We start from the raw sequence: 115343 nt of genomic DNA on the forward strand, positions 1-115343 counted from the left end.
GACATTAATGAAAAGACCATTAAGAAACACTCAGACTCACGCTTTGGTGAGATCACGATTGTCGATACTGAAGGTAAGCCACTCAACCAAGTAATTATCCCCAGAGGGCACCCTAAGATTGACCCGATTGTGTATGACACCAGTGCAGTTCGTTATGACTGGGAGCAAGTTACAGGACTGCAAGATGCAGCACGCTCTACAGTCGTAAGGCCTAAGACAGCTACTGAAGCAAATATTCTACAAAGAGCCTTATCTGGGCGCGTATTTGAATTCAAAGATCAGATAGAGGATTGGTTGCAAGAGATTGCGCAATACAGCGCTCAAGTACTTTTGCAAGAGCTGACTAAAGAGCAGGTAGAGCGGTACATGGGCGCGCCAATTACAAGGATGCAAATCATAGATGGCAAGGAACAAGTCATTACCGAGAAAACTTATGACTGGCCAAGCCTGACGAAAGACCGAATCTTTGACATGGTGGATTTACGAATTCGGGCAGGGACAACAGGCGCACCAGATGGCATAGAAGAAAAAGACGGTTGGATCAAGCTGCTGCCAATGATCACAAGCTTGTCCATACAAATGCAAAACCTACAAGCCAAAGGAATGGATTACGAGCATATACGTAATCTCCTACGCGAGACTCTCTTGCGGTATGACGATCGTATAGATTCCAATCTATTTATACCCAACATTAAAAAACAAGTCGAGGGATACAAAGATGTTTCCTCTGAAATTTTTGTAGATCAGATGCGTGGGATGAGTAGCGATAAACCTAAAACACATCAACATTTAAAAGAGGAGATGGTAGATGACGCAGGAAGTGAAAAACTTTAGTTCTGGTGTTTTAACTAATGGAGGTGCCTTTCAAAGAGTCCAGGATCGAGAAGCTAAAAAGGAACAAGATCGACTAAGAAAGGAGGCTGAAGATAAATCTGCCGCTGAATTACATGCTAAACGTATTAAAGCCAGAGAAGATCGTGCGCTAGAGCTTGCCGAGCAAGCCAAGGCAAGACAAGCTCAAGAGGAAGAAAAGCAAAGAAAAGCAGCTGAGAAACAAGCGCAGGATGAAGTTGCTCGTTTAAGGGTGGCTGCAGAGAAGGAGGCCGCTAGATTGGAAAGGCGCCAGGATCTCGAAAGAAGGTTGCAAGAGAAGGCTAATGCTCAGAAGCAGGAAGATCAAAAGAGCAATAGTCAAACTGGAGCCTTGCTTGATGATTTGCAAATAATACCTACCGTTCAAGAGGCGAATGGGGAAACAACTGATGAAGTAGAAGAACAGGTCTTTGAACCCGTCAAGGGCGAGGTAATTGTTCCTGCTGAAGTTCCTTTATCGGCAGTAAAGCCAGACTCTGAATCAGTCATTGAACCGGTTATCGCGCGCGATATTAGCGAGCTATTACCTCCGCCTGCAGTCTTAACGGTTGAGGCTGAGCCAGCAGTGCCCATTCAGGTTGAAAGCGGTAAGGACTTGATTGAGAGGGTGCTTAGTTCCACTGAGCAAGGCAGGCAGGAGGGTGATGAAGAAGCAACCCAGCCCAATCGCAGTGAAAACCGTTATCAAAAGATGGCAAACACTAATCGCGTACTCTCAAAGGAAAACGAAGTGCTTAAATCAAAGGTTGAGGATTTGCTCGATAAGCTTCATGGCTATGAGATCGAGAACGAGCTTGTGGATAGCGTGATGAGTTCAGTTGATCGAGCAAAGAAAGAGGTGCAAAAGTCAGCTGCGCAGGAGCGATACCTAAATCCAAACCCATTTAGTATCGTGAATGATGCTAAACAAGAGATGTTGAAATATTTATCCACTAGGAGTGGTGAAATTGATCATGCCGATAAGTCAGCGCTTTTTGTAAGGTACATTCAGGACCCGTTTTATATGAGTATGTTCGTGCAGAACAATCAGGTCTCTCAATGGTGGCCCATGATTGATGCGATCTACAACTCGATTGACCTTCCTCCAGCAGATTGGTCAAAGATAAAAGTAACGCCATATAAACCTAGATCTGAACATCAAACTCAGCCACAGCCCATAAGGGCGCGCACAGCAACCCTAGGCGCGCCTGTTGCAAATTCTGAACAACCAATGGACCGTATTGCCCAACATCTAGGGAATATGGGAATTTAGTTTTACTGCCTAGCAAATAGCATTAAGGGCGCGATATCGCCTTTATCTGCGGCGCGTAGAGCTGATAAGTAATTTTGACGTGTGAGGCCTGGGGTGGTAATTGAAGTGTTGCCGCCCCAAGAGAATCTTTCGCCACCAAGGCTAACAATCAAGGCATCCGCTATCAAACGAGCATGACGACCATTGCCGTTTGGGAATGCATGGATCAGCACCAGTTTATGATGAAAGCCCACTACGATTTCATCAATGGACATCACTTTGTTTTCAATTTGATAGGTGGTGTTATCCAAGAGGTTCTTGAGGGCAACGGCAATTTGAGTCCAATCAATGCCGATACTCTTATCACTCTTTCTGAATGTGCCAGCCCACAGCCATGTTTGGTTAAACATGCGGCTATGCAAATCACGTATTAATCCCTCATCCAATTTCTGAGTGATTTTTTTACGCGCAATCCAATCTGCGCCTTCGACAATATTGAGCTCCTCCCAGGCATTTAATTCGGCTTGAGTCTTAATGTGTTTTGGTATGAGGCCCTGAGCTTCGTCCGGATCAATCGGAGTAGCTCCTGGCGCGTATTCAAATTGCATCACCATAAATTCCTTCTAGGGCCGTCCAAAATCTCTTTTGCCAATAGTTGAAGTTGTTTTTCACTGGCAGACTTATCCACCGATTGATCCTCAAGACTCATTGAATGAGAAATAGGGCGCAAGCGTTCCCGCGCAATCTGAATGGCGCGCTCTTCTAAGAGCTCTTCTAAAGACTTGCGTGGCACTAAGGTATATTGCAACTCGCAGTCTAGGGCGCTAGCCAGTTTTCGTAGACTAGCTAAGGTGATCTTTTCATCGGTCTCAGCCTTTTCTAGCTTGGTAATACTGGCGGGCGTAACGCCTAGCTTGCGCGCTAATGCAGAGGCTGACATACCCAACGATTCGCGGATGGCCTTAATCCAGCCATTGCTTGGGCGGCTTGGTGGGCGATCATGCCTTAGCTTAGCAAGGGCAGAATCCATTTGATGGAGCTGTAAGTTAGCAAATTTCTTGTTCATATTGATACCTATAGGTATTAATTAATATGTCTAATTGTAACCTATAGGTATAAATTAATACACTTATTTGATACCCATAGGTATCAAATGGCTATAAAGAGATAGGGTTTTAGGTTAAATAACAACGCCATTTCGTCAAGGGCACCCCAAAGGGGTGGCTAGCGCACCCTTGACGACCACGGACAAAGAAACGCTCATTTATGCCCAAGGTGGCAGACGGGCACATTGGGCATAAAAACAATTGGCGAATTAGAAAAACCCCAGAAATATCCAAGCTAACTAGATATAGCCCTAATAATGAATAAATGCAGTTAGAGGTAAGTGCTCAAGCTGCTGATTCATATCTCGCGTTAAAGCTAGAGTCGCACCTAGCAGCGTAGCAATGGATAGCTTCACGCTCTATCAATGGCATGAGTCTAATTAATTCATGAATAGATAAACATATTGATAGGGGTGGCATATGCCAATTTCAAATACAGACTTGCAAGAGTTAGCTAAGGTTTCCTTAGATGAGTACTTACGCAATCTGCCAGTAGATCAAATCGCCGTAGAGAGACCTTTCCTTAAAAAATTGATGGAAGGGCGGAAAAGCCTATTAGGCGCAAAGCAAAACGTAGTCGAGAACATTCGCAAGGAGCATGGCAGTAACTTTAGCTGGGCCTTTGGTGAGGAGACGGTTAAGTTCAATAAGCGCAATACCACTGAGCAAGCGTCATTCCCATGGCGGCGAGCGGTCGATGGCTTGTACATTGACTATGACCGACTCTTTAGCAACGGCATCAAAGTACGTGAGGGCGGGGCGAGAGGCTTCCAGCTCGAATACAACGAGCGCGTGCAACTCATCAACCTGTTAGATGAGCAATTAGAGGTTCTGAGGGAAGGTTTCCTTAATAAACTAGACCTAGAGCTGCACCGCGACGGCTCGCACGGCACAGATGCTTTGGTTGGCTTGGATAGTCTGGTGAGTTTGGTGCCCGAGGCCGGAACCGTAGGTGGTATTGATCGAGCAAAGGCGAGTTACTGGCGCAACTATGCCGTTAAAGATATCACTTCAACAGCGCCAGGTAGCTTGGTAGGCGAGATGGAGACCGCATGGCGCCAATGTATTAAACATGGCGGCAGTCCAGATTTCATCATCGCGGGCGGTAAGTTCATTGATACCTATCGCAAGCAAGTCACGGTAACTCATATTGCAGGATCAGGTGAGACCAAGTATATCGATGCCGGGGTAGGTGCAGGCGTAAATACGGGCTTAGCCTTTAAAGGCGTGGAGATTGTTTGGGATCCTCAGTTTGATGAGCTCGATGCTATGGCCAATCGCACAGTTGAGTGGAGTAAGCGTTGCTATTTCTTAAACACTCGCTTTATGAAACTGCGCGATGATGATCTAGATATTGTCGCTCCAATCCGTCCACACGATACGTTGGCCATGTACGCCATGGTGAACCTGCGCTGCGCCTTATCTATCTCACGTGCTAATGCCCATGCGGTATTGGCTATTCAATAAGGAGGGGGATATGAATAACACAATGAACAAAGAACTTATTCATAGCGACTTTCAAATTAAAGAGGTAGAGGCGGTAGTGCGAAGGGATGCATTCACGACCATTCATGTGCACGTGCCGCCGTATGAGACCAACATACTGCGCAACCTCTTTGGGCGCGAGAACATCACGGTGTTCGAACGCCAATCTAAAACCACGATTACTCCTGAGCAAGAGTACGACCGTCTTTGTGCGAAGTATGGCCACGAGGTGGTAGCGAAAGTCTTTGGTGAGGATGATGGTGATCGACTCATGGAGATCGTAGAAGGTCTGATGTCTGAAAAGGTAAATCCTCAAGAGAATGAACCGCTAAAGACATTAGATGAAACGCTTGAAACTAAGGGAGGTAAGAAACGCTAGCAGTAGGGAAGATCACCGCTAGCGGCCAGTGTTTGGGTGCGGCTGTGGGTGTTGAAGTAACGATGGTGTGTGGGCGCGCTTAATTGCGCCCCACTGCCAACATATCCCAGGTGGCTGTGGGGCGGTGACTTAAAGAATTAAGAAATAAAGAATGCTTCCAATCATTACTTCTCTGGTGCAAACCTTGGCCGTCAATGGCCTTGGGTTACTTGCTGGTGCCGTCCAAGCTAGAGGTAAAGAATTTATTGAAAGCAAGATTGGGGCACGCATACCTGATAACCCCAGTCAGGAGGATCTGATTAAGCTCAAGCAGCTAGAGATCGAGCAGGAGCAGCTTCTATTGCAATACACACTTAAGCAAAAAGAACTCGAGATAGAAGAAGCCAAACTTCTGGCTGAGATGCATAGGACTTCTCAAGAAAATGCGACCAACCGCTGGCAATCCGATATGGGAAGTGACTCCAAGTTATCCAAGAACATTCGCCCTGGAACGCTGGTCTACATTCTCACGGCCTATCTCTTGTTTGCATTGCTTTCAGCTATGGGTATTGATATTAATGAGGCCTATGTAAAGCTCCTGGGTGAATGGGGGCAATTAGTTATGCTCGCTTACTTTGGCGGTAGATCAGTCGAGAAGATCTTTGAGATGCGCATGCACAGTCAAGATAGAAAAGAAGATCAATGAGCAGCCTAGTGGCAGAGCAAGCCGCGTTTTTAATTGATGTCAGCCGTCTTATTCAATTTGCAACAGTAGAAGGTTGGGTGGTTACAGGTGGCGAGCTTTGGAGATCGCCAGAGCAACAAGAGATCTATTTCAAAAGCGGTAGGTCTAAAACAATGAACAGCAATCACTTAAGACGCTGCGCTATAGACTTGAACTTCTTTTGGAAGGGCAAATTAATCTGGGATAAAGAGCTCATCCGCACGGTTGGCGAGTACTGGGAAAGCCTAAACTCTAAAAATAGGTGGGGAGGGAATTTTAGGGGGTTTGTGGATGTGCCGCATTTTGAAAGAATTACCTAAATCATTGTTTTTAAACAATAAAATTATTGTAGCAGTCATCCGTAAGAAAATTACGGATGACTGCTACAATCTCCAGTCTCAGATGGCTATCCGTTAGGTCTGGTGATATTAGGTGAAAAATTATGTTGACAAGATTTGAGGTTGAGAATTTCAGAGGGTTTAAGAATTTGCTTGCCTTTGACCTATCCGAGACAAAAAATTATGAATTTAATGGTGAATGCATAAAAAATGGCATTGCTAATAAGGCCATGATTTATGGGAAAAATGGATCCGGTAAGTCCAACCTGGGTTATGCAATTTTCGATTTAATTTCCCATCTAACAGATAAGTTTGTTCCAAAGCATGAGTACATTGCAAACTATTTACATGCTGAGCTCACTGGGTTGCCTGCAAAATTTAAGTATGGATTTAAATTTGATGAAGCCTACATCGAGTATTTTTGTGAAAAATTAGGCGTTAATGAAGTGATCTTCGAGGAATTGAAAGTTAACGGCGAAACAGTCGTTCTCTATAGATTGGGTGAGTTAATTCAGATAAATTTAGTTGGCGCAGAGTCCCTTAATAGGGATTTGGGAGAAACCAAAATTTCTGCCCTAAAGTACATTAAAAATAATGCGGTTCTTGATAAAAGTCCGGTTAATGATGCCTTAAAGAAGCTTTTTGAGTTTGTCGATGGCATGTTGTTTTTTAGGTCGGTAGATGAGAGAACCTTTATTGGTAACAGAGCAGCAGGTGATGACGATATATTAAAAAATATCCTTAGCAAGGGAAATCTAAAAGACTTTGAGGGATTTCTTAATGCTGCAAATGTGGAGTGCGAGTTGGCTGTTATTGAAATCAATGGTCAAGAAGAGGTGGTTTTTAAGTTTGGTGATAAAACACTCAACTTTTGGCGTGGAGCCTCCACAGGCACAAAATCATTATCACTTTTTTATTATTGGCTGCAGTTACTTAATGAGAGTCAAGTTTCTTTGGTATTTGTAGATGAATTCGATGCTTTTTATCACTATAAACTTTCCGAATTGATTGTTCGAAAGTTAAAAGATGCGAATGCTCAAGTGGTGTTAACAACTCACAATACTAGCTTAATGACCAATGATCTAATGAGGCCGGATTGTTGTTTTGTAATGGAAGATAAGGTTATAACGCCATTTTCCAAGATCGCTGATAAAGAATTAAGGCTTGCCCACAACATTGAAAAAATGTATAAGGCTGGAGCTTTTGGTGGCTAAAACTGTTTTATTCATTTTTGAGGGTGAAAAAACTGAAAATCAGGTACATGAGATTTTTGAGAGGCATTACTTTTCAGATAAACACGTATCTATAAAAATAGCATTTGGTGCCGAAATATATCAACTTTGGAGGCAAATGACCTCCGAGGATTTTTTGGATGTTTTGGAGGTTTTAAAAGAAAGACGGCTTGCTAATCAAGAAGAAGTTGCAGCTTTGAGACGCGATGATATATCCGAGATATATTTATTTTTTGATTATGACGGTCATACATCAACGGCTTCGGATGCTGACCTATTGCGTATGCTTGAGTACTTTAATGAGGAAACAGAAGCTGGCAAGTTATACATAAGCTATCCCATGGCTGAGGCTGTTAGGCATATTAATATGGTCGATGACTATCTTGATACTGTATTTGATATCTCTGATGGAAAAAGATACAAAGAATTGGTGAATGAAAAAACAGGTTTTATGCATTTAGCTAAACTGGAGAAGGGTGAGCTAGATTACGTTGTAGCTCAAAATTGCAAAAAAGCTAATTACATCGTCCATGACGATCGAGCTTTTCCTGAGTATCAAATTGTTATCAATAGATTAAGTCAGGTCAATATTTTTAATGCTCAGTTAGAGAAGCATATTTCAAAGGCTGGACAAGTTTCAGTTTTAAGTGGATTCCCTTTGTTTACGATTGAATACTTCGGCGAAGCCGCGCTAGCTGCTCTTCATGAGGCAATTGAAGTTCAGCCTCTTCGCTAGTTTTTTGCAATAAAAGTATTCCAATCCAACATCAATCGAGCACGCTTGTCCAATTGATCTTGCCTCCTGTACGCTGCCTCAGCCTTATTCTGGATGGTATGGGCTAACGCTAACTCGACAGTCTCATTCGAATAATCCGTAGTTTCTGCAGCCCAATCTCTAAACGTAGACCTGAATCCATGTGGTACATAGTTGGAGTACTTGGGCATCTTTCTCATCATTGTTAGTAGCGCCATGTTTGATAGGGGTTTATCTTTATGCAATGAGCTTGGGAATAAATATGCATTCGCACGAATAGTCTTTAGGTGCTCAAGAATTTCAACTGCTCTCGTATTCAATGGAACCCGATGCTCCTTGCCAGCTTTCATTCGTTCTGCAGGAATGGTCCAGACTCTTGTTTCCAAATTAAATTCATCCCATCGGGCTTCAACAACTTCACTTGTACGTGTTGCAGTAAGAATTAATAATTCCAATGCGAAAGCAGAATAGCCGCTATGCTCTCGCAAGTCCTTTATAAATTCACCAATTCTTTGAAATGGAAGGGCGGGGTGATGCGCAACCTTCTTAATCTTATTGGCCCTGGGTAGCAAATGACACAAGGCACCTTGGTATCTCGCAGGATTGTCACCACTCATGTATTTATGAGCCTTGCACCAATCTAGGATCACTTCAATTCGTTGTCGAACCCTTGTCGCGGTTTCTGTTCTAACTTTCCAGAATGAACCCTCTACGTCGCCATTCTTCTTTTTAATATCTTGCTCAAGTAATTTAACTACGTGGCTAGTTGTGATTTGATCAACCTTTAGCTTGCCAATTGTTGGTAGAGCGTATGTCGCAATAGTGCTTACCCACTGATCTTTGTGTTTAGAGTTAGACCATTCTGCTTGTTTTGTTTTGATGCATCTATCTGCTGCATCTGCAAAGGTAATTGAGTTCTTATTTGTCTCAATGGCTTTTATGCGTTTAATCGTTCTTTGCTCTAGTGGATCAACTCCATCTAATATGAGTCGACGCAATTCCAAAACTTTTAGCCTGGCATTGGCTAGTGAGAATGACTCTAGTGGCCCAATACCCATTTCTCTTCGCTTGAGAGTTACAGGGCTAGTAAAGCGAAATATCCAGCTTTTGCTCACTCGGCCTTGGTATTCAGAAACCTGGAGATATAAGCCCTTGTTATCCGGGTCAGCGTGGTAACCTATTCTTGAGAGCGAGATGATCCCACGAGCAGTAAAGCTGCTTTTTAGGCTATTCCCAAGACTTTTTTCTATAGAACTCACGCTTTATCTACCCACCAGCTTACCCACCAGTTAAACAAAGATTTTAGTGAATCAGAATGGGCTAGATTGGAGTGGGGTTGCTCTTAAAGCCTTGTAAATAAAGGGCTTTATGGGTATTGGTGGACTTGTCAGGAGGGTCAAGATCTAGATCTCGTCTCCGCCAAGTCAATAGGCGGAATAAGGGTTTGTAGAGATACAACATCCTTGTTGCCAACAGTTTTACCAAAAACCACCTTCGGGTGGTTTTTATTTTTGTTCTCAAGCAAAAAGTTTTCAAAAATAGCTATGGGAATAGAATTGGTACTTATGACAAATACCTTTTCCCTTAACACTGAAATAGCTAAGAATTAAGGGTAGGCACTTAGAGAAATTTGAAGTTCTTTGGATCTGGGCTCATCCCCTTATAGGTCTGACTGAAATGAAAATACTAAACTTTATCTTGGTATTTTTTTATGCATTACTTTAAGTGGCACATAACTTTTGATTTATATTAGGCTTAACATTTAATTTTTGAAACTACCAATGCCTAGTATCTCAAAGAGCGGTCTTAAGCAAATTAAGAAGGATACCCTTTGGGATAAAGCATATTTTTCTCTGAGAAGTGCATTGTTGGGAGGTAAGTTTGTGCCGGGTGAACGAATTATTTTGAGAAAAGTTGCTCAGGACCTAGGTATAAGTCTCACCCCAGTGCGTGACGCCATAAATCGTTTGGCGGCTGAAAATGTGCTTGAACGAGGTGGGGTAGGTCAAGGCGGTGGGGCCTCAGTTCCGTTATTAAATGCTCATGAATTTGATCAATTAATGTCTATCCGCAGTAGTCTTGAGCCGTTAGCAGCAGAGGCGGCAGCTAAAAATATAAGCAAAGCTGAAATATCTGAAATTTCCAATTTGCTAGAACAGATGACAGATTTAGCTGAATCCAGAAATCTAGCCTCATATTTGGATGCTCACTACAAATTTCATTTTGGAATTTATAAGTTGGCCAACCAATCTATTCTTCTGCAAGCGATTGAAGGTGCTTGGCTTCGCTGTGGGCCAACCTTAAATCTTGCATTGCCGGCATACAAGCCTGGTCAAAAAAGACATAAACATCATTTGGCAGCATTAAACGCACTTAAGAAGGGTGATGGAGTTGCAGTTGCTGAGGCTATCCGGGCTGATATTAATAGCGCTCGCCTAGATATCTGTAATTTGCTAGATTAAGCCCATTACTTAGGTGGATGAGGCCATTCCCTTTACTTAATGAATGTTATTTGTTATAACATTGAAATATTTCGTGTTTAAGGATGTGTATATGAAGACATTTAGGATGGTAGTAACTTTCATGGCAGCCGTAGCCTTGGGGGTTTATGTGACTATTAGTTCCGTTATGGCTGCCGAGTTTCCCTCCAGAGAAATCAGGTTGGTTGTGCCTTGGAATGTGGGCGGGTCAAATGATATTTCCGCTCGATTGCTATCAAAAATACTTGCTGATGAAGGAGTTACTGTTGTCGTAGATAACGTCGTCGGAGCAACGGGAACGATTGGTATGACGAAGGTTGCTAATGCTGAGCCAGATGGGTACACGATTGGAATGGGTACTAGCTCCACATTGGCGATGATCGCACAGGGATTAACGCCTCTAAAAAATGAGCAATTTGCTCCAATAGCGCGAGTAACAACTGATCAATTGTTGCTGCTTGTTCCAAAAGATGGTCCGGCAAAAGATCTTAATAGTTTTGAGGCTATGGTTAAAAAGAATCCTGGAAAAATTTCAATTGGTACTCCAGGTAGCAATAACTTAAATCATATTTTCGCGGTAATGACGGGTAACGTTGTGAACTCAGAGATTATTACCGTTCCATATACAGGTGGCTCTAAGGTGGTTGTTGATTTGGCTGGTAAGCAGCTTGATGCGGCAGTATTGAAACCCTCTGAAAGTAAGGCGCAAATTGACTCTAATATGGTGATGCCGTTGGGGGTGTTTGCCAATGAGCGTATCAAATCAATGCCCAATATTCCTACCTTTAAAGAAAAGGGCTACAACGTATTTCCATATGGCCCGTTAGTGCAAATGGCATATCTGGCAGCTCCCGCCAAAACTCCCCCAGAAATCCAGGAAAAATTAATTGCGATTTTTAATAAAGCTATTCAAGACCCACGCTTTAAGGCTGCTTCTGAAGATGGGGGTGCACGAGTGGATAGCTTGACTGGAAAAGCCTTAGGTAACGAAATCGTAGCGGTAACAAACACCTTGGCCGTAGTTGGTAAAAAAGTGTTTACTGAAAAGAAATAAATATCTGAAATTGAAAGAAGATTGATGAGTCAAATTAAAAAAGTAACCTGTCACGTAGTGTCTGCACCTGTACAAAAGCCATTCACATCATCTAGAGGCTGGATTTACAAAACTAGAGGTTCTTGTATTGTTGAGATTGAAACAAGCGATGGAATAGTGGGTTGGGGGGAGTGCTATGGTCCATCAGCTGTAGCAAAGGCTTTTATTGATACACAATTTGGTCCGCGGATTATTGGCAGAGACCCATTTGATGTGGAAGTAATTTGGGAGGATCTATATAATCGCATTAAGGACTACGGCACTACTGGCATGGCAATTTCAGCTATTAGTGGAATTGATATTGCCTTATGGGACATTATTGGAAAGTCTTGTGGCAAGCCAATTCACAAATTAATCGGCGGTTCTTATCGTGATGAAGTAACGCCTTATGCGACAGGTCTATATTTTATTGATATGGATCGCTTGATCGAGGAGGCGGTTGAAGAGGCAATTGAGTTTAAGCAAAACGGCTTTACCGCCATCAAGATGAAAATTGGTTTAGGCGATTTAAAGTTAGATATTAGGCGAGTAGAGGCTGTTAGAAAGGCGGTGGGTGATGAGATGCGACTAATGGTGGACGCTAATCATTGCTTTACAGTGCCTCAAGCCATACAAATCGGTCGTGAACTTGAAAAGTTAAACGTCGAATGGTTTGAAGAGCCAATTTCTCCTGAAGATTTGGATGGCTATGTTGAGGTAACTCGCGCTTTAGATATGGCCGTTGCTGGTGGCGAGAACGAATTTACTCGCTGGGGCTTTAGGGACATTGTGGTGCGCAAGGCGATGGATATAGTTCAGCCTGATGTTTGTGCGGCCGGTGGCATTAGTGAATGTCGTAAGATTGCAACCCTTGCGAGCGCTCATGGTGTAGAGTGTGTTCCGCATGCGTGGGGATCGGTTATCGGTGTTGCCGCTACTTTGCATTTCTTGGCAGCGCTTCCAGATCAACCGCCAAGCTTTAAAGGCAATCCTCCGTTATTCGAATTTGAGCAATGTGAGAATCCGTTCCGCGATTTGTTATCGGTTGATCCTATTGTTCAGATTAATGGCAAGATAAGCGTACCAAAAGGTCCAGGCCTTGGTATTGAGCTTAACCGCCATATTCTCGATCAGTATCGAGTCGCTTAGATCTTACTAATGCGATATTTAACCTATATAGAAAATGGTCAAACGCCCAAAGTAGGCGTGTTGCTAAGTGATTCCTTGCATGTGCTCGATCTTTCTCATGAAAGTTTGCGCGACATGATTGGAAATGAGCGCCCAAGCTTGCTTGAGATGATAAAAGTCGGCCTACCTTCGCTGACCAAGAAAATCAAAGGCAAGCTTGAGAGTGGACAGTATGAGCAGGGTGCCGTTGTAAGTATCAAAGCTGTTTCACTATGCTCCCCCATCCCCAATCCTGGGAAGGTGGTTGGCGCTGCATACAACTTTACAGACGCCTTAGATGAGCGCTCAATGCCTTATCCATCTGAGCCAGTAATTTTTATTCGCTCTGGAAATACGGTGATAGGTCCTCATGACCCCATCTTGATTCCACCAGATGTGGGTAATGTCGGTTACGAGGCTGAGTTGGCTGTCATTATTGGCAAGCGGGCGCTCTTTATAGAGCCAAAAGATGCAATGGAATGCATTGTGGGTTACACGGTACATAACGATGTCAGTGGTAGTGGCATGATTAAGGAGGATGGCGGCAATTTTGTCCGTGGAAAAAATATGCCAGCTTCTGCGCCTTTCGGACCTTATCTAGTGACTGCTGATGAAGTGGAGAACCCTTATGCCATTCAAATTAAGTTGGATGTAGATGGCAGGGTATTGCAAGATGGAACCACTGGCACAATGCTTTTTAAGATTGCAGAGTTAATTTCCTATATTTCTAAACAAATGCCGCTTGAGCCTGGCGATATTATTGCAACAGGAACTCCAGCAGGGCTGGCGATGATGCATCAGCCACCCGCATGGCTTGAACCTGGGCAAACGGTGCGTGTCGAGCTTGAGGGTTTGGGTGCGCTGAATAACCCAATTAAAAAGGGAGTGCCACTTCTTGAGTAAAAAATTTAAAGTACTTTTAACAAATCCCATACATCCAGACTGCCATCAAGCATTGTTAAAAGAATGCGACGTAGTCGTTGCTCCAGATATAAAGCCTGATACTTTAAAAACCCTTATTTCAGACTGTGACGGTTTGATTGTTCGTTGTCAGTTAGCTCAAGATATTTTTGACAATGCTCAGCAATTAAAAGCAGTGGTGCGTCATGGCGTGGGATTGGATTTTATTCCGGTTGATGCTGCTACCAAAAAAGGAATCCCTGTAGCAAACCTACCGGGATCAAATACCAATGCTGTAGTTGAGTATTGTTTAGCCGCAATTTTTTATTTCCGTCGTCGCTTAGATTTGATTGATTCACGACTAAGAAGCGAGGGTTGGGCAAAAGCACGCTCCTCAGCGGATCCATCAGCGGAGATAGCCAACACGACTTTAGGAATTATCGGATTTGGTGCAATCGGTAGTAAATTGGCGCAGGCGGCAACAAGTTTGCAAATGAAAACCATTGCGCTTACTAGGCGACCAGAGTCTTTACCAAGTGGAGTGCGTGGAGTTACAAAGTCAGAGCTGTTTTCTCAATCTGACGTGATAGTCGTTTGCTGTCCTTTAAGCGAGGAAACACGGGGCCTAGTGGATCAAACGGCAATTTCTGCTATGAAACCCAATGCCATTCTAATTAATATTGCTCGGGGACCAGTAGTGGATACGCAAGCGATTATTAAAGCCCTTAAGTCTGGTGCAATTGCTGGAGCTGCAATGGATGTACATGATCAGCAGCCACTATCCGGCCAGGAGGCGGTATTTGATTGTCCAAATTTACTATTAACCCCTCATATTGCCTCTATTACTGCCACCAGCATGAAAGGCATGAGCGAAGGGTCGGTTACAACAATGCTCGCTATTCTGAATGGCGATCGTCCTAAAAATATTGTTAACCCAGAAGTATTTCTTTAGTCGAGCAAAACATGACAAGTAATCCAATGCGTATCGTTAAGCTAGAGGCAGTTCCCATTTCATTTCCTGTTCCTGAGAGTAAGTCGGTTCGACTTGGGATTGGTAAATGTGTGAAACGTGACTCGGTATTGGTTCGTATTGAAACTGAAGATGGGCATATTGGCTGGGGTGAGGCCCATCATGGAAGGGCTCCAGGTGCGATTGCAAAGTTGATTGATACTACTATGCGAGAGCTCGTAGTCAATAGTGATGCAATGGATATCAACGGCATTTGGGCACGCGTTTATAAAATGCAAATCTCTAGCCATGGCATGGGCGCAGCAGCAGTTTTGGCTTTGAGTGGAATTGATATTGCATTATGGGATTTACGCGCTCAGATCATGCAGCAGCCCTTGTATCGGTTGTTAGGCGGCGCTTCCAAAAAGATTAAAGCTTATGCAGGTGGTATCGCCTTGGGATGGCAGGAGCCAGCATCCTTAGCCAAGGAAGCGCAAGAGCATATTGCTTCAGGATATCGGGCTCTAAAGTTACGCGTAGGAGATACTGCTGAGAAAGACATCGTTAGGGTGCAAGCAGTTCGCAAGGCAGTAGGCGATGAAATCGACATCTTAGTTGATGCCAATACTAACTACACCTTAGCGGACGTGCGTAAGGTAATGCCTGCATTTGATGAGGCTGGTGTGAGTTGGTTGGAGGAACCATTCCCACCCCAAGATCGAAAGGCATATCGCATGGCCCGCAGTTTGGGTCGAGTTCCATTTGCGGCTGGTGAAAATCACTATACTCGCTATGATTTCTCAACACTCCTAGATGATGGAGATGTGCAGTTTATCCAGCCAGACTTATCAAAGACCGGCGGCGTTACTGAGTCTATGAGAATTGCTGCTATGGCGAGTGCTAATAAATTAACTATTAATCCCCATACTTCTGCTACCGCAATTAATATGGGCACAACAATTCATTTTCTCTCCGCCATTGATAATCCTGGATATTTTGAGGGTGACGTTACTTCGCTCAATCTCTTTAGGGATGAAATGATGGATAGAGCTGCTTATGAACTCGATGCGGAAGGCTTTGTAAAGCCATACGAAGGTATTGGTATTGGGATGAAAATTAATCTAGATTTTGTTAAAGATCATCCCCTGATTGATGGCCCATGTTATGTTTAGCAACAATCTTTTGGTCCTTAATACAAATCCCTGTTTTTCCCTGATCCGAGCTTATCAAGATCTGAAATAGGGTGGTTTCCCTTTGGTTTAACGGGCAATAGTATGTAATCTTCGGACTAATTTCTCAAAAAACCCAGCAAATTTCCCTGTTTGCAAGGTGAGGTCTTAAGAGAAAATGGGCGCTGACTGCCCGCACCGCCAAAATATTTGGCACATCGTAAGATGGACCGCAGTACTCAGATGAGCCCCGCCAACCGCGGGGCTTTTCTCTTTGGGTATATCTAAATAGTCACAATTTTGATGCTTGTTGATATAAATTTAAAACCAATCAATTCCATACCAAATCCGTTAGTTGTTGAATATTATTTTCTTCGGGGGATTTACATGCGTAAATCATGCAAATATATTGAGGTCTAATATTTGAATGTTGCTAATAAATTAAGTAAATTAATATCAATTGGATTCAAATTTCTAACCATTAACTGAAAATATTTTAAGGATTGAAATGCGTCTTCTGCACACACTCACGATTTCCTCGGCTATTTTGCTATCACAGTCTGCGATTGCAGCTAGTAGTGCTGATGTCATTTTTTATGGTGGCGATATTGTGACAATGAATAAAGCTCAGCCCACGGCTGAAGCAGTGGCAATACGGGATGGAAAAATCATTAAGGTCGGATCATTATCAAATGCTAAGACCTTGCAAGGAAGTGATACTAAATTAGTTAACTTAAATGGTAAAACACTACTACCTGGTTTTATAGAACCACATGTACATATTTTAGGAACGGCTTTTTCGGAAGAGCTTTGGTACAACATGTCCAACTTCAATATGCCGCATGACACTTTGGATTCTTTGGTTTCAAAGTTAACTGCCTATAGCAAAAATGTGAAAGATGGTGAATGGATTACAGCATTTGGTGTTGACCCATCCAGGACCGAGCCATTCATGGCTGAGTTGAATGCCGACATATTGGATAAGGTATCTACAACTAAGCCTATATTTGTGATGAATCAAAGCATGCATATTGCGTATGTGAATCATAAGGCTTTAGAGGTGGCTGGACTAACAGACTCTAGTCCCGACCCCAAAGGCGGCAAGCTGCTAAAAGATAGCAAGGGACGCTTAACTGGTGTGGTTTATGAGGTGCCCGCTTTTTACTTATTCATCAACAAGATGCCAGCACCAAGTCAAGAGTCGCTAGAGCAAGCTGTTGTAAAAGTTGGTCAAAGATTGGTAAATAAAGGGGTTACCACGTCAGCAGAAATTAGTGTTGGTGGGTATCTTGGGGTTGATAAAGAATACGCCTTATTCGATAAGATGACTCACGCAGGGAAGTTGCCAGTTAGGGTGAGGGGCTATATGTATTCCAATGTATTTCCAACCACAAACAATAGCTATAAACCCAATCAAGGCGATGACATTTTCAAAGTGATTGGGGTGAAGATTGTGGCCGATGGTTCCGATCAAGGGCTCACAGGTGCGATGACTAAGCCCTATGCTTATCCAGCAGGCACCACCAATACAGGCAATCTGAACTTTACTGAGCAAGAACTATACGATCTTGCAAAACCTAGATTTGATCAGGGTTGGCAAATCTCCGTGCATTCCAATGGCGATAGATCAATTGAGCAAACACTCAATGTTTATGAGAAGCTAGTGACCAAACCAGAGGATGCCAAGGCTCGTTTAAGAATTGAGCATTACACAGTACCAACTCCATCACAAATCGATAAAACTGCAAAACTCGGTGTGGTTCCTGGTCTGACGATTGGACACTCCGACTATTGGGGAGAAGCATTTCATGATCACCTATTGGGAGCTGAAAGAGCTAATCGAATTGATCCAGGTGCAAGTCTAATTAAGAAGGGCGTCCGCTTTGCCTATCATAGCGACTCTCCAGTGTCACCTATTCATCCCTTAAAGTATGTTTCTGAAGGCTCCTCAAGACTTTGGCAGGCATCTCCACAAAAGGTATTGAACGCCAATGAGAAGGTGTCTGTTTATGACGCATTAAAAGCTGTCACTATTGATGCTGCCTATCAGATGAGGATGGATGACAAAGCTGGCTCTCTTCAAGAAGGTAAATTTGCTGACTTCGCCATTGTGGATAAGAATCCTTTGAAAACGGATGCTTATAAGATAAGAGACATAGAAGTAAAAGAAACTTGGGTCAATGGCCAACAAGTTTTTAAGAAAAACTGACCACTTTTTCTATAGGAATTAGAAAGCCGCCCATGGGCGGCTTTTCTTTAGGTTAGAGTATCAGTAAGTCTATACAAGTGTATGTATTCTGGACTAAAAATCTTATGTTTATGTATTAGCGCTTTGATCTACTCATGACAAATAGTTCAACTCTAAAAAACGATAGCAAAACTGCTCCTGAGGAAACATCGTCGATTACAAATGACGATACGTCAGATTCAGTTGAAACAAGCGCTGATCAACCCAAGCTGACTAGAGATGCCAATCGATCAAGAGCACCTGCTCAGAGCAAGAGTGAAATCATGGAGGAGTTACACCGCCAGAGATTCCCTTGGGAGGAGTAGGGATGTTTCGATGCGTCCGGGGGAGCTATTGATAGAGGCCTTTTGCTTTCTGCCTCGTTACATGGAATCTGACATCATTTTTGGTAAATCCTAATTACCACCTTATTAAATACACCTTGAGTTGAATGTTGGTGGTAAATTAATTCCAACAACACAGAGGGGGCAAAGATGACTAAAGGTAATCGTTCGGAGCACGATTTAATTGGAGATGCGAAAGTACCTGGCGATGCTTATTGGGGTATCCATACATTAAGGGCAATCGAAAATTATCCAATTACAGGGGTAAAGATTGGAAGCTATGGGGAATTGGTAAAAGCATTGGCATATGTCAAAGAGGCTGCCGCTAAAGCCAACCTTGAATTAGGGCACTTAGATCCCAAGAAGGCTGAAGCCATTATTGCTGCTTGTCATGAGATTGAATCCGGAAAACTGCACGATCAATTTGTTGTGGATGTTATTCAGGGTGGTGCTGGTACATCTACCAATATGAATGCCAATGAAGTCATTGCTAATCGTGCGCTAGAAATATTAGGGTATCAAAAGGGAGATTACTCTAAGTTGCATCCCATTAATGATGTCAATATGTCTCAGAGCACAAATGACGTATATCCAACCTCTCTGCGCCTTGCTACATGTTTTGCCATTCCTGTCTTGCTGAAGTCTATGACAGGTTTGCGAGAGGCCTTCGCGCAGAAAGCTGAAGAGTTTAAAGATGTCTTGAAAATTGGCAGAACGCAATTACAAGATGCAGTGCCGATGACCTTAGGGCAGGAATTTTCAACCTACGCTGTGATGATCCAGGAGGATGAAGATCGCTTAAGAGAGGCAGTCTCATTGATTGCTGAGATTAATTTAGGTGCCACAGCCATTGGCACAGGTATCAATACTGATGTCAGCTATTCCAAGTGTGCAATTTCCTATTTGCAAAAACTCTCTGGAGTTAACCTTATAGCCTCTCCCAACCTAATTGAAGCTACTCAGGATTGTGGTGCTTTTGTACAACTCTCAGGTGTATTAAAACGGATAGCAGTAAAGCTCTCCAAAATTTGCAACGATTTGCGCTTACTATCAAGCGGTCCTCAGGCTGGTCTCAATGAGATTCGATTGCCTGCGCGCGCTGCAGGATCATCGATCATGCCGGGCAAAGTTAATCCAGTAATTCCAGAGGTGGTTAATCAAATTGCTTTTGAAGTGATTGGTAATGATGTCACGATCACCATGGCAGCGGAGGGTGGCCAACTCCAACTCAATGCATTCGAGCCCATCATTGCGCATAGTTTATTTAAGAGTATTGAGCATTTAACGGCGGGCTGCGACACTCTTAAGACCCATTGCGTTGTAGGTATTGTTGCCAATCGTGAAGTGCTTGCGGAAAGAGTGCGCACCTCGGCAGGACTAGCAACGGCATTAAACCCCTATCTTGGCTATGAGAACGCCACCATGATTGCAAAACGTGCCTTACAGGAAAATTGCTCAGTAGCTGACTTGGTGCTGGAGTTGGGTTTAATGGATAAAGAAACGCTTGATACCATCTTAAGTCCAGCGGTTCTAACGACCCCCGGTATTCAAACTAAAAAGGGTGGTTGAAAATTGTAAAAGAGGCGCAATCTTGGTAAGTCTGCAAAATAAATCCACCTTCGGGTGGTTTTATTTTTCCAATCTTCAGAGAAATTGATGTGAATTTACTAATTCGTTATCATCAAATTTATTTTTAAAGCGGAGAGAAAATGATTTCTTTGGGAAAGAGTTTATTTCTGGTATTTGTCTTTGCCATTTTAGGTAGTGGCTCTTTGCCCGCTCAGGCTGCCCCATTTAAAGCTGAAGTTAAATATGCTCAAGTAGGGGAGGTCAAGCTCGCTTACTACACCCGCGGCAAGGGTGAGCCTATGTTAATGATTATGGGCTACGCAGGTTCTATGTCTTTATGGGATCCTGCTTTGGTTGAAGAGTTGGCTAAAACCAACCTATTGATCATGTTTGACAATCGCGGCATTGGATTCTCTACCGATACAAAAGAAAATCAAACTAGCATTCCTCAAATGGCTGATGATGCGGCTGGTTTGGTGAAGGCGTTGGGCTATAAAAAAGTAAATTTGCTTGCTTGGTCTATGGGTGCCAGAATTGGTCAACAGTTAATGATTAGGCATCCCGATCTGATCAAGAAGGGTGTTCTATGTGCCCCTGATCCAGGCGGTAGTCATAGTGTTCATATGGAACCATCTGTTGCAGCTACATTCAATAATCCAAAACTGACTTTCTTGGAAAATGTTGAATTACTGTTTACTAATGATCCTGCTGGAAAACAAGCTGCTAAAGATTCTTTGGGAAGAATTCACTCTGCTGCCCAAAACGGTAGTGCACTCAACGATTTCGCAGTTTCACAAGAGACCAAGGATCGTCAAATCATCGCGCGGACAAAATTGTGGTCTGCCGATGAATCTAACTACGAGAATCTAAAAAATATTAAGATTCCAGTGCTAGTGGCAGATGGACGGGATGATCTTATTGATAGGCCTGAGAACTCCAAGATTATTGCCAGTCAAATTCCTTTTGCTTGGCTTGCCTTTTATGATGGTGGTCATGCTTTTTTGTATCAACAATACAAAAAGTTTGCCGATACTGTAAAAGTATTTTTGGAAAAGTAAGAATCTTATAATTCACCAAAAAACCACCTTAGGGTGGTTTTTTCTTTAGTTACTTCATAAAAACACTGTTATTTTTAGCCTGTTTATGTTGTTTTGAGTGTTAAAGGGCAAAGCCCTATTGATTTTGGGGTTTTATTTCGATAACTTAGATAGGTTTAGACCTTGGATTCTATGGTTAAAAGCCCTGCAAAACGTCTTGTTTTAGTTCTGACAGCATCGATCTTTATTAGTGAGAGCTTGTTAATGCTCGGCTTGAGTTTTATGCCAGAGCAATCAATGCTGTCCAATATTCTCTTGGACTCTATAGGGCTGGTGATTTTGACCTGCCCGGCAATCTATTTTTTTGTATTTAGGCCTATTACTGATTACGTAAAACAGTTACAAACGGCTCGTAACGAGCTAAGGGTAACTGCATCTGCTTTTGAAACGCATGAAGCAATTATGATCACCAACTCACATCAGAAAATTGTGAGAGTGAATCAAGCATTTGAGCGGATTACTGGTTACAAAGAAAGCGAAGTGTTGGGCAAAGCGCCAGAAATGTTTCATTCAGATCGCCATTCCGTGCAGTTTCATGAAAAGATCGCAAAACAAATCAAAAGTATCGGCTCATGGGATGGTGAGATGTGGTGCGTTCGAAAGAATGGCGAATTGTATGTAAAGCGAGCTGCCATCTCCGTGATCAAGAATAATGCAGGTGATGTCATTAACTACGTTCACTCATTTGTTGATATTACAAAAGAGAAGAACGCGCAAGATGAAATTCTCAAGCTGGCTTTTCAGGATCAACTAACTGGATTGTCTAATCGTAAGTTATTGCAACATGAGCTTACTGAAAGATTGGGAATAACGCACAAGAATCAAGAATTTAATGCTTTGCTTTTATTGGATATTGATTACTTCAAGACTCTCAATGACACGCTTGGTCACGATTACGGAGATAAATTTTTAATCGAGGTGGCCAATCGTCTGCAAACTATCGTTGGACACAAGCAGTTTATATATCGAATTGGTGGCGATGAGTTTGTAGTGCTGTTGGATAATTTAGGCGTTAATCCAGTGCTGGCTCAAGAAAATCTCAATATCTGGGCTGAAAGAATTCGAGAGGCCTTGTCGGATGTATATATTCTTCCACCGTTTGAACATCATGCAGTAGCTAGTATTGGCACCTGTATATTTACTGGCCATTCCCGGCCCGCAAAAGAGTTGCTCAAGTGCGCAGAGATTGCGATGTATGAAGCAAAGGGGCATGGCGGCAATAGAGTAGTGCATTTTGACCAAAATATGAAAGCAGGCTTGGAGAAAAAAGCTAGCTTAATTGCGGATTTACATTCCGCGATCTCTAGTGATCAATTGCAGTTGTTTTATCAAGTTCAAGTGGATGGGAGCCATCGACCTATTGGGGTGGAGGCATTGATGCGCTGGAAGCACCCCACCTTGGGAATGATTCCTCCCAGTCAATTTATTGCCATTGCTGAAGAAAGTGCCTTGATTGTGGAGCTTGGCGATTGGGGTCTGGAAGTTGCGTGCCAGCAGTTAGGGGCATGGAGGTCTAGTGGGACTGAGCGTAAAAATTTAATGCTCGCTTATAACGTTAGTGCAAAACAATTTAAGCAGCCAAACTTTGTTGATCGCCTAGAAACGCTGATTCATCGCTACGATGTTGATCCAGCTTTGCTCAAGTTGGAGCTCACTGAAACATTGGCTTTAGATAATTTAGATTATGTGATTGCTAAGATGCATGAAATTAAGGCAAGACTGGGTGTTAGCCTTTCGCTAGATGATTTTGGCACAGGCTATTCTTCGCTCTCTTATTTAAAGCAAATGCCATTTGATCAAGTGAAGATCGATCAAGGTTTTATACGTGGAATGACTTCTGATTCTGGCGATGCATCCCTAGTGAAGACTATGATTGATATGTCTAAGAACTTGAACCTACAGGTTATCGCCGAGGGTGTAGAGACCAAAGAAGAATTTGAATTGCTAGAGAAGTATGGCTGCGCCAATTATCAAGGCTATTTGTTCGGTCGACCTTTACCAATAGGTGAATTTGAGAAGGTAACCGTTCATTAATTAGTTGAATTTTTGAGTATTGAAGCATTTTGCTTCCCTTGATGTCTTTTGTAATGGTTTATGGGTTTATCCATTTATAGACTTCTAAATACATTAAAAAATTAGATAATATTTTTATATGTATTAAATACCATTATTTATAGACTATTCCTCCTATAGATTACTTGAGGGTGCAGCATTAAAATAGGCGGTTAGGGAAGTAATGAACAAACTTCTTTTTCTGCATCTTATTTAGATTGTCCGCGAATGCATTCCCCATCGAATTCAGTTTTACGCTTTGTTAAATTAAAGCAATTTTTTGACCTGTTTGTAGGTCGCAAAAAGTTAGACTGCACCTCTGAAGCGTTATTGGAAAAAATAATGCTCAATTGGGATGAAAAATTAAATATTTCGGTTGGAGATCTTATTTCATCCAGCAGTGAGTTGGGGTCACCATCATCATTGCAACAACACATCAAGGCACTTTTTGATGCAGGGATTATTAACTATCGAGACGATCTTGATGATCGTCGGATAAAAATCCCCATACCATCTACAGACACACTTAAATATTACGAAGATTTAGCAATTTATGTTGAAAAATGCTTTGAGACCAAAACATTTGATCCCAATGATCCCAAGGTTCTTTTTAATACCCCTGGAATACTAAGTCAGGCCTATCTAAACGCGCACTCTCAGGCTTTATCGGCTTATGCGCAATCCAAAAAACAGCTAGCCACATCCAAAACGGTTAAGGAGGTTACGCAGGGGGTATGCAGTGCGATCGTTGCACAAAACCTTTATATTTGCGCATGTATTGGATTTTCAAAAGTAGATTCTTCAAAGTCTATTGAGATTAGCGCAGTGGACGGAAGTGCTAAAGGATATGGGCAGTCACTTACAGTCAGTTGGGATCCAAATAGCATTTATGGATCGGGTCCAACTGGTATAGCCATTCGTTCTGGAAAATCAGTAGTGATGTCAGATTCCGAGATGGCCGGTAATTTCGGTCCTTGGGTGGACAATGCTAGGCGTTTTGGGATTAGAAGTAGTATTTCGGTGCCATTATTCTTCCAAAAAAAAGCTACTGGCGTACTCATCATTTATGCCAAAGAGCCATACTCGTTCGGGCCTTCCGAAATCTATTTATTTGAAAAGCTTTCTGCTGAGTTAGCGGAATTCATCGGTAGCCATTAAGGAATAATATTTTTCTAGAGTCTTGAGTCCAATTTCTCAAATAAGAGGGAATTAAGTCAATAATCTCGGCTAAAAACTATATTGCCTGCAAATCAGGGTTAGCGCGCCAATTTATCAAAAAATCACGTAATATGGGATAAAGCAAGGCTTAATTTAAGGCAGTCACATAGTAGAAAGCAAATACCATGAGATTTGGCATACAGGAGTCTATCCATGTATAGATCAGACATTCTTCAGAATGAAGAGCGCAGACTTTCTGCTCTCGAAGCTATGGAAATTCTAGATACAGCTCCAGATGAGCAATTAGATTTCCTTACTAAGATCGTCAAAGAGTATTTTCAAGTGCCAATTGCACTAATCAGTATTGTTGATCGAAAACGCCAATGGTTTATGTCAAAGCAGGGCTTAGAAGCCAGTGAAACTCCAAGAGATGTTTCCTTTTGCACTCACGCAATCTTGCATGAAGGAATTTTTGTTGTAAATAACGCTGTTGAGGATTCTCTTTTTAAAAATAATCCGCTGGTGCTCGGTCCGCCACATATTCGTTTTTATGCAGGCATTCCTTTAAATAGTCCCGATGGATATCGCATTGGAACCTTATGCATTATTGATACTAAAGCCAAAAGATTATCTGCAGGCGAAGAGTCGGATTTGATGGGCTTTGCAAAAATTGCTCAAGAACTTATTAGCAAAAGGGGTCCCCAACATCATCTCGAAGCATTGCTGGATCAGGCAATGGAAGGTCTATTTGAGATTAATCTAGAGCATCAATTTATACATATCAATGAGTTTGGTGCGAATTTATTGGGCTACGAGAAAGAAGAGCTCTTGGGAAAAAGATTGGACATCCTATTTCCTGTTAAGCGCTATGACGGTAGCCCCTTTTTGCAGACAAACTTTGTAGATAAGATCTCTACTTCAGGTAACGCCATTAGTCGCGATGAAGAGGCTCTAGTGAAAAAAGATGGTCAAACAATAAACGCTACCTGTAATTTTTTCCCGGTATTTAGATCGGGTAAGGTGGTAAGTGTTTTATTGGCTTTTCGGGACAATTTTGAAAGAGATGCCTTGCGAGCTGAGGTTCAGTGGCAACGCGAAAGTATCGACAAGATACTTGATACCCGCATTGCAGTACTTGGATTGCGTGGCACCCGCAAAAGACCGCGCAATTGATTTCTTGGGCAGGATTGGCTAATGCAATGAGGTGTAAGTGAAATACAACCCAATCAGAAGGCTGAATGTAGTTTTAATCGCCAGTATTTGCGTTGGCGAAGCTTTGATTATGTTTGTACTTCCCTCGTTCGGCGCGACTTCTAACTTTGTCGCCGTCCTCCTGGATGTGCTATTGCTAACGTTAATCACCATCCCACTGGTGAAGTGGTTGGTGATTGCCCCAATGAAAAAATACATACAAGATCTCGAGTCTGCTAATCACACGATCTCAGCACGAGAAGATCAAATGCTGACCGCGCTAAATGCTTTGGCGAAGGCAAAAGACAATGAAACTGGCAGCCACATCATGCGCACCCAAAAATATGTCAATCTTTTGGCAAAGCGACTGCAACAAATGGGCTGCTATCCTGATGCCCTTACCGATCATCAGATTGAAACCTTGGTAAAAGTTGCGCCATTGCATGACCTGGGCAAGGTGGGTATACCCGATCAAGTTCTCAATAAGCAAGGACGTTTTACGGATGAGGAAAGGGGGCTCATGAAAAGTCACCCCATGATTGGAGAAACGATTTTGGCCGCTTCTCAGTCTGCGGATGTTGACAATGAATTAATTTCAACAGCGATGAAGGTAGCTGGGGCACATCATGAAAAATGGGATGGAACTGGTTACCCCAGGCAGCTGCAGGGCGAGCAAATTCCGATAGAGGCGCGGATTATGTCGGTGGCAGATGTTTTTGATGCCTTAGTTAGTGACAGACCTTATAAAAAGGGGTGGTCAATCGATGACGCTTATCAGGAGATCGTTAGCCATAAGGGTTCTGCTTTTGACCCCGTAGTGATTGATGCATTTATTGCGGAACGAAAAGGCTTTGAGAAAATCGCTGGTAAGAATTAACGGAATATCTCTCGTAGTAAATAGCTAACAAGACAATAAATAAAGGGGCTTAAAGCCCCTTTGTTATTTTCAAATTAAATAATAAATAGATTTTAACGAGAGGGTGATCCTGCTATAGCCTGCAAATATCCTTGGATGTATTGGGGCGGCACGAACAGATCACTCTTAACGCCAGTCTTAGATGAGATGGTGATAATAAAACCATTCTTGGCATGATCCTTTATGAATGACTCTGTCAGTTGAACGGAGAGCAGTTCCCTGAAAATACAACCACGATCGCCGCACGCGCCAGCTTCTCTGCCAACTACTTTAAAGCTAGTAGAAGGTTTTCCTTCTAGTGTGGCAGATTCATAAAAACGCCATTGATTAAAGTACGTCAATTGCGCATTCAGTTCGAACGTTCTGCTGCCTTGCGCGGATTGATCTGCTTTGAGGCTAAACATTTCGTAGGTGTTATCGGAGTCCATCGTATTGATGGGAGGTCCATGAAATGTTTTGCCACCACTTGAAGATGGGGTAATGATGGTTGAGTGATAGACATCATTAATCTCCCAACCGCTAATCTTTCGATCGTTTTGATTACAAGCAAGTAGGCCGGCGCTGATGGAAAGCAGTAAAACAATTCGATAGATGGTTCGATGCATAAAAACTCCCTTAGATCACTGAATCATACTATCCCTTTAAGTAGGGACCCAATTCTCAGGGATCGAATTCTTGGTTTTAGGCGTATTTTCCGGTTAAGCCACCGTCTACTACGAGCTCGGTACCAGTAGTATAGGACGCGGCATCGGAAACCAGAAACGCACAGGCGTGGGCTATGTCCCAAGCGTTGCCAGAGTGACCCATGGGCACCTGTCGATCACGAGCTGCCCGAGCTTCATCAAGGCTATTTTCAGAGAACATTTTGGCAACCGTATTAGCAATTCTGGGGGTGTCAATTAAGCCTGGCACTATGGTATTGGCCCGAATGCCTTTATTGGCATATTGCTGAGCAATCATCCGTATAAATTGGGTATTTGCTGCCTTGGTGACGCTATACGCAAGGTGGGGATAGCCTAAATAGCGCATTCCGGCTACTGAAGAGATGGCGATGATATTGCCTGTTTTGCGCTCGACCATTTCTGGTAAAACTTCTTGGGCAGCCAATAACAAACTGCGTACATTAATTTTATGAATGCGATCAAAATCATCCGCACTAGTTTCCATCGGGCCGCCCACTTTGCCAACGCCGACATTGTGATGCAAGACATCAATCGGTCCAAGTAGTTTGCGTGCCTCACTAAAGAGCCTCTTGACCTCTGCCTCTTCTGCCACATCACCAACCAAGGTATGAGCTGTACCGCCTTCCTCCAAAATGATTCGAGTGGTTTCTTCTGCGGATGCCAAGTCTTTATCTACCACGCAAACTTTGGCACCTAAGCGAGCATATGTGACGCAAGATGCTCTACCAATACTCCAACCAGGCCCAGCAGAGCCACCTCCAGAAACAAAAATAACGCGACCAGTCAGATCAGTTGGTAAACCAGGGGGATGGGATTTCGTAGTCATCTATTGACTCAATCCAACAGTCATGCCGCCACATACATAGACTACTTGTCCTGTTGTAAAGCCAGCACGATGATCTAGCAGGGAAGCCACAAGATGTGCCACCTCTTCTGGTTGTCCAATGCGGCCAAGTGGCACGCTATCTAAGATGCGCTGGGTTGCGGGAGCTCCAGGTGGATTTGCGCTTTGGAAAAGTTCAGTTGCAATCGGTCCTGGGCCAATTGCATTGACAGTAATGCCATCTGCGGCCAGTTCTAAGGCAAGCGTACGAGTGAGTCCCAATAATCCTGCCTTTGTTGTTGCGTAGACGATGCGCTCTTCCTTGCCTAAAGCAGCTCTGCTGGAGATGTTGACGATACGACCAAAATGAGCAGCTTTCATTGCTGGAAGAAGGGCTTGGACACAAATAATGGCAGCAGCGATATTGACATTCATCACTGCATGTAAGTCTTCGATGCTCGCATTCTCAATATTGGCTGGACGAACAATGCCAGCATTGTTGACTAAGCGGGTCATAGGGTATGAGGTGGTTACGGCAGTTAATTCTGCTCGCAAAGCATTTTCATCCGATACATCCACCTGATGAAAGCTTTCATGATCAGCGATCACTGTCGGAGCATCTTTATCAAAATTAATGACATGCATACCGTCAGCAATGAGTCGTTCAGTAATTGCGCGACCAATTCCTCTGCTCCCGCCGGTTACTAATACATATTCTCTAGACAATGATTTCCCCTGTAGATTTTTTTCAGCCAATCTTGTTGGCGCCATCAACAAACGGAATGGCATGCTCAACAGTGTCCCAAATGAATCTACCTGAAGGGCTTTGCTGTTCTTCAACAATATGTGCCACTAATCCCGCCGAGCGAGAAATCACTGCAAAACCTCGCATGACTGCGGTAGGAATACCGATTTCACCGAGAAGTGCGGCAACTGCTCCAGTGGCATTAATAGTAATAGGGCGTCCAGCAATCTCATCCACCGCCTTGGATAGAGTTTCTAAAGCGCGAATATGATCGCCTTTCAGTTCTTTTTCTGAGCGACCCATGTCTAATAGCTTATAGGCTCTTGGATCTACTGGCTTATGAAGATGATGGCCAAAACCTGGAACAGCAGCTTTAATGTCTTTATAGTGCTGAGCGATTGTAAGTGCTTCCGCATATGGATCTTTGGAGTCAATAATACGGTCCAGTAGGGCGGAGCAATTTTCCATCGTGCCAATAAATGAGCTGCCAACTGCAAGTAAGCCAGCTGAAACTGCGCCTTGAAGATTTTCTGGCGCGCTCATATAAATGAGGCGAGTAGCAATCGCGCTGGGTGTTAGGCCATGCTCCATTAATACAATCAATACAACATCAGTGATCCGAATATCTACTGCTCGTGGTTCTCGACCTAAAATTTGCATCAACATCACTTCGGTAAATGTTTTTTTGCCCATTAAATCTTCAACTAGATCAGCATCGCGGTAGTGCAAGCTAGTGAGGGTGTGGGTGCACAGGCTGGTGACAGGAGTTTTTTTGGTAGTCATTTTGTTATCGATTCAAAATTTAATCTAGAGAGTATTCTTTAGTTGATTAATAACAGCGCTTTTCAGAAGTTTGCCAACATTAGAACGGGGCAAGCTTTCATAGAAATGAATTTGCTTGGGAGTTTGTACGGGGCCTAAAAGATTGCGCACAAACGCAATCAGCTCTGACTCATCTGCGGTTTTTCCAGGGTGAAGTTGCACAGCAGCCTGAACAGTTTCCCCCCATTTATTATCTGGTAGGCCAAATACAAGGCATTCATGAACGGCAGGGTGCTGACTTAGTGCATTTTCAACATCAACTGGATACACATTAAAGCCACCCGTAATGACGATGTCCTTAAGTCGATCCTTTAGATATAAAAACCCACGCTCATCAATTAAGCCGCGATCCCCTGTGTGCAGCCATCCATCAATTATTGTTTCGGCAGTTTTCTCAGGCAGACGCCAGTAGCCCGTCATGAGTAAATCACCGCGTGCTACGACTTCACCAATTTCTCCATGAGGTAGTAGCTTACCTTCAGGAGACATGATGGCCACATCACTAAACCAAGTTGGCCGCCCAACCGCCGCCCAATTATTGGGATCATCAAAATCTTCTGGACGCATTGCTGTCAAAATTTGTGGCGCTTCAGTTTGACCGTAGGTAGTACCTAAGACTGGACCAAAAAAATCACGTACTTTACGGACCTGCTCTGGGGGCATTGGAGCGCCGCCATAAATTAATCTTTTCAGTTTTGGAAAATCAGCTCTTGACGCATTTGGCAAAGCCATCAACATGTATACCAATGTAGGTGGCATAAAGCAAACAGTGCCGAGTCGGTCGCGGAAGGCATTTCTGACTACTTCGGCACCAGCTCCATCCAAAATGACATGACATCCGCCCTGGGCCAAAATGGGCACGATATAAGTAGAGGTGCCATGCGTGATCGGTGCGGCAACAATATAACGTTCATGTTCATCAAAGCCCCATACCTGAATTTGATTGCTGATGTTAGCCATCCATGCGCGGTATGGTTGCATGACGCCTTTGGGTGCGCCCGTAGTGCCGCCAGTAAATTTAATCGCTTGAATTGCATCCATGGGCAATTCAAATGAAGGTTGTGGCGCATCCTCATACAAGTGAATTATCTCGTCCATACTGCGCGCAGCCGTATCGGATTCACTTCCTGTATAAATCCATGCTCCAGGAGCGCCTTCGAGCAAATTCTGATTTGCTTGATCTAGAATCACAATCGATGGTTCAGTAATATTAATAATTCGCTGAATTTCAGGATGTGTGCTTTTTGGATTCAATGGAATCCACACCTTACCGCATGCCAGAATCGCCAGCAATGCAGTAATGTGATCAGCACTATTACCTGCGCATATAGCAACCCGACTCTGCAGACTGGGATCAAGCGCTGTGAGTCCAGCAGCAAGCGCTTTCACTCGCTTGGCTAAGGTGATGTAATGGATTGGGCCACTTGGTGTATCGATGGCAATACGATCTGGCCAGCGTTGAGCTGCTCTCCAGAAAAAATCAATAGGAAACATGTGGGTGAGCTTTGGTTAAAGTGACTATATAAAGCGAGTGATAAAGAAAGCTACTCAGCCTTAGCCCCAGATTCTTTAACGACTTCGCGCCAACGTTTTACTTCAGCAGCCTCAAACGCAGCCATTTTTTCTGGTGTTCCTGGTTCAGGTGTGGCAGCGAGTTCCTGAAGGCGTTGACGAACTTCAGGAGAATTCAAGGCTTTATTTAAGGCGGCATTGAGTTGTTTGATGATGGGCTTTGGTGTGCCTGCTGGGGCAACTAGCGCGAACCAAGACTGCACGTCAAAACCAGGGTATCCCGATTCTGCAATGGTGGGAACATCAGGAAGATAGGGTGAACGTTGTGCACTGGTAACTGCAATCGGACGAAGCTTGCCGCTCTGGATATGAGGGAGGGCTGATGGAGCATTGTCAAACATCGATTCAACTTGACCGCCGAGTAAGTCGGTTACCGCTGGGGCGCTTCCCTTGTAGGGGATGTGGAGCATTTGAACTTTGGATTGCATCTTAAACATTTCACCTGAGAGGTGAATGGATGAACCGCTACCCGATGACGCAAAAGTGACGCCATCTTTTGAGTCTTTTGCATAACGAACATAGTCGGCAACCGTTTTTACAGGAATATTGGGGTTCACGACCAAAATATTTGGAATTTTGGCAATCATTCCTACCGGCTCAAAATCCTTGATCGGGTCATAGCTGAGCTTTGGGTACAGACTCGCGTTAATAGTATTTGCGATTGAAAACGCATACAGAGTGTAGCCATCAGCAGGGGAGCGCGCTACGATCTCGGCACCCACATTACTATTAGCGCCTGGGCGATTTTCAACCACAATCGATTGGCCCAAGGTATTACTCATATTCACGGAAATAAGGCGAGTCAATACATCGGTAGCGCCACCAGCAGAATAACCAACAATAATCTTAATTGGCTTAGTCGGCCAAGCACCCGTTGTTTGCGCAATGGCTGGAACTGTCGCTGAAGTAATTAGAGCGAAAAAAAGGCATGCCAAACCTTTTCTGGCTGTGAAATGTAAAGACATAGATCTCCTCCAATTTATTGAGCATCTCACGAACTTCTTTTTCGCTCAATTTTTCTATTTATCCACTACTTATAACACCAAACAGCCCATCCAGGTTCTTTGGATTCAAGCCCTAAATCTCAATCCTACGGACTGAATAACCCAAATTCCTAGGTATAAATACCCATTTAACTAAACTTCACAACTTCACAACTTCTGTAGTATAGTTGTGGAACTGGGAGATGAAATGAAGAGACAAATACCAAAAACACATCAAGCCTTGGAGTGGGTAGGGAAGGGCATGACCGCAGCGCAAGCTGCAAGAAAGATGGAAATTTCAGAATCCAGCGTTTATGCAGCTCTCAGAAAGACAAGGGCTAAAGAGATTGGTTGTTGTCCAACCTGTGGTCACAAAATAAGGAACTAAGATGAAAAAGACTCTATTAGCGGCTGTATCAATTTCTGTAGCTGCGTTTGCTTATGCAAATACTCAGTTGTCAGATTCTTCAGAGTTAATTAATCAGCAGTGCAAGTTATCAGCAGAAGCAGTATCTACCTTGAAGGGCTTGCGTTATGGCAACACTTCTATCCGTAAGGACGTTTCTACATTAATTAATGCAAGCTTGAAGACTCCAGAAAATCGCGATCTTGCTCAAAAGACATTGAATTTAATGGTGGACGATAAGATCAGTGATGTAAGTAGCTTAGAGGGTAAGTATTGCTCTTAACTACCTCGCAGCGGAATTAATTTGAGTCAGTACGCTGAGTGTTCGGACTGTGGCAATCCACGGCCATTATTTAAGCAATGTCCGCATTGTGGTTCTGAATCTTTGCCGGTATTGGCTACGGACACAATTGAGTTCAATCTTAAGCAAGATGGTCCATATGTTGAGGAGGCTTTAGAGCGACTCACCGACTATTTGCGTAAGTCTATGGAGTTAGGCATCAAGGCCATCATTTTGGTTCATGGTTATGGCTCTAGTGGAGAGGGTGGTCGAATCAAGAGGGCGATTCATGATGCACTTGAAAATAATCGTTACTCTGACAGAGTTGATGAATACCATTTTGGCGAGGATGTCGCATTTGGCAGCGAGGCCTACCACGCCTTATTGAGAAGGCGCCCAGGATTAAAGCGATATCTGAAACGCTTTAAGGAGGGTAACGCCGGAATTACTGTCTTATTGCTGGGATCTCCGGCTAGAAGTGCTTAGAATAGTCAAATACATTAATTAAAGCTTTATCAATTGGGAGTTAATCTCTATGACCGCTAAGAAATTAGATCACTCAGAAGCGCATGCTGAAAAACCAGCAGGTACAGAACAACTTATTGGAGAGTTTAAAGCTCTAATGGCGGATGCTGAGGCTTTAATCAAGGCTACAGAAGATCACCCTGGGGATGCTATTAGCTCTATTCGTAATAAAGCACTGGAAACCTTGGCAGGCGCAAAAGAAAGTCTATCAAGTGTGGAGGGTAATTTTGTGGATAAGGCTAAAGCTGCAGCAGAGGGTGCTGATGATTTTGTTCACCGCAGCCCTTGGGAGGCGGTAGGTGTTGCAGCAGGTTTGGGCTTGTTAATCGGTCTTTTTATTGGGCGTCGTTAAATCATCATGTCCCAAGAAAATTTACTATCCTCAATCAAAGGCCTAGCTTCAACTGGCGTATCGATTGCGCAAACACGATTAGAGCTTCTATCAGTCGATGTTCAAATTGCGAGAGCAAAGTTTATAAGTCTCTTAGTGATGATTGTTAGCGCCTTATTCTTTTTATTTTTTGGTTTAGTCATGCTAGCTCTCCTCATAGTGATCTATAGCTGGGAGGCTGATCGAATACTGGCATTAGGGCTATTGACCGCAGCATTTTTATCTGTCGGTTTGATTTTTGCCTTTCTGATAACCCAATCTTTACGCAATATGCCTAAATTATTCGAAGCATCAATTGCAGAATTGAGCAAAGATCGCGAGGCGCTTTCTAAATGAGTCTTCAGTTAAAGGCTTTGGAATCCCGTCGACATGAACTTCAGGTTCAGTCGCGCAAGGAGAGGCAGGAATTTGCAGAACACTTTGAAGCTTGGGAAAAACCGCTGTCTTGGGCTGATAAAGGATTGGATGCAGTTCATTTCTTAAAGAATAATCCAATGCTTTGGAGCACTGCATTTGCTGCGCTAGCGCATTACAAACCGAAGTTCGCCAGTAAAGTTTTAGCGGTAGGTTGGGGGGCTATGAAGATCCTAAAGACTGCTAAGAAGTTAGTTTAAAAATCTGAGCTTAGCTTTTTAATACTGATTCGTGCTTAATATTATTTTGCTTGAGCAACCGATTGCCGTTTAAGAAGGCAATTTCTAATAGGGTGATGGCACCACTGACTGCAAACCCTGCATTACGTAACAATCTATCTGCAGCAATTAAGGTTCCACCAGTTGCTAAAACATCATCCAAGAGCAAAACTTTAGCGTCCTTTGGTAGCGTAGATTCTTGAATTTCTAGAGCATCGGTACCGTACTCCAGTCCATAGGACTCACGGTGACTGGCCAATGGAAGCTTGTTAGGTTTTCTGGCGAGAGCCAATCCTTTGTGGGCATGATGGGCTAAGGCAGACCCAAAGATAAAACCGCGTGACTCGATACCTACGATATGGGTGTAATCAAATTGCTGGGCCAATTGATCAAGCTGAAGAATTGCCTCCTTAAAAGCCGCTGGATTAGCCAACAAAGGGGAGATATCTCGAAAGAGAATTCCTGGTTTTGGAAAATCGGGAACTCCAGGTAGATAATCTAGTAAATTCATTGTTGACCAATATGAAAACAGAACTACTCATTATTACCGCATTAGAGTCTGAGCTCAAGCGTGAAGCTTTGCCTCATGGAGTTGAAATTGTCTATTCAGGTATAGGCAAAATTAATGCCGCCGTTACCTCTCTGAAGGCAATTGCCCAATATGCACCAAAACTCATTTTGAACTTTGGTACTGCTGGAAAAATCAATCCCCATTTAAATGGTTTGCTAGAGATTGGTAAGGTTATTCAGCGAGATATGGATGCAGAGCCATTAGCGCCACGTGGTAGTACGCCGTTTTGCGATCGTCCAAGTGAATATTTATCGACTGGTCAATACCTCTGCGGCTCTGGAGATAGTTTTGTGACAGCGCAAGATCCATGGTTGCAGAACCAAGGGGTCGATGTGGTGGATATGGAATTATTTGCTATCGCAGCAGTGGCTCATGACCATCAAATTCCATGGCACTCTTATAAATACATTACGGATGACGCAAATGAGAGCTCAGGGGATGATTGGCAATCCAAGGTCCATCATGGACAAGAGCTATTTTTACAAAAGATCGCTGAAATCCTTCGTAACTAACTTATTGTTCCGCTTTGTACCAAACCTGTGTTCTGCCAAGTAATGGAACGCCAATATAGCCGCGGACATCCATTTTTTTACCATCTTCAGTCACAATTTTGACTCGATAAACTTCACCTTCTTCTGGGTCGAGTATTTTTCCATCTGACCAAGCCCCTGGTTTATCGCGCTTGAGTTCAGTCATGATTTTCATGCCAATGATGGGCTTATCTTTGCGATCATCTTTGCAAAGATTGCAATACACCAGTGGCTTTTCATTAGGCTTCTGAAATGTTTTGATAATGGTGCCCTCAAGCACGCCATTCACTTGTTCGATTTTGATAAGAGAAGCGGGCTCATTGGTTTTGTCATCAATGGTTTTCCATACGCCAACTGCGGGGTCTTGTGATTGAGAAAGAACGCTGCCAGCAAAAAAGACTAGAGCGGTGGAAAGAGGAATCAGTAATTTATTCATCATAGGGTCTCAGGCTAATATTAGCAGCGCTCAAAAATTCCGGCAGCGCCCATGCCAGTGCCAACACACATGGTGACCATAGCATGCTTCAAATTTCGTCTCTGGAGTGCATGTATAGCAGTTGTAGCACGAATGGCACCAGTCGCACCCAAGGGGTGTCCGAGAGCAATAGCGCTGCCCAACGGATTGACTTTGCTTGGATCTAGATTTAAATCACGCATGACAGCTAAAGATTGTGCTGCAAATGCTTCATTCAATTCAATCCAATCCATGCCCTGTAAATTCAGGCCTGCTAATTTCAGAGCAGCGGGGATTGCCTCTTTTGGACCTATGCCCATAATTTCAGGGGGAACACCTTTCACTGCAAAACTCACAAAACGTGCCAAGGGGGTGAGGCCAAATGTCTTAATTGCTTTTTCGCTTGCCAAAATGAGAGCGCCCACACCATCTGAGGTTTGAGAGCTATTGCCTGCAGTAACGGTACCTTTTGCCGCAAAAGGAGACTTGAGTTTTGCCAAACTTTCTAATGAGGTATCCATGCGCGGTCCCTCATCTTTAGTAAATTCACTCCATTGAAGGTCTACTTGACCTTGGTCTAGGTTCATTGTTCGCTGAGCAATCTTCACGGGAAAGATTTCTGCATTAAATTCGCCTGCTGCTTGAGCGGCCATCGCTCTTTGGTGAGATTGAAGAGCAAAGGCATCTTGGTCTTCGCGACTAATTTTCCATTGTTGAGCTACTTTTTCGGCAGTCAAGCCCATGCCATAGGCTATGCCAATATTTTCATCACCCATAAAAATTTCAGGGGACATTGACGGTGTGTTGCCCCCCATGGGGACCATGCTCATGGATTCCACGCCACCGGCAATCATGACATCAGCTTCGCCAACCCGAATGCGATCGGCAGCCATCGCGATAGCATTAAGACCAGAGGAGCAAAAGCGGTTCACTGTAATACCGCCTACTGTATTTGGAAGGCCGCCCAAGAGTAAACCTATGCGAGCCACATTTAAGCCTTGCTGCGCTTCAGGCATCGCGCAACCAATGATCGCATCTTCGATAGCTTTTGGGTCAAGGGTGGGTACTTGTGTCAACACCTGTTGCAAAGCATTGCCGAGTAAATCGTCTGGTCGCGTATTTTTTAACGCGCCTCTACCAGATTTTCCAACAGCACTGCGTGTTGCGGCAACAATGTATGCGTCTTGAATATTTTTCATCTTGGTATCTCGGTTAATTAATTGCGGACAGGCTTGCCGTTTTGCAGAATGCCCATAATTCGTTCCATGGTCTTAGGATGACCAATCAACTCAACAAATGCTTGTCGTTCGAGTTTGAGCAACCATTCTTCTGTTACCAGAGTGCCAGCATCTACATTGCCGCCGGTGATGATCTCAATGATTTTCTTCGCAATAAATGCATCATGTTCGGATATGAAGCCACCATCTCGCATATTGACTACTTGACCCATCACTGTAGCTGCTACTGAACGTCCGCCTACTGGAATAAGCGCTGAAATTGGGGGCTTATATCCTGCATATTGCATTGCCTTCACTTGATTCTGTGCAATAGCAAGTAGTTCATATACATTGGGGACAATAATGTCTCCTTTTTGTAGGTAAGCCATTCTCATAGCATCTTGAGCAGAGGAAGATACTTTTGCCATAGCAGCATTCTCAAAAGAGGCTTTTGTGAAATCCAAATAATTGGTATTTCCAGCAAGCGCTACTCCTTGTGCCGCACGAATAGCCGCTTCCTTAAGGCCACCTCCTGCTGGTAATAATCCAACTCCCACTTCTACAAGACCTATATAGCTTTCAATGGCAGTCACTCTGCGAGCCGATTGCATGACTAGCTCACATCCACCGCCTAGGGCAATCCCTGAAACTGCTGTGACTACAGGTACTTGAGCGTATTTCACGCGCATCATGGTGTCTTGGAATAATTTTACGAATGGTTCAACGCCAGCGGGGCCGCCTTTCATGACCATTGGTAAGGCTGCTTCTAAATTAGCACCAGCTGAAAACGGTCCTCCAGGGGTGCCTAGTTTTAAAGAGCTGGGCTGCCAAATCACTAGACCTGCATAGTTTGCTTCAGCGATTTCAACTGCCTTTTGAATACCATTTAATACATCGGGACTAATGGTATTCATTTTGGATCTAAATGAAGCTATCAAGACAGTGGGCTCACGATCTTCTACCCAAGCGCGTAAGTCTGGATTCTCATAGATAGTAGTGCCTGCAGTTTTAGGGTCGGGTGAGCCGTCACCTAATAATGGCGCTCTAAATACTTGCTTTTGATAGACGGGCAAATCAGAGCGAGGTATGTATTTATTTTCAGATGCAGACCATGACCCCTCAGGTGTATGAAAAGCTTGTTTTTCAGCAACTGGGCCACTAAATAGCCATGCCGGTAGAGGCTCCTTACTTAAGGCCTTGCCTGCATCGATATCTTCTTTGATCCAATTAGCTACTTGCGTTACACCGGCTGCTTGCCAATCTTCAAAGGGACCTTTGTCCCAACCGTAACCCCAACGCATTGCAAAGTCGATTTCACGTGCAGACTGAGCAATGTCGCCCAATTGAATCGCACAGTAGTGAAAGATATCGCGATAGATTGCCCATAAAAATTGCGCTTGTGGTTCGTCGGTCTCTCGGAGTAATCCCAGTCTTTCCGCAATGGGTTTTTTTAGAATACGTTCAACGAGAGGTTCAATGGTCGCGGTTGATGCTTTGTATTCACCTGTAGTGGCATCTAGGACCATGACATTCTTGCCATCCTTGCGATAAAAACCCGCTTTCGTTTTTTGGCCAAGCGCACCTTTGGATATGAGCTGAGCGACAACTTCCGGAACCTTAAATAGGGCAGAGAAGGGATCGGCCTGCAAGGAGTTTTCCATGGTTTTTATGACATGAGCCATGGTATCTAGACCTACAACATCACTTGTTCTAAAAGTAGCGGATTTAGCTCGACCTAATTTACTGCCAGTAATTGCATCGACTGCATCGAACCCTAGACAAAATTTTTGTGCTTCAGCAAAAACCGCTAGGATAGAAAATACACCTACACGATTGCCAATGAAATTCGGTGTATCTTTAGCGCGCACCACACCCTTACCCATGGTGGAGGTCATAAAGGTTTCTAAAGTGTCTAATACAGCAGGTTCAGTATCAACCGCGGGAATCAGTTCCAGCAAGTGCATGTATCGAGGTGGGTTAAAGAAATGCACGCCACAAAAGCGTTTTTTTAGATCACCTGAAAAACCTTTGGCAAGTTCACCAATGGGAAGTCCGGAGGTATTGGTGGCAAATAGAGCATGCGCCGGTATATGTGGAGCTACTTTTTCATAAAGAGCATGCTTCCAATCTAAGCGCTCAGCAATCGCTTCAATAATCAGATCACAGCCTGCCAGCAGACCTAGATCATCCTCATAGTTTGCCGCTTGAATCAAATTAGCATCGTTTGCTAAACCCAGAGGAGCAGGTTTGAGTTTTTTAAGATTCTCGATTGCCTTTAGGGCGATTGCATTCTTATTGACTGGTTTTCCATCATCGGACTTGCTGGGTAAGTCAAATAAAACGACAGGTAACCCCACATTAATGCATTGGGCAGCAATTTGAGCGCCCATCACACCAGCACCTAAGATGGCAACTTTTTTAATGATCTTGTTTTCACTCATATTCAGTCTCTCAGAAAAATTCAGCAGGCATTGCCATTAAGGATTTAGAGCCAGCACGCGCTTGACGTATCAACATGGCGGTCTCTGGAAGTAATTTATCAAAGTAAAAGCGCGCAGTAGCGAGCTTGGCCTGATAAAAAGGATCATTACTTGCTTTATTGGCCAAAGCAATTTTTGCCATCCGCGCAAATAAGTAGGAATAAATCAAATGGCCAACAACTCTTAAATATGGAACTGCTGCTGCACCAACTTCCTCATGATTCATCATAGCCTTCATGCCAATCTCTTTGGTCAGTTTTTCAACTTTGACTGCAATATCTGCGAGAGGGTCAATAAATTCTTGCATCTCTTTACGAACGCCTTCGTCCTCAATAAAGACCTCAATAATCTTGCCAAACTTGGTAAGTTTCTTACCCATATCTCCAAGTACTTTGCGCCCCAGTAAATCTAATGACTGAATGGTATTGGTGCCTTCATAAATCATATTGATACGGGCATCGCGAACATATTGTTCCATGCCCCATTCAGCTATATAGCCATGACCACCAAATACTTGCATGCCTTCATTGGTGGCAATAAATGCATTGTCTGTTAGGAAGGCTTTAATAATTGGGGTGAGTAGGGCAACCATTTCACCAGTTTCTTTGCGAACGCTTTCGTCAGGATGATTCAGCTCCTTATCAATCATCAGAGCCACCCAGTATGAGAAAGCTCTACCAGCTTCCGCATAAGCGCGTTGCGTTAACAGCATGCGTCGCACATCGGGGTGAACAATGATCGGATCAGCTGCTTTTTCTGGAGCCTTGGCACCAGTCAAGCTACGCATCTGCAAACGTTCTTTTGCATAGGCTGCCGAGTTTTGATAAGCCACTTCGGTTAAGCCAAGACTTTGCATGCCCACTCCAAGTCGAGCGGCATTCATCATGACAAACATGGCATTTAAACCTTTATGAGGTTCGCCAACAAGCGTGCCAATAGCGCCATCAAAATTCATGACGCAAGTAGCATTCCCATGTATGCCCATCTTATGTTCTAGGGAGCCACAGGAGACTGCATTAGCTTTGTCAATCGAACCATCAGCACCTACCTGAAACTTTGGCACAGCAAATAGAGAAATGCCTTTACTACCAATTGGAGAGTCTGGTAACCGAGCCAGCACTAAATGAACAATGTTTTCGGCTAAGTCATGTTCACCACTAGAAATAAAAATTTTAGTGCCAGTAATTGCATAAGTACCATCTACTTGTGGCTCTGCTTTTGTCTTTAATAAACCCAAATCCGTACCGCAATGGGGTTCAGTTAAACACATGGTTCCCGTCCATTGACCGGAAACCAATTTCTCTAAATATGTTTTTTTCTGCTCATCGGTACCATGTGCATGTAAACACTCATATGCTCCGTGAGATAGCCCAGGGTACATAGTCCAAGATTGATTGGCGGAGTTGAGGGTTTCATAAAGAACGGTATTAAGTAGTTGTGGCAATCCTTGACCGCCATAGGCAGGATCGCAAGAGAGGGCGGGCCAACCACCTGCCACATATAGTTCGTAGGCTTGCTTAAATCCAGTTGGAGTGGTGACAGATCCATCATCATGGCGGGTGCAACCTTCTTTATCGCCAATCTGATTAAGAGGAAACGCAATTTCACTAGCAAACTTACCAGCCTCTTCCATGATTTGATTCATCGTATCTTTATCTACGTCCTGATAGGCAGGCAGTGACGAAAACTCCTTGCTCGCATCCAGTAGTTCATGAATTACAAATTGAATATCGCGTAAGGGTGGTGTGTATTGAGGCATAGAAATTCCAGGTGTAAAGGATTATTCGAATATGACTTATAAAAATTAAGGTTTAGCGACTTGTTTAGACAAGAAAATGTCCTTAATCAACTTGTTTGCTAAGGCTAGGCTTTTAGGGTTCTGTAAAAACCTAGAGTCGTGATGGACTCCAAGTACAATGCTGTAAAGATGGAAGAGCATTTCCTGGGGGACGACTGATTTCTTCAAATGTCCCGCTGCAATAGCTTCTTTGATTGCTCGTAATAGGGCAGAGCGCCAATCTTCAACGCTTTTCACTAATTCATCACGCACAATTCCTGGTCGATCATCAAACTCCGCAGCGCCAGCAATAAAAAAGCAACTGGAAGTATTTTTACCTACGCTAATTTTTAACCAAGCATCGATCATGTGACGTAAGCGTGGTAGCCCCTTTGGTTTATTGAGGGCAGGCAAAAATACGAGTTCAGAAAAGTATTGGTAATACTTTCTAATAACTTCTATTTGAAGTTCCTCTCGAGAGCCAAAGTGCGCAAACACGCCACTTTTGCTCATCCCTACGTTTTCAGCCAAGTGACCTATGGTGATGCCTTCAAGACCCGACTTGCTAGCAATCTCAAGAGCAGCATTCAGAATCAGCAATTTGGTTGCTGAGCCTTTCTTAGATTCAACAGATAAACCTGAAAGATTTGACCTTGTATCAAGCATGGACATTAATTAATTAACTAATATTGTTGTAAAAATAATACGATCGTTCGTTTATATTACAACATTAATTGAAGTTGTAAACCTGCGTCAAGACCCTTTAATTCAAAGATTGAAGGGTGTCACCACCTAAATATTGATGCGCTGCAAAATAAATAAAGGGAAAACCCGAGATACAAAGTTAATTAGAACTATTTAAGATCAACACAGTTGTTTCAGATTATTAAAAAACTCAATACAGGAAGACATATGAAAACAGTAAAGATTAGCGCCTTGGCTTTAGCAATCGCTGGTGTATTTGCAACGAGTGTGCATGCACAGTCGGCAAAGACAAATGCTTGGGAGGGCGCGGATGTTGCGGTGAGCGTTGGCTATGGCCAGTTCACTCCTAAGATTGGCTCCATTTCCACTTCTGCCTTGAGATTTCCTGTTGCTGCTGCGGGTGGCGCCTACACTACAGCCTCATCTGGTAGCGCCACCTCTTCCGCTAATGATGTAACCACTGCAACTGCAAATATTAGTGCTGGCTACAACTGGGGTATTAATAGTAACTATGTTTTAGGTATTAGAGCTACTTATTATCCTGGTGCTAGCTCTGCTGCCTCTGGCTCTTTTACAACTTCTACAGCTGCAGTGGCATCACCAATTCCAGTGCCTGCAGGTACAACCCTTGTTACAAATCCTATAAGTTATAACGTAAAGAATTTATATAGTGTTGTTTTGACGCCTGGCTATGCTATTGATAACCAAAGGTTGGCGTATCTAAAGGTTGGCTATACCGGCTCCACGATTGGTATAAATGGACCTACATTGGCCTACTCAACAGTTAATTTATCTGGATACAGTCTCGGTGTTGGATACAAGCAGATGGTTTCGGAGTCGTTGTATGTTTTGGGTGAGTTTAATTACGCAGGCTTCTCTAATAAAACTGTGACCCTTACAAATACTTCCGGCGTAAACCTCACTGGTGCCTTCGGGGGATCTGGTATTGATTTTCTAGTTGGTCTTGGCTACCGCTTCTAATCATTGCTTCATCTTAAGTTTAAGTCAAAGCCCTCTGATCCTAGAGGGCTTTTTCTTTTCGACTTAATGTGTCGCCGTGTATAGAATGAGTCTTACAGAATTAATAATCTGATTACAAATATAAATAGATTGAGACTGGACATAAATCATGGTTAATCCTTCAAAACCCTGGTTAAAAAACTATCCAGAGGGCGTGCCTCATGATGTAGATATCTCCGGCTATAACTCTTTATTGGATATGTTCGAAGAAGCTTTTCAGCGATTTCCAAATCGTCGTGCATGCGAGTATTTGGATAAGTTCTTAAATTATCGCGACCTCGATCAGCATTCAAAACACTTTGCTTCATATCTTCAAAGTTTAGGTTTAGAGCCTGGTTCTCGAGTTGCCATCATGCTGCCAAACGTTTTGCAATTTCAGATTGCAATGATTGGTGTGCTACGCGCTGGATATGTTGTTGTCAATGTCAATCCGCTCTATACCGCTCGTGAGTTAGAGTATCAATTAAAAGATAGCGGGGCATCAGCCCTTGTTATATTGGAAAACTTTGCGCATGTTTATCAGCAAATTGCTAACAGCGTTCCATTAAAAAAGACTATTGTCACCTCAATGGGGGAGATGATTGGACTTAAGGGTTCCATAGTTAATTTTGTAGTTCGGAATATCAAAAAGCTTGTGCCTGCATGGGAATTACCAGGACATCTTACTTTTATGGAAGCATTAACTGAGGGTAGCAAGCATCGCTGGAATAAGCCAAATACCACTCTGAATGACATTGCGTTCTTACAATATACCGGTGGTACTACTGGCTTATCTAAAGGTGCCATACTCCTGCATCGAAATATTCTCTCTAATGTTATTCAGACAGAGCTATGGCTGGAGCCTGGATTAAAGCGTAAGCATGTAGATCAACTGGTTTTCTTGTGTGCCTTACCCCTGTATCACATCTTTGCTTTAACGGCTTGCGCAGTATTAGGTATGCGTAAAGGTGGCTTACTTGTTTTAGTGCCCAATCCGCGCGACTTTGATGGATTTATTAAGCTTCTTAAAAAGCATCCAGACATTAATATTTTCCCAGGGGTTAATACTTTATTTAATGCATTGCTTCACAAGCCAGAATTTGCCAACGTGAAGTTTCCAAATATATTGGCGACGATCGGCGGTGGTATGGCAATGCAAAAAGTCGTAGCAGATCTATGGCAAGAAAAGACTGGTGCGCCGATTGCAGAAGGATATGGCCTCTCAGAGACATCTCCCGTTGCTTGTGTAAATTCCCCGCTAATTGAGAGATTCACGGGGTACATTGGTTTACCAGTTCCAGGAACCGAAGTGTTGATTTTGAATGATGATGGCATTGAAGTTCCATTCGGCACTCCTGGTGAAATCTGTATTCGGGGTCCACAAGTAATGGCGGGTTATTGGAATAAGCCAGAAGAATCCAAGAACGTGATGACTGCTGATGGCTTCTTCAAGTCAGGAGATATCGGCATCATGAACTCCGATGGTTTTACAAAGATTGTTGACCGCAAAAAGGATATGGTGCTGGTTTCTGGATTCAATGTGTACCCCAATGAGGTGGAAGAAGTGTTATCACTGATTCCAGGTGTGTTGGAATGTGCCGTGATTGGTGTGCCGGATGAAGATTCAGGTGAAGCAGTCAAGGCCTTCATAGTGAAAGAGGATCCTTCTTTAACTGAAGAAGATATCTTGGCATTCTGCAGAGAAAATCTTACGAACTACAAACGTCCAAAACATATTGTTTTCCGCGCTGATTTACCAAAGACAAACGTTGGCAAGATCTTAAGGCGTGAGTTAAGAAATCTATGAGTCATATTCCTAAAATACTGCAAAATCTTCGTTTGCCAATTATCTCGGCACCCATGTTTACGGTGAGCTATCCTGAACTTGTAATCGCCCAATGTAAGGCAGGAATTGTTGGCTCTTTTCCTGCTCTCAATGCTAGGCCGCAAGAGTTGCTAGATGACTGGCTAAGTCAAATTCAGAGCGAGCTTACGCAATTTCAGAAAGATAATCCTAATTTCAAAGTTGGGCCAATTGCTGTCAACCAGATAGTCCATGTGTCTAACACTCGTCTGGAGCGGGACATGCATACCTGTGTAAAACATCGCATTCCGATTTACATCACCAGTTTGCGAGCACCAGTTAAAGAAATCATTGATGCTGTTCATAGTTACGGTGGTATTGTTTTGCACGATGTCATCAGTCTGCGTCATGCGGAAAAAGCCTTGGAAGCTGGTGTTGATGGATTAATTTTGGTGGCAGCAGGAGCTGGTGGACACGCTGGTGCATTGTCTCCTTTTGCTTTGGTCGGAGAGGTCAGAAAGATTTACCAAGGGCCACTGGTTCTATCTGGCGCTATTTCCACAGGAGATGCTGTTTTAGCTGCTCAGGCAATGGGAGCGGACTTTGCCTATATGGGAACCCGATTTATTGCTAGTCAAGAAGCGCATGCTAGTGAGCAATATAAGCAGGCTATTGTTTCTTCTCAGGCGGCCGATATTGTCTATACCGATCATTTCACGGGTATACATGGCAATTACATCAAGCAAAGCATCTTGAATGCTGGTCTAGACCCAGCAAATCTGCCGGAAGGAGACCCTCAAGCCTTTGCCAAGCTGTCGCAAGCGAATAAGGATAGTGGTGCCAAAGCTTGGAAAGATATTTGGGGTGCAGGTCAGGGCGTGGGATTGGTTGGCGATATTCCGAGCGTAGCGCAGATTGTTGATCGCCTTGAACTTGAATACCGAGCCGCTAAGGCGCGACTCCTGAACTAAAATCATCCCCATTCTTTCTAAATTGGTAGAGATACAATCGTGATGGTTTGGCTTCGTTCCTTGTTGTTTTATTTGTTCGGTTTTACTTCTGTCACTATTTTTGCAACGGCAATTATTTTGGCAATTCCATTTACGAGTATTCGCACTCGCTACAACATGGGGGTGTGTTGGTGTCGCCTAATCCAAAGAGTTTTATCTTTACTTTGCGGCATTCATTCTCAAATCAAGGGTTTGGATAACATTCCTCAAAATCCCAATAAACAACTGATTATTCTTGGTAAGCACCAATCTGCATGGGAAACGTTTGTCTATCCGAGTATTTTTCCAAAAGAGCTGTGCTTTGTATTTAAAAGAGAACTCCTCTATGTTCCTTTCTTTGGATGGGCCTTAGCCTCTTTGCGTATGATTCATATCAATCGCGGTGATCGCGAGAAGGCTAGGGAGGCAGTTTCCGCCCAAGGGAAGCAAGTGTTAAAAGAGGGCAGATGGATTGCCATTTTTCCAGAAGGCACGCGTACCCCTCGTGGTTCATTTAGACCCTACCGTAAAGGCGGCGTGCGTCTTGCAATTAGTACTCAAACCGATATTTTGCCGGTGGCCCAGAACTCTGGCGCAATTTGGCCCAGAAAAACCTTTCTAAAACGCCCTGGACTAATCACACTTTCTATTGGGCCAGTTATATCTGTAAAAGGAAAATCAGAAGAGCAACTGCAAGAAGAGGTAGAGGCTTGGATTGAAGGCGAAATGCGAATCATTGATGCACCAGCCTACGTAAATTAACTTCTAAAGTTGCTTGGCTTAGCTTTTCTTGAGCTTCTTGCGTATGTATAGGGTCTTGGTGATGCGTGCCACGACATCTTCTGTTTTATCTTTGACCTCGACTACAAAATCTTTTAGAACTTTATCGCCTGATTCTGCGGCATTAATAATTGCATCAATTTGTTCCTGGTTGATCTCAAAGACCGCATGAACACTCCCTTTGCCAGGCTTAAGAAATTCTATGTGGGCTGCTTGATCCCAAACAATATAGCCCTTTCCAAGGTTTTGAGACACCATCATCATGAAGAAGGGGTCAGTCATCGCAAAAAGACTGCCTCCAAAGTGGACGCCAAGAATATTTCGGTTGAGGTAGCCGTTCTTGAGGCGAACCTTTGCATGTCGAAAATCCTTAGAAATCTTTTCAACGGTGATGCCTGCGCCTAAAAACGGAGGCCATAAATTCATACCCCTGCGGAGCAAACTTGCGTTAATCACGTTGAATCTCTATTTCTATTTCGATTGCGGAGTCTTACCTACAATTTTTGCGGCCCTAAGAAAATCAAAGTCTACGCCTTGATCTGCTTGAGTGACAGTATCTAAAAAGAGTTTTTTATAACCTCGCTCGGCGGTAGGTGAGGTGATGGGGTTGTCTTTCATGCGCTGCGCTAATTCTGCATCAGAAATTAGTAAGCTAATTTCACGATTTTTTACGCTCAAACGAATGCGGTCGCCATTGCGTACCTGAGCTAATGGTCCTCCAATTGCTGATTCAGGGGTCACGTGCAACACAATCGTGCCAAAGGCAGTGCCACTCATGCGACCATCAGAGATGCGAACAATATCTTTCACGCCAGCACGGGCTAACTTCATGGGGATGGGGATATAGCCAGCCTCTGGCATACCAGGGGCACCTTTAGGGCCGATATTTTTAAGAACCAAAATATCGTCCGCTGTGACATCTAAATCGGGACTGTCAATGCGATTGGCTAAATCGGCAGCATCTTCAAAAACAACGGCACGACCTTCATGTTCCATGAGCTTTTCATTGGCAGCAGACTGTTTAATAATCGCACCACCGGGCGCTAGATTGCCGTGAAGTACGGCAATACTGCCACGTGGGTAGATTGGATCATTAAACTTGCGCACGACATCTTGTTTAAAGCTAGGTGGTCCTGCATCAATTTCCTCGCCAAGCGTTCTACCGCTGACTGTCATTGCATTTAGTTTTAGTAAAGGTTTAAGCTCACGAAGCAGGGTAGTCATACCACCCGCATCATGAAAGTTTTCCATATAGTGATCGCCTGATGGCTTTAGATCAACCAATACGGGCGTTTCATCACCCATTTTGTCTAATGCATCCAAATCAATCTCAAGACCCATGCGCCCAGCGATAGCAGCTAAATGCACAATCCCATTGGTTGATCCACCAATCGCAAGTAGCACACGCATTGCATTCTCAAAAGCGTCAGCTGTTAGCACCTTATCGATAGTTAAACCTTCTTTAGCCATCTTGACAGCACAAGTTCCAGTTTCTTCTGCAATGCGAATGCGATCAGCAGTTACTGCGGGTGGAGATGCACCACCAGGGACGGTCATGCCTAATGCTTCAGAGATACAAGCCATGGTGCTGGCCGTTCCCATCACAGAGCAGGTACCCACACTGGCAACCAATTGATCGTTGACTTCATCTTTTTCGACCTCATCGATCTCGCCAGCGCGGAACTTGCCCCAATATCTACGACAGTCGGTACATGCGCCAACGCGCTCAGAACGGTGTGATCCAGTCAACATGGAGCCAGTAATTAACTGTATAGCTGGTAAACCAGCAGAGGCAGCGCCCATCATTTGTGCTGGTACTGTTTTATCGCAACCACCAATCATGACAACTGCATCCATTGGCTGCGCGCGCAACATTTCTTCAGTATCCATGGACATTAAGTTGCGCAAATACATGCTAGTTGGTGCGGCAAAACTCTCATGAATAGATATGGTGGGGAACTCCATTGGTAAACCGCCAGCCAACATCACGCCGCGTTTTACAGCCTCTAACAGCTGCGGCATGTTTCCATGGCAGGGGTTATAGGCACTGCCAGTATTAATAATGCCAATGACGGGGCGATCCAGAGCGCTATTGGTATAGCCGGCACCTTTAATAAAGGCTTTTCGCAAAAATAAAGAGAAGCCCTTATCTCCGTAGCTGGTTAAGCCTTTGCGTAAACCGCTTTCTGGTGGATCTTTAGGTTTATTACTCATCACAGTCTCATCTGTTAATTATTATTGTTTTGCCCGTTTGACCTAGCAAAGCCACCGAGCAAATATATTTAGCCTATTGTATCTATTGAGCAGTTCATTCACCTAGAGACCGCCACCCCAGCGATATTGCCAAGAAAGGACTATCGCATCATAGCTATTGTTGGTACGGGAGTAGACGCCAGTAGTGCCGGATAAGCGAATTGAATTGTGTTTATTGATTGGGTATGACATGGTGCCACCAAATCGCCAATTTTCCTGAGCGCCATTATTGGGTACCCCATTAATAAATGCTTGCCCCCCTATGTAATAGGTGGCATCGGCAGATATCCAGGCATTGTTCTGAAAGTAATAAATCACGTGACCTTCAGTTGAGTAGATGGGATTTTGAGAAAGGGTATTGCTACCCATAAAGCTGGTGTTGTTGGTATAGATCGTAGCCATGCCAGCAAGCTCTAAACGCCATGGACCAATCGCTTGAGACGCGCCAATACCCGGTTTTATTAATGAACGATTGCCACCTACATTGACTATTTGATTATTGTTGTACTTTCCCCAAGGGAGGGTAGCGGCAATACTTGCGCCAATAATCAAATCTTGCTTGTAGGATTTAAATTCTTCTTCAGATAACGCAGGAGCTCCATACAAATTAGCGGAAAACTTAATGACAGGATCTGACAAACCTTCAGCGGAGGCATTCAGATTTTGCAATCCTAAATTTTTAGTAGTGGAGAGCTGAGAATAGGGGAGTAATACAGAGACCCTGCCGGATTGACCGGCAACATCAATAATGCGTGTAAAGCTCAATGACTCAGAAGTGAGGTGATAGGAACCACTATTGGCCTGAGCAATACCACCAGTTAAAAAGTTATAGCCGATGGGTGCGTTTGAATAAGCACGTGCTTCAATTTCTTGGGCATAAGCTTGCTGGCTAATAAAACCAAGCAAACATAGCCAAAAAATTTTCACGAGGAGCAATTACTTTTTGTCGCCAAATAAGATTGCCAAAGTGGCATTGGTTCCTAGGGTAATGTTGACGCCTAGAAAAATTAAGTAAGGCCAAATAATGAGCCAGTAGAGGATGCTCATAGCAAATACCCGCAGGGGGTCGGCTTGACCAAATGCTGTCATAGAGATGAGAAACTCTTTGCCATTAATCACGCCACGAACACCAGCTTCTAAATAATTCAACGCAATTACCACAAGAATATAAACAATAGATTCAAATATTAGCGAGAAGACAACGCCATGATTCTTATCAATCTTGATTGGGTGAACCGCTAACGCAATCAACATAAATTTAGCGCACAGAGCAGCTTTGATGAAAGCAAAGCCGAAGATGGATAGTGGGATAGGGCGCTCATCAAGTGCTGTTGCTGCAAAAAAAGCTAGGGAGCAAAACCAAATGCCAAGATAAATCGACAATGCAAAGGCTTCTTTAGCTTCTTTTTTAATTTTCTGCTTGAAGCTTAAAGATTCTGAATGTGTGGTGTTATTGGTCATTAAGTCGATCTGATCATGGATTAAAGATTATTCGCCACAAGAAGAGCAGGCACTCTCTTCGGCTTTTGCTGGTTCTTGGGTGTAGCGTGCAATAAATGCATGCTTGTTTTTAATGGGCAGTTCAAGCCAAACAAAATGACCAGAACCAGGCGCCACATCAATGAGTTCGCCATTCATATTCCACATTCTTTCAAGCACGATATCTTGATTGCCATGGGGTTCAATGATTTCAAGTGTGTCACCAACTGCGAATCGATTTTTAACATCCACTTTCACGCGACCGGTAGCGTCATCAACATCCAATGTTTCTCCAACATACAGACTTCTACCTGACAGCGAGTGTCCACGCATATAAAGTTGGTATTCTTTGTCGTGATGGCGCTCATAAAAACCATCGGTGTATCCGCGATTGGCTAAGCCTTCTAGGTTACCAAGTAGGGCGGTGTTAAAAGGTCTGCCATTAACGGCATCATCAATTGCAGAACGATAAGCTTGAACAGTACGAGACACGTAATAGGGTGATTTGGTACGCCCCTCAATCTTGAAAGAATCCACACCCATCTTTGTCAGGCGTTCGATATGTTCAATCGCTCTGAGATCTTTCGAATTCATGATGTAGGTGCCGTGCTCATCTTCTTCCATGGGCATAAGATCATCAGGACGACGCGCTTCTTGAAGAAGAACAACATCACCACTTGTATTTTGTTGTCCAGGTTTTACTTTGTAGTCCCAGCGGCATGCATTTGTACAAGCGCCTTGATTGGAATCACGATGTGACATGTAGCCAGATAACAAGCACCGACCCGAATAGGCAATACAGAGAGCGCCGTGCACAAAGACTTCCAGCTCCATCTCAGGACAGTCTTGGCGAACCTCTTCGATTTCATCAAAGGAAAGTTCGCGCGACAAAATAACGCGACTGATTCCAACAGAGCGCCAAAATTTTGCAGAAGCGCCATTAACAGTATTAGCTTGAACCGATAAATGAATAGGCATATCCGGCCAGGCTTCACGCGCCATCATGATGAGCCCAGGATCAGACATGATGAGAGCATCAGGTCCGAGCGCAACTACGGGCGACATGTCTTTGATATAGGTGCGAGTTTTTGCACCATGCGGTAATAAATTAGATACTAAATAAAATTTTTTACCTAATTCGTGAGCGGTATCAATACCTTGCTTAAGCACTTCGATCTTGCCAAAGTCATTATTACGAACACGCAAAGAATAACGCGGTTGCCCTGCATAAATGGCATCTGCTCCGAAATCAAATGCGGTACGAAGCATATTTAGGCTACCAGCAGGAGCCAAAAGTTCAGGAATTTTTGTCATAACCGCTATTTTAGTGCGCTTCAGTCAAATGTTGCTTAGCGATAGCAAGGTTGCCAAAACGGCATTTTCAAGGGTTTGGATGGCTAAATTGATGCCCAAAACAAAACCCCCAGCCTTTAAATACTGCTTATTTAAGGAGTGGGGGTTTTAAAAGTCAGGTATAGCTTGCGATTTCTACCAAATGATCCAATAGCCAGTATCCCATTCTGCTTGTGTGATGTAACCGCTATTGTCTTTATCGAGAATCGTAAATTCTTGATCGGTCATGCCGGCCTTCAGGGCTTCTGCCTTGCTAATTTTTTTATCACCATCACTATCTAAGGCTGCAATCGAATTGTTTTGCGATCTATATACATCGAGTTCTGTAATGCTAATTTCACCGTTTTTATCTTTATCAATTTTGATAAAGACGGCTTGAGGCATGCCAGCCTTCATGGCTTCGTCTTTAGTTATTTTTTTATCATTATTTGGATCTAATTTTGATAAAGAGGTGATTTTAGGGGTTGTTGTTTGTGCAAATCCAATAGCAGGAATAAGTGCCATTGCTACCAAAATGCAATTGATTACCTTCATCGTAATGTCTCCTAATTTATGGATGATGACGTCTTTAAAATTTATTATTGATTGTTTATCCGGTCTGTTTCGGACCTTTGATAAAACTATACCTTATCTAGGGATGATTTTTCAGGCTACTCAATTTGATGGCTTGATGTAGTTGCAGGGTAGATCGATCTTGTTGTTTCTGGGTCAAGCATTCCTTTTATTTAAAGGTTTGATGAGGTTTACAAGTCGCTCGATTGACGTTAACGTTAAGTTAAATAAATTGTGAGATTCTGTATGAGCAGACCCAAAACCACTAAAAATTCATCAAAATTTACTATTGCGGATTTAGCTAATGAGTTCGACGTTACACATAGAGCAATCCGTTTTTATGAAGATCAGGGTCTTCTGTCGCCAGTGCGAGAGGGTAAGAATGCTCAAGTCAGAATGTATTCCGGAGCAGATCGAACCCGATTACGACTGATATTGAGGGGAAAGAGGCTGGGCTTCTCCTTAGCTGAAATCAAAGAAATTTTAGATATCAACCTTTACAACAAGCCTGGCGGTTCAATTTTGCAGCTTGAGCGGTTTATCGGAACATTGGCTAAGCATCGAGAAGCATTAGAGCGGCAAATGGAAGACCTCAATGACCAATTAAATGAATTGGCTTCCCATGAACTGGAGTGCAAGAGATTGCTTCAGGATAAGAAGCAGACCTAATTTTTACTATCGTTTTCCCTAATTTTTTATATATTTTCATAAGTTATTGATTTATTTGAATATATTTTAATAACCTAAGTCTTTTATTAGTTGACGTTAACGTAAACGTAAAGTAAATTCTTGCTATTAGCACATGGGGTGATGAATGGGTACGCTGACAGAGAAACGAAGGGCAGAAATTGAAGAAAGTTTTGCTAAGCAAGGTCTGATGACTACATTTCAAGGAAATATTGATTCTCTTGATTATGGAAAGTTGGAAATTTCTATGCCGTATTCAGACTCAGTCTCTCAGCAGCATCAATTTTTTCATGGCGGGGCAATTGGTGCATTAGCAGATACTGCTTGTGGTTATGCAGCAATTAGTGTGATCGGTGACGATGAGGCGGCACTGACAGCCGAATACAAAATTAATTTGCTAGCACCAGCCGATGGCAATAGATTAATTGCGGTTGGCAGCATTATTAAATCAGGACGTACCTTGATTGTTTGTCAAGGAGACGTATTCATTGAAAAGCAGGGCAAGCGAAAGTTATGCGCAGTTATGCTCATGACAATGTGCGTTGTCAAAAATCTTGGTCATAAGTAATAAAGGAAGATTCATGAGCGATATACCAGGTATTAATTTCTATTTAGGCGATGAAATTGACTCTTTGCGCGATGCGGTTAATACCTATGCGCAGGCAGAAATAGCACCATTTGCGCAAGAGATTGATCGCAGCGATCAATTTCCAATGGATCAATGGAAAAAGATGGGCGATCTAGGGGTCTTAGGAATTACTGTTTCTGAAGAGTATGGCGGAGCCAATATGGGTTATCTAGCCCACATGGTTGCCTTAGAGGAAATCTCCAGAGCTTCTGCCTCAGTTGGATTGTCATATGGTGCGCACTCTAATTTATGTGTAAATCAAATTCATCGTAATGGCACCGCAACGCAAAAAGAAAAATATTTACCAAAGTTGGTCTCTGGCGACTATATCGGCGCGCTTGCAATGAGTGAGCCAAATGCTGGTTCGGATGTAGTAAGTATGAAGCTCTCGGCAGTAGAGAAGGATGGATATTACCTTTTGAACGGTACCAAGATGTGGATTACCAATGGTCCAGATTGTGATGTCTTGGTGGTATATGCCAAGACGGATCCTCAAGCTGGACCAAAAGGTATTACCGCCTTTATTGTAGAAAAAGGTATGCCTGGTTTCTCGGTGGCGCAAAAGCTCGATAAATTAGGAATGCGCGGATCGCATACGGGTGAACTAGTTTTTGAGAATGTCAAAGTCCCTGCTGAAAATATTCTAGGAGAGCTAAATGGCGGCGTTAAGGTCTTGATGAGCGGTCTTGATTATGAGAGAGCCGTTTTAGCCGCCGGTCCATTAGGGATTATGCAGGCCTGCATGGATGCCGTTGTTCCTTACATTCATGATCGCAAGCAATTTGGTCAATCTATCGGTGAATTTCAGTTGATTCAAGGCAAAGTTGCAGATATGTATACGACATTGCAGGCATGTCGCGCATATTGCTATTCTGTTGGTAAGCAGTTAGATGCCTTGGGAGCACAGCATGCGCGTCAAGTGAGAAAAGATGCTGCAGGCGTCATACTGTATACCGCTGAAAAAGCTACATGGATGGCTGGCGAAGCAATTCAAATTTTTGGCGGCAATGGATATGTGAATGAATATCCAGTTGGTCGACTATGGCGTGATGCCAAGTTGTATGAAATTGGTGCAGGTACTTCAGAGATTCGCAGAATGTTGATTGGCCGTGAATTATTTGCGGAAACGATGTAAGGAAAGGCCAATTCCATGCCAAAACTTGAGACCAAATTAAATACGCGTAGCCCTGAATTTGCTGCCAATGCCCAGTTGATGCAATCCATAGTGGATGATCTAAAAAGCAAGGTCAGTAAAGTTGCTAATGGCGGTGGAGAGGCAGCCCGAAAAAAGCATACGGATCGGGAAAAATTGTTGCCCCGTGATCGTGTTCACTTGCTGCTTGATCCTGGAACTCCATTTCTAGAGTTTTCTCAATTGGCGGCTTATGGAATGTACACAGAAAAATCTGGTGAAGATGCCGCCCCAGGCGCGGGACTCATTACAGGTATTGGTTCCGTAGCTGGACAAGAATGCGTGATCATTTGCAACGATGCCACCGTAAAGGGAGGTACATACTTCCCGATGACGGTGAAGAAACATTTGCGCGCACAAGAGATAGCCGATCAAAATCATTTGCCATGTATCTATTTGGTGGATTCAGGCGGCGCTAATTTGCCAAATCAAGACGAAGTATTTGCTGATAGAGATCACTTTGGCAGAATTTTTTTCAATCAGGCAAATATGTCTGCAAAAGGAATTCCACAAATAGCGGTTGTGATGGGCTCATGCACTGCGGGTGGCGCTTATGTTCCTGCTATGAGTGATGAAAGCATCATCGTGAAAGATCAAGGAACAATATTTTTGGCGGGCCCTCCGCTAGTAAAGGCGGCGACTGGAGAGATAGTGAGTGCTGAAGACTTGGGTGGTGCGGATGTGCATACTCGACTGTCTGGGGTTGCTGATCATTTCGCACAAGATGATGCCCATGCTTTGGGAATTGCTCGTAATGTCGTAGCAAATTTAAATCGCAAGAAACCTGAACCACTAGTGCGTCGTTCATCGGTGCCGCCACTTTACTCTGGCGATGAACTGTATGGCGTCATTCCAAGCGATACGCGTAAGCCGTACGACGTTCGAGAAGTCATTGCTCGTTTAGTTGATGGATCAGAATTTGATGAGTTCAAGGCGCGCTTTGGCACAACCTTGGTTACTGGATTTGCTCATATTGATGGTTATCCAGTTGGCATTATTGCTAACAACGGGATTTTGTTTTCTGAGAGCGCCTTAAAAGGTGCTCACTTTATTGAGTTATGTTGTCAAAGAAAAATCCCCTTGGTTTTTCTACAAAATATTACTGGTTTTATGGTTGGTCGCAAGTATGAGAATGAAGGTATTGCCCGCAATGGCGCCAAAATGGTTACGGCCGTTGCTACAGCTCAGGTACCCAAATTCACCGTAATTATTGGCGGTTCATTTGGCGCTGGTAATTATGGGATGTGCGGAAGGGCTTATAGTCCGCGAATGTTATGGATGTGGCCAAATGCACGCATTTCAGTAATGGGTGGTGAGCAAGCGGCTAGTGTTCTTGCAACCGTACGTCGTGATGGCATAGAAAGCAAAGGTGGGTCATGGAGTGCTGAAGAGGAGGCTGCATTTAAGGCGCCCCTTAGAGAGCAATATGAAACTCAAGGTCATCCATATTACGCAAGTGCTAGATTATGGGATGACGGTGTAATTGATCCAAAAGATACTAGAAAAGTTCTTAGTCTAGCGATTTCAGCTAGCTTAAATGCGCCTATACCTGATACTAAATTTGGTCTATTCCGGATGTAATACGTGAATCATCTGAAAATATAAAGCGACTGAATACATGAACCCTTCGTATACAACCATTCAATTAAAAATTGAAAGCCGTATTGCTACCGTCACCTTAGACCGCCCAGCAGTTAGAAATGCATTTAATGAAGTTTTAATTTCCGAATTAACTTCAGCATTTGCTGATTTATCGGTGCGCAAAAATGTTGAGGTGATTGTGTTGGCGGCTTATGGCAAGAGCTTTTGCGCTGGCGCAGACCTTGCTTGGATGAAGGCAATGGCAGGTTACACCTATCAGGAGAATATTGCTGATGCCCAATTGCTCGCTGAGATGTTGGAGGGTATCTACCGTTGTCCTAAACCTGTTATCGCAAGGGTTCATGGTGACGCGTATGGTGGTGGAGTGGGTTTAGTGGCGGTGTGCGATATCGTTGTTGCTAGCGAAGAACTTCACTTTTGCTTTTCAGAGGCTAGACTGGGATTGCTTCCCGCAACTATCAGTCCATATGTCATTAAGGCATTGGGCGAGCAAGCCTGTAGACGTTACTTTATTACCGCAGAAAGATTTTCCGCGGCAGAGGCGCATCGATTAGGATTTGTGCATGTCCTGAGTCAGGCTGCAAATTTAGATGTAGCTGTTGAGCAAATATGTCATTCCATACTTCAAAATGGACCCTTGGCTGTTGTGGCTTGCAAAAAATTGGTTCAAGACTACGCATCCAAGTCAATTGATTCATCAGTCATTCAAGATTCCGTGAAGAGAATTGCAGAAATTCGTTGCAGTGATGAAGCACAACATCGCATGAAATTATTCTTGGAGAAAAATTAAGTGTTCAATAAGATCTTGATTGCAAATCGAGGTGAAATAGCTTGCCGCATTGCTAAAACTTGTAGGCGTCTTGGCATTAAAACTGTGGCCGTATATTCAGACGCTGATGCAGATGCATTACATGTTCAGGCCTGCGATGAGGCATTTTATATCGGCGGTTCAGCTCCTAAAGAGAGCTATCTTTTGGGTGAAAAGATTATTCAAATCGCTATAGCCTCTGGCGCCCAGGCCATTCATCCTGGATATGGCTTTCTATCAGAAAATGCCGATTTTGCTGAGGCCTGCCAAAATGCAGGCCTAGTATTTATTGGACCACTTGCACAATCTATCAGAGCAATGGGCTCAAAATCAGCTGCTAAAACTTTGATGGAAAATGCCCAAGTACCTCTGGTGCCTGGATACCATGGTGATGAGCAGGATCCTGATTTCTTAAAAGCAAAGGCAGATGAAATTGGATATCCAGTGCTTTTAAAAGCTTCTGCTGGAGGTGGCGGCAAAGGCATGAGAATTGTTCAAGATGCAGCTTCTTTTATCGATGCCCTAGATTCTTGCAAACGTGAAGCTCAAAATAGTTTTGGCGATCAAAAGGTATTGGTTGAAAAGTATTTAGGGCGTCCTAGGCATATTGAAATCCAAGTTTTTGCTGACAAGCTAGGAAATTGTGTTTACTTATTTGATCGGGATTGCTCAGTGCAGCGCCGTCATCAAAAGGTTTTAGAAGAGGCTCCAGCACCTAAGGTTAGTCCTGAGATTAAACGTGCGATGGGTGAGGCTGCCGTGAATGCTGCCAAAGCTGTGGCATACGAAGGCGCTGGAACTGTTGAATTCATTGCCGAGGCAGATCAAGAGGGTAATGCAGGCCATTTCTTCTTTATGGAAATGAATACTCGACTTCAGGTCGAGCACCCAGTAACTGAAATGGTGAGCGGTCAAGATCTGGTTGAATGGCAACTGCGAGTTGCATCTGGAGAAAGATTGCCTTTATTGCAAGATCAAATTCAATTAAATGGGCATGCCATTGAGGCGCGAATTTATGCAGAGAACCCAGAAAATCAATTTCTTCCTTCTACGGGTAAGTTGTTGGCTCTTGAGATGCCCGAGGAGGTGCAGCATGAGGTTCGAATTGATACGGGGGTAAGAGCTGGTGATGTAATTAGCCCTTACTATGACCCGATGATCGCCAAGCTGATTGTTTGGGGGCAGAATCGTGAAACTGCGGTTTCCAAAATGAGGGTAGCTTTAGAGCAGGTTCGGATTGTTGGTTTATCTACCAATGTGGCTTTTTTAGGTCGCCTTTTAAGATGTGAGCCTTTTTGTAGCGCGAATCTGGATACTGGACTGATTGGACGAGATGAAGAATTTTTATTGCATAAAGATACTCAGGTTGATATCGAGAGCTTAGCCTTTTTATTGGCTTGTCGTCTAAATGAGGAAGTGAATGTTGCCTCTTATGTTGGGAGTGAGATGGCATCTCCATGGCGGCTCCAAGATGGATGGCGTATGAATGGTGTTCTTCTTAGAGAATTTGCTTTCTTTTTAGAGGGTCAGCCATCACAGGCGCATATTGTTCAGTACTGCTATCAAACACAAATCCTTTCTTTCGCTGGTAAAACTGTTCATTTTTCTTACAGGAACGATGGAACATCTTTTTATATAACCATTGACGGACACAAACATTCAGCAGGTGTTATTAAAAATACGAGCAATCCAGTTATATTGCATTTATTTAGAAATGGCAGACATCAGATATGGAATTATCAAGATCCTCTTGAGCATTCTCATGTTGAAGAGGGGGCTTCTGGCAAGTTAACTGCGCCAATGCCAGGCAAAGTAATTAGCATTCAAATAAAAGTTGGAGATAAGGTAAAGGTAGGTGATCCTTTAATTGTTGTGGAAGCCATGAAAATGGAGCACACAATTACAGCGCCTATTGATGGTGAAGTAGGAGAAATTAATTATGCGCAAGGTGATCAGGTTAACGAAGGTGATCAATTGATTATTTTTAAATCTACAGATGCTTGATATAGACATATATGAAATCTAAAGTAAATCTACCTAAGAAAGTCAAGATAGTTGAAGTAGGTCCTCGTGATGGCTTGCAGAATGAAAAGTTATTTGTTGATAACGATATCAAGATTGCCTTGATCGATCGGTTAACGTCAGCCGGTTTTATTAATATTGAAGTTGCAGCATTTGTGTCTCCTAAATGGGTGCCTCAGATGGCTGGTAGCGATATAGTGATGAACGGAATTAGTCGTAAACCCGGCACCTTATATTCAGTACTAGTTCCCAATTTGCAGGGATTTGAAAAGGCTATTGAGGCAAGGACAGATGAAATAGTTATCTTTGGCGCGGCATCTGAGACCTTTTCACAAAAAAATATTAACTGCAGTATTGAGGAGTCTATAGCCCGTTTTATTCCTGTTGTGCAAGCCGCTAAATCTGCAGGCATTCGTGTTAGAGGAAGTGTATCTTGCGCTTTGGGATGTCCCTATGAGGGCGAGATTGATCCCAAAAAAGTCGTTGAGGTAGTACAAAGAATGGCTAATTTGGGTTGCGATGAGATCGACATTGCCGATACCATTGGTGTTGGAACGCCAAATAAAGTGAAGACTGTTTTCGAGCAAACTGGAAAAGTATTTTCGATTGAGCGACTCTCAGGACATTTTCATGATACCTATGGGCAGTCCTTGGCAAATATCTACGCAGCTTTGGAAATGGGCGTCAGTATTTTTCACTCTGCCGTAGCTGGCCTAGGAGGTTGTCCTTACGCAAAGGGCGCCACTGGGAATGTTGCTACGGAAGACGTACTTTACCTTATGGCAGGTTTGGGAATTGAAACCGGCATTGATTTTGAAAAGGTCGCCCTTAGCGGAGAATTTATTTCAAATGCTTTAAATCGGCCTAATGGCTCTAAGGCAGGTAAAGCGTACCTATCAAAAATCAACAACGCGCAATAAAGATTAGGCGTAAGTTCTTTTATCCTCTATCAACTTTCCATCAGTTGGTAGAGTATCGCTGTTTTCAAATTGAACTTTAGCGCGTAATTTCGTAACATCTCTTGTCGATTGAGTAATTGCAGTACAAAGTGCGTCTAAGTCGCATTGCGTGCCATTTTTAAGTTCGCAATGCATTGTCATCTCTTCGCTGCCAATATTACCGCTCACAATAACGCGTGCTTTGTTTATTTCAGGATGTTTTCTGATGATTTCTTGCACTTGACCAGGGTGAACAAACATTCCTTTTATTTTGGTGGTTTGATCTGCTCGACCAAGCCATCCCTTGATGCGAAGATTAGTTCTGCCACATGGTGATGGGCTTGATAAGGATTCAGGGTCGATGGCAGATAGATCGCCGGTCCCAAAGCGAATAAGGGGGTAGTCTTGATCGAAGACGGTAATGACGACTTCTCCTGTTTCACCAATGGGAAGTGGTTTGCTTCCATTGGGCTCCACAATTTCTAAAATAATGTCTTCGTCAATAATCATGCCACTTGCAAGTTCTGGGGACTCATAGGCGATAAGACCCACATCTGCGGTGGCATATGTAGAGGTTACTAGAATTCCACGTGATTTGAACCAAGCGCGCATACTAGGCGTGAGCGCTTCTCCGGAGACTACGGCTTTTGAAATACTGCTTGAGTCCAACCCAAGTTCATCAGCTTTTTCAAGAATAATCTTAAGAAAAGAGGGTGTTCCTGTATAAGCCGTAGGTTTTAGTTGCGCAATCGTTTGTGCTTGCAATTCTGTTTGTCCAACACCTGCCGGAAAAACACAGCAACCCAAGGCATGAGCGCCGCCTTCAAGCATCCATGCGCCTGGAGTGAAGTGGTAAGAAAAAGTATTGTGTACTAGATCACCCGCTTTAAAGCCAGCTGCGCGTAATGCTCTAGCAAGTCTAAAGGTGTCAATTCCCGAACCTTGAGGTTCATGTATTGGCCCTGGCGATTGAAAAATTCGTTTAAGTTGGTGCAGGGGAGTGCTACACATTCCTCCAAAAGGGGCCAACTTTTTTTGTTCGACGCTGAGTTCTGATTTTCTAGTTACCGGCAGCTCCGCCAGCGCTTCTCTAGAAGTAACTTTAGCAGGGTCAATATTTGCAAAAATACGACCAAAATATTCAGTAGTATTTTTGGCATGTGCAACTTGAGTAGAGAGCTTTTGTAATAAGGCTTTCTCTCTTTCTGTTTGCTGACGTATTTCGAGCTGATCTATTAGCATATGATGTTTTATGAGAGCCAACGTTTGCGTCGACGATAAGATTTAACATCCTTAAAGGACTTGCGCTCGGCCTCGTCATCAGCGGCAACTCCTAAGTAGAACTCTTTTACATCTTCATTGTTTCGCAAGTCTTCGGCGGCGCCATCCATTACTACACGACCATTTTCAAGAATATAGCCGTAGTCACTGTACTTAAGGGCTACCATGGTATTTTGTTCGGCCAACAAAAAACTTACTTCTTCACGTTTATTTAAATCTTTTACGATCTCAAATACTTCTTCTACGATCTGCGGTGCTAGTCCCATAGATGGTTCATCCAACAAAATCATTTCAGGCTTTGCCATCATTGCGCGTCCAATGGCACACATTTGCTGTTCTCCGCCAGAGGTATACGCAGCCTGTGACTTTCTGCGAACTTTTAGACGAGGAAAATATTCATAGATTTTTTCTAATTCTTGTTTTACTTCAGCATTGCTGATTTTGCGAGTGTAAGCACCAGTCAGCAGGTTGTCTTCGATAGATAGGTGAGCAAAGCAATGCCTTCCTTCCATCACTTGAATAACTCCCCGCGTGACTAGTTTGTTTGGTGATAGCTTATCAACTCGTTCATTCTTGTACTGAATGCTACCTTTTGTGACATCTCCTCTTTCCGCGCCCAATAAATTAGAGATCGCTTTGAGGGTAGTGGATTTTCCAGCGCCATTTGCCCCCAAAAGAGCAACAATTTTTCCTTTTGGCACCTCGAGGGAAACCCCTTTAAGAACCAAAATGACGTGATCGTAGATCACTTCTATATTGTTTACGGAAAGTAGAGAAGTCATATCGGTATTAAGCTAAATTAGTTCTTCATGCATGTAGGAGTGATGTTCTTCTCTTTTGCATAATCACGAGCAGAGGCCTTAAACAATGGGTGAATTAAGGACTTGTTGCCCTCGATCCAATCAGAAATGATTACCCACTTTGTTCCATCCCATTGTTGAATCTTGATCTTTCCAGATCCTTCATGGTTTTCGCAAGAGGTTTTAATTTCAGGTAACAGTCCAGTTGCGCCCAAAGCTTTTAGCTGCGCATCAGTAATGTTGAGATTTTCAAAAGCCCAACGCATCTGTTCGCCAGTTGCTGGTTTTCCTTTGCCGTATTTGTTTTGGGCAAGACGGGTCGCTTCAACGGTAACAATTGCCGCAGATACACCACGGTTGTAGAGAATGGTGCCAATTTTGTTTTTGTCTGAGAAGTTGCCTTTGCCAGCGCCATAAACCACTTTTTCAATATCAGCAATTACAGGAACATTCTTGCCAGACACGTTCCATGTAGCGCTCATATAGCCTTTAGCAGCATCTCCAGCGGGTACCACGTCTTCTTCAGAGCCTGCCCACCATGAGCCAATAATCTTATCTCTTGGATAGCCAACTTTTTGTGCTGCTTTAAGCGCTGTTTGATTCATTACGCCCCAGCCCCAGAAAATCACATAGTCAGGATTTTCTTCACGGATTTTTAACCACTGGGCACCTTGTTCATTGCCAGGATGGGCAACTGGAATTTCAGTGAGCTTAAAGCGATTAATTTTGCTTTCTGCTTGTAAGGCAACGAGAGGCTCTTTGCCGTATGCGGAGTCATGGTACAAAAATACAATTTTTTTGCCACTTAAAGAACCACCATTCTTCTGTGCCAAGAACTTCACAATGGCTGATGCTTGCATCTGGTAGGTTGTAACTAGTGGGAATGCATAAGGGAACACTGATCCATCAACCGCGTCAGTGCGACCATAGCCCATCATAATTAATGGAACTTTGTCGTTCTGTGTCTTATCCAAAATGGCATAAGAAATACCAGTAGACATCACATGAATAGCTGTTCCTTTAGATGCGCCAGCTTTTCCTTTGAGGCGCTCATAGCACTCTACGCCCTTGGCGTTGTTGTACTCGGTTTCGCATTCTTCCCAAGAAAACTTGACGCCATTTACACCGCCATCTTTCATGTTGACATAGGTTAGGTAGTCAATAAAACCACCATAGAATGCTTGTCCATTTTGTCCATAAGGACCAACGCGAAAGCTTGGAAGACCAACAAACTGATCGTCAGCTTGCGCTTGCAAAGGATAAATACTACATAACGAGGCAATGACTGCAAATATTGCCCCGAAGATTGAGGATTTAATGCGTTTCATATTGATATCTCCTTGGTAATGCATGGTGAGTGTTGCTTACTTCTAAATAAGTACTACTTAATGTGGGAATGGCCAAAGTCTGAGCTTTTCTTTGGTGATTTGCCAAAGTCGGGCTAAGCCATGGGGTTCTACGATTAAAAAGAAAATGATTAGTGAGCCAAAAACCATCAACTGGATATGAGATACAACCGAGTTTGGAAGCGGTAAATGAAGTAATTTCGACACAAAGGGAAGCACAATATCCAAAAATATTGGGAGTAGCAATATGAATGCGGCTCCCAAGAAATTACCCAAGATGCTACCAACGCCACCAATGATGACCATAAATAAGATCTTGAATGACATCTCTAATGAAAATCCATCTGGCTCTACTGATCCAAGATAGCAATAGGCATAAAGGGCGCCTGCAATACCGCAGTAAAAAGAACTGATCGCAAAAGCTAGCAGTTTGGTTTTCATTAGAGGGATGCCAATCACTTCTGCGGCGACGTCCATATCGCGAACCGCCATCCAAGACCTGCCAGTCGAAGATCGCACTAGATTTTTGCCCAATAAGGCCAGTCCAGAAACAATCACGAGAACTAACAGATATTTAGAAACGGGGGTATCAAATGCAAAACCGAAGAGTGTGAGTGTTTGTGCGCTAATTACGCCAGAAGAGCTATTGTTGGAGAACCAGGGAAATTTAGTCAGGCACCATACAACAAAAAATTGAGCTGCTAATGTTGCCACTGCCAAATAAAAGCCCTTAATGCGTAAAGAGGGCAATCCAAACAAAATGCCAACAGCAGCTGCACTCAAGCCACCTAGTATGAATGACAAGATAAATGGGATGCCTTCAATGCGTAATTGAAAGTTGTAAGTAGCATATGCGCCAACTGCCATGAATGCGGCTGACCCCAATGAGAGTTGTCCAGCGTAACCCGTTAAGAAATTTAGTCCTAAAGCAGCCAATGAAAAAATTAAGAACGGAATCAAAATTGCATTAATCCAATATTCACTAGCAAATATTGGAATACCTATTGCAGCAATAGCAATCAAGATGGTCATGCCGATTCTGTCTTGCAGAATTGGGAATATTTGACTATCGGATTTGTAGGTGGTCTTAAATTGACCGGCTTCACGGTAGAGCATGCTGATTCCTTAAACGCGATCAATATGTTTTTCGCCAAACAAACCTTCGGGCCTGACGAGTAAGAATAGTAGGGCAAAGATATATGGAAACCATCCCTCAATGCCGCCAAAGTTTCCGCCAAAAGCATCTTGCAATACTGGTGGAATATAAATTTCAGCAAGTTTCTCGGATACACCAATAATGATGCCGCCTACAATGGCTCCAGGGACTGAGGTAAAGCCTCCTAGAATTAAAACAGGAAGGGCTTTAAGTGCTGTCAGGGATAGCGCAAATTGCACGCCATTACGAGAACCCCAAAGTAAGCCAGCTACTAGGGCTACAAATCCAGCGATCGCCCAAACAATTGCCCAAATATTTTCCAATGGAATGCCCAGCGATAAAGCCGCTTGGTGGTCATCGGCAACGGCACGTAATGCGCGACCAACTTTAGTAAATTGAAATAGAAGTGCCAACAAGATTACCAATAAAATGATGATTCCAGAGGAAAACAAGTCGAGCTTAGAAATGCCAATTCCTGTGAGATCCATCACGCTTTGAATGGGTTCATCAACAATTCCTAAGTTGATTGGACGGACCTCATTACCAAACAAGATCGGAGATAGCCCGTCTAGAAAGAAGCTCAAGCCAATCGTGGCCATAAAAAGAGTAATAGGGGGTTGATTTACTAATTTGCCAAGAACAAATTTTTCAGTGCAAATACCCACAATTACCATGAATGCAAATGCGGCAATGATGGCAAGCCACATTGGAAGGCCGTAGTCTATGAATCCAACAACTGCTAAAGCAGCTGAATAGACCATTGCTCCTTGCGCGAAGTTCAAAACGCCTGATGCCTTAAAGATTAAGACAAAGCCCAATGCCACGAGCGAATACATCAGGCCCGATAGGATGCCACTGATAACGATTTCGATAAAAAATTGCATTTCTTATTCCTTGTTGATGGATCCTAGTGATTGGTGCCTAAGTAGGCGCTAATCACCTCCGGATTATTTTTAACTTCATCAGGCAATCCATCTCCAATCTTTTTACCGTAGTCAAGCACTACCACTCGATCAGAAATATCCATCACTACACCCATATCATGTTCAATTAACACGATGGTCACTCCATACTGCTGATTTACTTCTAAGATAAAGCGGCACATGTCCTGTTTTTCTTCGACGTTCATGCCTGCCATTGGCTCATCCAAAAGCAGGAGTGAGGGTTCGGCAGCAAGTGCGCGTGCAAGCTCAACTCGTTTTTGTAAGCCATACGGCAATTTGCCAACAGGCGTTTTGCGGATGTGTTGGATTTCTAGGAAGTCAATTACCTCTTCTACTTTATGTCGATTGAGCTCTTCCTCATCTCTGGCTTTACCTACCCAAATGGCATTGCTAATGAAACCAGATTTCATTTGTGTATTTCTGCCAGTCATGATGTTATCCAGAACAGTCATGCCTTTAAACAGTGCAATATTTTGAAAGGTGCGGGCAATGCCTTGGCGAGCAGCTTGAGCAGGATTCATTTGCTGACGTTTTTCACCGCGGAAATAAATATTGCCCGCTTGAGGGTGGTAAACACCATTAATTACGTTGAGCATCGAGCTTTTGCCGGCTCCATTGGGTCCAATAATCGAGCGAACTTCATGTTCTTTTACATCAAAAGAAATATTGGTGAGTGCGTTCACGCCGCCAAAAGAAAGTGAAATATTCTCAAGCTTAAGAACAGTATCTTTATCTAGAGATGCGTTTGAATTATTACTCATGCAGACTCCATTGCAGATTGAGCATCTTGAATTCTGACTGTTGCACTAATGCTGCCATCTCTTCCATCTTCAAACTTCACCTTAGTTTCAATAAATTGTTCAGATTTGCCAGAGTAGAGTGCATCTAAGAGAGGGGCATATTTTTCAGCGATAAATCCTCGGCGAACTTTTCTGGTGCGAGTGAGCTCATCATCATCAGGATCTAATTCTTTATGGAGCACTAGGAAGCGTGCAATTTGAGCATGGCTGAGCATTGGGTCGTTAGCTAAGTCTATGTTGACCTTATCAATGCACTCACCAATCATCTTATAAACATCGGATTTTGAGGCTAGATCAATGTAGCCTGCAAATGGGATATGTCGGCGCTCGGCCCAGTTTGCGATTGCTTCAAAATCAATATTAATAAAGGTCATAATCGATTCTTTGCCATCACCAAATACAACTGCTTCTTTGATAAATGGGAAGAATTTGAGTTTGTTCTCAATATATTTAGGGGCAAACAATTTGCCATTAGCCATCTTGCCGACATCTTTTGCGCGATCAATGATGCGTAAGTGACCATCTTGATCAATGATTCCAGCGTCTCCCGTATGAAAGTAGCCATTTTCATCAATGGATTCAGAAGTGGCATCAGGTCTTTGATAGTAGCTATCCATCACGCTTACCCCTTTAACCAGAACCTCACCCGAATCAGCAAGTTTGATTTCAATGCCTGGGGCTGCTATGCCTACAGAGTCATACTTCACTTGTCCATCAGGTTGCAAGCAGACATAAGCACAAGTCTCGGTTTGTCCATAGAACTGTTTTAGATTTACGCCGATAGAACGATAAAAACGAAATAAGTCAGGTCCGATTGCTTCTCCCGCAGTGTAGGCAACGCGAATCTTGCTCATTCCTAGCGCGTTGCGAAGTGGGGCATAGATGGAGAAGTTGTAAAGAGCATATTTGAGTCGATCAATAGATGCTACAGGTTTGCCATCCAGAATATCGCTGCCAACTTTTTTGGCGTGGACCATTGCCGCATTAAATAGCTTGCGCTTCAATGCGCCCGCATCTTCCATGCGGATGGTTACTTGAGTCAGCAAACTTTCAAAAATGCGCGGAGGGGCAAAATAATAGCTAGGTCCAATTTCGCGCATATCGGACATTACAGTCTCTTTTGACTCTGGGCAATTCACTGTTAACCCAGTAACCATGGCCTGCGCAAATGAGAATAGGTGATCTCCCACCCAAGCCATTGGTAGGTAAGCCAAAATATTGTCTTTGTAACTTAGATCATCGAATTGGGAGCTATTTTGTCCAGCGCGAATAAAATTTTGATGCGTGTGCGCAACCCCTTTTGGCTTTCCAGTTGTGCCCGAGGTGTAAAGAATGACAGATAAATCTGTTGCTTTGCCTTCCTCTAATTCGGTGTTGAAGAATTCAGGATGTTCTTCTGAAAATGCTTCACCTAATAATTGCACTTGCTTTAAGGAATGCAAGTAGCTTTGCACATAATCATTTAAGCCCTTGGGGTCTTCATAGATCAAAGTGCTTAGAGTTGGGACCTGATCTTTGATTTCTAATAGCTTATCAACTTGTTCCTGATCTTCGACAATTGCGAAAGAAATCGTCGCATCATTTAGAACATGGATCATTTCTGCAGCTACCGCATCTTGATACAGCGGGACGGGTACACCACCTAGACATTGAGCTGCAACCATTGCTTGATACAGTTTTGGTCGGTTATCGCCAATAATGGCTAGATTCATACCTCTCTTAAAGCCCAATGATGCTAAGCCACAAGCCAGGTTTCTGATCTCAATTAAATTCTGTTCCCAGCTCGTTACTTGCCATATTCCTAAGTACTTCTCCCTATAAGCTGGTCTTTTCGGAATTGCTTGGGCGTGTTCAAGAAGAAGCTTTGGAAATGTAAGCGAATTGACTGCCTTATTCATAAGTTGCTTATTGTGTTTATCTAGATGGCATTATTGAATTTAAACAAGCATAATCCTCCACAAATTAGAATGGTTGTCATTTAACCGACAAACTAGGGGAAGTCCTGATGTCGCTAGAAGTTTTATTGTTAAACAGCCAATGGATGGCTGGGCTCAATGCTGCAGAGCAAAATAAAGTCCGCTCTGATATTCAGGTGAAACGTATTCCTGCTGATGGCTTTGTTTGTCGCAGAGGGCATCCAGCCGATTATTGGTTTGGAGTGATTAGCGGCGTAGTCAAAATCAATAATATTTCTCCAAGTGGAAAATCAACGAGTTTGCTTGGTATCGCACCAGGCGCTTGGTTTGGTGAAGGTTCTTTGCTTAAAGAAGAATCGCGCCGCTACGATGCGGTAACTTTGCGTGATTCTGAATTGGCCCTCATGCCACGTGCAACTTTTTTGTGGCTATTGGATAACAGTATTTTCTTTAACCGATATCTCATATCTCAATTAAATAAGCGCTTGGGCCAGTTTATTGGGGCAATGGAAAATGAACGCTTATTGGATGTTGATGCACGCGTCGCACGTTCATTGGCTGCTATGTTTGATGCATGGTACCCACAGCAAACGATGATGTTAAAAATATCTCAAGAGGAAGTGGGTCAACTAGCAGGTCTTTCTAGGCAGCGTGTGAACAGCTCCTTGAAGACTCTTGAAGAACATGGTTTGATACGTGTTAGCTATGGTGAAATTCAGGTGCTTGACTTGGAAAAATTAAGTACTTTTCATTCGAATGAGTTGGATAAATAGTTTATGAAATTCCCCTTAAAAGGGCTCAAGGTTCTTGATTTAACACGGCTTTTACCTGGCCCTGTATGTACTTGGCATTTGGCTAGTATGGGTGCTGAAGTGATGAAGATTGAGGATAAGGGGATTGGAGATTACGCAAGGAGTTTTTTTCAGACTGCAGAGGAAGAAAAAGCTAATACCCCTAGTGTTTTTTATCGCTCTATCAACAGCAATAAGAATGTGATGTTTTTAGACTTGAAGGATCCTCAGGATAAGAATGCATTCTTAGACCTTGTAAAAACTGCAGATCTAGTGATAGAAAGCTTTCGTCCTGGTGTGATGGATCGCCTGGGAATTGGCCCAGAGACATTGTTAAAAATTAAACCATCGCTAGTCTATTGCGCCATTACTGGATATGGCATGACTGGTTCTTGGAAGGATCAGGCGTGTCACGATATTAATTCCTTGGCTTTAACTGGTGTACTCGATCAATTGCGGGGGCGTGACGGTGTTCCTATCATGCCTAATATTCAGATCGCAGATGTTTTGGGTGGGGCGGTCTCTGCTGCCATGGGTTGTTTAGCAGCCTTATGGCAAGCTTCACGCAGTGGACAAGGCTCTATTGTGGATGTATCAATGACCGATGGGGTAATGTCTCACAATGTCACCGCACAAGTTGCGGTGCATCAGCGCGGAGAAAGTCTTGGGCCTGCGCAGGATCTATTAAATGGTGGAGTTCCTTGCTACAACTTATATCAATCTAAAGATGGCGCATGGTTTGCACTTGGCTCCCTAGAGCTGAAATTTTGGTCAATTTTTTGCCAAACCATCGGCAAAGATGAGTGGGCTAGTAGGCACTGGTCTCTAGGACAAACTATCGGTGGTGAAGATGCAATGCTGTTGCGTAATGAAGTGCAGGCAGTGATTGGCACTAAATCTAGGGAAGAGTGGATTAAGCAATTTTCTGGAGTAGATTGCTGTTTTACGCCAGTGCTATCTCTACAGGAAAGCATGAAACACCCTCTTTTTGAAGAGCGGCATATGGTAAAAACAGATTCAGACGGAGCGTCTTGGCTTCAAAGTCCAATTCGGTTTTTATAGGGCTGGTTAATTCAATACTATTATTAGCTTGTAATCATCTAGGAAGAAATTCAAATGACTTATGAAAATATATTGCTTGAAAAACACGGTAAGGTAACTCTTATTCGTCTTAATCGGCCCAAGGCCCTTAATGCGCTTAGCCCTGATCTCACAAGAGAGTTGGCTGAGGCCTTAGATGTATTGGAGGCAGACGAGAATGTTGCAGTAGTAGTACTTACGGGAAGTGATAAAGCATTTGCCGCTGGTGCTGATATCAAGGTAATGAAAGACTGGTCCTATATGGATGTCTACAAGTCCGACTTTATTACCGTCTCTTGGGAACGTATTGCTAAATTTCGCAAGCCGACTATTGCTGCAGTAGCGGGCTATGCTCTGGGAGGTGGTTGTGAATTGGCAATGATGTGTGATTTCATTATTGCTGCCGATACAGCAAAGTTTGGTCAACCTGAAATTACTATTGGCACCATTCCAGGAGCAGGAGGTACGCAGCGTTTAACGCGATTCATTGGCAAATCCAAGGCCATGGAAATGGTGCTGACTGGCCGGATGATGGATGCTCAAGAAGCTGAGCGTAGTGGGCTAGTGAGTCGTGTTGTCCCAGCAGATCAGCTAATTGATGACGCTCTTGCTACTGCTCAAAAGATTGCTTCTATGTCGCTGCCGATAGTGATGATGGCCAAAGATTCAGTGGATAGATCGTACGAGGTCTCCTTGAATGAGGGAGTCCATTTTGAGCGCCGCCTTTTCCATTCAACTTTTGCCACAGAAGATCAAAAAGAAGGCATGAATGCCTTTGCAGAGAAGCGAAAGCCTGCTTTTAAGAATAAATAGGCTTATTTCAAGTTGGGAACCCTGATTGCAGAGCATCAGGGCTTCCCCTAAATTGTCTGTCAGGCGACAGCAAAATTCATGCTAGAGGTTTAAGCTTAATCCTCTATGCTGATAAATGGGTTTTTGGTCAGCATAAAGATGGTGTTTTAGTTCCTATTCACTTAATTTAAAACAGATCAATTTATTGCTAGCACAATGCAAACAGACGATTTAATTATTGAGAAGAAAAATGGTGTCGGTCATATCATTCTGAATCGACCTAAGGCTTTGAACGCGATTACATTGGGGATGGTTCGTGGCATGCATTCTTGCCTAAAAGAATGGGCTACTGATCAATCTGTCAATGTCATCGTTGTTAGTGGTGCAGGTGAGAAAGCGTTTTGTGCCGGTGGTGATATCCGCACCCTATATGAAAGTATCGTCGCCGGCGGAAAAGACCATATTACTTTTTTTCAAGAAGAGTTTGCACTTAACGAATATATTTATACCTACCCTAAACCTTATATTGCTATGTTGGATGGCTACGTTATGGGCGGCGGAATGGGCATCTCGCAAGGCGCTTCTTATCGTATTGCAACTGAGCGCACTAAATTATCAATGCCAGAGACAGCTATCGGATACTTTCCAGATGTTGGGGGAAGTTATTTCTTATCCCGCTGCCCTGAATCGATTGGTATTTATTTGGGTTTGACTGGCAAAAGTATTCAAGCTCAAGATGCGGTCTATTCTAATTTAGCAGATTGGGTTATGGATTCTGGGCAGCAATCCCAATTTATCACTGCGCTCGAGAATTTAAATTCTCAGGCGCTATTGCCTGATCAAATTAACACGATACTCACTAATCTCGGGGCTAGCAATCAGGCAGTAGATGCTAGCTTTTTAACCATTGGCAAACAAATCAATCAATGTTTTTCTCTTGATACTGTGACGGAAATTGAAAATGCACTCAAAAGTTTAGAGAGGCAGACGCACTCCGAATGGGCTAACGAAGCTTTGAAAAAAATGTCTACAAACTCTCCTTTGGCGATGGCTGCTACCTTGCGTATGATTCAGGCAGGTAAGACGCTAAACCTATCGCAATGTTTTGCTATGGAGCTAACCTTGGCTGAGCACTGGATGCAGATTGGGGATTTTGTAGAGGGGATTCGGGCCCTGATAATTGATAAAGATAATTCGCCGAAATGGCGTTATGAAAAATCAGATTTGTCGTCAAAGCAATTAAATACACTTTTGCCTGAGCTTTATCCACACTAATTGCAAAGTTAATAAGGACTAAATTTAATCATGAGCTTCCTCGAATTTACAGAAGAACAAATGATGGTGCGTGATATGGCAAGAGACTTTGCTAAGAACGAGCTAACACCTCATAGCGAACGCTGGGATCACGAAGGTTGGATTGATGATTCAGTGATAGCTCAAATGGGTGAATTGGGTCTACTCGGGATGATTGTTCCTGAAGAATGGGGTGGAGCAAGTGTTGATTACATTGCGTATGCCTTAGCGGTTGAAGAAATTTCAGCAGGAGATGGCGCGGTTGGTGCAATTATGAGTATTCATAATTCGGTTGGTTGTGGACCAATTCTGAAATATGGCTCTGAAGAACAGAAGCAGGCCTGGTTGCCAGAATTGGCCAGTGGAAGGGCGATTGGCTGCTTTTGTTTAACTGAGCCACAGGCAGGATCAGAAGCGAATAATTTAAAAACTCGTGCTGTTCTTAAAGATGGTAAGTGGGTTCTGAATGGCTCCAAGCAATTTGTTAGCAATGGCAAACGCGCTAAATTAGCAATCGTATTTGCCGTTACAGACCCCGAGCTAGGCAAAAAGGGAATTTCAGCATTTTTAGTGCCGACCAACACGCCTGGATTCATTGTGAATCGCGTGGAAAAGAAATTGGGTATTAGGGGATCTGATACTTGCGCAATCACGCTGGATAATTGTGAAATTCCAGAGGCAAATCTTTTAGGTCCAAGAGGTAAGGGGTTGGCTATTGCTCTTTCAAATCTGGAGGGTGGGCGAATTGGTATAGCTGCGCAGGCGCTCGGAATTGCTAGGGCGGCATTTGAGTCAGCTTTGCGATACTCTAAAGAGCGCATTCAGTTCGGTGTACCTCTAATTGAACATCAAAGCGTAGCCAACTTCTTGGCTGATATGCAAACCCAAATTAATGCTGCTCGTCTTTTAATTCTTCAAGCGGCTAGCATGCGGGAGCGTAATTTGCCATGTCTTTCTGAGGCTTCACAAGCGAAATTGTTTGCTTCAGAAATGGCTGAAGCTGTTTGCTCAAAGGCAATCCAGATTTATGGTGGCTATGGATATCTAGAAGACTATCCTGTAGAGCGATTTTATAGAGATGCTCGTATTACCCAAATATATGAAGGCACTAGTGAAGTTCAGCGTTTAGTGATCGCTCGTGCATTGAAAGATATAGATTTTTAGAAATCCACATTGATTGCGGAAAACATTGATATGCAAATTAAAGATAATGTTTTTGTAGTAACAGGGGGCGGTTCTGGCTTAGGGGCTGCTACCGCACAAATGCTCATTGATCAGGGTGGCAAAGTAGTCTTGGTGGATGTGAATGCCACTGGTGGTGAAGCTGTTGCTGCTAAGTTGGGTTCGAATGCTCGGTTTGTAAATGCTGATGTGACCGATGATGCAAGTGCCCGAAACGCATTTGCAATTGCCACTCAAATGGGTGTCTTGCGTGGCTTAGTCAATTGCGCAGGCATTGCGCCTGCTGAGAAAGTCGTTGGTAGAGAGGGTCCGCATAAGTTAGATTCTTTTGCCAGAACGATTGGTATCAACTTAATTGGCAGCTTCAATATGATTCGTTTGGCTGCTGCCATCATGAGCGAATCCAATCCCTCCGAATCTGGCGAACGCGGTGTATTAATTAGCACAGCTTCAGTGGCTGCATACGATGGTCAACTTGGACAGGCGGCCTACGCAGCATCTAAAGGTGGAATTGTCTCCATGACATTACCGATTGCTCGTGAATTGGCGCGAGTTGGTATTCGTGTAATGGCAATTGCGCCTGGAATTATGGAAACGCCAATGCTCTTGGGTATGCCCCAAGAAGTGCAAGATGCTCTTGGTAAAACGGTGCCATTTCCTGCGCGCATGGGTAAGCCTGCAGAGTTTGCTTCTTTGGTACAGCACATTCTCGCTAATGAGTATCTAAATGGTGAAGTGATTCGTTTAGATGGCTCGATTCGTATGGCTGCTAAATAAAATTTGAAGGTTGGTAAATTTATGACAAATGATCCAGTAGTTATTGTTTCCGCAGCAAGAACGCCGATGGGCAGTTTTCAAGGCGGTTTCTCTAGTCTTACGGCTCCAGCTTTAGGCGGTGTTGCCATTCAGGCGGCACTGGAAAGATCTGGCTTAGATGTTGGTTTGGTTGAAGAGGTTTTGATGGGTTGTGTGTTGCCTGCAGGGCTTGGTCAAGCGCCAACACGTCAGGCCGCTTTGTTGGCAGGCCTACCACTTACAGCAGGATGCACAACGATCAGCAAAGTCTGTGGATCAGGCATGAAAGCCACCATGATTGGTCATGATGGAATCGTTGCAAATTCTTATGCGGTAACAGTTGCAGGCGGCATGGAATCAATGACCAATGCTCCTTATTTATTGCCCAAAGCTCGTGGTGGTTATCGACTAGGGCATGGTCAAGTTTTAGATCACATGTTTATGGACGGCTTAGAGGATGCTTATTCTAAAGAAAATCGTGGTCGATTGATGGGAACCTTTGCTGAGGATTGCGCAGGTACTTATCGTTTTTCACGAGAAGCGCAAGATGAATATGCAATCCGTTCGACACAACGCGCTCAAGAGGCTAGCAATAATGGCAGCTTCGATTGGGAAATTGCTCCAGTTACTGTATCTGGCAGAAAGGGCGATGTTTTGGTTAGCAAGGATGAAGGTCCATTTGCTGTCAATATTGAAAAAATTCCAGAACTAAAACCAGCATTTAAAAAAGATGGCTCTGTTACTGCGGCAAATTCATCATCTATCTCAGATGGCGCTGCCGCATTGGTTCTTATGAAGGAGTCACAAGCTCATAAATTGGGTTTAAATCCTCTAGCTCGCATTGTGGGCCATGCTAATAATGCTTTTACTCCTGCTTTATTTCCTACCGCTCCAGTTGGAGCGATTCAAAAGTTATTAAAAAATATCGGGTGGTCAACGGAGTCAGTTGATCTGTATGAGATCAATGAGGCTTTTGCGGTAGTAGCTATGGCTGCAATGCATGATTTAAAGCTTCCGGCAGAAAAGGTCAATATTCATGGTGGAGCTTGTGCATTAGGTCATCCGATTGGCGCTTCAGGCGCTCGCATTTTAGTAACGCTATTAGGCGCGCTTAGAAAGCATGGTTTAAAACGCGGCGTAGCTTCCTTATGCATTGGCGGTGGCGAGGCAACCGCAATGGCAATCGAAATGTATTGAAGGTTAATTCATGATATTAAGTTCTGAACAAGAAATGATTCGTGACTCTATGCGTGTCTTTGCGCAGGAGCGACTAGCACCTTTTGCTGCTGAATGGGATAAAACCCATGCCTTCCCACATGAGGCAATTAAAGAGTTGGGTGAGCTCGGTGCTATGGGGATGGTAGTTCCAGAGGAGTGGGGCGGTGCAGGTATGGACTATATGTCTTTAGTGCTTGCTCTTGAAGAAATTGCCGCTGGCGATGGATCTACTTCTACGATTGTGAGCGTCCAAAATTCTTTAGCTTGCGGCATCACTCTTAGATACGGAAGTGATGCGCAAAAAGAAGAGTGGTTAAAACCTTTGGCTCGCGGTAAAAAACTGGGATGTTTTTGCTTAACGGAACCGCACACAGGTTCTGATGCTTCCGCTATTACGACTCGAGCAGATCGTGATGGAGATTATTACGTCATCAATGGCGTGAAGCAATTTATTACTTCAGGTAAGCATGCTGATGTAGCAATTGTGTTAGCCGTTACAGATAAGGCGGCTGGTAAAAAAGGAATCTCTTGCTTTCTAGTTCCTACTAATACTCCAGGCTTTATTGTTGCTCGCTTAGAAGAAAAAATGGGGCAACATGCTTCAGACACGGCACAGATTTTGTTTGAGAATTGTCGTATTCCAGCATCTTGTCTTTTGGGCAAAGAAGGGGAAGGATACAAAATTGCTCTCTCTAATTTAGAGGCGGGGCGTATTGGCATTGCCGCGCAAGCTGTAGGAATGGCGCGCTCAGCTTTAGATGCTGCAATCCAGTACGCAAAAGATCGTATTACTTTTGGCGTGCCCATTATCGAACATCAGGCTGTTAATTTTCGCTTGGCGGATATGGCAACCCAACTAGATGCTGCGAGATTAATGGTATGGCGTGCGGCTGTACTAAAAGACGCTGGCAAACCTTGTCTAACTGAAGCATCAATGGCCAAATTATTTGCCTCTGAAGTTGCGGAGAAGGTTTGTACTGATGCCATTCAAATTCATGGTGGTTACGGATATGTAAGCGACTTCCCAGTTGAGCGCATCTATCGTGACATGCGTGTATGTCAAATATATGAGGGTGCTAGTGATATTCAACGCTTAGTAATTGGTAGGGCGATTGCTCAGTAAATCAATTCACCTCATTAATAATTACTTAAGTACTCTTAGTTAATAAAGAAAACTCTATGAAAATCCTAGTAGCTGTCAAACGCGTGGTCGACTACAACGTCAAAATTCGGGTTAAATCCGATGGTAGTGGCGTCGATCTAGCCAACGTCAAAATGAGCATGAACCCGTTTGATGAGATTGCGGTCGAAGAAGCGGTGCGTTTAAAAGAGGCTGGTGTTGCTACCGAGGTCGTTGTGGTTAGCGCCGGCCCTACCCAGTGCCAAGAGACCCTGCGTACCGCCTTGGCGATTGGCGCTGATCGCGCGATTTTGGTCGAGACTGCTCCGGATGCCGATTTGCAGCCTTTAGCCGTAGCCAAGATCCTCAAAGCCGTAGCAGAAAAAGAGCAGGCGCAAATCATCATCCTAGGTAAACAAGCCATTGATGACGATAGCAATCAAACCGGTCAGATGTTAGCTAGCCTTTTAGATATCGCCCAAGCTACCTTTGCATCCAAGGTAGTCGTAGCCGATGACAAAGCCACGGTAACTCGGGAAGTCGATGGTGGTTTGGAGACCATTGCTCTGTCACTACCCGCGGTTATTACCACCGACTTGCGCCTCAATGAACCGCGTTATGTGACGCTTCCGAACATCATGAAGGCCAAGAAAAAGACCATCGATACGATCACTCCCGATAGCTTAGGGGTGGATATTGCCCCCCGCTTAAAGACTCTGCAGGTACAAGAGCCTGCCAAGCGCTCTGCTGGGGTCATCGTGGCCGATGTTGCCGCTTTGGTAGACAAACTCAAAAATGAAGCAAAGGTAATCTAAATGGCCGCTCTCGTCATCGCTGAACACGATAATCAATCCTTAAAGGCAGCAACGCTCAATGCCGTAGCCGCTGCTCTGCAGTGCTCCCCTGAAGTCGATATCCTCGTAGCGGGTAATCAATCAGATGCCGCCGTCCAAGCCGCCGCGCAAATTGCGGGTGTGCGTAAAGTCATTCAAATTGATGCTCCTAATCTAGCTGATCAATTGGCTGAGCCTTTAGCAGCGCAAATCCTCGCCCTTGCAAACAACTATAGCCATATCTTGGCTCCGGCAACAGCCAATGGCAAGAACGTCCTGCCACGCGTTGCCGCTAAGCTTGATGTAGCGCAGTTATCCGATATCACCAAGGTAGTCTCTGCCGATACCTTTGAGCGTCCCATTTATGCTGGTAATGCGATTGCCACAGTGCAAAGCGCAGATCCGATCAAGGTCATCACGGTGCGCACTACCGGCTTTGATCCAGTAGCTGCTACTGGTGGCTCAGCCTCGATTGAGAAAACCAATCCCGCTGAGAGTAAAGCCTCTTCTGCCTTTGTAGGTCGTGAGCTCACTAAATCGGATCGTCCCGAACTGACTGCTGCCAAGATCATCGTCTCTGGTGGTCGTGGCTTAGGTTCTGGTGAGAAGTATCAAGAACTTATTACGCCATTAGCAGACAAACTGGGAGCTGCTTTAGGCGCATCCCGCGCTGCAGTAGACGCTGGTTATGTACCCAATGACTACCAAGTAGGACAAACGGGCAAGATCGTCGCTCCCCAGCTCTATATCGCTGTGGGTATCTCTGGTGCTATCCAGCACCTAGCAGGTATGAAAGACTCTAAGGTCATTGTGGCGATTAACAAAGACCCAGAAGCACCGATCTTTAGTGTTGCCGACTATGGTTTAGTAGCGGATTTAAATGCTGCGGTGCCTGAATTGATGAGTGCGCTCAATTAAAGCAAACGTAAGTTATTAATCCAGAAAATTCTTAATGGCATCGAGAACAATAGGTGTTTGTTCTCGATGAGGAAAGTGCGCAGTATTTTCGAGTGGCATCAAGATAGATTTACCACCAGATAAGTCAACGATACGTTGCGGATGTTCCATGCTGCCGTACTCGTCATCAACACCGTGTATGACTAATAGCTTGGCTTTTACATTTGCTAGCATTTCTGAGAGTGACCAATTCGAAAAAGAATCTGCAAGCCAAGTATGTATCCAAGAATCTAATACCCACTGGGCTTTTTCTCCATGGTATTTTTTTAATCGATCAACTTGAGCTGGATCATTAAATAGTGTTTGAGCCACTCGTATGCCGTTTAATGTTCTTTCTTCTACGAATGATTGGGCCGATATTGTGATCACGGCATCGCAGCGCTCAGGTAATTGCGCTGCGCAGTGCAGAGCCATACCGCCTCCCACGCTATGACCAAGAACAACAAAATGCCCAATACCAAGATGTTGCAGAATATTGCTGAAGGTATTGCTTGCCTCATCAGAAATAAATTGCTTAGAAATGGGTTTGTGCATAACCCCCGATTTTCCGAAACCGAGTCTATCGTAGGCAATTACTCGCCGCTTTGTTATTTCACTTAGTTCGCTTGGAAAGTTTCTCCATAATTCAGTGCAGCCTAAGGAGTCATGAATCAGCACAATAGGGCTTAAATCAATGAAATGGGGATTCCATTCTCGGATAAATATTTCGCCATGCTCAGTCGTAATTGTCTTATCCGTAAAAGCCATATCTGCAATCTATCACATAGAAGTGCCTAGAACCATTGAGCCCATCTTAGAAATCTTTCTAAGATGAAGACAAAGAAAAAGGCCCTAGATTTCTCTAGGGCCTTGTATTTCTTGGCTCCTCGACCTGGGCTCGAACCAGGGACCTACGGATTAACAGTCCGGCGCTCTACCGACTGAGCTATCGAGGAATAAGCCGATATTATAGCAAGATGAAATCACTACTTCCTACTTCTGTGCAGATCCCCAAAGTACTGATCATTGCTGGGTCAGATAGCGGCGGAGGGGCGGGGCTCCAAGCCGACCTCAAGGTTGTTACAGCCTTAGGTGCTTATGGCATGACTGTAATCACGGCAATAACTGCCCAAAATACCTTGGGAGTCACGCGTATTCAGGACATTGATTTGGATGTCGTCGAGGCGCAAATTGATGCGGTTTTGATGGATATAGGGGCTGATATTGTCAAAATTGGAATGCTCGCTAGCCCAGAAATCGTTCGAATAGTTGCCAATTCATTGCGTCGTCATGGGGTAAAGCGGATTGTTCTTGATCCCGTATTGCGTGCCACCTCTGGTGCTAGCTTGGGAGGTGATGACACTGCGCAAGCCATGATTTCAGAATTATTTCCGATGGCATCGCTAATCACGCCGAATTTAGACGAGGCAACTCTTCTACTTGGTCGTGAAATCACTGGTCCAAATGACTTTAAATTAGCCGCAGAAGAATTGCTTGAAATGGGTCCGCAGGCCGTTCTAATTAAAGGCGGTCACTTGGATAGTACGCATACTCAGATTACCGACTATCTCATGTGGCGCAGCATTGAAGATGGTCTTGAGATTGTTCAAGCAAAAGAATTTAAACACTACCGCGTCAATACCATCAATACCCATGGTACTGGTTGCTCTTTAGCATCTGCAATAGCTACCTATCTTGCGGATGGACATGATCTTGCGCATGCGGTAGCAAAAGCAATTGCATATGTTGAAGCTGGTTTGGAGGCTGGACGCTTTTTAACTATCGGAGAGGGCCCAGGACCCCTGTGGCATATGCATGACTTTTATCCAACTGCTCTGCTAGATGAGAAGGATAAATATTAGCCTTTAGCTTTAGGCTTGCATTAATTCTTGTAAATGCTTAACAGCTGCTTTTGGATCTTTAGCCTGAGTTATCGCTCTTACTACTGCCACTGATCCAACGCCACTTTTCGATACTGCGTGAATGCTATCTTGATCAATGCCACCAATTGCTACCAATGGGTAGTGACTCATGAGCTTGGCATATTGGTATAAGCGTCCTAAGCCTTGTGGTGCCGTTGGCATTTTCTTCAGGTTTGTGGGAAAGATAGCGCCCATGGCTATATAGCTAGGACAAAAGCGATCGGCATACACAAGTTCTGCGTAGCCATGGGTACTGAGGCCAAGCCTTAGGCCTGCCGATCGAATTTCATCGAAGTCTGCCAGCTCCATGTCTTCTTGGCCTAAATGGACGCCATAAGCGCCCGCATCAATGGCTTCTCGCCAATAATCATTAATAAAGAGTAGGGTCTTGCTATCTTTTACGGCTGCAACAGATTCTTTAATTTGCCTTCTGATTTTGGCTTTATCTTCAGATTTAAATCGCAGTTGTACTGTCGGTATTTCTGCATCAACCATGCGTTTGACCCAATCGGCATCTGGCATTACGCCATACAAACCCAAACGTTTAGGGCACTCCGCAAACGCATTAGGATTCATATTCCGCGTCCACGGCAACAGATCAAAATGTTCTGGCCTGCTTGGCCACTTCAATGGATTAAATCCACCGTCTTGCATAGTCATGCGCGACCAAGCCTTGCCTAATACTCTGGCGTCAGATTCAATAAAACCCATATCAATGCTCGCCAATGCCCCAGCTAGCTCGTAATGATCCACAGCCGTTTCATTATCAATGAGTGGTGGCGGAGAATTCAGGCTGAATGACGGAATAGGGATGCATAAATCCTCATTGCGATGTGCCGCAACAATTTGATCTGCTAGGTCTCGTATAAGGCTCATGAACTCAGTGTACCGAACTTATAGCATTAAGATTGATGCCAAAAAGGCGTGCCCACCAATGGTGTGCTCGCTTGCGCAGATTCTTGAGGTTTCATGGCGCCCGATAAATAAGCGGCACGACCTGCCTCTACAGCCATAGCAAATGCTTTAGCCATAATCACTGGATCATCAGCAAGGGCTACAGCAGTATTTAAAAGTACGCCATCAAAGCCCCATTCCATGACAGTGCAAGCATGTGATGGAAGGCCTAAGCCAGCATCTACCAAGAGCGGAACTTGGAGACGATCACGCAATAATTTCATGGCGTAAGGATTTAGTGGGCCTTGTCCAGTGCCTATAGGGGCAGCCCAAGGCATCACCGCTTGGCAGCCAACATCAACAAGTCGCTGGCACAAAATTAAATCCTCGGTGCAGTAAGGTAATACTTTAAAGCCATCTTTAATCAAGATTTCTGCTGTTTGAACCAATCGCAAGACATCTGGTTGTAGGGTGTAGTCATCTCCGATCAACTCTAATTTGATCCAATTGGTTTCAAAAACTTCACGCGCCATTTGCGCAGTGGTAATAACCTCTTGAGGGCTGTGACACCCTGCGGTATTGGGTAAAACAGGTACAGCCATCTTTTTAAGTAATTCCCAAAAACCGCTGTGAGCCTCGGCAGTTGAGCTACCTTGACGACGCAGGCTAACAGTAATCATTCCTGGGTTAGCGGTTTGTACAGCGCTCTCAAGTATTTGTGGGGATGGATAGCGTGAAGTACCTAGTAACAAGCGACTTGCAAAACTCTCGCCATATAGTACTAGCGTATCGGCCTTGTTGAGTTTGTTGGGTAGCGGAGCGTTCATATTAAATTCACTTTTTCTCAACCGCCAGTAACGGGAGCAATAATTTCAATCTGATCATTCTCATTCAGGACAAACTCGGCATGTTTTGTCTTAGGTACAAAGTTGAGATTGACTGCAACTGCATAAGGTGGCTTGGCATCAATTAGCGCAAGTGCATCACTAATCATGCTTTTGCTGGGTAACTCATACTCCACTTGATTAACGATTACGCGCATATTACCTCTGCTTCCGCATTGCTTTGCGTGATACTCAATCCCAACTCCAGTGCGGTATTGCTATAGCCATGCTCTAATAGTTGCATTGTGCAATCTAATACTGCTGGGGCAATCATAAAACCATGGCGATACAAGCCATTGATTAAAATCAAATCCGTAAGACCTTTATTTCGTTGAGTACGAATTTCAGGTAGGTTATTTTTTAGAGTGGGGCGACACTGTGTTGCCATTTCTAATATGCGCGCTTCAGCAAACCCGCTATGAACGGTATACACAGCACTTAGTAGCTCCATAGCGGAGCGGACGCTCATCTCGGAGAGATCATCTGATTCAATTTCTGTCGCACCAACAACGTATATATCATTTTCTTTTGGTGCAATATAAATCGGATATCGCGGATGAATAAGACGAGTGGGTCGACGCAGCTTCACCTCTGGGGCATAGAGGCGGACAACTTCGCCACGCACACCTCGTAAAGTATTGGAGGTGACATTGGAAGACCAAAACTCTTTTGCTCCAGTCCCTCGACAATCAATCACCGCTTTGTATTTTGACTGGATGCGCATATCTTGAGGGCTGATTTCAGTATGCCAATGGCAATTGACTTTTAACAGCTTCAATTCATTAACAAGAGCGCTTAATAATTGACGATTATCTAACTGCCCTTCATTGGGAAGGTAGAGGCCTTGATTAAAGCGATCCGCAACCCCTGGCTCTAGTTCGCGTAAAGCATCATTATTTAGCTTCTGTGGTGCACTCAAAGCGTGATTGTTGCGACAGTTTTTTTCGAGATGAGCTGCAAATCGTTCGGCCTCATTTGCATCTTGACGATGCCAAAGAATGAGCGTGCCATCTTTTTGAAAATAAACTGAGCTTGATAAGTTAGCAACGAGATCTTGCCAGCGAGGCAGGCTGTATAAACCCATTCGTACAACCGAATCTTCTGTAATGGCGGATTCTGCTAGAGGTGCCAACATTGCTGCAGCAATACGCGCTGCAGCATGAGTGCCTTCGGGGTTACCTTTGTCAAAAAGATCAACTTGAGCACCACTTTTAGCAAGCGCAACTGCCAGTAAGCGACCCATTAGGCCGCCCCCAACGATTGCGTACTTGTTATTAGAAAGGCTCAAGCTATCTACCATCGTTCAAGTAAGGTTTACTGATATATCTCACTACCGCGTTTGCGGAATTCAGCAGACATTTCTTCCATACCTTTCGATGCATCCGCCACTTCAGCAATTGGAATAACCTTAGACTTCGGATTTCCATCGGCATCCAGAGAGGCGGCATAGTCACGCACTTCTTGTGTAATCTTCATTGAACAGAACTTTGGTCCGCACATGGAGCAGAAGTGTGCAATTTTTGCCCCTTCGGCTGGTAGTGTTGCATCGTGGTACTCGCGAGCGCGTTCAGGATCTAAGCCAAGATTGAATTGGTCTTCCCAGCGGAATTCAAAACGGGCTTTAGAAAGAGCGTTGTCTCGCACTTGAGCGCCAGGCAAGCCTTTAGCTAAGTCAGCGCCATGGGCAGCAATTTTGTAAGTAATGATGCCTTCACGAACATCTTCCTTGTCAGGCAGGCCCAAATGCTCTTTTGGGGTGACATAGCAAAGCATTGCAGTGCCATACCAACCAATTTGTGCGGCACCAATACCGCTGGTAATGTGATCGTAGCCAGGTGCAATATCGGTAATCAATGGTCCAAGTGTATAGAAGGGCGCTTCTAGGCAATGCTTAAGCTCTTCAGTCATGTTTTCTTCAATGCGTTGCATTGGTACATGTCCAGGGCCTTCAATCATGACCTGCACATCATGCTTCCATGCTTTCGCAGTGAGTTCACCTAGAGTATGAAGTTCACCGAATTGCGCAGCATCATTTGAATCAGCAATACACCCAGGACGTAAGCCATCACCAAGGCTAAATGAAACGTCATAGGCCTTCATGATTTCGCAAATCTCATCAAACTTGGTGTAAAGGAAATTTTCTTTGTGATGTGCTAAACACCATTTGGCCATGATCGAGCCACCGCGAGAAACAATTCCAGTAATACGATCAGCTGTCAACGGAACATAGCGGAGTAATACACCCGCATGAATCGTAAAGTAATCCACACCTTGTTCAGCTTGCTCAACCAAAGTATCGCGGAACATTTCCCAGGTGAGGTCTTCTGCAATACCGCCAGTCTTATCTAAAGCTTGATAAATTGGAACTGTTCCAATAGGTACTGGGGAATTACGAATAATCCACTCACGTGTTTCATGAATGTGTTTACCTGTAGAAAGATCCATGATGGTGTCAGCTCCCCAACGAATTGACCACACCATCTTTTCTACCTCTTCATTAATGGAAGAGGTTACGGCGGAGTTCCCTAGGTTGCCGTTAATCTTCACGCGGAAGTTGCGACCAATAATCATGGGCTCTAATTCGGGGTGATTAATATTGGCTGGAATAATCGCGCGACCCGCAGCGATTTCTGAGCGCACAAATTCACCAGTGACGACCTCGGGTAGGTTTGCGCCATATCCTTTGCCGGGGTGTTGTTTCAAGAGCTGCTTGTATGCAGGATCTTTGCGTAACTGCTCCAATCCCATGGATTCGCGCAATGCTACGCATTCCATTTCAGGTGTAATGATTCCTTGGCGGGCGTAATACATCTGACTGACGTTTTGACCTGATTTGGCAACACGAGGGGCGCTGATGTGGGCAAAGCGTAAGTTTTGGGTTGCTTCATCTTTGGAGCGAGCAACCCCGTATTCCGAGCTAGGACCAGCTAGCTGAACAGTATCGTTACGTTCTGCGATCCACGCGTCACGCAATCTTGGTAAACCTTTTTCAAGATTAATCACTACGTCAGGATCGCTATATGGTCCGGAAGTGTCATAGACTGGAACAGGTGGATTGGCTAATAATTCTTCACCTACTCTAGTAGGGAGCTGCTCAATCATACGAATTGGCGCCTTGATGTCAGGACGCGAACCCTGAAGATAAGTTTTTGTAGAGGCTGGATAGGCAAATTTTTGCCCAAAGTCTCTTTCCAAACTCTTTAGACTGGGAATCTCGTGTTTAACGCTTTTGTTTGAGGCTTTGCCTGTACTCATGTCCATCTCCTAGCTGTTTTAGATGGACGAAACCGGGTGTCGGTCTGATGTAACTCCCCACGCCAGCATTACCTGGATCGGGTTTTAGGGTCTTTCTCAGCGCCTTCAATGAAAACAATTAATTGAAGGGCACCCCTGTTTCATCCTTAGATAGAATTTAACCACGAATTAAGTAATTCCTACATGACGTCAGTCAATTAGGCCAAAGGGCTTGTTATAAAGCCTACTTATTGCGTCGCAATATAAAGTCAGCCGTTACAAATGCAGCATCCGAGGTGAATTCATCGGCCAAAATTCTGGCAGCGGCTTCAGGAAGAGAAATTTCAATAAATCCACTCACTTCGCCGTCATGATTGGTAGGCACAAAGTTGTCAGCTAATTCCAAATCATAGATAAAAAGTTGCTCATCATGAAAACCCCGACCAGCGATTGGGCGACGCATATGAATGCGTCCAACGGGCTCAATTTGATCGGCAATCTGTTCGGGTACTCCAGCTTCTTCCCAAAGCTCTCGACGTGCGCAAACCCATGGCGTTTCATCGGCTGAAATACCACCAGCTGCAAGGTTGTCTAACTTACCTGGATCAGTGGGTTTAGTCTCGCTACGTCTACCCAACCAAATCATATTGTTTTTGGTATAGCCATTAATATGCGTGGCCATACTACGAAAACCAAATGTTCGAAATGCTGCGCGCTCTAGACGAAAGTATTTGTGCCCATTTTGATCTACCCAAGCGAAATCTTCATTACGCCAACCAGGAATAAATCCACCCATTCGCATTCGTTCAGCCAATTGATAAAGGCTTGAAGATAATTCTCTAGGCTTGCCAGATTGAATCGTAAGTCTGTCATTGCCAATTGCGATTAGAGGTATAGATTGCTTTTGAAGCGACTCATGAAGGTAGTGAGTAAATTCTGGATTCAGATAACCAATCGGTTGTTCTTGGGCAATCCCGCGCGATAAGTAAATTGGCATAAAGTCTGCAGGAGCAGAGCGCGCAGAATTCTGCAGCATTTCCTCTAGGGCGGCAATCGTGCTGGTAGAGAGGCTAGTCATGAACCCAAGTGTAAGGGAACTCTAGAGGAATTGCTCTCAATGTTTATTTTGCATAACACAATGTTGGAACAACATTCAGATAATTATTTTATGCAAGTGCACAATAATTTAAAAAATATTCTGCTTAGAATTTAAGCAGACTAGCTCACTCTATACAAATCCGTGACTTACGAAAACTTTTTTGGATTTATCCACAATATCTGTGGATAAGTATGAGAATTTTGGTCCCGCCGACAGGAATCGAACCTGTATCCCACGCTTAGGAGGCATGTGCACTATCCATTGTGCTACGGCGAGAATGAATGAAGAATCAAAGTGTGTTAAACGAATTTTAAGCAAAAAAGAATCAGACTTTTTTATTCACCATCCACAAAGAGCCCATACTTGATTGCTTATCGCTACCATCATGTCAGGTGCGTAGTAAGCTGAAAAAATAATTAGCAAAGTAAATAAAACAAAACCATAGAAAATGATTTTCCAAAAAATCTTTTTATTACTAAGCATTAACTGTTCTCTGTAGCGCACGTTCTTTGACGGGTAGATTAACCAAGAAAGCAAATACACCCAATCCAATCGCAATTTTCCAAACGATTGAATATGAACCTGTTAAGTCAAATAAATAGCCCCCTAAGAATGCACCACAAAAGCTTCCTAGTTGGTGAGAGAAAAATACCAAACCAGAGAGCATCGTCAGATATTTAACGCCAAAGATTTGAGCCACGATGCCATTCGTCAAGGGAATGGTGGATAGCCACAAAAAGCCCATAATCGCAGCAAAAATATAGGTACTCATTGGGGTGGGTGGCAGCAGTAAAAAAGCGGTAATGGCTATAGAGCGACCCAAATAGATTGCTGAAAGTAAATATCGTTTCGGAAAACGTTGTCCCAGAATGCCTGAACTATAGGTGCCAAAGATGTTAAAGAGACCGATAAGGGCTAGCGCAGTTGTGGCAACTGCCGGCGCACCAACAGCGGGATAGCTCGTTGAGAGGTCTTTGAGATACGGTGCTAAATGCACCGCGATAAACACTACCTGAAAACCGCACACAAAATAACCCAGTGTTAGAAAGCGAAAGCTCGGATTGCTAATCGCTTCTTTTAAAGCCTGCTTGATAGTTTGATCGCCATGGTTGTGGGAGTGTGCAAAATTTTTCTCACGCAACATGAAAGCAGTTGGAATCATTAAGCTAGCCATGAGTGCCAACATGAGAAGTGCATCTTGAGCGCCAAATGCACTCAGCAATCCTTGCTCTGCTGGAATCATCAAAAACTGACCAAAAGATCCAGCAGCAGCGGCAATGCCCATTGCCCAAACCCGTTTATCAGCAGGAACGTTGCGACCCAAGATGCCATACACCACGCTGTAAGTGGTAGCGGTTTGCGCAAGACCAATCAGTAATCCGCCAGCTAAGGTGAAGTTCATGATGTCAGTGGAGACAGCCATGCCTGCTAATCCCAATGCGTATAACACCCCACCAGCAACCATAATTTTGAAAGCGCCATAACGATCGGCTAATGCGCCCGTAATTGGTTGCACTGCGCCCCAGATTAAATTTTGGAGGGCGATTGTTAGTGCAAAAGTTTCTCGACCCCAGCCATTCGCAGAGGTAATTGGTAGATTAAAAAGCCCAAAGCCATGTCGTATACCCATAGACATGGTGACCATGAAACCCCCAAATATGAGAACTTGCTTCATAGTGAGGCTTGCTTTTGCTGTGATGTGACTCATGGGGTTTAGATAATTCCCTTATTACGCAGTTGTTCAATAGCCTCATCGTCAAGCTTTAGTCGCTCATGCAAGATTTCTGTGGTATGTTGACCAAGGGTCGGTGGAGCCATTCTGACTTCAGTAGGAGTTTTTGACAAACGCATTGGGCTTGCTACTAGTTTCATCGTGCCAGTAGTGGGATGCGGAACATCAACCTGTACTTTGCGATGAATGACCTGTTCATTTTCAAAGACTTCTTTAAAGTTATTAATGGGGCCACAAGGAACATTCGCTTGCTCAAGAAGTGCTATCCAATCTCCTTTGGTTTTTTTTCGAGTCATTTGCTCTAATAGGGGAATCAGTTGCTTGCGATGCTCTACACGTAGCGGGTTGGAGGCAAATTGTGGATTGTCGGCAAGGTGCGCCTCACCGCCTGCTGTCACAAAATGGCGAAATTGACCGTCATTACCAGCGCCAACAATCATCCAGCCATCTGAAGTAGGGAATGTTTGATAGGGAACAATGATCGGAGAGGCATTTCCCCATCGCTTTGGAATTTCTCCAGAGGTGAGATAGGCACTAGACACGTTTGCCATTACAGCAACTTGAGTATCTAGTAGAGACATATCGATGTACTGACCTTCGCCCGTGTTGTCACGGTGAACTATTGCTGCCAAGATCGCGGTGCTGGCGTACATGCCAGTAAAAATGTCTGCAATAGCAACACCAGCCTTTTGTGGACTTGAGCCTTCAAAGTCTTGGGCTTCGCCTGTAACACTCATAAAGCCACCCATGCCTTGAATAATAAAATCATATCCAGGGCGATGGGCATAGGGTCCAGATTGACCAAAGCCGGTAATTGAGCAGTAGATTAGGTTTGGTTTGATCTGCTTAAGACTGTCGTAGTCCAGACCATATTTAGCGAGATCTCCTACTTTGTAGTTTTCGATGACGACATCGGACTCTGCAGTAAGTTGACGGATCAGCTCCTGACCCTCTGGCTTGGAAATATCCACGGTAATTGAGCGTTTATTGCGGTTGATGCAAATAAAATAGGCAGATTCTTCGGTTTCATGACCATTGGCATCTTTGGCAAAAGGAGGGCCCCAGTGGCGAGTGTCGTCTCCTGCACCTGGTCTTTCCACTTTGATGACATCTGCCCCCAAATCCGCTAGATTTTGAGCACACCATGGACCAGCCAAGACTCGGCTGAGGTCTAAAACGCGAATATGACTTAAAGCTCCCATCCCCTGATTTTGGCATGGATGGTGGGGGATTTCTTGAAAAATTCGGTCTGGACTTCAGACATGACTACAATTTGCGCGCATGGCTACCCGTAAAACTTCCGAATACAGCGAATCGTCGATTCAGGTCCTCAAAGGACTAGAACCAGTCCGTCAGCGGCCTGGAATGTACACCCGTACCGATAATCCTCTCCATATCATTCAAGAGGTGCTAGATAACGCATCTGATGAGGCTCTAGGTGGATTTGGCAAGCAAATCATCGTTACGATGCATACCGACGGTAGCGTCAGTGTTGAGGACGATGGTCGAGGCATTCCGGTGGGTATGCATCCCACAGAGAAGTTGCCAGTAGTTGAGATTGTTTTTACACAACTGCATGCTGGTGGTAAGTTTGAAAAAGGCACGGGTGGTGCTTATGCATTCTCTGGTGGTCTACATGGTGTTGGTGTTTCTGTTACCAACGCGCTATCTAAGAGATTAGAGGTGACCGTTTGGCGTGATGGCCAGATGTCTACCTTAACTTTTGCAGATGGCAAGGTGATTGAGAAGCTCAAATCAGTCCCATCCACAAAAGAAGATAAATCACACGGCACACGCGTGCGCGCTTGGCCCGATGGTAAATATTTTGATAGCTCAGTCATCCCCATGCCTGAGTTGATTCGCCTGTTGCGTTCCAAAGCAGTGTTATTGCCTGGCGTAAAAGTTACGCTGATCCAAGAGAAAACAGGCGATACCCAGACCTGGCAATACGCTCAGGGATTGCGTGGCTATTTAAACGAAGCGATTGCACAAGCAGGCCATGGCGCAGAGGTTATTCCTCCTTTTGAGGGCGAGCAATATGCCACCGGTTCGGGAGATGATGATTCCTTTGCTGAGGGTGAGGGCGCTGCCTGGGTAGTTTGTTGGACTGAAGATGGTGCACCCGTACGCGAGAGCTATGTGAACTTGATTCCTACTCCTGCAGGCGGTACTCATGAAAGTGGTTTGCGTGAAGGTTTATTTAATGCTGTCAAAGGCTTTATTGAAATGCACGCATTGCAACCAAAGGGTGTTAAGTTGATGCCTGAAGATGTATTTGCGCGTGCTTCATTCATCCTTTCTGCCAAAGTATTAGATCCTCAATTCCAGGGGCAAATTAAAGAGCGACTCAATTCACGGGACGCAGTGCGTTTGGTTTCGGGGTATGTTAAATCGGCACTGGAGCTTTGGCTAAATCAACACGTTGACTACGGTCGTAAGTTGGCTGATTTAGTTATCAAGCAAGCCCAAGCGAGAACTCGTGCAGGTCAAAAGGTTGAGAAGAAAAAGTCCTCTGGCGTGGCAGTTCTTCCGGGCAAACTCACAGATTGTGAAAGTCAGGACACCACTATGAATGAAATCTTCCTGGTGGAGGGTGATTCTGCTGGTGGTTCAGCCAAAATGGGTCGCAATAAGGAGTATCAAGCTATCTTGCCATTACGCGGTAAGGTCTTAAATACATGGGAGGCGGAGCGTGATCGCCTGTTTGCCAATAATGAAGTTCATGACATCGCAGTTGCGATTGGCGTCGATCCTCATGGACCTAACGACAACCCCGATCTTTCTAATTTGCGTTATGGGAAGGTTTGCATTCTTTCTGATGCGGACGTTGATGGTGCGCACATTCAGGTCTTGCTTTTAACCTTGTTTTATAAACATTTCCCCAAACTAATTGAGTTAGGTCATGTGCATATTTCCAGGCCGCCACTCTTTAGAGTCGATGCGCCAGCGCGTGGCAAAAAGCCAGCGCAAAAAATATATGCGCTCGATGCTAATGAGTTGCAAGCCATTGAAGATAAATTGCGTAAAGATGGCGTTAAAGAGTCCGCATGGCAGATCTCCCGTTTTAAAGGTTTGGGAGAAATGAGCGCTGAGCAGTTATGGGACACCACTTTAAATCCAGATACTCGTCGTTTACTGCCCGTAACATTAGGTGCCTGGACAGAAGATGAGACATTTAAAACCATGGATATGTTGATGGGTAAATCAGAATCTGGAGCGCGTCGCGATTGGCTTGAAGAGCGCGGCAATGAAGTAGAGGCGGATATCTAATGGCAACTAAAAAGACTCCAGGAAAAAATACTCCTGCTGATCAGGCGGATTTATTCTCTAACCCCATTGAAATCGATGTTGTCGAGGTTGACGAAGCTCCAGCCACATCATCAGGCGGTGGATCGGGCAATCATGATCCAAAGACAATTGATCTTAATGAAGATGGTAAAGATAGCTTAACCTTAGCGGTATATGCGGAACGTGCTTATTTAGATTACGCCATTAGCGTAGTTAAAGGTCGCGCATTGCCAGAAGTTGCTGATGGTCAAAAACCTGTACAACGTCGCATTTTGTTCTCCATGAACGAGATGGGTTTGCGCGCAGATGCGAAGCCTGTGAAAAGTGCTAGAGTAGTTGGAGATGTGCTTGGTAAGTTTCATCCGCATGGTGATCAATCTGCTTACGATGCTTTAGTGCGTTTAGCGCAAAGCTTCTCATTGCGTTATCCCTTAATTGATGGACAAGGAAACTTCGGTTCTCGCGATGGTGATGGTGCTGCTGCAATGCGCTATACCGAGGCGCGTTTAACGAAAATTGCAAGCCTGCTTTTAAGTGAGATCGATGAGGGAACGGTTGATTTTGCGCCAAATTATGATGGCTCATTTCAAGAGCCTAAGCTTCTTCCGGCACGTTTACCATTTGTTCTGCTAAATGGCGCATCGGGTATTGCTGTAGGTATGGCAACAGAAATTCCTTCGCATAATTTGCGTGAAGTAGCCTCTGCAGCCGTTGCTTTGATGAAGTCTCCCAAGATTAGTACTTCTGAGTTATTGGAGATCATGCCTGGGCCAGATTACCCCGGTGGTGGACAAATTATTTCTTCTGCGGCGGAGATTGCTCAGATTTACGAAGCGGGGCGCGGCAGTATTAAGGTGCGCGCACGCTGGTCAGTGGAAGAATTGGCGCGTGGCCAATGGCAAGTAGTTGTAAATGAACTTCCCCCTGCCACATCTTCTCAGCGCGTTTTACAAGAGATTGAAGAAATTACCAATCCAAAGGTAAAGGTTGGTAAAAAGACATTAACTCCTGAGCAGAATAATCTGAAATCGACCATTCTGAATGTGCTTGATGGAGTTCGTGATGAATCGAGTAAGGATGCGGCGGTTCGTCTGGTATTTGAGCCCAAGAGCAAGAATATCGATATCAATGAGTTCGTGAACTTATTGTTGGCCCATACTTCACTAGAATCCAATGCGCCAATGAACTTGGTGATGATTGGCAATGATGGTCGTCCGCGTCAAAAAGGCTTGAAAGAAATTCTTACTGAGTGGATTGCCTTCAGGGTTGCTACTGTTACGCGCAGAACCCAGCATCGCTTAGGTAAAGTCAAAGACCGCATGCATATTTTGGAAGGGCGCTTAACTGTTCTTCTAAATATTGATAAGGTCATCAAGATCATTCGCAATAGCGATGAGCCCAAAGCAGATTTGATTAAAGAGTTCAAGCTGAGCGATCGTCAGGCAGAAGATATCTTGGATATTCGTTTGCGTCAGTTGGCTCGCTTGGAAGGTATCAAAATTGAGCAAGAGCTGAAAGAGCTTAAAGCTGAGCGCGATGATTTGGAAGGTTTGTTGCAAAGCGATACCGTCTTGCGCAAGCGCATCATCAAAGAAATCGAATCCGACATGAGGGATTTTGGCGATGATCGCCGTACCCTGATTCAGGAAGATAAACGTGCAGTGGCCGAGACGAAAGTGATTGACGAGCCCGTAACAGTTATCGTTTCACAAAAAGGGTGGGTGCGGGTGCGTCAAGGTCATGAACACGATGCAACTCAATTTAGCTTCAAGACTGGAGATGCCCTCTATGCCACTTTTGAAGTCAGAACTGTTGATGTGATCCAAGGTTTTGGCAGCGATGGTCGCGTTTATACCGTGCCAGTGAGTGAATTGCCTGGTGCGCGTGGTGATGGTTCGCCATTGACGAGTTTCGTCAATCTTGCCGCAGGCTCGCAAATGGTTGCCTACTATGCAGGTCAAGCAGATGATTTAGTGCTTCTTTCCACAAAAGCGGGCTATGGTTTCCTTGCCAATGTGGCTGATATGACTACGCGCAACAAGGCTGGTAAATCATTCCTAAGTATGGATGCCAAAGTGCCAGGGGATGCACCATTGGGTGCTTCTAAAGTTAAGGTAGGCATGAAGCAAGTTGCCTGCTTATCTGAAGCCTCAAAGCTATTAGTTTTCCCTCTAGATGAGTTGAAGCGTTTGCCAACTGGTGGCAAGGGCGTCATTCTGATGGGCTTAGACGATAAAGAGTATCTGGCTTCCGCAATAGCAGTTGGACCAGATGGAGCGACTTATTCAGGTGCTGGGCGCGCAGGCAAGCCAACCGAGTTGAGTTTGGATGCAAAAACATTGAAGTCATTCGCTGGAAACCGAGCTCGCAAAGGCCATTTTGTCGAGCCACGCCTTAAAGACGGCAAGTTAAAGGCAAATTAGAGCGTTAGGTTTTCTTCGGAATGCTTACGCCGTATTTCACGGCAATCACTTCTGCCAGAATCGAAACAGCGATTTCTGGTGGGGTGAGGGCGCCGATATAAAGTCCAACTGGACCATGCAATTTCTCAACTTGCTCTTGAGTAACATCAAACTCCAATAAACGTTCTTTGCGTTTTTGGGTATTTTTTCTACTGCCTAATGCGCCCACATAAAAGGCTGGTGACTTGAGGGCTTCCATCAACGCCATGTCATCGAGTTTGGGATCATGTGTGAGTGCAACAACCGCTGTATGGGAATCGATACCGATTTCAAGCAAAACATCATCCGGCATCCCTTTTATAAAAGTGATGTCCGCACGATCAAGTCCTTCAGCATATTCTTCACGAGGATCGATTACGATGACTTCAAAATCAGAAGCTAGGGCAAAATCTGCCGCGTACAGTGAAAGCTGACCAGCACCAATAATGACCATGCGCCAGCGAGGTCCATAGGTGGTTTGCATTTCTTTTTCGGTACAAACGAACTCATCATTTCGATTGCCCGGGGCCAAAATAGAATGCCCGCTAGCTAAATTTACAGACCGACGGGTAATTTGATGCGAGGAGATATTCTCCAGAAGCTTCTCTAAGATGGTCAATTGTGGTTTTGGTTCAACCAATAGGCGCAGAGTGCCTCCACAAGGGAGCCCAAATCTTGCTGCCTCTTGTTGAGTTACGCCATAGACCACCATTTCAGGTGTATCGCGGGTGAGGATCTCGGTTTGCACTCGGCGAATAAGGTCATCTTCAACACAACCGCCTGAGACCGACCCCGCAACTTGGCCATCCGCTCGTATCGCGAGCCAAGAGCCTACGGGGCGAGGTGCTGAACCCCAAGTTTGAACGACTGTAGCAATCGCCACTGCTTGACCCGATTGGAGCCATTCAACGGCTGATTTGAGGACGCTTAAATCGGTACTATTCATGCTGTATCTTGATTTATGAATGATTTAGTTGATAACTATTTATTATCACTCTAATGCCTGTTAATAGTGAACCTCACCAAAATACCCCCTTACGCCTAGCCATCTTGATACTGGCTGCAGGCGAGGGGAGTCGTTTGGGTGGTTATCCCAAGGCTTTGTTAAAAAAGGATGGGGATACATTATTAAAACGTTTTATTAGTTCCACACAAACACTTTGCCCAATCGAGACTTTGGTTGTTACCGGTTTTTACTCGGAAAAAATTGAAGCGGAAATTCAATTGCTTCAGCAGGAAATCAAAAGTCCAATAACTTGGGTGCAAAATTTAAATCCAGCAATGGGTCAATCATCTTCTGTACGCTTAGGCATCACATCACTTAAAAGTGACTATGACGTTTTGTTAATTGCTTTATGCGATCAACCTAATATTGGTGCCGATGAAATTGACGCTTTGCTAGAGCAATTCAATCAGTTATCTAAAGGGCAAGAAATTGTGCTGCCGATGGTCAATCAGCAGCGCGGTAACCCCGTATTATTTTCACGAAGGGTGATGAATCAAATCCTAACAACTCCAGAGATGGTTTGCCGATCCTATATGGACCAACATCCAGAGATTGTTCATGGCTTTATTACTGACAATCAAGCTTATGTACTGGATGTCGATACATTGAGCGACATCCAGAAGCTCGGACTTGATTCTATTGAGTCTTAATTGACTTTTAAATCTCTGCGATTAATTCAATTTCAACGCATGCTCCAAGAGGTATTTGAGCTACACCAAAGGCGCTGCGTGCATGTTTACCAGCATCACCAAAAACTTCGAAAAGCAATTCAGAGCAACCGTTGACGACTAGATGTTGTTCAGTATAGCTATCTGTTGAGTTCACTAAACCCATTACTTTAGTGATGCGCTTGACCTTATCCAAAGAGCCTAAATGGTTTTGTAGTGTGGATATTAAATCGATAGCGATCGAACGCGCCGCTGTTTTGCCAGTCTTTGTATCCATATCCTTGCCAAGTTTTCCGACCCAAGGCTTGCCATCTCGTTTGGCAATATGACCCGATAAAAAAACAGTGTTGCCGCTTGTGACTGCCATGACATAAGCTGCAGCAGCCTGTCCTGGTGGTGGCAAATCAATTCCGAGGGATTTAAGGCGTTCGCTAATTGTTGTGCTCATGATGTAAGTAGAAAGATTAAATTAAAAGAAAAAAAGTATGAAACGAATAGGAAATACAGAGAAAAAGAGATTGCGAATCCCAACACCTAAATCTTACTTGGAAAGCTGGCGCATAGCACTTTCAAGGCCATTTAAAGTTACTGGATACATGCGGCCTTTCATGAGATTTTGCATGATGTCAATGGATTGACGGTATTGCCAGATTGACTCGGGCTCTGGGTTAAGCCAGGCAAAGTGTGGGAAGTGATCTATCAACCGATTGATCCATACGGCGCCAGCTTCTTTATTGTTGTACTCGACTGATCCATTGGGGCTTAATATTTCATAGGGAGACATCGTCGCATCTCCAACAAATATCAATTTATAGTCTGGTCCATATTTATTGATAATGTCTTGTGTGGGGGTAACTTGGTCACGTCTGCGACGATTACTTTGCCATAAGTTCTCATAAACACAGTTATGAAAATAGTAATGCTCAAGGTGCTTAAATTCAGCCTTTGCAGCAGAGAATAATTCAGCAATCCGTTGAATGTGATCATCCATTGAGCCGCCCACATCCATCAACAGCAACACCTTGACCTGATTATGGCGTTCAGGTCGCATTTGAATATCAAGCATGCCAGCATTAGCTGCAGTTGAATGAATGGTCTTATCTAAATCGAGCTCAAGAGCCGATCCCTCGCGAGCAAAACGACGTAAGCGACGTAATGCAACTTTAATATTGCGCGTTCCTAGGGCTAAATCACTGTCATAGTCTTTAAATTCTCGCGCTTCCCAAACTTTGATGGCGGTTCTATTGCCAGCACTTTCGCCACCAATCCGAATGCCTTCAGGGTGATATCCGCTATGACCAAATGGTGAGGAGCCACCAGCGCCAATCCATTTATTTCCACCACCATGCCATTCTTTTTGCTCTTTTAAAAGTTCTTCGAGTCGTTTTTGAAGGGCCTCAGGGCCGCCTAATTTTTGAAGCGCCGCTTTTTCTTCTTCAGTTAACACTCTTTGAAGTTTCTTTTCTAGCCAGTCCAACGGAATATCTGGTGAGAGGGCAATGATTTGCTCAATCCCATTAAAGTAGCTGCCAAAGACTTGATCAAAGCGATCAAAGTGCTGCTCATCCTTAATCAATGTCATGCGAGCAAGTTGATAAAACTCATCAATAGATGGATTGATTACGCCTGATTTCAATGCTTCCAAAAGAGTTAAAAACTCTCTAACAGAAACAGGCACTTTCGCCTCTTTCAGGTTCAGGAAGAATTGAATCAACATAATTAAATGACTTAACTAATGACTTACTCAATGATTTAATCAGCGATGATTGCGATTCATCATCACTAAGCGTTCAAATAAATGTATATCTTGTTCGTTTTTTAACAAGGCACCATGCAGGGGTGGCACGACAATCTTTTCGTCGTTGCTATATAAAGCATCTGGTGGAATGTCCTCGGCCAATAAAAGCTTGAGCCAATCTATCAACTCAGATGTAGAGGGCTTCTTTTTAAGTCCTGGTAGTGAGCGAATTTGATAAAAGGCTTTAAGTGCGGCATCCAAAAGTTCTTGCTTGATGTTGGGATGGTGAACATCAACGATGCTTTGCATAGTTTGGGCATCGGGAAAGGTAATGTAATGAAAAAAGCAGCGCCTCAAAAAAGCATCCGGCAATTCTTTTTCATTATTTGAGGTGATGATGACCAAAGGGCGATGTTTTGCCTTGATCAACTCTCGGGTTTCATATACATAAAACTCCATTCGATCAATCTCGCGCAATAAGTCATTTGGAAATTCGATATCCGCTTTGTCAATTTCATCGATCAATAACACCGTAGGTTCATTCGCTTCAAAAGCTTGCCAAAGAACGCCTTTTACAATGTAGTTGCGAATATCTTTTACTTTTTCATCGCCTAATTGTGAGTCACGTAAACGACTAACGGCATCGTACTCATAGAGCCCTTGCTGTGCTTTGGTAGTTGACTTGATATGCCACTGAAGGAGTGGCATATTCAGAGCGGCCGCCACTTCTTCGGCAAGCATGGTTTTTCCAGTGCCTGGCTCACCCTTAATTAGCAAAGGTCTTTGGAGCGCAATTGCAGCGTTAACAGCTAGCTTTAGGTCGTCTGTCGCAACATAGCTTTGACTGCCGGAAAAGCGATTTTGGGATGTGGAAGTGGATTTACTCATGTGCTTGCCTAAATAAGTGCAGGGGATAAGCATTTAAGTATAGGTAAATGAGGCAAATCTTTCAGTATTTCTACTGATTTTGGGCTTCAAAATGGCGGGAAGGGCGTCTGTCCGCTATACTCTTCCAAAATTGATTTAAATCAAACTCATAAATACTGATTTCTATGAAAAAACTCTCCATTCTTTCTCAATTGGCCGTGACTACAGCTTTAGTTTTTGCTGGTTCTGCTGCACAGGCTGATGAAGTTAAAGGCAATGCCGCTGCAGGTAATGGCAAGGTTTGGCTTTGTGTTGGTTGCCATTCCATCCCTGACTATCGCGCTGATTACCCATTGGTTTACAAAGTTCCAATGTTGGGCGGTCAAAATGCTGCTTATATCGCTAGCGCATTGGCTGCCTATAAGAAGGGTGAAAGAAAGCATCCAACTATGCGTTCAATCGCTGCCAGTTTGTCTGACCAAGATATGGCTGATATCAGCGAATACTATGCTGCGCAGACTGCCAGCTCACCTAACAACCCATTGAAGTGATTCAACGATCAAGATACATAGAGATACTTTTATGAAATTCGCACTTATTACTGCAGTTTTGCTCTCCAGCATTGGTTTGGTTAACGTAGCAAACGCTGCCAGCGTGGATAAAGGTCAGGCATTGGTTGAGAAGGCTAATTGCGCTTCCTGCCATGGCGCTGGTCTAAATGCTCCAATTCTGCCTGCTTACCCAAAGCTGGCGGGTCAATACTCTGATTACTTGTACTACGCTCTTAAGGCATACAAAGTGGGTAACAGTAATGCTCAATATGGTCGCAATAATGCAATCATGGGCTCACAAGTCCAAAACTTTAGCGATGCAGACTTGCAAGATATCGCTGCATACATAGCGTCATTGCCAGGGAATTTTGTAATTAAGAAATAAAATTGCTGGTATAGAAAACATAACAAAAAGGCTTAGAAGATTCATCTAAGCCTTTGTTTTTATGTGATTTATTTTTTAGCGTAGGGCTTCTAAGCCTCTTGCCAAGTGCTCGCGCATAGTTAATTCCGCAGCCTTTTCATCCCTTTTTAATAGCGCTCTCAGAATCTCTCGATGTTCAACTAATGAGCTTTGGAGTCTTCCTGTGCTGGTAAGAGAGTCTCTGCGGTGCAGTTTTAGCACTTTACGTAAGTCGTTAATCACGCCGTTCATCCAGCGATTTCCGGCAATTTCTTGTATTAATTCATGGAATTTGCCATTGATTTCGAAAAATTGCTCTAGATCCCGATCGGCAGCCGCTTTCTCCAATCGGTGATGAAGGTGGTCCAACAGGTTTAACTCAGCTTCTGTCGCCTTTAATGCTGCTTCTTTTGCAGCTTGACCCTCAAGCAAGGAGAGGACAGTAAATATCTGTTCTAAATCTTTCCTGACAACCTCAGTTACATAAGCTCCGCGTCGCATTTTGATAGTGACGAGGCCCTCAGACGCCAAAACTTTGATGGCTTCTCGCATAGGCGTGCGACTAATGCCAAATTGATCAGCAAGCGATTGCTCGTCAAGCCAGCTTCCAGGCGAAAGTTGCTTGCTAAATATTTGCTCTCGAAGCCTGTCGGCAACGTCTTCGTATAGAGGTCTATTATTCAGTTTTGTATTCATAATTATGAATACATTATGTAGACAAAACAAAAATTGTCAAGCAGAATGTAGGGACATTTCGATGCAATGCAACAAAAATTAACCGGGAGTTTTTGTGAGTTCTAAAGAAAAAAATTCATGGCCATCATTTCCTGACGCTAGTCTAGATGCTTGGAAAAAGTCAGCACAGAAATCGGCCCCTAATGGCGATGTTGATTCGTTGGGTTGGAAAACGCCCGATGGCATTCATTTAAAGGCTTTATACACATCATCCGATATTGAAGGTCTTAATTACACCGATACGCTACCTGGATTTGAGCCATTTGTTCGTGGACCTCAAGCAACGATGTACTCAGTTAGACCTTGGACAATTCGTCAGTACGCTGGCTTTTCAACAGCAGAAGAATCAAATGCTTTTTATCGCAAGGCATTAGCTGCAGGTGGTCAGGGTGTGTCTGTTGCATTTGACTTGGCTACGCACCGTGGATACGACTCGGATCATCCACGTGTTACAGGTGATGTTGGTAAGGCTGGAGTTGCGATCGACTCTGTTGAAGATATGAAGATCTTGTTTGATGGCATTCCATTAGACAAAGTTTCTGTTTCAATGACGATGAATGGCGCCGTGTTGCCCGTATTGGCTGGTTATATTGTTGCTGGTGAAGAGCAAGGCGTAAAGCAAGAACAACTCTCTGGAACAATTCAGAACGATATTCTGAAAGAGTTCATGGTGCGCAACACCTACATTTACCCGCCAGAACCTTCTATGCGCATTATTGGTGACATTATTGAATACACCGCTAAGCATATGCCGAAGTTCAACTCGATTTCTATTTCGGGTTATCACATGCAAGAAGCTGGCGCCAATCAAGTATTGGAGCTGGCTTTTACTTTGGCCGACGGTAAAGAGTATGTGAAGACTGCACTTGCAAAAGGTTTGGATGTTGACGGCTTTGCGGGTCGCTTATCTTTCTTCTTTGCAATTGGTATGAACTTCTACTTAGAGGTTGCTAAGTTGCGCGCTGCGAGATTGTTATGGTGGCGCATCATGAAATCATTCGAGCCAAAGAATCCAAAATCATTGATGCTGCGCACGCACTGTCAAACTTCAGGCTGGTCTTTAACTGAGCAAGATCCCTACAACAACGTGGTGAGAACAACTGTTGAGGCGATGGCAGCAGTATTCGGTGGTACACAGTCACTGCATACCAATTCATTGGATGAGGCAATTGCGCTTCCTTCCGAATTCTCAAGCCGTATTGCGCGTAATACTCAATTGATTCTTCAAGAAGAGACTCATATTCCGAGTGTGATCGATCCATGGGCTGGTTCTTACATGATGGAGAATCTCACGCAAGAGATGGCTGATAAGGCTTGGGAAATCATTCAAGAAGTAGAGGCTATGGGTGGCATGACCAAGGCTGTTGAAAGCGGTTGGGCTAAGCTTAAGATTGAAGCGGCTGCTGCTGAAAAACAAGCCAAGATTGACTCAGGCTCCGATGTGATCGTTGGTGTAAACAAATACAAGCTTGGCAAAGAAGACTTGGTAGATGTTTTGATGATCGACAACGATAAAGTTCGTGAAGGTCAGGTTGCGCGTCTTAAAGACATCAAGGCAAAACGCGACACTCAAAAAGTACAAGCAGCATTAGAAGCATTGACGAAGGCTGCCGAAGATAATTCTGGAAACCTATTGGAATTGTCTGTAAATGCAATTCGTTTGCGTGCAACAGTCGGTGAAGTTTCTGATGCATTGGAAAAGGTTTACGGGCGCCATCGCGCCGATACTCAAAAGGTGACTGGTGTGTATGCTGCCGCTTATGACTCAGCAGAAGGCTGGGCAAAACTTCAAACAGAAATTGCTGATTTCGCAAAAGACTTTGGACGTCGTCCCCGTGTGATGATTGCCAAGTTAGGTCAAGATGGTCATGACCGCGGCGCAAAAGTAGTGGCAACTGCTTATGCCGACTTAGGTTTTGACGTTGATATTGGACCTTTATTCCAAACGCCAGAAGAGTGTGCTCGTCAGGCTATTGAGAACGACGTACATGCTTTGGGGGTTTCCACTTTAGCTGCTGGCCATAAGACATTGGTTCCTGCCATCATCGCCGAATTGAAGAAACAAGGTGCCGATGACATTATTGTTTTCGTTGGCGGCGTGATCCCAAGACAGGATTATGAATTCCTCTATGAGGCAGGCGTAAAAGGAATCTACGGTCCTGGTACCCCGATTCCGGCATCTGCCAAGGATGTGCTTGAGCAAATCCGTAAATCTGTTAAACCAGCTTAATACGGACCATAAGCATGCTTGAAGCTGCTGATCAGGCTTTAGTGAATGATCTCACTGATGCGCCATCGCTTAAACAGCGTCGCGCATTAGCGAAGATCATTACTTTGCTTGAATCAACACGCTTAGATCATCGGCATCGTGCCGATAACGTACTAAATACCTTGTTACCTAAAACAGGTAAATCATTCCGTTTGGGTATTTCAGGTGTGCCGGGTGTTGGCAAGTCAACCCTCATTGAATCCTTGGGCCTATATCTTATTGAAAAGGGCCACCGCGTTGCTGTATTGGCTATTGATCCTTCATCTAGTTTGTCCGGAGGCTCAATTCTTGGTGATAAAACGCGCATGGAACGACTTTCTATACTGGAAAATGCGTTCATTCGACCAAGTCCATCTTCATGCACATTGGGTGGTGTTGCTGAGAAGACGCGTGAGGCGATGTTGGTGGCTGAGGCTGCTGGATTTGATGTGATTATTGTTGAGACGGTGGGTGTAGGGCAAAGCGAGATTGCCGTTGCAGGCATGACAGATATGTTTGTGCTCTTACAGCTGCCAAATGCTGGTGATGATCTTCAGGCAATTAAAAAGGGTGTCATGGAGATCGCGGATCTCATTGTGATCAATAAAGTGGACATAGATCCTGATGCAGCTATGCGCGCACAACTCTTTATCACCAGCTCACTTCGTTTGCTGGGTTTTCAAGGCAACCCCGATCATGCATCGCACGATAAAGAATTTTGGCATCCACAAGTAATGACTTTAAGTGCATTAGAGGGTAAAGGCGTTCCCGAACTTTGGGAAAAAGTCTCCCATTTCGAGAAACTCCAAAAGGCAAACGGGAAATTTGATGCCCGTCGTCAACAACAAGCAGACGCATGGATGTGGGATCGCATCGATGCTGGATTAAAAAACGCATTTCGTAGCAATGAGGCAGTGCAAGAGCTCTTACCAAGTTTAAGTGCACAGGTTAACCAAGGAACTATGGCAGCTTCAGTCGCCGCAAGGCGCTTACTGGAATCCATGGGGCATGAATTTTTCTAAGGAGTAGGAAATGAAGGAAATTATTCAACAACTGGAAGCGAAGCGTGAGCTCGCCCGATTGGGTGGCGGGCAAAAGCGTATTCAGGCGCAACATTCCAAGGGCAAATTAACGGCCCGTGAACGCATTGAACTCTTGCTTGATGCTGGAACTTTCGAAGAATGGGATATGTTCGTCGAACATCGTTGTCATGACTTTGGTATGGGCGATCAAACTGTTCCAGGCGACGGTGTGGTGACTGGTTATGGAATGATTAACGGTCGTTTGGTATTTGTGTTCTCGCAAGACTTTACTGTTTTGGGTGGCTCCTTATCAGAAGCTCATGCGGAAAAGATTTGCAAAATCATGGACCAGGCACTCAAAGTAGGTGCTCCAGTAATTGGCTTAAATGACTCTGGCGGTGCGCGTATTCAAGAAGGTGTTGCATCTCTTGGTGGATACGCAGAAATTTTCCAGCGCAATGTGACTGCGTCCGGTGTAATCCCGCAAATCTCTTTGATTATGGGACCTTCAGCAGGTGGTGCTGTTTATTCGCCTGCATTAACGGACTTCATATTCATGGTCAAAGACAGTTCTTACATGTTTGTGACGGGTCCTGAAGTGGTAAAGACGGTTACGCATGAAGATGTTACTTCTGAGGAATTGGGTGGAGCAGTTACCCATTCGACTGTATCTGGTGTTTGTGACTTAGCATTTGATAACGACGTTGATGCCATCATGATGTTACGTCGCTTCTTTAATTACCTACCTCTTTCAAATCGTGAAAAACCGCCTTTAATTAAAGGGGCCAATCGTACTGAAGAACCAGATTTCTCATTAGATACCTTAGTTCCTTCGAATCCAAATCAACCTTACGATATGAAAGAGTTGATTGAGAAAATTGTGGATGATGGCGAATTTTTTGAGCTACAACCTGATTACGCTAAGAATATTGTGATCGGCTTTGCTCGTATGGAAGGTCGTTCAATTGGTATTGTTGCTAATCAACCATTAGTTTTGGCTGGCTGTTTGGACATCAAGGCTTCAATCAAAGCAGCACGTTTTGTTCGCTTTTGTGACGCCTTCAATATTCCTGTAGTGACTTTGGTTGACGTTCCAGGCTTTATGCCAGGTACTGCCCAAGAATACGGCGGCATTATTAAGCATGGTGCGAAATTACTCTATGCATATGCTGATTGCACCGTTCCTAAGGTTACTTTGATTACACGTAAGGCATACGGTGGCGCCTATGACGTGATGGCTTCTAAGCATTTACGTGGTGACGTGAACTTTGCATGGCCTTCAGCTGAAATTGCGGTCATGGGACCAAAAGGCGCTGTAGAAATTATTTTCCGCGAAGAGAAATCGGATCCTGAAAAAATTACTGCACGCGAAGCTGAATATAAATCTAAATTTGCAAATCCATTTGTGGCAGGGCGTCGTGGCTATATTGATGATGTCATTCTTCCACACGAAACACGAAAGCGTATTGCTCGTTCTTTAGCAATGCTCAAAGATAAAGATTTGAAAAATCCTGCGCGTAAGCACGGCAACATTCCTCTGTAAAGGCGCTGATAAATTATGACTACGAAAATGTTTAAGAAAATTTTGATTGCTAATCGCGGTGAGATCGCTTGCCGTGTCATGTCCACTGCTAAAAAGATGGGCATCAAAACCGTCGCCGTGTACTCTGAGGCGGATAAAGAAGCGCGCCATGTTCAATTGGCTGATGAAGCGGTATGCATTGGCCCAGCACCTTCACGTGAATCTTATTTAGTAATGGATCGGATCATTCAAGCCTGTAAAGATACTGGTGCCGAAGCGGTTCATCCAGGCTATGGATTTTTGTCTGAAAACGAGCAATTTGCGAAGCGTTGTGAAGAAGAGGGCATTGTCTTTATTGGTCCTAAGTACCAATCTATCGCGGCAATGGGTGACAAGATCGCCTCTAAGAAGCTTGCGCTAGACGCAAAGGTAAATACCATTCCAGGTTACAACGAAGCGATTGATACCAACGAAGAGGCGGTAAAAATCGCTCAGGGTATTGGCTATCCAGTCATGATCAAAGCATCAGCAGGTGGTGGTGGTAAAGGCTTGCGTGTTGCTTTTAACGACAAAGAAGCTGCCGAGGGTTTTGCGGCTTGCAAAACAGAGGCGATGAATAGCTTTGGTGATGATCGCATCTTTATTGAAAAGTTTGTTGAAGGACCGCGCCATATTGAGATTCAGGTTTTGGGTGACTCTCATGGAAACGTGGTTTACCTTAATGAACGCGATTGCTCGATTCAACGTCGCCATCAAAAGGTGATTGAAGAGGCGCCTTCACCATTTATCGATCCAGCTACACGTAAAGCGATGGGCGAACAAGCAGTTGCCCTAGCTAAAGCCGTGAATTATCAATCCGCTGGTACGGTTGAGTTTGTAGTGGGCAAAGATAAATCCTTCTACTTCCTTGAAATGAACACTCGTTTACAAGTTGAGCATCCAGTTACTGAAAGTATTACTGGTCTTGATTTGGTAGAGCAAATGATCCGCGTTGCTGCGGGAGAAAAATTAGCATTTAAGCAAGAAGATGTGAAGTTAGACGGTTGGTCTATGGAGTGTCGTATTAATGCGGATGACCCATTCCGTAACTTCTTGCCTTCAACAGGACGTCTTGTTAAATATCGCCCACCAGAGTCAGTAAATGGTGTTCGTGTTGATACTGGCGTTTATGAGGGCGGTGAAATACCGATGTTCTATGACTCGATGATTGCCAAACTGATCGTACATGGCAAGGATCGTGCAGAGGCGATTGAGAAGATGCGTGCTGCATTGAATGAATTTGTCATTCGCGGTATTCACTCCAATATCCCTTTCCAGGCTGCCTTGCTACAGCATCCAAGATTTGTTAATGGCGACTTTACGACAGGCTTTATTGCTGAAGAGTATCCAGAGGGTTTTAAAAAGGACTCTGTGCAACCTGCTGATCCGAAACGACTTGCTGCTTTGGCCGCTTTCATGCGTTATCGCTATCTAGAGCATATCCAGATGATTGATGGCCAATTGGCTGGCCATGAAATGATCATCGGCAAGAAGTTTGTGGTGGTTACTGGTAAAAAAACGGGCTCCATGAATGATCCGTATGAAGTGCCTATTCGTGTTGAGCTAAAGGATGGGATTTATTCTGTTTACATTGATGAGGCCGATGGCGTTAGTCGATATGACATCGTCAGCAACTGGAGACCCGGTCAAATTTGTTTGAACGCCACCATTAACGGTACGCATAAGGTGACAGCGCAAGTTGAACGTCGTGGTGTGAGATATATTTTGGTTCTCGATGGAGTCCATTACGAGTGTATGGTATTGAGTCCATTAGGTGCTGAACTACAACGCCGTATGCCTGTGAAGCTCCCACCTGATACTTCTAAATTGGTGATGTCACCGATGCCTGGTCTTTTGACAAAGATCGCTGTAAAAGTTGGCGAAGCGGTTACTGCTGGTCAAAAATTGGCATCCATTGAAGCGATGAAGATGGAAAACACGCTTTCAGCCATGCAAGACGGTGTAGTTGCAGAAATCTGTGCCAAGGAAGGCGATAGCTTGGCTGTTGATCAATTGATTATTCGTTTTGAATAATAGGATTAATGACTATGAGCGCTAAGCCATTCAAAATTTTAGGTATTCAGCAAATCGCTATTGGTGGTGAGAATAAGGATCGGCTCAAGAAATTATGGGTTGATATGCTGGGATTTGAATATAAAAGCACATTTGTCTCAGAGCGTGAAAACGTAGACGAGGATATTTGTGCAATTGGGTCTGGTGCACATGAGATTGAGGTTGATCTCATGCAGCCATTTGACATTGAAAAGAAACCGGCCGTACATCAAACCCCGTTAAATCACATTGGTTTATGGGTTGATGATTTGCCTAAGGCCGTTGAGTGGCTCTCTGCCAATGGCTTACGTTTTGCGCCTGGAGGCATTCGCAAGGGTGCTGCCGGATATGACATCACTTTCGTTCACCCTAAGGGAAATGATGAATTTCCGATTAGTGGTGAAGGGGTTTTGATTGAGCTAGTTCAAGCCCCTCCAGAAGTCATTGCTGGATTAAGTTCATAATTTGGTTTTGTAAATCACCAAATAGGTCTTCAATTGGCAAATATATTAGCCATCGACACCTCTTCAGCATGGTGTTCGGTGGCTTTATCTTTAGGCGAGCAAACGCCTTTACTAAAACATGAGCCTGTTACAGCCGGTGCTAGCCAGTTGCTATTGCCATGGGTTGATTCGCTATTGGCTGATGCAAAGCTTTCTCTAAAGGAGATTGACGCAATCGCTGTTTGTGTTGGCCCTGGCGCATTTACTGGAGTCAGGTTAGGGGTTGCAGCAGTTCAGGGTCTCGCTATTTCATATGACATACCAGTAATACCAGTTTGCAGTCTGGATGCAATTGCGGCGCAACTAATGCATACCGAGTCTTTCAAAAGTAAAAATCCACAACGTTTTGTGATTGCTATAGATGCGCGCATGGAAGAGGTTTACTGGGCTACCTATGAGCAGGCGCTTAATAGGCCAAAGCGGGTAGGCGCAATTCATCTTGCCAAACCAGAAGAGCTTGAATTGGAAGATGTGCAATTTTTAGCTGGTAGCGCTATTGATGTTTATCGTGATCGCTTGCCAAAATTTTTCGGAACTTTGGATGCAGATATTTCAATTACGGCATTAGGCATCCTGGAGAACGCAAGACATGCCTTAAAAGAGGGATTAACTTGTAATGTAAGGCAGTTAGAACCGCTTTATGTTCGTAACAAAGTAGCCCTAACCACCGCTGAGAGAGCTGAGGCATTTAAATAATGGCTACTCACTTTAAGGGAGAGGGCGAAGCTGAACTCTCATTCTTGCCGATGCAAGCAGTCGACTTGGACGAAGTTCTAAAAATTGAATCGGTGTCACATATTCACCCATGGACTAAGGGAAATTTTTCAGATTCTCTAGCTGCTGGGCACTGGGCTTATTGTGTTCGTCCTCAGCTTGATCAGGTGGTTAAAGGGTCGTATCTCGATCCCGAGGTTCTCTGGGCTTACTGCATTCTATTTCCTGCGGTAGATGAATTACACCTTCTAAATATTACTGTTTCACCGCAACTGCGCAAACTTGGGATTGGCAGACGAATGATGGCTGCCATTGAAGGCGTTGCAGCTCAACAAAACATGCCCCGCATTATCTTGGAAGTACGACCAAGCAATCTAGCGGCCGTCACTCTATATCAAAAGCTTGGGTATGAACAAATAGGTGTGCGTAAGAATTACTATCCTCTCAATACGCAGACTGGTATGCGTGAGGATGCGCTGGTAATGGCAAAATCGATTAAGCTTGCAGCATGACAAATACGCATTCAATTTTTCTAAAAGAAATGGGTATCACCCAATGGGTATCTCAAGAGGGATCTGCGAGCATTGTTGAGGCATCATCCATGCCTCATACATCAACCAAAGCCGCAGAAGAGCAAATGCCAGATGCTTCACATGGGGTTTGGTGGTTTTTTGGAAGTGAACCACAAGGTCCTGCGCAACTGCTATTTCAAAATATGATCCGTGTTCTAGGGCTGGCAAAAAATGAATGGGCCTGGAAAAATGCATCAGACGACCTAAGCAAATTAGCTTGTCCTGATGCTCCAGTTGTCGCTGTTGCTCTTGGTGGAGCCGTTGCACAGAAAATTACTGGTGAAAGGGACTCATTGGCACAGCTACGTGAGACCATACTGGCAATTAATACTGGTAATGATGAAGAAATCCCTGTCATTGCTTCTTTTGAGCTAAATCAAGTATTGGCGCAACCCAAAGACAAGGCTTTGCTTTGGCAAGACCTATTGCTGGCAAAGTCAGTATTGCAAAACAGCTGATTTACTTCAGCGCATAGATTAGTGCTTGTGCTCGCCAATGAGGTGCATGGAATCATATTCTGCTTGATTTCTAGCATGACGCTTGATGACAAGCCACATAATAAGACTCACGGCTACACCAAAGCCAATAATCACGATTTGAATTGGTAAATCCAACCAGATCAGCAGTGAGTAGATCATCAACATGATCAACACCGAAATATTTTCATTGAAATTTTGAACGGCAATTGAGTGGCCAGCGGACATTAAAACGTGACCGCGATGTTGCAATAATGCATTCATAGGAACTACGAAGTAGCCTGCTAACCAGCCAACCAATATTAATAAAAAATAAGCTGGCAAGAGATTGAGAGACACCTGAAGCTTGCCGATAGTGAAAATGCTGGTGTCAGGAAGTAAATCTGAGTTGTACACAGCCATCACACAAACAACAAGCCCCATCGCAATGCCATAAGGCAGAACATTTAAGGATTTACGTAGGGGAATGCGCCATGCAGCATATACTGCGCCACCAGCTACGCCGACAGCTGATATTGCTTGCAAGATTGCTCCCTGAGACAAGTTCATGTGCAGAGCGACTTGCGCCCACTTAATCACAATAAATTGCAAGGTTGCACCAGCGCCCCAGAATAAAGTGGTCACTGCTAGAGAAATTTGTCCTAAGCGATCATTCCAAAGTGTTTTGAAACATATTGCGAAGTCTTTTACCAATTCAATTGGATTGGTTTTTTGAGAGACATAGCGCGCACCAGTATCTGGAATCTTAAGGTTAATTAGCGCAGCAACAACATAGATCATCATGATGATGAGAATCGCGGATTCTGCGGGAGTGTCGATGCCTGTATTGATGGAAGGCATATCAATAGATAGGAGCGTTTGTGAGACTGAGTTGCTAATTAAAACGCCACCTAGAACCGTTCCCAAAATAATTGACCCTACGGTTAATCCTTCAATCCAACCATTAGCGGCGACTAATTTTTCGGGGGGCAAGAGTTCAGTAAGAATTCCATATTTGGCTGGGGAATAGGCCGCGGCACCCAAACCAACAATGGCGTAAGACATCAAAGGGTGACTGCCAAATAGCATTGCCACACACCCAATAAATTTAATCGTGTTGGTAATGAACATGACATTGCCCTTGGGGCGGGAGTCTGCAAAGGCACCAACAAAGGCCGCTAGAAGGACATATGACAAGACAAAGAACAATTTGAGCAAAGGGGTCATCCAGGCCGGAGCATGAAGCTGGGCCAAGAGGGCAATCGCCGCAATTAGGAGAGCGTTATCAGCAAGCGACGAAAAAAATTGCGCCGCCATAATGATGTAAAAGCTACGGTTCATTCGTACAATCTAGTCATTAATACAATTAAAACATGAAAGGTGAGTTGAACATGGGTGAATCTGCTAACGGTCTGATTAATAGGCCTATTTTGGCATCGATTCATACTGACGCCTTTCAGCATAATTTAAACCGAGTTAGAGAGTTGGCACCAGAATCGAAGATTTGGTCAGTTATTAAGGCTCGCGCATACGGACATAGCCTTGATGCAGCCTTTAAAGGTCTTGCCTCCACTGATGGCTTTGCGTTATTGGATATACAAGATGCATCTTGGCTAAGAGATCATGGTTGGAAGGGGCGAATCCTGCTTTTGGAAGGTTTTTTTCATGAAAATGAGCTTGCCCTTGCAGAAAGTCTGGCTTGTGACCTCGTGGTCCATTGCGAAGCTCAAGTGGATTGGTTGGAGCGGTTCAAGCCTCAAGACCATGCTCGATTTAATGTTTTTTTAAAGATGAATACAGGCATGAACCGTTTAGGATTTAAGCCAAAGGAATATCGCACTGCATTTCATCGTTTGCACGCAGCAGGTTACCGCATGCATCACATGACACATTTTGCCAATGCCGATCAAGTCGATCAATCGCCATCTGTTGGCAGCCAGCAGGAGGTGTTTAATGAAACGATTGAAGGCCTAGAAGGCGCTACTTCGCTTGCTAATTCAGCGGCCATTCTATGGCACCGCAATGCCTTAGGTGACTGGGTTCGTCCAGGCATCATGCTCTATGGTGTTTCTCCTACTGGCATATATGCGGATATTGAACATGCCAATCTTCATGCTGTGATGCATCTAAATAGCGAAATTATTGATATTCAAGAGCTCAAAAAAGGGGACCGCGTTGGTTATGGCGGACGCTTTGAGGCCCCAGAAGATATGCGAATCGGAATAGTGGCGTGCGGTTATGCCGACGGTTACCCTCGTCATGCTAAAGACGGGACTCCTGTCTGGGTTGCAAACGGCAATGAAGGTGTGATTTGTCCATTGGTTGGCAAAGTATCCATGGATATGCTGGCTATTGATTTACGTAAGACCCCATCTGCAAGTATTGGCAGTACTGTTCAGTTGTGGGGAGATAAAGTTCCGGTGGATGAAGTTGCGCAAATGAGCGGCACAATCGGATATGAGTTGCTATGCGCAGTAGCTCCTAGGGTGCCAGTAGCAATCAAATAGTCACCTTTAAATGCAGAAGTGACTAGTCTTACAAATATTCAGTCGAGTAATAAAAAATCCTCCTTAGCGGAGGATTTTTTGGCATATTAAAAATATCGTTACTAGATTACTTGTTCCAGAACTGCCACCATCTGCGCTCTTTTTTCACGCGTTGTCCTGTAACCATCATTTCGCTATCAGGGAAGTTCAACTTAAATACCCGTGCAGCATCATTGCTTAGCTCAACCATACCCAATTTTTCATAAGATTTAGTAAGGATGTAGAGAGCCTCTTCTACGGCAGGCGCACGATCGTAATCGCGAATAACCAATTGAGCGCGATTGGCAGCGGCTAAATAGGCGCCACGCTGATAGTAGAATCGCGCCACGATCACATCTGCCTCTGCAAGTGAATTAACAATGTAGCGCATTCGATCTAAAGCGTCGGGTGCATACTTGCTGTCTGGGAAACGCTCGACAACGACCTTGAAGGATTCAAAAGCTTCTTTAGCAGCTTTAGGGTCACGTTCGCTGAGATCCTGGCCAGTAAATTTGCCTAACCAGCCTAGGTCGTCATTAAAGGTTATTAAGCCTTTTAGATAGTAGGCGTAATCTAGACTTGGACTTCCTTGATGCAATTTAATAAAGCGATCAATTGCAACAAGCGCTTGGGTTTGCTCTTGTGCTTTCCAATAGCAGTAAGCAGCATTAATTTGCGCCTGTTGAGAGTAGGGTCCAAAAGGGAAGCGTGCTTCAAGTTTCTCAAAGTATTTGCCGCATTTGGCAAAGTCAGCATCATTTAGTTTGTCGGTTGCTTCTGAATAGAGTTTTGCTTCAGACCAGATATCGGTGTCATCCTTTGTGCCATCGCTACCTGCGCATCCGCCCAGTAAGAGCAGCGTAGCCAGTAGTGACAGAATCAAAGCTGAAGAAATAAAATTAAAAGACACCACTTTTTTTTCTGTGGAAGAATCCCCAGCAAGCCTTAAACTGGCGTCTGATATTGCTTCGGACATAACTGAAAGGCTTTTTAAGCGTGGCATTGCCGCAAACTCCTGAATCGAATCCCATTGATTATATCGATGATGAGGATTTCATCTCCCTTGAAATTCCCATGGAAATGGCTGGTGAGCGCTTAGACAAGGTGCTAGCAGGGTCTTTGCCTGATTTTTCTCGAAATCGACTGAAGTCTTGGGTGGAGGCTGGGGCTGTTATGGTCGACGGAAAGGTCACAAAAGCCCGTTATTTGCTTCGTGGAGGGGAGAGTATTAAGGTATTTCCGCAGGAAATGCCTGAACAATTTGCTTTTAGCCCCGAGGACATAGAGCTTGAAGTAATTTACAAAGATGAGTCCATCATTGTTATCAACAAACCTCCGGGTTTGGTTGTTCATCCCGCAGCCGGTAATTGGTCGGGGACTTTGCTCAATGGGCTTTTATTTCGTTATCCAGAATTAAAACTGCTGCCAAGGGCTGGAATTGTTCACCGTTTAGACAAAGATACCTCTGGATTGATGGTGGTTGCCAGAACATCACAAGCGCAAACCTCCTTAGTACGTCAACTTCAAGACAGAACAGTGGGACGTCGTTACCTAGCCTGGGTTTGGGGTGAGCCACCTAGCCAGGGAAAGGTTTTGGCCTCTGTGGGGCGAGATCAACGGGATCGATTAAAAATGGCAGCAGGAAGCCCGCAGGGAAAACCTGCCGCCACTTTGTTTAGACGACTAGCTAAAGGTTTGGTTGGAGAGGCTCCCGTAGCTCTCCTTGAATGTCGTCTTGAAACGGGTCGTACCCATCAGATTCGAGTGCACTTGGAGTCGCTAGGTTACCCCTTGGTCGGAGACCCTGTTTATAAAAAGAAAACGCCTGGAGCTTCAAAGCAACTCTCCTTTCATCGACAAGCCTTGCATGCATTTGCTCTAAGTCTTCAGCATCCTGAAAAAAATCAATTAATGACTTGGTTTAAGCTTCCGCCGCAAGATCTTATGGAGCTATTGCCCCAATTAGGAATGAGTGAGGAGATTCTTCCTAAAGAAGCATCGGTAATTGCATCTATTAATAAAGAATTACAGTCGTGAGTTTTATTCTTCCTCAATGGTCAGCACCCAAGTCTGTTCATGCCTTGGTCAGCATTCGAATAGGCGGGGTGAGTAAAGCGCCATTTGATTCTTTGAACTTAGGGGATCATGTGGGCGATTCAATTGAAAATGTCCTAGCTAACAGGGCTATTTTTTCCAAAAATTTGCCAAATGAACCTCTTTGGTTAAAGCAAATCCATAGCACTGTTGTCAGCACTCCCCAAACCCGTAAGCTGGCTCAGCATTCAGCAATCATGGCAGATGCTTCAGTGACTAACGTGCCAGGGGAGGTATTGGTAGTGATGACTGCAGATTGTTTGCCTGTGTTGTTTACTAATTCACGCGGAACTGCTGTTGGTGTTGCTCATGCAGGCTGGAGAGGGCTTTGTGCCGGAATATTAGAAAACACGATTTCTGAGCTGCTCAATATTTCTGATGATGAATCAGCAGGCAATCTCAGGGTTTGGTTGGGACCAGCGATTGGTCCTGAGCGATTTGAAGTTGGTCAGGATGTAGTCAATGCCTTTGAAGATTTCGGCATTCCTTTTTCAAAAAATGCCTTTCAATCAATTCCGAATAAAGAAGGTAAATACTTGGCCAATATCTATCAACTCGCAAGAGATCGACTTGAGTCTTGTGGCGTTACATCAATATCTGGCGGTGAGTTTTGCACCGTTCAAGATTCAACGCATTTCTTCTCGTATCGTCGTGATGGTGAAACGGGAAGATTCGCTACGGCTATTTGGATTGCGCCTTAGCCTTCACAAAGATATGCGGGTTATTACTAGCTTATTGATTAGGCTAGGGTTATTGCGTATAACTCTAAATGCCTTAAGGGTTGAGAATACATTTAACTAAATGAAGAGATTACTATGTTTGCAGGCATGAATACAGGTGCAACCCCATCTTTGGCACCGCACCATATGGCACTAATTCCGCCAGAGCGTTTATCCGAAATTCAAAAAGAATATTTTACGGAGCTAGCGCATATTGCTACCAATCCTGAAGCGATTGAGGTGAAAGACCGTCGCTTTGCTGGAAAAGCATGGCACTCCTCATGGAGTAAGGTAATTGCAGCAACTTATTTGCTTAATTCAAAGCATTTAATGTCGCTGGCTAAGGCAGTTGAAACCGATGAAAAGTCGAAACAGAAGATTCTGTTTACTACTGAGCAAATGATTGATGCGCTCTCTCCATCCAACTTTATTGCGACCAACCCAGAAGTTTTAGAGAGCATCATTAGCTCTCAGGGTCAGTCTATTCAAAAGGGGATTGTGAACTTACTGGGAGATATGAAAAAAGGTAAGGTTTCACAAACGGATGAGTCAGCCTTTGAAGTTGGAAGAAATATCGCTACCACTGAAGGGCATGTGGTATTTCGTAATGAATTATTTGAATTAATTCAATACACACCATTAACAGAGCAAGTTTTTGAGCGCCCCTATTTAATGGTTCCTCCTTGTATCAACAAGTATTACATCCTAGACCTTCAGCCCGATAACTCGGTTGTTCGTCATATGGTTAGTCAGGGCCACACTGTCTTCTTGGTGTCTTGGAAGAATCCAGATGCATCCATGGCTGAGGTGAGCTGGGATGACTATGTTGGTAAAGGCGTAATTAAAGCAATTGATGTTGTTAAAGAAATATCTGAATCCAAGCAAATTAATATATTGGGATTCTGTGTTGGTGGCACTTTGACAACTTCCGCCTTGGCTGTTTTGGCGGCGCGCGATGAGCATCCAGCAGCAAGTTTGACTCTCTTTACCACTTTATTAGACTTCACCAACACAGGCATTCTGGATGTCTTCATTGATGAAGGCATGGTAGAAATGCGT

112 protein-coding genes, 2 tRNA genes and 1 riboswitch (2 of these 115 cut by a window edge) are annotated in these 115343 nt (G+C 44.0%); of the genes, 68 read left to right on the top strand and 46 right to left on the bottom strand.

Going from position 1 to position 115343, the window contains the following annotated elements:
- Together FD973_RS04800 and FD973_RS04805 are read left to right on the top strand one after the other, a co-directional pair.
- On the top strand, nt 1-834 hold the 3' end of the coding sequence (locus FD973_RS04800; protein ID WP_215324484.1) for a hypothetical protein. Its footprint begins 1119 nt before the window's first position; only the last 834 of its 1953 coding nucleotides appear in the window; the start codon falls outside the window, past its left edge; the stop codon is at nt 832-834.
- Nucleotides 809-2125: a hypothetical protein gene (locus FD973_RS04805; RefSeq protein WP_215324485.1), complete on the top strand. Its 1317-nt coding sequence runs from the start codon at nt 809-811 to the stop codon at nt 2123-2125. Before FD973_RS04800 ends, FD973_RS04805 begins: the two co-directional genes overlap by 26 nt.
- Before the next feature lie 2 nt (nt 2126-2127).
- On the opposite strand, the gene FD973_RS04810 is transcribed toward FD973_RS04805, so the two are convergent.
- Nucleotides 2128-2712 carry a mobile mystery protein B gene (locus FD973_RS04810; RefSeq protein WP_251368841.1) on the bottom strand — a complete coding sequence of 195 codons (585 nt, stop codon included), beginning with the start codon at nt 2710-2712 and terminating at the stop codon, nt 2128-2130.
- Nucleotides 2712-3170 carry a mobile mystery protein A gene (locus FD973_RS04815; protein WP_215324487.1) on the bottom strand — a complete coding sequence of 153 codons (459 nt, stop codon included), beginning with the start codon at nt 3168-3170 and terminating at the stop codon, nt 2712-2714. The genes FD973_RS04810 and FD973_RS04815 overlap by 1 nt, the downstream gene beginning before the upstream one ends.
- A 460-nt stretch (nt 3171-3630) precedes the next feature.
- Between FD973_RS04815 and FD973_RS04820 the strand changes: the two genes are divergently transcribed.
- The 6 genes from FD973_RS04820 to FD973_RS04845 all read left to right on the top strand — a co-directional run bounded on the left by FD973_RS04820 (nt 3631) and on the right by FD973_RS04845 (nt 8083).
- Nucleotides 3631-4677 (top strand): phage major capsid protein, encoded by a 1047-nt coding sequence (locus FD973_RS04820; RefSeq protein WP_215324488.1) that lies wholly within the window; start codon nt 3631-3633, stop codon nt 4675-4677.
- Between the two features lie 10 nt (nt 4678-4687).
- On the top strand, nt 4688-5074 hold the full coding sequence (locus FD973_RS04825; protein WP_215324489.1) for a hypothetical protein: 387 nt from the start codon (nt 4688-4690) through the stop codon (nt 5072-5074).
- Between the two features lie 151 nt (nt 5075-5225).
- Nucleotides 5226-5759 (top strand): hypothetical protein, encoded by a 534-nt coding sequence (locus FD973_RS04830; RefSeq protein WP_215324490.1) that lies wholly within the window; start codon nt 5226-5228, stop codon nt 5757-5759.
- The gene (locus tag FD973_RS04835; RefSeq protein WP_215324491.1) at nt 5756-6097 is read left to right on the top strand and encodes a M15 family metallopeptidase; all 342 of its coding nucleotides are present in this window, start codon (nt 5756-5758) and stop codon (nt 6095-6097) included. The genes FD973_RS04830 and FD973_RS04835 overlap by 4 nt, the downstream gene beginning before the upstream one ends.
- 122 nt (nt 6098-6219) lie before the next feature.
- Nucleotides 6220-7329, top strand: coding sequence for an ATP/GTP-binding protein (locus tag FD973_RS04840; RefSeq protein WP_215324492.1), 1110 nt, complete (start codon nt 6220-6222; stop codon nt 7327-7329).
- On the top strand, nt 7322-8083 hold the full coding sequence (locus FD973_RS04845) for a hypothetical protein (RefSeq protein ID WP_215324493.1): 762 nt from the start codon (nt 7322-7324) through the stop codon (nt 8081-8083). The genes FD973_RS04840 and FD973_RS04845 overlap by 8 nt, the downstream gene beginning before the upstream one ends.
- Here the strand turns inward: FD973_RS04845 and FD973_RS04850 are convergent.
- Nucleotides 8080-9360, bottom strand: coding sequence for a site-specific integrase (locus FD973_RS04850; RefSeq protein WP_215324494.1), 1281 nt, complete (start codon nt 9358-9360; stop codon nt 8080-8082). The genes FD973_RS04845 and FD973_RS04850 overlap by 4 nt on opposite strands.
- A 522-nt stretch (nt 9361-9882) precedes the next feature.
- Here FD973_RS04850 and FD973_RS04855 point away from each other — a divergent pair.
- The 14 genes from FD973_RS04855 (at nt 9883) to FD973_RS04920 (ending at nt 26353) form a co-directional block, all read left to right on the top strand.
- The gene (locus FD973_RS04855; RefSeq protein WP_215324495.1) at nt 9883-10563 is read left to right on the top strand and encodes a GntR family transcriptional regulator; all 681 of its coding nucleotides are present in this window, start codon (nt 9883-9885) and stop codon (nt 10561-10563) included.
- Between the two features lie 91 nt (nt 10564-10654).
- Nucleotides 10655-11635 (top strand): tripartite tricarboxylate transporter substrate binding protein, encoded by a 981-nt coding sequence (locus FD973_RS04860; RefSeq protein ID WP_251368842.1) that lies wholly within the window; start codon nt 10655-10657, stop codon nt 11633-11635.
- A 24-nt stretch (nt 11636-11659) separates the two neighbouring features.
- Nucleotides 11660-12802, top strand: a complete 1143-nt coding sequence (locus tag FD973_RS04865; protein ID WP_215324496.1) for a mandelate racemase/muconate lactonizing enzyme family protein — start codon at nt 11660-11662, stop codon at nt 12800-12802.
- A 9-nt stretch (nt 12803-12811) separates the two neighbouring features.
- Entirely contained in the window at nt 12812-13723 is a 912-nt protein-coding gene (locus FD973_RS04870; RefSeq protein ID WP_215324497.1) for a fumarylacetoacetate hydrolase family protein, read from the top strand.
- Nucleotides 13716-14672: a D-isomer specific 2-hydroxyacid dehydrogenase family protein gene (locus FD973_RS04875; RefSeq protein WP_215324498.1), complete on the top strand. Its 957-nt coding sequence runs from the start codon at nt 13716-13718 to the stop codon at nt 14670-14672. Before FD973_RS04870 ends, FD973_RS04875 begins: the two co-directional genes overlap by 8 nt.
- A gap of 11 nt (nt 14673-14683) precedes the next feature.
- Complete coding sequence (locus FD973_RS04880) at nt 14684-15841, top strand: mandelate racemase/muconate lactonizing enzyme family protein (protein WP_251368843.1); 1158 nt, start codon at nt 14684-14686, stop codon at nt 15839-15841.
- A 505-nt stretch (nt 15842-16346) separates the two neighbouring features.
- Entirely contained in the window at nt 16347-18047 is a 1701-nt protein-coding gene (locus FD973_RS04885) for an amidohydrolase (RefSeq protein ID WP_215324499.1), read from the top strand.
- A 134-nt stretch (nt 18048-18181) separates the two neighbouring features.
- Nucleotides 18182-18391: a hypothetical protein gene (locus FD973_RS04890; protein ID WP_215324500.1), complete on the top strand. Its 210-nt coding sequence runs from the start codon at nt 18182-18184 to the stop codon at nt 18389-18391.
- 168 nt (nt 18392-18559) lie between these two features.
- Entirely contained in the window at nt 18560-19978 is a 1419-nt protein-coding gene (gene aspA / locus FD973_RS04895; RefSeq protein WP_215324501.1) for an aspartate ammonia-lyase, read from the top strand.
- A gap of 140 nt (nt 19979-20118) precedes the next feature.
- Nucleotides 20119-21036, top strand: coding sequence for an alpha/beta fold hydrolase (locus FD973_RS04900; protein ID WP_215324502.1), 918 nt, complete (start codon nt 20119-20121; stop codon nt 21034-21036).
- A gap of 171 nt (nt 21037-21207) precedes the next feature.
- On the top strand, nt 21208-23109 hold the full coding sequence (locus FD973_RS04905; protein WP_215324503.1) for a bifunctional diguanylate cyclase/phosphodiesterase: 1902 nt from the start codon (nt 21208-21210) through the stop codon (nt 23107-23109).
- A gap of 246 nt (nt 23110-23355) precedes the next feature.
- A complete protein-coding gene (locus FD973_RS04910) occupies nt 23356-24285 on the top strand; it encodes a GAF domain-containing protein (RefSeq protein ID WP_215324504.1) in 930 nt (309 codons plus the stop codon).
- A 213-nt stretch (nt 24286-24498) separates the two neighbouring features.
- On the top strand, nt 24499-25458 hold the full coding sequence (locus tag FD973_RS04915) for a GAF domain-containing protein (RefSeq protein WP_215324505.1): 960 nt from the start codon (nt 24499-24501) through the stop codon (nt 25456-25458).
- Nucleotides 25459-25495: 37 nt separating this feature from the next.
- Nucleotides 25496-26353 carry an HD-GYP domain-containing protein gene (locus FD973_RS04920; protein ID WP_215324506.1) on the top strand — a complete coding sequence of 286 codons (858 nt, stop codon included), beginning with the start codon at nt 25496-25498 and terminating at the stop codon, nt 26351-26353.
- A gap of 92 nt (nt 26354-26445) precedes the next feature.
- On the opposite strand, the gene FD973_RS04925 is transcribed toward FD973_RS04920, so the two are convergent.
- The 6 genes from FD973_RS04925 to FD973_RS04950 all read right to left on the bottom strand — a co-directional run bounded on the left by FD973_RS04925 (nt 26446) and on the right by FD973_RS04950 (nt 32002).
- On the bottom strand, nt 26446-26997 hold the full coding sequence (locus tag FD973_RS04925; protein WP_215324507.1) for a hypothetical protein: 552 nt from the start codon (nt 26995-26997) through the stop codon (nt 26446-26448).
- Between the two features lie 76 nt (nt 26998-27073).
- Complete coding sequence (locus tag FD973_RS04930; protein ID WP_215324508.1) at nt 27074-27901, bottom strand: SDR family NAD(P)-dependent oxidoreductase; 828 nt, start codon at nt 27899-27901, stop codon at nt 27074-27076.
- Nucleotides 27902-28624, bottom strand: a complete 723-nt coding sequence (locus tag FD973_RS04935; protein ID WP_251368871.1) for an SDR family oxidoreductase — start codon at nt 28622-28624, stop codon at nt 27902-27904.
- A gap of 22 nt (nt 28625-28646) precedes the next feature.
- A complete protein-coding gene (locus FD973_RS04940; RefSeq protein WP_215324509.1) occupies nt 28647-29426 on the bottom strand; it encodes a citryl-CoA lyase in 780 nt (259 codons plus the stop codon).
- A gap of 24 nt (nt 29427-29450) precedes the next feature.
- Entirely contained in the window at nt 29451-30959 is a 1509-nt protein-coding gene (locus FD973_RS04945) for a class I adenylate-forming enzyme family protein (RefSeq protein WP_215324510.1), read from the bottom strand.
- Between the two features lie 50 nt (nt 30960-31009).
- Entirely contained in the window at nt 31010-32002 is a 993-nt protein-coding gene (locus FD973_RS04950; protein ID WP_215324511.1) for a tripartite tricarboxylate transporter substrate binding protein, read from the bottom strand.
- A gap of 226 nt (nt 32003-32228) precedes the next feature.
- On the opposite strand from FD973_RS04950, the gene FD973_RS04955 reads away from it, so the two are divergent.
- Genes FD973_RS04955 through FD973_RS04980 form a run of 6 tightly spaced genes read left to right on the top strand, consistent with a single transcriptional unit; the run spans nt 32229 to nt 34236 of the window.
- Nucleotides 32229-32408: a hypothetical protein gene (locus tag FD973_RS04955; RefSeq protein ID WP_215324512.1), complete on the top strand. Its 180-nt coding sequence runs from the start codon at nt 32229-32231 to the stop codon at nt 32406-32408.
- Nucleotide 32409: 1 nt separating this feature from the next.
- On the top strand, nt 32410-32709 hold the full coding sequence (locus FD973_RS04960; protein ID WP_215324513.1) for a hypothetical protein: 300 nt from the start codon (nt 32410-32412) through the stop codon (nt 32707-32709).
- Between the two features lie 21 nt (nt 32710-32730).
- Nucleotides 32731-33192: a Smr/MutS family protein gene (locus FD973_RS04965; protein WP_215324514.1), complete on the top strand. Its 462-nt coding sequence runs from the start codon at nt 32731-32733 to the stop codon at nt 33190-33192.
- 49 nt (nt 33193-33241) lie between these two features.
- On the top strand, nt 33242-33583 hold the full coding sequence (locus FD973_RS04970; protein WP_215324515.1) for a YqjD family protein: 342 nt from the start codon (nt 33242-33244) through the stop codon (nt 33581-33583).
- A gap of 6 nt (nt 33584-33589) precedes the next feature.
- Nucleotides 33590-33958, top strand: coding sequence for a phage holin family protein (locus FD973_RS04975; protein WP_215324516.1), 369 nt, complete (start codon nt 33590-33592; stop codon nt 33956-33958).
- Nucleotides 33955-34236, top strand: a complete 282-nt coding sequence (locus FD973_RS04980) for a YqjK-like family protein (RefSeq protein WP_215324517.1) — start codon at nt 33955-33957, stop codon at nt 34234-34236. Before FD973_RS04975 ends, FD973_RS04980 begins: the two co-directional genes overlap by 4 nt.
- Before the next feature lie 10 nt (nt 34237-34246).
- On the opposite strand, the gene FD973_RS04985 is transcribed toward FD973_RS04980, so the two are convergent.
- Nucleotides 34247-34765 (bottom strand): adenine phosphoribosyltransferase, encoded by a 519-nt coding sequence (locus FD973_RS04985; protein ID WP_215324518.1) that lies wholly within the window; start codon nt 34763-34765, stop codon nt 34247-34249.
- Nucleotides 34766-34776: 11 nt separating this feature from the next.
- Here FD973_RS04985 and FD973_RS04990 point away from each other — a divergent pair, with 11 nt between their 5' ends.
- Nucleotides 34777-35337, top strand: coding sequence for a 5'-methylthioadenosine nucleosidase (locus FD973_RS04990; RefSeq protein WP_215324519.1), 561 nt, complete (start codon nt 34777-34779; stop codon nt 35335-35337).
- A gap of 1 nt (nt 35338) precedes the next feature.
- On the opposite strand, the gene FD973_RS04995 is transcribed toward FD973_RS04990, so the two are convergent.
- Genes FD973_RS04995 through FD973_RS05015 form a run of 5 tightly spaced genes read right to left on the bottom strand, consistent with a single transcriptional unit; the run spans nt 35339 to nt 41949 of the window.
- A complete protein-coding gene (locus FD973_RS04995) occupies nt 35339-35794 on the bottom strand; it encodes a DUF2147 domain-containing protein (protein WP_251368844.1) in 456 nt (151 codons plus the stop codon).
- A gap of 17 nt (nt 35795-35811) precedes the next feature.
- On the bottom strand, nt 35812-37008 hold the full coding sequence (locus FD973_RS05000; protein WP_215324520.1) for an acetyl-CoA C-acyltransferase: 1197 nt from the start codon (nt 37006-37008) through the stop codon (nt 35812-35814).
- A gap of 17 nt (nt 37009-37025) precedes the next feature.
- Complete coding sequence (locus FD973_RS05005; RefSeq protein WP_215324521.1) at nt 37026-39467, bottom strand: 3-hydroxyacyl-CoA dehydrogenase/enoyl-CoA hydratase family protein; 2442 nt, start codon at nt 39465-39467, stop codon at nt 37026-37028.
- A gap of 10 nt (nt 39468-39477) precedes the next feature.
- Nucleotides 39478-41265, bottom strand: a complete 1788-nt coding sequence (locus tag FD973_RS05010; protein ID WP_215324522.1) for an acyl-CoA dehydrogenase C-terminal domain-containing protein — start codon at nt 41263-41265, stop codon at nt 39478-39480.
- 45 nt (nt 41266-41310) lie between these two features.
- On the bottom strand, nt 41311-41949 hold the full coding sequence (locus FD973_RS05015; protein ID WP_215324523.1) for a TetR/AcrR family transcriptional regulator: 639 nt from the start codon (nt 41947-41949) through the stop codon (nt 41311-41313).
- 246 nt (nt 41950-42195) lie between these two features.
- On the opposite strand from FD973_RS05015, the gene FD973_RS05020 reads away from it, so the two are divergent.
- From FD973_RS05020 to FD973_RS05035, 4 genes are all read left to right on the top strand, one after another.
- Complete coding sequence (locus FD973_RS05020) at nt 42196-42969, top strand: outer membrane protein (protein ID WP_215324524.1); 774 nt, start codon at nt 42196-42198, stop codon at nt 42967-42969.
- Nucleotides 42970-43117: 148 nt separating this feature from the next.
- The gene (locus tag FD973_RS05025; RefSeq protein ID WP_215324525.1) at nt 43118-44794 is read left to right on the top strand and encodes a long-chain-fatty-acid--CoA ligase; all 1677 of its coding nucleotides are present in this window, start codon (nt 43118-43120) and stop codon (nt 44792-44794) included.
- Nucleotides 44791-45762: a nitronate monooxygenase family protein gene (locus tag FD973_RS05030; protein ID WP_215324526.1), complete on the top strand. Its 972-nt coding sequence runs from the start codon at nt 44791-44793 to the stop codon at nt 45760-45762. Before FD973_RS05025 ends, FD973_RS05030 begins: the two co-directional genes overlap by 4 nt.
- A gap of 42 nt (nt 45763-45804) precedes the next feature.
- Nucleotides 45805-46542 carry a 1-acyl-sn-glycerol-3-phosphate acyltransferase gene (locus FD973_RS05035; protein WP_215324527.1) on the top strand — a complete coding sequence of 246 codons (738 nt, stop codon included), beginning with the start codon at nt 45805-45807 and terminating at the stop codon, nt 46540-46542.
- An 18-nt stretch (nt 46543-46560) separates the two neighbouring features.
- Here FD973_RS05035 and FD973_RS05040 read toward each other — a convergent pair whose 3' ends face one another.
- From FD973_RS05040 to FD973_RS05065, 6 genes are all read right to left on the bottom strand, one after another.
- Nucleotides 46561-46986: a DUF4442 domain-containing protein gene (locus FD973_RS05040; RefSeq protein WP_215324528.1), complete on the bottom strand. Its 426-nt coding sequence runs from the start codon at nt 46984-46986 to the stop codon at nt 46561-46563.
- A gap of 45 nt (nt 46987-47031) precedes the next feature.
- Entirely contained in the window at nt 47032-48774 is a 1743-nt protein-coding gene (locus FD973_RS05045) for an IlvD/Edd family dehydratase (protein WP_215324529.1), read from the bottom strand.
- A gap of 102 nt (nt 48775-48876) precedes the next feature.
- A complete protein-coding gene (locus FD973_RS05050) occupies nt 48877-49740 on the bottom strand; it encodes a transporter (RefSeq protein WP_215324530.1) in 864 nt (287 codons plus the stop codon).
- Between the two features lie 9 nt (nt 49741-49749).
- Nucleotides 49750-50274, bottom strand: a complete 525-nt coding sequence (locus FD973_RS05055) for a hypothetical protein (RefSeq protein ID WP_215324531.1) — start codon at nt 50272-50274, stop codon at nt 49750-49752.
- A gap of 27 nt (nt 50275-50301) precedes the next feature.
- The gene (locus FD973_RS05060) at nt 50302-51606 is read right to left on the bottom strand and encodes a U32 family peptidase (RefSeq protein WP_215324532.1); all 1305 of its coding nucleotides are present in this window, start codon (nt 51604-51606) and stop codon (nt 50302-50304) included.
- A gap of 174 nt (nt 51607-51780) precedes the next feature.
- The gene (locus tag FD973_RS05065) at nt 51781-52149 is read right to left on the bottom strand and encodes an EF-hand domain-containing protein (RefSeq protein ID WP_215324533.1); all 369 of its coding nucleotides are present in this window, start codon (nt 52147-52149) and stop codon (nt 51781-51783) included.
- A 294-nt stretch (nt 52150-52443) separates the two neighbouring features.
- Here FD973_RS05065 and FD973_RS05070 point away from each other — a divergent pair, with 294 nt between their 5' ends.
- From FD973_RS05070 to FD973_RS05100, 7 genes are all read left to right on the top strand, one after another.
- A complete protein-coding gene (locus FD973_RS05070; RefSeq protein ID WP_215324534.1) occupies nt 52444-52866 on the top strand; it encodes a MerR family DNA-binding transcriptional regulator in 423 nt (140 codons plus the stop codon).
- 145 nt (nt 52867-53011) lie between these two features.
- Nucleotides 53012-53452: a PaaI family thioesterase gene (locus tag FD973_RS05075; RefSeq protein WP_215324535.1), complete on the top strand. Its 441-nt coding sequence runs from the start codon at nt 53012-53014 to the stop codon at nt 53450-53452.
- Between the two features lie 13 nt (nt 53453-53465).
- A complete protein-coding gene (locus FD973_RS05080; protein ID WP_215324536.1) occupies nt 53466-54647 on the top strand; it encodes an isovaleryl-CoA dehydrogenase in 1182 nt (393 codons plus the stop codon).
- A gap of 15 nt (nt 54648-54662) precedes the next feature.
- On the top strand, nt 54663-56285 hold the full coding sequence (locus tag FD973_RS05085; protein ID WP_215324537.1) for a carboxyl transferase domain-containing protein: 1623 nt from the start codon (nt 54663-54665) through the stop codon (nt 56283-56285).
- Nucleotides 56286-56322: 37 nt separating this feature from the next.
- Entirely contained in the window at nt 56323-57096 is a 774-nt protein-coding gene (locus FD973_RS05090) for an enoyl-CoA hydratase/isomerase family protein (protein ID WP_215324538.1), read from the top strand.
- The gene (locus FD973_RS05095; protein WP_215324539.1) at nt 57097-59118 is read left to right on the top strand and encodes an acetyl/propionyl/methylcrotonyl-CoA carboxylase subunit alpha; all 2022 of its coding nucleotides are present in this window, start codon (nt 57097-57099) and stop codon (nt 59116-59118) included.
- Between the two features lie 11 nt (nt 59119-59129).
- Nucleotides 59130-60056 (top strand): hydroxymethylglutaryl-CoA lyase, encoded by a 927-nt coding sequence (locus tag FD973_RS05100; RefSeq protein WP_215324540.1) that lies wholly within the window; start codon nt 59130-59132, stop codon nt 60054-60056.
- A 3-nt stretch (nt 60057-60059) separates the two neighbouring features.
- Here the strand turns inward: FD973_RS05100 and FD973_RS05105 are convergent, their stop codons facing one another.
- Genes FD973_RS05105 through FD973_RS05135 form a run of 7 tightly spaced genes read right to left on the bottom strand, consistent with a single transcriptional unit; the run spans nt 60060 to nt 68299 of the window.
- Nucleotides 60060-61316, bottom strand: a complete 1257-nt coding sequence (locus FD973_RS05105) for a phenylacetate--CoA ligase family protein (protein WP_215324541.1) — start codon at nt 61314-61316, stop codon at nt 60060-60062.
- 8 nt (nt 61317-61324) lie between these two features.
- Nucleotides 61325-62137, bottom strand: coding sequence for an ABC transporter ATP-binding protein (locus FD973_RS05110; protein ID WP_215324542.1), 813 nt, complete (start codon nt 62135-62137; stop codon nt 61325-61327).
- 17 nt (nt 62138-62154) lie between these two features.
- The gene (locus FD973_RS05115) at nt 62155-63483 is read right to left on the bottom strand and encodes an ABC transporter substrate-binding protein (protein ID WP_215324543.1); all 1329 of its coding nucleotides are present in this window, start codon (nt 63481-63483) and stop codon (nt 62155-62157) included.
- Between the two features lie 57 nt (nt 63484-63540).
- The gene (locus FD973_RS05120) at nt 63541-64617 is read right to left on the bottom strand and encodes a branched-chain amino acid ABC transporter permease (protein ID WP_215324544.1); all 1077 of its coding nucleotides are present in this window, start codon (nt 64615-64617) and stop codon (nt 63541-63543) included.
- A 9-nt stretch (nt 64618-64626) separates the two neighbouring features.
- A complete protein-coding gene (locus FD973_RS05125; protein WP_215324545.1) occupies nt 64627-65541 on the bottom strand; it encodes a branched-chain amino acid ABC transporter permease in 915 nt (304 codons plus the stop codon).
- A 23-nt stretch (nt 65542-65564) separates the two neighbouring features.
- Nucleotides 65565-66362 (bottom strand): ABC transporter ATP-binding protein, encoded by a 798-nt coding sequence (locus FD973_RS05130; protein WP_215324546.1) that lies wholly within the window; start codon nt 66360-66362, stop codon nt 65565-65567.
- Nucleotides 66359-68299: a long-chain fatty acid--CoA ligase gene (locus FD973_RS05135; RefSeq protein WP_215324547.1), complete on the bottom strand. Its 1941-nt coding sequence runs from the start codon at nt 68297-68299 to the stop codon at nt 66359-66361. The genes FD973_RS05130 and FD973_RS05135 overlap by 4 nt, the downstream gene beginning before the upstream one ends.
- A 107-nt stretch (nt 68300-68406) precedes the next feature.
- On the opposite strand from FD973_RS05135, the gene FD973_RS05140 reads away from it, so the two are divergent.
- From FD973_RS05140 to FD973_RS05185, 10 genes are all read left to right on the top strand, one after another.
- A complete protein-coding gene (locus tag FD973_RS05140) occupies nt 68407-69090 on the top strand; it encodes a Crp/Fnr family transcriptional regulator (protein WP_215324548.1) in 684 nt (227 codons plus the stop codon).
- 3 nt (nt 69091-69093) lie between these two features.
- Entirely contained in the window at nt 69094-70170 is a 1077-nt protein-coding gene (locus FD973_RS05145; RefSeq protein ID WP_215324549.1) for a CaiB/BaiF CoA-transferase family protein, read from the top strand.
- 54 nt (nt 70171-70224) lie between these two features.
- Nucleotides 70225-71001, top strand: coding sequence for an enoyl-CoA hydratase (locus FD973_RS05150; RefSeq protein ID WP_215324550.1), 777 nt, complete (start codon nt 70225-70227; stop codon nt 70999-71001).
- 195 nt (nt 71002-71196) lie between these two features.
- Nucleotides 71197-72255, top strand: coding sequence for an enoyl-CoA hydratase/isomerase family protein (locus FD973_RS05155; RefSeq protein WP_215324551.1), 1059 nt, complete (start codon nt 71197-71199; stop codon nt 72253-72255).
- A 30-nt stretch (nt 72256-72285) separates the two neighbouring features.
- Nucleotides 72286-73437: an acyl-CoA dehydrogenase family protein gene (locus FD973_RS05160; protein ID WP_215324552.1), complete on the top strand. Its 1152-nt coding sequence runs from the start codon at nt 72286-72288 to the stop codon at nt 73435-73437.
- 30 nt (nt 73438-73467) lie between these two features.
- Nucleotides 73468-74232, top strand: a complete 765-nt coding sequence (locus FD973_RS05165) for a 3-hydroxyacyl-CoA dehydrogenase (RefSeq protein ID WP_215324715.1) — start codon at nt 73468-73470, stop codon at nt 74230-74232.
- A 21-nt stretch (nt 74233-74253) separates the two neighbouring features.
- Nucleotides 74254-75447 (top strand): acetyl-CoA C-acetyltransferase, encoded by a 1194-nt coding sequence (locus FD973_RS05170; protein ID WP_215324553.1) that lies wholly within the window; start codon nt 74254-74256, stop codon nt 75445-75447.
- Nucleotides 75448-75457: 10 nt separating this feature from the next.
- A complete protein-coding gene (locus FD973_RS05175; protein ID WP_215324554.1) occupies nt 75458-76591 on the top strand; it encodes an acyl-CoA dehydrogenase in 1134 nt (377 codons plus the stop codon).
- A 56-nt stretch (nt 76592-76647) separates the two neighbouring features.
- Nucleotides 76648-77403, top strand: coding sequence for an electron transfer flavoprotein subunit beta/FixA family protein (locus tag FD973_RS05180; RefSeq protein ID WP_215324555.1), 756 nt, complete (start codon nt 76648-76650; stop codon nt 77401-77403).
- Nucleotides 77404-78339, top strand: a complete 936-nt coding sequence (locus FD973_RS05185; RefSeq protein ID WP_215324556.1) for an electron transfer flavoprotein subunit alpha/FixB family protein — start codon at nt 77404-77406, stop codon at nt 78337-78339.
- Between the two features lie 15 nt (nt 78340-78354).
- On the opposite strand, the gene FD973_RS05190 is transcribed toward FD973_RS05185, so the two are convergent.
- Nucleotides 78355-79125, bottom strand: coding sequence for an alpha/beta fold hydrolase (locus FD973_RS05190; protein WP_251368845.1), 771 nt, complete (start codon nt 79123-79125; stop codon nt 78355-78357).
- A gap of 112 nt (nt 79126-79237) precedes the next feature.
- A tRNA-Asn gene (locus FD973_RS05195) sits at nt 79238-79313 on the bottom strand.
- A 21-nt stretch (nt 79314-79334) separates the two neighbouring features.
- Between FD973_RS05195 and thiD the strand changes: the two genes are divergently transcribed.
- Nucleotides 79335-80219 (top strand): bifunctional hydroxymethylpyrimidine kinase/phosphomethylpyrimidine kinase, encoded by an 885-nt coding sequence (gene thiD / locus FD973_RS05200; RefSeq protein WP_215324557.1) that lies wholly within the window; start codon nt 79335-79337, stop codon nt 80217-80219.
- A gap of 9 nt (nt 80220-80228) precedes the next feature.
- Here the strand turns inward: thiD and thiE are convergent, their stop codons facing one another.
- The 9 genes from thiE to FD973_RS05245 form a co-directional block, all read right to left on the bottom strand.
- Nucleotides 80229-81155, bottom strand: coding sequence for a thiamine phosphate synthase (thiE, locus tag FD973_RS05205; RefSeq protein ID WP_215324558.1), 927 nt, complete (start codon nt 81153-81155; stop codon nt 80229-80231).
- Nucleotides 81156-81181: 26 nt separating this feature from the next.
- The gene (locus FD973_RS05210; protein WP_215324559.1) at nt 81182-82000 is read right to left on the bottom strand and encodes a thiazole synthase; all 819 of its coding nucleotides are present in this window, start codon (nt 81998-82000) and stop codon (nt 81182-81184) included.
- A gap of 17 nt (nt 82001-82017) precedes the next feature.
- A complete protein-coding gene (gene thiS / locus FD973_RS05215) occupies nt 82018-82215 on the bottom strand; it encodes a sulfur carrier protein ThiS (protein ID WP_215324560.1) in 198 nt (65 codons plus the stop codon).
- Nucleotides 82206-83357: an FAD-dependent oxidoreductase gene (locus tag FD973_RS05220; protein WP_215324561.1), complete on the bottom strand. Its 1152-nt coding sequence runs from the start codon at nt 83355-83357 to the stop codon at nt 82206-82208. The genes thiS and FD973_RS05220 overlap by 10 nt, the downstream gene beginning before the upstream one ends.
- A 14-nt stretch (nt 83358-83371) precedes the next feature.
- A complete protein-coding gene (gene thiC / locus FD973_RS05225) occupies nt 83372-85312 on the bottom strand; it encodes a phosphomethylpyrimidine synthase ThiC (RefSeq protein WP_251368846.1) in 1941 nt (646 codons plus the stop codon).
- Between the two features lie 37 nt (nt 85313-85349).
- A riboswitch (TPP riboswitch) is annotated at nt 85350-85459 on the bottom strand.
- Between the two features lie 76 nt (nt 85460-85535).
- Nucleotides 85536-86369, bottom strand: coding sequence for an NUDIX hydrolase family protein (locus FD973_RS05230; protein WP_215324562.1), 834 nt, complete (start codon nt 86367-86369; stop codon nt 85536-85538).
- A gap of 222 nt (nt 86370-86591) precedes the next feature.
- A tRNA-Arg gene (locus FD973_RS05235) sits at nt 86592-86666 on the bottom strand.
- A gap of 199 nt (nt 86667-86865) precedes the next feature.
- The gene (locus FD973_RS05240; RefSeq protein ID WP_215324563.1) at nt 86866-88098 is read right to left on the bottom strand and encodes an MFS transporter; all 1233 of its coding nucleotides are present in this window, start codon (nt 88096-88098) and stop codon (nt 86866-86868) included.
- A gap of 5 nt (nt 88099-88103) precedes the next feature.
- Nucleotides 88104-89324 carry a CaiB/BaiF CoA-transferase family protein gene (locus FD973_RS05245; RefSeq protein ID WP_215324564.1) on the bottom strand — a complete coding sequence of 407 codons (1221 nt, stop codon included), beginning with the start codon at nt 89322-89324 and terminating at the stop codon, nt 88104-88106.
- Nucleotides 89325-89403: 79 nt separating this feature from the next.
- Between FD973_RS05245 and FD973_RS05250 the strand changes: the two genes are divergently transcribed.
- Nucleotides 89404-91392, top strand: coding sequence for a DNA topoisomerase IV subunit B (locus FD973_RS05250; protein WP_215324565.1), 1989 nt, complete (start codon nt 89404-89406; stop codon nt 91390-91392).
- A gap of 71 nt (nt 91393-91463) precedes the next feature.
- Nucleotides 91464-93833, top strand: a complete 2370-nt coding sequence (gene parC / locus FD973_RS05255; protein ID WP_251368872.1) for a DNA topoisomerase IV subunit A — start codon at nt 91464-91466, stop codon at nt 93831-93833.
- 4 nt (nt 93834-93837) lie between these two features.
- On the opposite strand, the gene FD973_RS05260 is transcribed toward parC, so the two are convergent.
- Nucleotides 93838-94797, bottom strand: a complete 960-nt coding sequence (locus FD973_RS05260; RefSeq protein WP_215324566.1) for an XdhC family protein — start codon at nt 94795-94797, stop codon at nt 93838-93840.
- Nucleotides 94798-94850: 53 nt separating this feature from the next.
- On the opposite strand from FD973_RS05260, the gene FD973_RS05265 reads away from it, so the two are divergent.
- Entirely contained in the window at nt 94851-95507 is a 657-nt protein-coding gene (locus tag FD973_RS05265) for an NTP transferase domain-containing protein (protein WP_215324567.1), read from the top strand.
- A gap of 7 nt (nt 95508-95514) precedes the next feature.
- Here FD973_RS05265 and FD973_RS05270 read toward each other — a convergent pair whose 3' ends face one another.
- The 3 genes from FD973_RS05270 to FD973_RS05280 all read right to left on the bottom strand — a co-directional run bounded on the left by FD973_RS05270 (nt 95515) and on the right by FD973_RS05280 (nt 98151).
- Entirely contained in the window at nt 95515-95973 is a 459-nt protein-coding gene (locus FD973_RS05270; protein ID WP_215324568.1) for a RidA family protein, read from the bottom strand.
- 93 nt (nt 95974-96066) lie between these two features.
- Complete coding sequence (locus FD973_RS05275; RefSeq protein ID WP_215324569.1) at nt 96067-97242, bottom strand: VWA domain-containing protein; 1176 nt, start codon at nt 97240-97242, stop codon at nt 96067-96069.
- Nucleotides 97243-97281: 39 nt separating this feature from the next.
- Nucleotides 97282-98151, bottom strand: coding sequence for a MoxR family ATPase (locus tag FD973_RS05280; protein WP_215324570.1), 870 nt, complete (start codon nt 98149-98151; stop codon nt 97282-97284).
- Nucleotides 98152-98315: 164 nt separating this feature from the next.
- Between FD973_RS05280 and FD973_RS05285 the strand changes: the two genes are divergently transcribed.
- Nucleotides 98316-98681: a cytochrome c gene (locus FD973_RS05285; protein ID WP_215324571.1), complete on the top strand. Its 366-nt coding sequence runs from the start codon at nt 98316-98318 to the stop codon at nt 98679-98681.
- A gap of 31 nt (nt 98682-98712) precedes the next feature.
- Complete coding sequence (locus FD973_RS05290) at nt 98713-99066, top strand: cytochrome c (RefSeq protein ID WP_215324572.1); 354 nt, start codon at nt 98713-98715, stop codon at nt 99064-99066.
- A gap of 75 nt (nt 99067-99141) precedes the next feature.
- Here FD973_RS05290 and FD973_RS05295 read toward each other — a convergent pair whose 3' ends face one another.
- The gene (locus FD973_RS05295) at nt 99142-99780 is read right to left on the bottom strand and encodes a GntR family transcriptional regulator (protein ID WP_215324573.1); all 639 of its coding nucleotides are present in this window, start codon (nt 99778-99780) and stop codon (nt 99142-99144) included.
- A 94-nt stretch (nt 99781-99874) separates the two neighbouring features.
- On the opposite strand from FD973_RS05295, the gene scpA reads away from it, so the two are divergent.
- From scpA to FD973_RS05335, 8 genes are read left to right on the top strand one after another with little or no spacing between them, the layout of a single operon-like run.
- The gene (gene scpA, locus FD973_RS05300) at nt 99875-102049 is read left to right on the top strand and encodes a methylmalonyl-CoA mutase (RefSeq protein ID WP_215324574.1); all 2175 of its coding nucleotides are present in this window, start codon (nt 99875-99877) and stop codon (nt 102047-102049) included.
- 14 nt (nt 102050-102063) lie between these two features.
- On the top strand, nt 102064-103089 hold the full coding sequence (gene meaB / locus FD973_RS05305) for a methylmalonyl Co-A mutase-associated GTPase MeaB (protein WP_215324575.1): 1026 nt from the start codon (nt 102064-102066) through the stop codon (nt 103087-103089).
- 10 nt (nt 103090-103099) lie between these two features.
- Nucleotides 103100-104632: an acyl-CoA carboxylase subunit beta gene (locus FD973_RS05310; RefSeq protein WP_215324576.1), complete on the top strand. Its 1533-nt coding sequence runs from the start codon at nt 103100-103102 to the stop codon at nt 104630-104632.
- A 27-nt stretch (nt 104633-104659) separates the two neighbouring features.
- A complete protein-coding gene (gene accC / locus FD973_RS05315) occupies nt 104660-106684 on the top strand; it encodes an acetyl-CoA carboxylase biotin carboxylase subunit (protein ID WP_215324719.1) in 2025 nt (674 codons plus the stop codon).
- Between the two features lie 14 nt (nt 106685-106698).
- Nucleotides 106699-107166, top strand: a complete 468-nt coding sequence (locus FD973_RS05320; RefSeq protein ID WP_215324577.1) for a VOC family protein — start codon at nt 106699-106701, stop codon at nt 107164-107166.
- A 33-nt stretch (nt 107167-107199) separates the two neighbouring features.
- Nucleotides 107200-107901, top strand: a complete 702-nt coding sequence (gene tsaB, locus FD973_RS05325) for a tRNA (adenosine(37)-N6)-threonylcarbamoyltransferase complex dimerization subunit type 1 TsaB (RefSeq protein ID WP_251368847.1) — start codon at nt 107200-107202, stop codon at nt 107899-107901.
- Nucleotides 107901-108431 carry a ribosomal protein S18-alanine N-acetyltransferase gene (gene rimI / locus FD973_RS05330; protein ID WP_215324578.1) on the top strand — a complete coding sequence of 177 codons (531 nt, stop codon included), beginning with the start codon at nt 107901-107903 and terminating at the stop codon, nt 108429-108431. The genes tsaB and rimI overlap by 1 nt, the downstream gene beginning before the upstream one ends.
- Nucleotides 108428-108949: a hypothetical protein gene (locus FD973_RS05335; protein WP_215324579.1), complete on the top strand. Its 522-nt coding sequence runs from the start codon at nt 108428-108430 to the stop codon at nt 108947-108949. Before rimI ends, FD973_RS05335 begins: the two co-directional genes overlap by 4 nt.
- Before the next feature lie 18 nt (nt 108950-108967).
- On the opposite strand, the gene lplT is transcribed toward FD973_RS05335, so the two are convergent.
- A complete protein-coding gene (lplT, locus tag FD973_RS05340) occupies nt 108968-110287 on the bottom strand; it encodes a lysophospholipid transporter LplT (protein ID WP_215324580.1) in 1320 nt (439 codons plus the stop codon).
- Nucleotides 110288-110361: 74 nt separating this feature from the next.
- Here lplT and alr point away from each other — a divergent pair, with 74 nt between their 5' ends.
- Nucleotides 110362-111453, top strand: coding sequence for an alanine racemase (gene alr / locus FD973_RS05345; protein WP_215324721.1), 1092 nt, complete (start codon nt 110362-110364; stop codon nt 111451-111453).
- Between the two features lie 106 nt (nt 111454-111559).
- On the opposite strand, the gene FD973_RS05350 is transcribed toward alr, so the two are convergent.
- Entirely contained in the window at nt 111560-112474 is a 915-nt protein-coding gene (locus tag FD973_RS05350) for an outer membrane protein assembly factor BamD (RefSeq protein WP_371816872.1), read from the bottom strand.
- Here FD973_RS05350 and FD973_RS05355 point away from each other — a divergent pair.
- From FD973_RS05355 to phaC, 3 genes are all read left to right on the top strand, one after another.
- A complete protein-coding gene (locus FD973_RS05355; RefSeq protein ID WP_215324581.1) occupies nt 112468-113508 on the top strand; it encodes an RluA family pseudouridine synthase in 1041 nt (346 codons plus the stop codon). The two genes, FD973_RS05350 and FD973_RS05355, sit on opposite strands and share 7 nt — an antisense overlap.
- Nucleotides 113505-114266: a peptidoglycan editing factor PgeF gene (gene pgeF / locus FD973_RS05360; RefSeq protein WP_215324582.1), complete on the top strand. Its 762-nt coding sequence runs from the start codon at nt 113505-113507 to the stop codon at nt 114264-114266. The genes FD973_RS05355 and pgeF overlap by 4 nt, the downstream gene beginning before the upstream one ends.
- A 114-nt stretch (nt 114267-114380) precedes the next feature.
- Nucleotides 114381-115343, top strand: partial view of a class I poly(R)-hydroxyalkanoic acid synthase gene (phaC, locus tag FD973_RS05365; protein WP_215324583.1) — the 5' portion only. It continues 672 nt past the right edge of the window; only the first 963 of its 1635 coding nucleotides appear in the window; the start codon lies at nt 114381-114383; its stop codon lies off the right edge, out of view.

Origin of the sequence: Polynucleobacter sp. MWH-Braz-FAM2G, assembly GCF_018687635.1 — a bacterium.
Taxonomy (GTDB): domain Bacteria; phylum Pseudomonadota; class Gammaproteobacteria; order Burkholderiales; family Burkholderiaceae; genus Polynucleobacter.

Coding starts and splice junctions, on each gene's coding strand:
- FD973_RS04805 (WP_215324485.1), top strand. CDS start 809: ATGACGCAGGAAGTGAAAAACTTTAGTTCTGGTGTTTTAACTAATGGA.
- FD973_RS04810 (WP_251368841.1), bottom strand. CDS start 2,712: ATGCAATTTGAATACGCGCCAGGAGCTACTCCGATTGATCCGGACGAA.
- FD973_RS04815 (WP_215324487.1), bottom strand. CDS start 3,170: ATGAACAAGAAATTTGCTAACTTACAGCTCCATCAAATGGATTCTGCC.
- FD973_RS04820 (WP_215324488.1), top strand. CDS start 3,631: ATGCCAATTTCAAATACAGACTTGCAAGAGTTAGCTAAGGTTTCCTTA.
- FD973_RS04825 (WP_215324489.1), top strand. CDS start 4,688: ATGAATAACACAATGAACAAAGAACTTATTCATAGCGACTTTCAAATT.
- FD973_RS04830 (WP_215324490.1), top strand. CDS start 5,226: ATGCTTCCAATCATTACTTCTCTGGTGCAAACCTTGGCCGTCAATGGC.
- FD973_RS04835 (WP_215324491.1), top strand. CDS start 5,756: ATGAGCAGCCTAGTGGCAGAGCAAGCCGCGTTTTTAATTGATGTCAGC.
- FD973_RS04840 (WP_215324492.1), top strand. CDS start 6,220: ATGTTGACAAGATTTGAGGTTGAGAATTTCAGAGGGTTTAAGAATTTG.
- FD973_RS04855 (WP_215324495.1), top strand. CDS start 9,883: ATGCCTAGTATCTCAAAGAGCGGTCTTAAGCAAATTAAGAAGGATACC.
- FD973_RS04860 (WP_251368842.1), top strand. CDS start 10,655: ATGAAGACATTTAGGATGGTAGTAACTTTCATGGCAGCCGTAGCCTTG.
- FD973_RS04865 (WP_215324496.1), top strand. CDS start 11,660: ATGAGTCAAATTAAAAAAGTAACCTGTCACGTAGTGTCTGCACCTGTA.
- FD973_RS04870 (WP_215324497.1), top strand. CDS start 12,812: ATGCGATATTTAACCTATATAGAAAATGGTCAAACGCCCAAAGTAGGC.
- FD973_RS04880 (WP_251368843.1), top strand. CDS start 14,684: ATGACAAGTAATCCAATGCGTATCGTTAAGCTAGAGGCAGTTCCCATT.
- FD973_RS04885 (WP_215324499.1), top strand. CDS start 16,347: ATGCGTCTTCTGCACACACTCACGATTTCCTCGGCTATTTTGCTATCA.
- FD973_RS04890 (WP_215324500.1), top strand. CDS start 18,182: ATGACAAATAGTTCAACTCTAAAAAACGATAGCAAAACTGCTCCTGAG.
- aspA (WP_215324501.1), top strand. CDS start 18,560: ATGACTAAAGGTAATCGTTCGGAGCACGATTTAATTGGAGATGCGAAA.
- FD973_RS04900 (WP_215324502.1), top strand. CDS start 20,119: ATGATTTCTTTGGGAAAGAGTTTATTTCTGGTATTTGTCTTTGCCATT.
- FD973_RS04905 (WP_215324503.1), top strand. CDS start 21,208: ATGGTTAAAAGCCCTGCAAAACGTCTTGTTTTAGTTCTGACAGCATCG.
- FD973_RS04910 (WP_215324504.1), top strand. CDS start 23,356: ATGCATTCCCCATCGAATTCAGTTTTACGCTTTGTTAAATTAAAGCAA.
- FD973_RS04915 (WP_215324505.1), top strand. CDS start 24,499: ATGTATAGATCAGACATTCTTCAGAATGAAGAGCGCAGACTTTCTGCT.
- FD973_RS04925 (WP_215324507.1), bottom strand. CDS start 26,997: ATGCATCGAACCATCTATCGAATTGTTTTACTGCTTTCCATCAGCGCC.
- FD973_RS04930 (WP_215324508.1), bottom strand. CDS start 27,901: ATGACTACGAAATCCCATCCCCCTGGTTTACCAACTGATCTGACTGGT.
- FD973_RS04940 (WP_215324509.1), bottom strand. CDS start 29,426: ATGACTACCAAAAAAACTCCTGTCACCAGCCTGTGCACCCACACCCTC.
- FD973_RS04945 (WP_215324510.1), bottom strand. CDS start 30,959: ATGTTTCCTATTGATTTTTTCTGGAGAGCAGCTCAACGCTGGCCAGAT.
- FD973_RS04950 (WP_215324511.1), bottom strand. CDS start 32,002: ATGTCTTTACATTTCACAGCCAGAAAAGGTTTGGCATGCCTTTTTTTC.
- FD973_RS04955 (WP_215324512.1), top strand. CDS start 32,229: ATGAAGAGACAAATACCAAAAACACATCAAGCCTTGGAGTGGGTAGGG.
- FD973_RS04960 (WP_215324513.1), top strand. CDS start 32,410: ATGAAAAAGACTCTATTAGCGGCTGTATCAATTTCTGTAGCTGCGTTT.
- FD973_RS04970 (WP_215324515.1), top strand. CDS start 33,242: ATGACCGCTAAGAAATTAGATCACTCAGAAGCGCATGCTGAAAAACCA.
- FD973_RS04975 (WP_215324516.1), top strand. CDS start 33,590: ATGTCCCAAGAAAATTTACTATCCTCAATCAAAGGCCTAGCTTCAACT.
- FD973_RS04980 (WP_215324517.1), top strand. CDS start 33,955: ATGAGTCTTCAGTTAAAGGCTTTGGAATCCCGTCGACATGAACTTCAG.
- FD973_RS04985 (WP_215324518.1), bottom strand. CDS start 34,765: ATGAATTTACTAGATTATCTACCTGGAGTTCCCGATTTTCCAAAACCA.
- FD973_RS04990 (WP_215324519.1), top strand. CDS start 34,777: ATGAAAACAGAACTACTCATTATTACCGCATTAGAGTCTGAGCTCAAG.
- FD973_RS04995 (WP_251368844.1), bottom strand. CDS start 35,794: ATGATGAATAAATTACTGATTCCTCTTTCCACCGCTCTAGTCTTTTTT.
- FD973_RS05000 (WP_215324520.1), bottom strand. CDS start 37,008: ATGAAAAATATTCAAGACGCATACATTGTTGCCGCAACACGCAGTGCT.
- FD973_RS05005 (WP_215324521.1), bottom strand. CDS start 39,467: ATGAGTGAAAACAAGATCATTAAAAAAGTTGCCATCTTAGGTGCTGGT.
- FD973_RS05010 (WP_215324522.1), bottom strand. CDS start 41,265: ATGCCTCAATACACACCACCCTTACGCGATATTCAATTTGTAATTCAT.
- FD973_RS05015 (WP_215324523.1), bottom strand. CDS start 41,949: ATGCTTGATACAAGGTCAAATCTTTCAGGTTTATCTGTTGAATCTAAG.
- FD973_RS05020 (WP_215324524.1), top strand. CDS start 42,196: ATGAAAACAGTAAAGATTAGCGCCTTGGCTTTAGCAATCGCTGGTGTA.
- FD973_RS05025 (WP_215324525.1), top strand. CDS start 43,118: ATGGTTAATCCTTCAAAACCCTGGTTAAAAAACTATCCAGAGGGCGTG.
- FD973_RS05030 (WP_215324526.1), top strand. CDS start 44,791: ATGAGTCATATTCCTAAAATACTGCAAAATCTTCGTTTGCCAATTATC.
- FD973_RS05035 (WP_215324527.1), top strand. CDS start 45,805: ATGGTTTGGCTTCGTTCCTTGTTGTTTTATTTGTTCGGTTTTACTTCT.
- FD973_RS05040 (WP_215324528.1), bottom strand. CDS start 46,986: ATGAATTTATGGCCTCCGTTTTTAGGCGCAGGCATCACCGTTGAAAAG.
- FD973_RS05045 (WP_215324529.1), bottom strand. CDS start 48,774: ATGAGTAATAAACCTAAAGATCCACCAGAAAGCGGTTTACGCAAAGGC.
- FD973_RS05055 (WP_215324531.1), bottom strand. CDS start 50,274: ATGACCAATAACACCACACATTCAGAATCTTTAAGCTTCAAGCAGAAA.
- FD973_RS05060 (WP_215324532.1), bottom strand. CDS start 51,606: ATGACAAAAATTCCTGAACTTTTGGCTCCTGCTGGTAGCCTAAATATG.
- FD973_RS05065 (WP_215324533.1), bottom strand. CDS start 52,149: ATGGCACTTATTCCTGCTATTGGATTTGCACAAACAACAACCCCTAAA.
- FD973_RS05070 (WP_215324534.1), top strand. CDS start 52,444: ATGAGCAGACCCAAAACCACTAAAAATTCATCAAAATTTACTATTGCG.
- FD973_RS05075 (WP_215324535.1), top strand. CDS start 53,012: ATGGGTACGCTGACAGAGAAACGAAGGGCAGAAATTGAAGAAAGTTTT.
- FD973_RS05080 (WP_215324536.1), top strand. CDS start 53,466: ATGAGCGATATACCAGGTATTAATTTCTATTTAGGCGATGAAATTGAC.
- FD973_RS05085 (WP_215324537.1), top strand. CDS start 54,663: ATGCCAAAACTTGAGACCAAATTAAATACGCGTAGCCCTGAATTTGCT.
- FD973_RS05090 (WP_215324538.1), top strand. CDS start 56,323: ATGAACCCTTCGTATACAACCATTCAATTAAAAATTGAAAGCCGTATT.
- FD973_RS05100 (WP_215324540.1), top strand. CDS start 59,130: ATGAAATCTAAAGTAAATCTACCTAAGAAAGTCAAGATAGTTGAAGTA.
- FD973_RS05105 (WP_215324541.1), bottom strand. CDS start 61,316: ATGCTAATAGATCAGCTCGAAATACGTCAGCAAACAGAAAGAGAGAAA.
- FD973_RS05110 (WP_215324542.1), bottom strand. CDS start 62,137: ATGACTTCTCTACTTTCCGTAAACAATATAGAAGTGATCTACGATCAC.
- FD973_RS05115 (WP_215324543.1), bottom strand. CDS start 63,483: ATGAAACGCATTAAATCCTCAATCTTCGGGGCAATATTTGCAGTCATT.
- FD973_RS05120 (WP_215324544.1), bottom strand. CDS start 64,617: ATGCTCTACCGTGAAGCCGGTCAATTTAAGACCACCTACAAATCCGAT.
- FD973_RS05125 (WP_215324545.1), bottom strand. CDS start 65,541: ATGCAATTTTTTATCGAAATCGTTATCAGTGGCATCCTATCGGGCCTG.
- FD973_RS05130 (WP_215324546.1), bottom strand. CDS start 66,362: ATGAGTAATAATTCAAACGCATCTCTAGATAAAGATACTGTTCTTAAG.
- FD973_RS05135 (WP_215324547.1), bottom strand. CDS start 68,299: ATGAATAAGGCAGTCAATTCGCTTACATTTCCAAAGCTTCTTCTTGAA.
- FD973_RS05140 (WP_215324548.1), top strand. CDS start 68,407: ATGTCGCTAGAAGTTTTATTGTTAAACAGCCAATGGATGGCTGGGCTC.
- FD973_RS05145 (WP_215324549.1), top strand. CDS start 69,094: ATGAAATTCCCCTTAAAAGGGCTCAAGGTTCTTGATTTAACACGGCTT.
- FD973_RS05150 (WP_215324550.1), top strand. CDS start 70,225: ATGACTTATGAAAATATATTGCTTGAAAAACACGGTAAGGTAACTCTT.
- FD973_RS05155 (WP_215324551.1), top strand. CDS start 71,197: ATGCAAACAGACGATTTAATTATTGAGAAGAAAAATGGTGTCGGTCAT.
- FD973_RS05160 (WP_215324552.1), top strand. CDS start 72,286: ATGAGCTTCCTCGAATTTACAGAAGAACAAATGATGGTGCGTGATATG.
- FD973_RS05165 (WP_215324715.1), top strand. CDS start 73,468: ATGCAAATTAAAGATAATGTTTTTGTAGTAACAGGGGGCGGTTCTGGC.
- FD973_RS05170 (WP_215324553.1), top strand. CDS start 74,254: ATGACAAATGATCCAGTAGTTATTGTTTCCGCAGCAAGAACGCCGATG.
- FD973_RS05175 (WP_215324554.1), top strand. CDS start 75,458: ATGATATTAAGTTCTGAACAAGAAATGATTCGTGACTCTATGCGTGTC.
- FD973_RS05180 (WP_215324555.1), top strand. CDS start 76,648: ATGAAAATCCTAGTAGCTGTCAAACGCGTGGTCGACTACAACGTCAAA.
- FD973_RS05185 (WP_215324556.1), top strand. CDS start 77,404: ATGGCCGCTCTCGTCATCGCTGAACACGATAATCAATCCTTAAAGGCA.
- FD973_RS05190 (WP_251368845.1), bottom strand. CDS start 79,125: ATGGCTTTTACGGATAAGACAATTACGACTGAGCATGGCGAAATATTT.
- thiD (WP_215324557.1), top strand. CDS start 79,335: ATGAAATCACTACTTCCTACTTCTGTGCAGATCCCCAAAGTACTGATC.
- thiE (WP_215324558.1), bottom strand. CDS start 81,155: ATGAGCCTTATACGAGACCTAGCAGATCAAATTGTTGCGGCACATCGC.
- FD973_RS05210 (WP_215324559.1), bottom strand. CDS start 82,000: ATGAACGCTCCGCTACCCAACAAACTCAACAAGGCCGATACGCTAGTA.
- thiS (WP_215324560.1), bottom strand. CDS start 82,215: ATGCGCGTAATCGTTAATCAAGTGGAGTATGAGTTACCCAGCAAAAGC.
- FD973_RS05220 (WP_215324561.1), bottom strand. CDS start 83,357: ATGGTAGATAGCTTGAGCCTTTCTAATAACAAGTACGCAATCGTTGGG.
- thiC (WP_251368846.1), bottom strand. CDS start 85,312: ATGAGTACAGGCAAAGCCTCAAACAAAAGCGTTAAACACGAGATTCCC.
- FD973_RS05230 (WP_215324562.1), bottom strand. CDS start 86,369: ATGACTAGCCTCTCTACCAGCACGATTGCCGCCCTAGAGGAAATGCTG.
- FD973_RS05240 (WP_215324563.1), bottom strand. CDS start 88,098: ATGAGTCACATCACAGCAAAAGCAAGCCTCACTATGAAGCAAGTTCTC.
- FD973_RS05245 (WP_215324564.1), bottom strand. CDS start 89,324: ATGGGAGCTTTAAGTCATATTCGCGTTTTAGACCTCAGCCGAGTCTTG.
- FD973_RS05250 (WP_215324565.1), top strand. CDS start 89,404: ATGGCTACCCGTAAAACTTCCGAATACAGCGAATCGTCGATTCAGGTC.
- FD973_RS05260 (WP_215324566.1), bottom strand. CDS start 94,797: ATGAATAGTACCGATTTAAGCGTCCTCAAATCAGCCGTTGAATGGCTC.
- FD973_RS05265 (WP_215324567.1), top strand. CDS start 94,851: ATGCCTGTTAATAGTGAACCTCACCAAAATACCCCCTTACGCCTAGCC.
- FD973_RS05270 (WP_215324568.1), bottom strand. CDS start 95,973: ATGAGCACAACAATTAGCGAACGCCTTAAATCCCTCGGAATTGATTTG.
- FD973_RS05275 (WP_215324569.1), bottom strand. CDS start 97,242: ATGTTGATTCAATTCTTCCTGAACCTGAAAGAGGCGAAAGTGCCTGTT.
- FD973_RS05280 (WP_215324570.1), bottom strand. CDS start 98,151: ATGAGTAAATCCACTTCCACATCCCAAAATCGCTTTTCCGGCAGTCAA.
- FD973_RS05285 (WP_215324571.1), top strand. CDS start 98,316: ATGAAAAAACTCTCCATTCTTTCTCAATTGGCCGTGACTACAGCTTTA.
- FD973_RS05290 (WP_215324572.1), top strand. CDS start 98,713: ATGAAATTCGCACTTATTACTGCAGTTTTGCTCTCCAGCATTGGTTTG.
- FD973_RS05295 (WP_215324573.1), bottom strand. CDS start 99,780: ATGAATACAAAACTGAATAATAGACCTCTATACGAAGACGTTGCCGAC.
- meaB (WP_215324575.1), top strand. CDS start 102,064: ATGCTTGAAGCTGCTGATCAGGCTTTAGTGAATGATCTCACTGATGCG.
- FD973_RS05310 (WP_215324576.1), top strand. CDS start 103,100: ATGAAGGAAATTATTCAACAACTGGAAGCGAAGCGTGAGCTCGCCCGA.
- accC (WP_215324719.1), top strand. CDS start 104,660: ATGTTTAAGAAAATTTTGATTGCTAATCGCGGTGAGATCGCTTGCCGT.
- FD973_RS05320 (WP_215324577.1), top strand. CDS start 106,699: ATGAGCGCTAAGCCATTCAAAATTTTAGGTATTCAGCAAATCGCTATT.
- rimI (WP_215324578.1), top strand. CDS start 107,901: ATGGCTACTCACTTTAAGGGAGAGGGCGAAGCTGAACTCTCATTCTTG.
- FD973_RS05335 (WP_215324579.1), top strand. CDS start 108,428: ATGACAAATACGCATTCAATTTTTCTAAAAGAAATGGGTATCACCCAA.
- lplT (WP_215324580.1), bottom strand. CDS start 110,287: ATGAACCGTAGCTTTTACATCATTATGGCGGCGCAATTTTTTTCGTCG.
- FD973_RS05350 (WP_371816872.1), bottom strand. CDS start 112,474: ATGCCACGCTTAAAAAGCCTTTCAGTTATGTCCGAAGCAATATCAGAC.